This is a genomic window from Belnapia sp. F-4-1 (assembly GCF_000802185.1).
Taxonomy (GTDB): Bacteria; Pseudomonadota; Alphaproteobacteria; order Acetobacterales; family Acetobacteraceae; genus Belnapia.
The window spans coordinates 1-107,575 of record NZ_KN676113.1 but is presented as its reverse complement, the minus strand read 5'-3'; the positions used below and the strand labels follow the sequence as shown (position 1 = coordinate 107,575).

At 70.2% G+C, this 107,575-nt stretch carries 114 protein-coding genes and 3 tRNA genes (1 of these 117 cut by a window edge); 55 read left to right on the top strand and 62 right to left on the bottom strand.

Annotated features, from left to right (window positions below; all coding sequences use genetic code 11):
* From LH62_RS00800 to LH62_RS00785, 4 genes are all read left to right on the top strand, one after another.
* On the top strand, window positions 1–491 hold the 3' portion of the coding sequence (locus LH62_RS00800; protein ID WP_043358647.1) for an ABC transporter permease. It extends 355 nt beyond the left edge of the window; only the last 491 of its 846 coding nucleotides appear in the window; its start codon lies off the left edge, out of view; its stop codon occupies window positions 489–491.
* Complete coding sequence (nikE, locus tag LH62_RS00795; protein WP_043358644.1) at window positions 488–2,116, top strand: ABC transporter ATP-binding protein; 1,629 nt, start codon at window positions 488–490, stop codon at window positions 2,114–2,116. The genes LH62_RS00800 and nikE overlap by 4 nt, the downstream gene beginning before the upstream one ends.
* Window positions 2,117–2,199: 83 nt before the next feature.
* Window positions 2,200–3,408, top strand: a complete 1,209-nt coding sequence (locus LH62_RS00790) for an acyl-CoA dehydrogenase family protein (protein ID WP_052213546.1) — start codon at window positions 2,200–2,202, stop codon at window positions 3,406–3,408.
* Window positions 3,409–3,477: 69 nt separating this feature from the next.
* A tRNA-Arg gene (locus LH62_RS00785) sits at window positions 3,478–3,554 on the top strand.
* Window positions 3,555–3,560: 6 nt separating this feature from the next.
* Here LH62_RS00785 and LH62_RS00780 read toward each other — a convergent pair.
* Window positions 3,561–4,142, bottom strand: coding sequence for a GNAT family N-acetyltransferase (locus LH62_RS00780; RefSeq protein ID WP_043358641.1), 582 nt, complete (start codon window positions 4,140–4,142; stop codon window positions 3,561–3,563).
* Window positions 4,143–4,300: 158 nt separating this feature from the next.
* On the opposite strand from LH62_RS00780, the gene LH62_RS00775 reads away from it, so the two are divergent.
* The 3 genes from LH62_RS00775 to LH62_RS32495 all read left to right on the top strand — a co-directional run bounded on the left by LH62_RS00775 (window position 4,301) and on the right by LH62_RS32495 (window position 6,901).
* Window positions 4,301–5,536 (top strand): CaiB/BaiF CoA-transferase family protein, encoded by a 1,236-nt coding sequence (locus tag LH62_RS00775; protein WP_052213545.1) that lies wholly within the window; start codon window positions 4,301–4,303, stop codon window positions 5,534–5,536.
* Complete coding sequence (locus LH62_RS00770; RefSeq protein ID WP_043358640.1) at window positions 5,533–6,093, top strand: hypothetical protein; 561 nt, start codon at window positions 5,533–5,535, stop codon at window positions 6,091–6,093. The genes LH62_RS00775 and LH62_RS00770 overlap by 4 nt, the downstream gene beginning before the upstream one ends.
* Window positions 6,094–6,178: 85 nt before the next feature.
* Window positions 6,179–6,901, top strand: a complete 723-nt coding sequence (locus LH62_RS32495) for an SH3 domain-containing protein (protein ID WP_043358638.1) — start codon at window positions 6,179–6,181, stop codon at window positions 6,899–6,901.
* Between the two features lie 94 nt (window positions 6,902–6,995).
* Here LH62_RS32495 and LH62_RS30030 read toward each other — a convergent pair whose 3' ends face one another.
* Both LH62_RS30030 and LH62_RS27880 read right to left on the bottom strand, forming a co-directional pair.
* Complete coding sequence (locus tag LH62_RS30030) at window positions 6,996–7,283, bottom strand: hypothetical protein (protein WP_144404319.1); 288 nt, start codon at window positions 7,281–7,283, stop codon at window positions 6,996–6,998.
* A gap of 403 nt (window positions 7,284–7,686) precedes the next feature.
* Window positions 7,687–7,974: a hypothetical protein gene (locus tag LH62_RS27880; RefSeq protein ID WP_052213543.1), complete on the bottom strand. Its 288-nt coding sequence runs from the start codon at window positions 7,972–7,974 to the stop codon at window positions 7,687–7,689.
* 136 nt (window positions 7,975–8,110) lie between these two features.
* Here LH62_RS27880 and LH62_RS00755 point away from each other — a divergent pair, with 136 nt between their 5' ends.
* From LH62_RS00755 to LH62_RS00725, 7 genes are read left to right on the top strand one after another with little or no spacing between them, the layout of a single operon-like run.
* The gene (locus tag LH62_RS00755; RefSeq protein WP_043358637.1) at window positions 8,111–8,890 is read left to right on the top strand and encodes an ABC transporter ATP-binding protein; all 780 of its coding nucleotides are present in this window, start codon (window positions 8,111–8,113) and stop codon (window positions 8,888–8,890) included.
* Window positions 8,880–9,584 (top strand): ABC transporter ATP-binding protein, encoded by a 705-nt coding sequence (locus LH62_RS00750; RefSeq protein WP_043358636.1) that lies wholly within the window; start codon window positions 8,880–8,882, stop codon window positions 9,582–9,584. Before LH62_RS00755 ends, LH62_RS00750 begins: the two co-directional genes overlap by 11 nt.
* A gap of 4 nt (window positions 9,585–9,588) precedes the next feature.
* On the top strand, window positions 9,589–10,461 hold the full coding sequence (locus tag LH62_RS00745) for a branched-chain amino acid ABC transporter permease (RefSeq protein WP_043358635.1): 873 nt from the start codon (window positions 9,589–9,591) through the stop codon (window positions 10,459–10,461).
* 7 nt (window positions 10,462–10,468) lie between these two features.
* On the top strand, window positions 10,469–11,494 hold the full coding sequence (locus LH62_RS00740) for a branched-chain amino acid ABC transporter permease (RefSeq protein ID WP_043358634.1): 1,026 nt from the start codon (window positions 10,469–10,471) through the stop codon (window positions 11,492–11,494).
* Window positions 11,495–11,518: 24 nt separating this feature from the next.
* Window positions 11,519–12,727, top strand: coding sequence for an ABC transporter substrate-binding protein (locus LH62_RS00735; RefSeq protein ID WP_043358632.1), 1,209 nt, complete (start codon window positions 11,519–11,521; stop codon window positions 12,725–12,727).
* 25 nt (window positions 12,728–12,752) lie between these two features.
* Entirely contained in the window at window positions 12,753–13,961 is a 1,209-nt protein-coding gene (locus tag LH62_RS00730) for an ABC transporter substrate-binding protein (RefSeq protein WP_043358631.1), read from the top strand.
* A 27-nt stretch (window positions 13,962–13,988) separates the two neighbouring features.
* Window positions 13,989–15,197, top strand: a complete 1,209-nt coding sequence (locus LH62_RS00725; protein ID WP_144404318.1) for an ABC transporter substrate-binding protein — start codon at window positions 13,989–13,991, stop codon at window positions 15,195–15,197.
* Window positions 15,198–15,311: 114 nt separating this feature from the next.
* On the opposite strand, the gene LH62_RS00720 is transcribed toward LH62_RS00725, so the two are convergent.
* From LH62_RS00720 to LH62_RS00670, 10 genes are all read right to left on the bottom strand, one after another.
* Entirely contained in the window at window positions 15,312–15,881 is a 570-nt protein-coding gene (locus tag LH62_RS00720; RefSeq protein WP_043364882.1) for a YSC84-related protein, read from the bottom strand.
* 79 nt (window positions 15,882–15,960) lie between these two features.
* Complete coding sequence (locus LH62_RS00715; protein ID WP_043358628.1) at window positions 15,961–17,292, bottom strand: MFS transporter; 1,332 nt, start codon at window positions 17,290–17,292, stop codon at window positions 15,961–15,963.
* A gap of 39 nt (window positions 17,293–17,331) precedes the next feature.
* Window positions 17,332–17,934, bottom strand: coding sequence for a nitrile hydratase subunit alpha (locus LH62_RS00710; protein WP_043358626.1), 603 nt, complete (start codon window positions 17,932–17,934; stop codon window positions 17,332–17,334).
* The gene (locus LH62_RS32570) at window positions 17,931–18,239 is read right to left on the bottom strand and encodes an SH3-like domain-containing protein (RefSeq protein ID WP_043358622.1); all 309 of its coding nucleotides are present in this window, start codon (window positions 18,237–18,239) and stop codon (window positions 17,931–17,933) included. Before LH62_RS32570 ends, LH62_RS00710 begins: the two co-directional genes overlap by 4 nt.
* Complete coding sequence (locus LH62_RS32565) at window positions 18,236–18,526, bottom strand: SH3-like domain-containing protein (protein ID WP_043358621.1); 291 nt, start codon at window positions 18,524–18,526, stop codon at window positions 18,236–18,238. Before LH62_RS32565 ends, LH62_RS32570 begins: the two co-directional genes overlap by 4 nt.
* Before the next feature lie 135 nt (window positions 18,527–18,661).
* Window positions 18,662–19,612, bottom strand: a complete 951-nt coding sequence (locus LH62_RS28885; RefSeq protein WP_082012267.1) for an SH3 domain-containing protein — start codon at window positions 19,610–19,612, stop codon at window positions 18,662–18,664.
* A 40-nt stretch (window positions 19,613–19,652) separates the two neighbouring features.
* A complete protein-coding gene (locus tag LH62_RS00685; protein ID WP_043358618.1) occupies window positions 19,653–20,027 on the bottom strand; it encodes a DsrE family protein in 375 nt (124 codons plus the stop codon).
* Window positions 20,028–20,864: a molybdopterin-synthase adenylyltransferase MoeB gene (locus LH62_RS00680; RefSeq protein WP_144404317.1), complete on the bottom strand. Its 837-nt coding sequence runs from the start codon at window positions 20,862–20,864 to the stop codon at window positions 20,028–20,030. It lies immediately after the preceding gene.
* A 29-nt stretch (window positions 20,865–20,893) separates the two neighbouring features.
* Entirely contained in the window at window positions 20,894–21,856 is a 963-nt protein-coding gene (locus LH62_RS00675) for a tripartite tricarboxylate transporter substrate-binding protein (protein ID WP_043358616.1), read from the bottom strand.
* Between the two features lie 10 nt (window positions 21,857–21,866).
* On the bottom strand, window positions 21,867–22,931 hold the full coding sequence (locus LH62_RS00670) for a ketopantoate reductase family protein (protein ID WP_043358613.1): 1,065 nt from the start codon (window positions 22,929–22,931) through the stop codon (window positions 21,867–21,869).
* Window positions 22,932–23,080: 149 nt separating this feature from the next.
* On the opposite strand from LH62_RS00670, the gene LH62_RS00665 reads away from it, so the two are divergent.
* The 4 genes from LH62_RS00665 (at window position 23,081) to LH62_RS00650 (ending at window position 28,896) form a co-directional block, all read left to right on the top strand.
* Window positions 23,081–25,171 (top strand): acetate--CoA ligase family protein, encoded by a 2,091-nt coding sequence (locus LH62_RS00665; protein ID WP_043358611.1) that lies wholly within the window; start codon window positions 23,081–23,083, stop codon window positions 25,169–25,171.
* Window positions 25,172–25,173: 2 nt separating this feature from the next.
* Window positions 25,174–26,667, top strand: coding sequence for an acetyl-CoA acetyltransferase (locus LH62_RS00660; protein WP_201445395.1), 1,494 nt, complete (start codon window positions 25,174–25,176; stop codon window positions 26,665–26,667).
* Between the two features lie 27 nt (window positions 26,668–26,694).
* Window positions 26,695–27,522 carry an SDR family NAD(P)-dependent oxidoreductase gene (locus tag LH62_RS00655; protein WP_043358605.1) on the top strand — a complete coding sequence of 276 codons (828 nt, stop codon included), beginning with the start codon at window positions 26,695–26,697 and terminating at the stop codon, window positions 27,520–27,522.
* Window positions 27,523–27,621: 99 nt separating this feature from the next.
* Window positions 27,622–28,896: a dicarboxylate/amino acid:cation symporter gene (locus LH62_RS00650; RefSeq protein ID WP_052213540.1), complete on the top strand. Its 1,275-nt coding sequence runs from the start codon at window positions 27,622–27,624 to the stop codon at window positions 28,894–28,896.
* Between the two features lie 129 nt (window positions 28,897–29,025).
* Here the strand turns inward: LH62_RS00650 and LH62_RS32490 are convergent, their stop codons facing one another.
* On the bottom strand, window positions 29,026–29,901 hold the full coding sequence (locus LH62_RS32490; RefSeq protein ID WP_043358603.1) for a family 16 glycosylhydrolase: 876 nt from the start codon (window positions 29,899–29,901) through the stop codon (window positions 29,026–29,028).
* Window positions 29,902–30,502: 601 nt separating this feature from the next.
* Between LH62_RS32490 and LH62_RS00640 the strand changes: the two genes are divergently transcribed.
* From LH62_RS00640 to glpK, 13 genes are all read left to right on the top strand, one after another.
* Window positions 30,503–30,985 carry a (2Fe-2S)-binding protein gene (locus tag LH62_RS00640; RefSeq protein ID WP_043358600.1) on the top strand — a complete coding sequence of 161 codons (483 nt, stop codon included), beginning with the start codon at window positions 30,503–30,505 and terminating at the stop codon, window positions 30,983–30,985.
* Window positions 30,986–30,988: 3 nt separating this feature from the next.
* Window positions 30,989–31,975, top strand: coding sequence for a xanthine dehydrogenase family protein subunit M (locus LH62_RS00635; protein WP_043358596.1), 987 nt, complete (start codon window positions 30,989–30,991; stop codon window positions 31,973–31,975).
* A complete protein-coding gene (locus LH62_RS00630; RefSeq protein WP_043358594.1) occupies window positions 31,972–34,197 on the top strand; it encodes a xanthine dehydrogenase family protein molybdopterin-binding subunit in 2,226 nt (741 codons plus the stop codon). The genes LH62_RS00635 and LH62_RS00630 overlap by 4 nt, the downstream gene beginning before the upstream one ends.
* A gap of 85 nt (window positions 34,198–34,282) precedes the next feature.
* Complete coding sequence (locus tag LH62_RS00625) at window positions 34,283–35,512, top strand: YeeE/YedE family protein (RefSeq protein ID WP_043358593.1); 1,230 nt, start codon at window positions 34,283–34,285, stop codon at window positions 35,510–35,512.
* 48 nt (window positions 35,513–35,560) lie between these two features.
* Complete coding sequence (locus tag LH62_RS00620; RefSeq protein ID WP_043358591.1) at window positions 35,561–36,355, top strand: DeoR/GlpR family DNA-binding transcription regulator; 795 nt, start codon at window positions 35,561–35,563, stop codon at window positions 36,353–36,355.
* Between the two features lie 90 nt (window positions 36,356–36,445).
* Entirely contained in the window at window positions 36,446–37,972 is a 1,527-nt protein-coding gene (gene glpD, locus LH62_RS00615; protein WP_043358590.1) for a glycerol-3-phosphate dehydrogenase, read from the top strand.
* On the top strand, window positions 37,969–39,045 hold the full coding sequence (locus LH62_RS00610) for an ABC transporter ATP-binding protein (protein WP_043358589.1): 1,077 nt from the start codon (window positions 37,969–37,971) through the stop codon (window positions 39,043–39,045). The genes glpD and LH62_RS00610 overlap by 4 nt, the downstream gene beginning before the upstream one ends.
* Window positions 39,045–40,103, top strand: coding sequence for an ABC transporter ATP-binding protein (locus LH62_RS00605; RefSeq protein ID WP_043358588.1), 1,059 nt, complete (start codon window positions 39,045–39,047; stop codon window positions 40,101–40,103). The genes LH62_RS00610 and LH62_RS00605 overlap by 1 nt, the downstream gene beginning before the upstream one ends.
* A gap of 3 nt (window positions 40,104–40,106) precedes the next feature.
* Window positions 40,107–40,994 carry a carbohydrate ABC transporter permease gene (locus tag LH62_RS00600; protein WP_043358587.1) on the top strand — a complete coding sequence of 296 codons (888 nt, stop codon included), beginning with the start codon at window positions 40,107–40,109 and terminating at the stop codon, window positions 40,992–40,994.
* A complete protein-coding gene (locus tag LH62_RS00595; RefSeq protein WP_082012265.1) occupies window positions 40,991–41,860 on the top strand; it encodes a carbohydrate ABC transporter permease in 870 nt (289 codons plus the stop codon). The genes LH62_RS00600 and LH62_RS00595 overlap by 4 nt, the downstream gene beginning before the upstream one ends.
* Window positions 41,860–42,141, top strand: coding sequence for a DUF2160 domain-containing protein (locus LH62_RS00590; protein ID WP_043358586.1), 282 nt, complete (start codon window positions 41,860–41,862; stop codon window positions 42,139–42,141). The genes LH62_RS00595 and LH62_RS00590 overlap by 1 nt, the downstream gene beginning before the upstream one ends.
* A 53-nt stretch (window positions 42,142–42,194) precedes the next feature.
* The gene (locus LH62_RS00585; RefSeq protein WP_236552430.1) at window positions 42,195–43,970 is read left to right on the top strand and encodes an ABC transporter substrate-binding protein; all 1,776 of its coding nucleotides are present in this window, start codon (window positions 42,195–42,197) and stop codon (window positions 43,968–43,970) included.
* Between the two features lie 54 nt (window positions 43,971–44,024).
* On the top strand, window positions 44,025–45,524 hold the full coding sequence (glpK, locus tag LH62_RS00580) for a glycerol kinase GlpK (protein ID WP_043358584.1): 1,500 nt from the start codon (window positions 44,025–44,027) through the stop codon (window positions 45,522–45,524).
* Window positions 45,525–45,626: 102 nt separating this feature from the next.
* On the opposite strand, the gene LH62_RS30940 is transcribed toward glpK, so the two are convergent.
* Window positions 45,627–45,779 carry a hypothetical protein gene (locus LH62_RS30940; protein WP_160299749.1) on the bottom strand — a complete coding sequence of 51 codons (153 nt, stop codon included), beginning with the start codon at window positions 45,777–45,779 and terminating at the stop codon, window positions 45,627–45,629.
* Between the two features lie 105 nt (window positions 45,780–45,884).
* Between LH62_RS30940 and LH62_RS00575 the strand changes: the two genes are divergently transcribed.
* Entirely contained in the window at window positions 45,885–47,096 is a 1,212-nt protein-coding gene (locus LH62_RS00575) for an MFS transporter (protein ID WP_043358582.1), read from the top strand.
* On the opposite strand, the gene obgE is transcribed toward LH62_RS00575, so the two are convergent.
* The 7 genes from obgE to LH62_RS00540 form a co-directional block, all read right to left on the bottom strand.
* Window positions 47,093–48,109, bottom strand: a complete 1,017-nt coding sequence (gene obgE, locus LH62_RS00570) for a GTPase ObgE (RefSeq protein ID WP_043358580.1) — start codon at window positions 48,107–48,109, stop codon at window positions 47,093–47,095. The genes LH62_RS00575 and obgE overlap by 4 nt on opposite strands.
* A gap of 71 nt (window positions 48,110–48,180) precedes the next feature.
* Window positions 48,181–48,450, bottom strand: coding sequence for a 50S ribosomal protein L27 (rpmA, locus tag LH62_RS00565; protein ID WP_043358577.1), 270 nt, complete (start codon window positions 48,448–48,450; stop codon window positions 48,181–48,183).
* A 19-nt stretch (window positions 48,451–48,469) separates the two neighbouring features.
* Entirely contained in the window at window positions 48,470–48,787 is a 318-nt protein-coding gene (gene rplU, locus LH62_RS00560; protein WP_043338951.1) for a 50S ribosomal protein L21, read from the bottom strand.
* A 165-nt stretch (window positions 48,788–48,952) separates the two neighbouring features.
* Window positions 48,953–49,810, bottom strand: a complete 858-nt coding sequence (locus LH62_RS00555; protein ID WP_052213539.1) for a DMT family transporter — start codon at window positions 49,808–49,810, stop codon at window positions 48,953–48,955.
* A 5-nt stretch (window positions 49,811–49,815) separates the two neighbouring features.
* Window positions 49,816–50,670: a bifunctional methylenetetrahydrofolate dehydrogenase/methenyltetrahydrofolate cyclohydrolase FolD gene (gene folD, locus LH62_RS00550; protein ID WP_043358574.1), complete on the bottom strand. Its 855-nt coding sequence runs from the start codon at window positions 50,668–50,670 to the stop codon at window positions 49,816–49,818.
* Window positions 50,667–50,975 (bottom strand): DUF167 domain-containing protein, encoded by a 309-nt coding sequence (locus LH62_RS00545; RefSeq protein WP_043358572.1) that lies wholly within the window; start codon window positions 50,973–50,975, stop codon window positions 50,667–50,669. Before LH62_RS00545 ends, folD begins: the two co-directional genes overlap by 4 nt.
* Window positions 50,972–51,283: a YggT family protein gene (locus tag LH62_RS00540; RefSeq protein ID WP_043358570.1), complete on the bottom strand. Its 312-nt coding sequence runs from the start codon at window positions 51,281–51,283 to the stop codon at window positions 50,972–50,974. The genes LH62_RS00545 and LH62_RS00540 overlap by 4 nt, the downstream gene beginning before the upstream one ends.
* Window positions 51,284–51,427: 144 nt before the next feature.
* On the opposite strand from LH62_RS00540, the gene LH62_RS00535 reads away from it, so the two are divergent.
* Both LH62_RS00535 and LH62_RS00530 read left to right on the top strand, forming a co-directional pair.
* Window positions 51,428–51,503: transfer RNA gene (locus tag LH62_RS00535), tRNA-Ala, on the top strand.
* 115 nt (window positions 51,504–51,618) lie between these two features.
* Window positions 51,619–52,572 (top strand): bifunctional GNAT family N-acetyltransferase/(deoxy)nucleoside triphosphate pyrophosphohydrolase, encoded by a 954-nt coding sequence (locus LH62_RS00530; RefSeq protein ID WP_236552429.1) that lies wholly within the window; start codon window positions 51,619–51,621, stop codon window positions 52,570–52,572.
* A gap of 61 nt (window positions 52,573–52,633) precedes the next feature.
* Here LH62_RS00530 and LH62_RS00525 read toward each other — a convergent pair whose 3' ends face one another.
* From LH62_RS00525 to LH62_RS00505, 5 genes are all read right to left on the bottom strand, one after another.
* Window positions 52,634–53,803, bottom strand: a complete 1,170-nt coding sequence (locus LH62_RS00525) for an OmpA family protein (RefSeq protein ID WP_043358566.1) — start codon at window positions 53,801–53,803, stop codon at window positions 52,634–52,636.
* A gap of 249 nt (window positions 53,804–54,052) precedes the next feature.
* The gene (locus LH62_RS00520) at window positions 54,053–55,105 is read right to left on the bottom strand and encodes an OmpA family protein (protein ID WP_043358563.1); all 1,053 of its coding nucleotides are present in this window, start codon (window positions 55,103–55,105) and stop codon (window positions 54,053–54,055) included.
* A gap of 174 nt (window positions 55,106–55,279) precedes the next feature.
* The gene (locus tag LH62_RS00515) at window positions 55,280–56,395 is read right to left on the bottom strand and encodes a 5-(carboxyamino)imidazole ribonucleotide synthase (protein ID WP_043358561.1); all 1,116 of its coding nucleotides are present in this window, start codon (window positions 56,393–56,395) and stop codon (window positions 55,280–55,282) included.
* A complete protein-coding gene (gene purE, locus LH62_RS00510; protein ID WP_043358559.1) occupies window positions 56,392–56,880 on the bottom strand; it encodes a 5-(carboxyamino)imidazole ribonucleotide mutase in 489 nt (162 codons plus the stop codon). Before purE ends, LH62_RS00515 begins: the two co-directional genes overlap by 4 nt.
* Window positions 56,877–57,077, bottom strand: a complete 201-nt coding sequence (locus tag LH62_RS00505; RefSeq protein WP_043358557.1) for a YdcH family protein — start codon at window positions 57,075–57,077, stop codon at window positions 56,877–56,879. The genes purE and LH62_RS00505 overlap by 4 nt, the downstream gene beginning before the upstream one ends.
* Window positions 57,078–57,224: 147 nt before the next feature.
* On the opposite strand from LH62_RS00505, the gene LH62_RS28880 reads away from it, so the two are divergent.
* Window positions 57,225–57,395 carry a YdcH family protein gene (locus LH62_RS28880; protein WP_082012263.1) on the top strand — a complete coding sequence of 57 codons (171 nt, stop codon included), beginning with the start codon at window positions 57,225–57,227 and terminating at the stop codon, window positions 57,393–57,395.
* A gap of 54 nt (window positions 57,396–57,449) precedes the next feature.
* On the opposite strand, the gene LH62_RS00500 is transcribed toward LH62_RS28880, so the two are convergent.
* Window positions 57,450–58,022: a DUF1013 domain-containing protein gene (locus LH62_RS00500; RefSeq protein ID WP_043358554.1), complete on the bottom strand. Its 573-nt coding sequence runs from the start codon at window positions 58,020–58,022 to the stop codon at window positions 57,450–57,452.
* 118 nt (window positions 58,023–58,140) lie between these two features.
* On the opposite strand from LH62_RS00500, the gene LH62_RS00495 reads away from it, so the two are divergent.
* Window positions 58,141–58,332: a DUF1192 family protein gene (locus tag LH62_RS00495; protein ID WP_043358552.1), complete on the top strand. Its 192-nt coding sequence runs from the start codon at window positions 58,141–58,143 to the stop codon at window positions 58,330–58,332.
* A gap of 52 nt (window positions 58,333–58,384) precedes the next feature.
* Here LH62_RS00495 and LH62_RS00490 read toward each other — a convergent pair whose 3' ends face one another.
* The 8 genes from LH62_RS00490 to LH62_RS00450 all read right to left on the bottom strand — a co-directional run bounded on the left by LH62_RS00490 (window position 58,385) and on the right by LH62_RS00450 (window position 65,984).
* Entirely contained in the window at window positions 58,385–58,864 is a 480-nt protein-coding gene (locus tag LH62_RS00490; RefSeq protein WP_043358550.1) for an Hsp20 family protein, read from the bottom strand.
* A gap of 204 nt (window positions 58,865–59,068) precedes the next feature.
* On the bottom strand, window positions 59,069–59,296 hold the full coding sequence (rpmE, locus tag LH62_RS00485) for a 50S ribosomal protein L31 (RefSeq protein WP_043364870.1): 228 nt from the start codon (window positions 59,294–59,296) through the stop codon (window positions 59,069–59,071).
* Window positions 59,297–59,751: 455 nt separating this feature from the next.
* Window positions 59,752–60,408, bottom strand: a complete 657-nt coding sequence (locus tag LH62_RS00475) for an ABC transporter ATP-binding protein (protein WP_043358544.1) — start codon at window positions 60,406–60,408, stop codon at window positions 59,752–59,754.
* The gene (locus LH62_RS00470; protein ID WP_043358542.1) at window positions 60,401–61,156 is read right to left on the bottom strand and encodes an ABC transporter ATP-binding protein; all 756 of its coding nucleotides are present in this window, start codon (window positions 61,154–61,156) and stop codon (window positions 60,401–60,403) included. The genes LH62_RS00475 and LH62_RS00470 overlap by 8 nt, the downstream gene beginning before the upstream one ends.
* Window positions 61,153–62,076, bottom strand: coding sequence for a branched-chain amino acid ABC transporter permease (locus LH62_RS00465; protein ID WP_043358540.1), 924 nt, complete (start codon window positions 62,074–62,076; stop codon window positions 61,153–61,155). The genes LH62_RS00470 and LH62_RS00465 overlap by 4 nt, the downstream gene beginning before the upstream one ends.
* A complete protein-coding gene (locus LH62_RS00460) occupies window positions 62,073–63,008 on the bottom strand; it encodes a branched-chain amino acid ABC transporter permease (protein ID WP_043358538.1) in 936 nt (311 codons plus the stop codon). The genes LH62_RS00465 and LH62_RS00460 overlap by 4 nt, the downstream gene beginning before the upstream one ends.
* The gene (locus LH62_RS00455; protein WP_043358535.1) at window positions 63,008–64,324 is read right to left on the bottom strand and encodes an ABC transporter substrate-binding protein; all 1,317 of its coding nucleotides are present in this window, start codon (window positions 64,322–64,324) and stop codon (window positions 63,008–63,010) included. The genes LH62_RS00460 and LH62_RS00455 overlap by 1 nt, the downstream gene beginning before the upstream one ends.
* 85 nt (window positions 64,325–64,409) lie before the next feature.
* Window positions 64,410–65,984 (bottom strand): ABC transporter substrate-binding protein, encoded by a 1,575-nt coding sequence (locus tag LH62_RS00450; protein ID WP_043358533.1) that lies wholly within the window; start codon window positions 65,982–65,984, stop codon window positions 64,410–64,412.
* 53 nt (window positions 65,985–66,037) lie between these two features.
* On the opposite strand from LH62_RS00450, the gene pdxY reads away from it, so the two are divergent.
* Entirely contained in the window at window positions 66,038–66,880 is an 843-nt protein-coding gene (gene pdxY / locus LH62_RS00445; protein WP_043358531.1) for a pyridoxal kinase PdxY, read from the top strand.
* Window positions 66,881–66,889: 9 nt separating this feature from the next.
* On the opposite strand, the gene LH62_RS00440 is transcribed toward pdxY, so the two are convergent.
* From LH62_RS00440 to LH62_RS00430, 3 genes are all read right to left on the bottom strand, one after another.
* Window positions 66,890–67,630, bottom strand: coding sequence for a VOC family protein (locus LH62_RS00440; RefSeq protein ID WP_043358529.1), 741 nt, complete (start codon window positions 67,628–67,630; stop codon window positions 66,890–66,892).
* Between the two features lie 6 nt (window positions 67,631–67,636).
* Window positions 67,637–68,854 (bottom strand): ABC transporter substrate-binding protein, encoded by a 1,218-nt coding sequence (locus LH62_RS00435; RefSeq protein WP_043358527.1) that lies wholly within the window; start codon window positions 68,852–68,854, stop codon window positions 67,637–67,639.
* Between the two features lie 72 nt (window positions 68,855–68,926).
* Window positions 68,927–69,385, bottom strand: a complete 459-nt coding sequence (locus LH62_RS00430) for a hypothetical protein (RefSeq protein WP_043358524.1) — start codon at window positions 69,383–69,385, stop codon at window positions 68,927–68,929.
* A gap of 71 nt (window positions 69,386–69,456) precedes the next feature.
* On the opposite strand from LH62_RS00430, the gene LH62_RS00425 reads away from it, so the two are divergent.
* Entirely contained in the window at window positions 69,457–70,485 is a 1,029-nt protein-coding gene (locus LH62_RS00425; RefSeq protein ID WP_043358522.1) for an amino acid ABC transporter substrate-binding protein, read from the top strand.
* On the opposite strand, the gene LH62_RS00420 is transcribed toward LH62_RS00425, so the two are convergent.
* Window positions 70,486–71,511, bottom strand: a complete 1,026-nt coding sequence (locus tag LH62_RS00420; protein WP_160299748.1) for an AEC family transporter — start codon at window positions 71,509–71,511, stop codon at window positions 70,486–70,488.
* Here LH62_RS00420 and LH62_RS27875 point away from each other — a divergent pair.
* Window positions 71,510–72,580: an LLM class flavin-dependent oxidoreductase gene (locus LH62_RS27875; RefSeq protein ID WP_052213538.1), complete on the top strand. Its 1,071-nt coding sequence runs from the start codon at window positions 71,510–71,512 to the stop codon at window positions 72,578–72,580. The genes LH62_RS00420 and LH62_RS27875 overlap by 2 nt on opposite strands.
* Here the strand turns inward: LH62_RS27875 and LH62_RS00410 are convergent.
* Genes LH62_RS00410 through araD form a run of 3 tightly spaced genes read right to left on the bottom strand, consistent with a single transcriptional unit; the run spans window position 72,561 to window position 75,887 of the window.
* Window positions 72,561–73,916, bottom strand: a complete 1,356-nt coding sequence (locus LH62_RS00410) for an amidase (RefSeq protein ID WP_043358517.1) — start codon at window positions 73,914–73,916, stop codon at window positions 72,561–72,563. The two genes, LH62_RS27875 and LH62_RS00410, sit on opposite strands and share 20 nt — an antisense overlap.
* A gap of 48 nt (window positions 73,917–73,964) precedes the next feature.
* Window positions 73,965–74,093 (bottom strand): hypothetical protein, encoded by a 129-nt coding sequence (locus LH62_RS32265; protein ID WP_255359969.1) that lies wholly within the window; start codon window positions 74,091–74,093, stop codon window positions 73,965–73,967.
* A gap of 60 nt (window positions 74,094–74,153) precedes the next feature.
* The gene (araD, locus tag LH62_RS00405; RefSeq protein ID WP_043364868.1) at window positions 74,154–75,887 is read right to left on the bottom strand and encodes an L-arabinonate dehydratase; all 1,734 of its coding nucleotides are present in this window, start codon (window positions 75,885–75,887) and stop codon (window positions 74,154–74,156) included.
* Window positions 75,888–75,942: 55 nt separating this feature from the next.
* Here araD and LH62_RS00400 point away from each other — a divergent pair, with 55 nt between their 5' ends.
* The 4 genes from LH62_RS00400 (at window position 75,943) to LH62_RS00385 (ending at window position 79,537) form a co-directional block, all read left to right on the top strand.
* Window positions 75,943–76,638: a GntR family transcriptional regulator gene (locus LH62_RS00400; RefSeq protein ID WP_043358515.1), complete on the top strand. Its 696-nt coding sequence runs from the start codon at window positions 75,943–75,945 to the stop codon at window positions 76,636–76,638.
* 85 nt (window positions 76,639–76,723) lie between these two features.
* The gene (locus LH62_RS00395) at window positions 76,724–77,710 is read left to right on the top strand and encodes a TRAP transporter substrate-binding protein (protein WP_043358513.1); all 987 of its coding nucleotides are present in this window, start codon (window positions 76,724–76,726) and stop codon (window positions 77,708–77,710) included.
* A gap of 4 nt (window positions 77,711–77,714) precedes the next feature.
* Window positions 77,715–78,245 carry a TRAP transporter small permease gene (locus LH62_RS00390; RefSeq protein ID WP_052213536.1) on the top strand — a complete coding sequence of 177 codons (531 nt, stop codon included), beginning with the start codon at window positions 77,715–77,717 and terminating at the stop codon, window positions 78,243–78,245.
* Window positions 78,246–78,256: 11 nt separating this feature from the next.
* Window positions 78,257–79,537: a TRAP transporter large permease gene (locus LH62_RS00385; RefSeq protein ID WP_043358510.1), complete on the top strand. Its 1,281-nt coding sequence runs from the start codon at window positions 78,257–78,259 to the stop codon at window positions 79,535–79,537.
* On the opposite strand, the gene LH62_RS00380 is transcribed toward LH62_RS00385, so the two are convergent.
* Genes LH62_RS00380 through LH62_RS00365 form a run of 4 tightly spaced genes read right to left on the bottom strand, consistent with a single transcriptional unit; the run spans window position 79,530 to window position 82,997 of the window.
* Window positions 79,530–80,870 (bottom strand): MmgE/PrpD family protein, encoded by a 1,341-nt coding sequence (locus LH62_RS00380; RefSeq protein ID WP_043358508.1) that lies wholly within the window; start codon window positions 80,868–80,870, stop codon window positions 79,530–79,532. The genes LH62_RS00385 and LH62_RS00380 overlap by 8 nt on opposite strands.
* A gap of 9 nt (window positions 80,871–80,879) precedes the next feature.
* Window positions 80,880–81,854, bottom strand: a complete 975-nt coding sequence (locus tag LH62_RS00375) for a hydroxyacid dehydrogenase (RefSeq protein ID WP_043358506.1) — start codon at window positions 81,852–81,854, stop codon at window positions 80,880–80,882.
* Window positions 81,855–81,864: 10 nt separating this feature from the next.
* A complete protein-coding gene (locus LH62_RS00370; RefSeq protein WP_043358503.1) occupies window positions 81,865–82,467 on the bottom strand; it encodes a thiamine pyrophosphate-dependent enzyme in 603 nt (200 codons plus the stop codon).
* Window positions 82,468–82,472: 5 nt separating this feature from the next.
* Window positions 82,473–82,997: a thiamine pyrophosphate-binding protein gene (locus tag LH62_RS00365; protein ID WP_043358501.1), complete on the bottom strand. Its 525-nt coding sequence runs from the start codon at window positions 82,995–82,997 to the stop codon at window positions 82,473–82,475.
* An 84-nt stretch (window positions 82,998–83,081) separates the two neighbouring features.
* Here LH62_RS00365 and LH62_RS00360 point away from each other — a divergent pair, with 84 nt between their 5' ends.
* Genes LH62_RS00360 through arfB form a run of 3 tightly spaced genes read left to right on the top strand, consistent with a single transcriptional unit; the run spans window position 83,082 to window position 85,596 of the window.
* Window positions 83,082–84,446 carry an ethanolamine ammonia-lyase subunit EutB gene (locus LH62_RS00360; RefSeq protein WP_043358499.1) on the top strand — a complete coding sequence of 455 codons (1,365 nt, stop codon included), beginning with the start codon at window positions 83,082–83,084 and terminating at the stop codon, window positions 84,444–84,446.
* Complete coding sequence (gene eutC / locus LH62_RS00355; protein WP_043358497.1) at window positions 84,443–85,177, top strand: ethanolamine ammonia-lyase subunit EutC; 735 nt, start codon at window positions 84,443–84,445, stop codon at window positions 85,175–85,177. Before LH62_RS00360 ends, eutC begins: the two co-directional genes overlap by 4 nt.
* Window positions 85,174–85,596, top strand: coding sequence for an alternative ribosome rescue aminoacyl-tRNA hydrolase ArfB (gene arfB, locus LH62_RS00350; protein WP_043358495.1), 423 nt, complete (start codon window positions 85,174–85,176; stop codon window positions 85,594–85,596). Before eutC ends, arfB begins: the two co-directional genes overlap by 4 nt.
* A 72-nt stretch (window positions 85,597–85,668) precedes the next feature.
* Here the strand turns inward: arfB and LH62_RS00345 are convergent, their stop codons facing one another.
* Together LH62_RS00345 and LH62_RS00340 are read right to left on the bottom strand one after the other, a co-directional pair.
* Window positions 85,669–86,466, bottom strand: a complete 798-nt coding sequence (locus tag LH62_RS00345; RefSeq protein WP_043364866.1) for an SDR family NAD(P)-dependent oxidoreductase — start codon at window positions 86,464–86,466, stop codon at window positions 85,669–85,671.
* A gap of 14 nt (window positions 86,467–86,480) precedes the next feature.
* A complete protein-coding gene (locus tag LH62_RS00340) occupies window positions 86,481–87,353 on the bottom strand; it encodes a shikimate dehydrogenase (protein ID WP_043358493.1) in 873 nt (290 codons plus the stop codon).
* An 83-nt stretch (window positions 87,354–87,436) separates the two neighbouring features.
* Between LH62_RS00340 and LH62_RS00335 the strand changes: the two genes are divergently transcribed.
* Complete coding sequence (locus LH62_RS00335; RefSeq protein ID WP_043358491.1) at window positions 87,437–88,417, top strand: tripartite tricarboxylate transporter substrate binding protein; 981 nt, start codon at window positions 87,437–87,439, stop codon at window positions 88,415–88,417.
* 140 nt (window positions 88,418–88,557) lie between these two features.
* On the opposite strand, the gene fahA is transcribed toward LH62_RS00335, so the two are convergent.
* Genes fahA through LH62_RS00310 form a run of 5 tightly spaced genes read right to left on the bottom strand, consistent with a single transcriptional unit; the run spans window position 88,558 to window position 94,163 of the window.
* Entirely contained in the window at window positions 88,558–89,880 is a 1,323-nt protein-coding gene (fahA, locus tag LH62_RS00330; RefSeq protein WP_043358489.1) for a fumarylacetoacetase, read from the bottom strand.
* Window positions 89,881–89,885: 5 nt separating this feature from the next.
* The gene (gene hmgA, locus LH62_RS00325; RefSeq protein ID WP_043358486.1) at window positions 89,886–91,235 is read right to left on the bottom strand and encodes a homogentisate 1,2-dioxygenase; all 1,350 of its coding nucleotides are present in this window, start codon (window positions 91,233–91,235) and stop codon (window positions 89,886–89,888) included.
* A 15-nt stretch (window positions 91,236–91,250) separates the two neighbouring features.
* Entirely contained in the window at window positions 91,251–92,231 is a 981-nt protein-coding gene (locus tag LH62_RS00320) for an MBL fold metallo-hydrolase (protein WP_043358484.1), read from the bottom strand.
* Window positions 92,232–92,255: 24 nt separating this feature from the next.
* A complete protein-coding gene (locus LH62_RS00315) occupies window positions 92,256–92,483 on the bottom strand; it encodes a DUF2783 domain-containing protein (RefSeq protein ID WP_043358482.1) in 228 nt (75 codons plus the stop codon).
* A gap of 9 nt (window positions 92,484–92,492) precedes the next feature.
* Window positions 92,493–94,163 carry an FAD-dependent oxidoreductase gene (locus LH62_RS00310; protein ID WP_043358479.1) on the bottom strand — a complete coding sequence of 557 codons (1,671 nt, stop codon included), beginning with the start codon at window positions 94,161–94,163 and terminating at the stop codon, window positions 92,493–92,495.
* 95 nt (window positions 94,164–94,258) lie between these two features.
* On the opposite strand from LH62_RS00310, the gene LH62_RS00305 reads away from it, so the two are divergent.
* Window positions 94,259–95,053: an IclR family transcriptional regulator gene (locus LH62_RS00305; RefSeq protein ID WP_052213533.1), complete on the top strand. Its 795-nt coding sequence runs from the start codon at window positions 94,259–94,261 to the stop codon at window positions 95,051–95,053.
* A gap of 4 nt (window positions 95,054–95,057) precedes the next feature.
* Here LH62_RS00305 and LH62_RS00300 read toward each other — a convergent pair whose 3' ends face one another.
* Complete coding sequence (locus LH62_RS00300; protein ID WP_043358476.1) at window positions 95,058–95,744, bottom strand: substrate-binding domain-containing protein; 687 nt, start codon at window positions 95,742–95,744, stop codon at window positions 95,058–95,060.
* Window positions 95,745–95,846: 102 nt separating this feature from the next.
* Here LH62_RS00300 and LH62_RS00295 point away from each other — a divergent pair, with 102 nt between their 5' ends.
* A complete protein-coding gene (locus LH62_RS00295) occupies window positions 95,847–97,472 on the top strand; it encodes an NAD(P)/FAD-dependent oxidoreductase (RefSeq protein ID WP_043358474.1) in 1,626 nt (541 codons plus the stop codon).
* A 3-nt stretch (window positions 97,473–97,475) separates the two neighbouring features.
* On the opposite strand, the gene LH62_RS00290 is transcribed toward LH62_RS00295, so the two are convergent.
* Window positions 97,476–97,931: a DUF6481 family protein gene (locus LH62_RS00290; RefSeq protein ID WP_043358472.1), complete on the bottom strand. Its 456-nt coding sequence runs from the start codon at window positions 97,929–97,931 to the stop codon at window positions 97,476–97,478.
* A gap of 69 nt (window positions 97,932–98,000) precedes the next feature.
* Between LH62_RS00290 and LH62_RS30025 the strand changes: the two genes are divergently transcribed.
* The 4 genes from LH62_RS30025 to LH62_RS00275 are packed head-to-tail and all read left to right on the top strand — an operon-like array spanning window position 98,001 to window position 100,643.
* The gene (locus tag LH62_RS30025) at window positions 98,001–98,192 is read left to right on the top strand and encodes a hypothetical protein (protein ID WP_144404315.1); all 192 of its coding nucleotides are present in this window, start codon (window positions 98,001–98,003) and stop codon (window positions 98,190–98,192) included.
* 4 nt (window positions 98,193–98,196) lie between these two features.
* A complete protein-coding gene (locus LH62_RS00285) occupies window positions 98,197–99,087 on the top strand; it encodes a transglutaminase family protein (RefSeq protein ID WP_043358470.1) in 891 nt (296 codons plus the stop codon).
* A gap of 21 nt (window positions 99,088–99,108) precedes the next feature.
* Window positions 99,109–99,915 carry a transglutaminase family protein gene (locus LH62_RS00280; RefSeq protein WP_043358467.1) on the top strand — a complete coding sequence of 269 codons (807 nt, stop codon included), beginning with the start codon at window positions 99,109–99,111 and terminating at the stop codon, window positions 99,913–99,915.
* The gene (locus LH62_RS00275; RefSeq protein ID WP_043358465.1) at window positions 99,912–100,643 is read left to right on the top strand and encodes an N-formylglutamate amidohydrolase; all 732 of its coding nucleotides are present in this window, start codon (window positions 99,912–99,914) and stop codon (window positions 100,641–100,643) included. The genes LH62_RS00280 and LH62_RS00275 overlap by 4 nt, the downstream gene beginning before the upstream one ends.
* On the opposite strand, the gene LH62_RS00270 is transcribed toward LH62_RS00275, so the two are convergent.
* The 3 genes from LH62_RS00270 to LH62_RS00260 are packed head-to-tail and all read right to left on the bottom strand — an operon-like array spanning window position 100,618 to window position 102,881.
* Window positions 100,618–100,959: a Lin0512 family protein gene (locus LH62_RS00270; protein WP_043358462.1), complete on the bottom strand. Its 342-nt coding sequence runs from the start codon at window positions 100,957–100,959 to the stop codon at window positions 100,618–100,620. The genes LH62_RS00275 and LH62_RS00270 overlap by 26 nt on opposite strands.
* On the bottom strand, window positions 100,956–101,309 hold the full coding sequence (locus tag LH62_RS00265; protein WP_043358460.1) for a Lin0512 family protein: 354 nt from the start codon (window positions 101,307–101,309) through the stop codon (window positions 100,956–100,958). The genes LH62_RS00270 and LH62_RS00265 overlap by 4 nt, the downstream gene beginning before the upstream one ends.
* 3 nt (window positions 101,310–101,312) lie before the next feature.
* The gene (locus LH62_RS00260) at window positions 101,313–102,881 is read right to left on the bottom strand and encodes an ABC transporter substrate-binding protein (protein WP_043358458.1); all 1,569 of its coding nucleotides are present in this window, start codon (window positions 102,879–102,881) and stop codon (window positions 101,313–101,315) included.
* 191 nt (window positions 102,882–103,072) lie between these two features.
* Between LH62_RS00260 and LH62_RS00255 the strand changes: the two genes are divergently transcribed.
* Window positions 103,073–104,410 carry an LLM class flavin-dependent oxidoreductase gene (locus LH62_RS00255; RefSeq protein WP_043358456.1) on the top strand — a complete coding sequence of 446 codons (1,338 nt, stop codon included), beginning with the start codon at window positions 103,073–103,075 and terminating at the stop codon, window positions 104,408–104,410.
* 41 nt (window positions 104,411–104,451) lie between these two features.
* Here the strand turns inward: LH62_RS00255 and ilvD are convergent, their stop codons facing one another.
* Window positions 104,452–106,308 carry a dihydroxy-acid dehydratase gene (gene ilvD / locus LH62_RS00250; RefSeq protein ID WP_043364864.1) on the bottom strand — a complete coding sequence of 619 codons (1,857 nt, stop codon included), beginning with the start codon at window positions 106,306–106,308 and terminating at the stop codon, window positions 104,452–104,454.
* A gap of 211 nt (window positions 106,309–106,519) precedes the next feature.
* Between ilvD and crcB the strand changes: the two genes are divergently transcribed.
* Window positions 106,520–106,891, top strand: coding sequence for a fluoride efflux transporter CrcB (crcB, locus tag LH62_RS00245; protein ID WP_043358453.1), 372 nt, complete (start codon window positions 106,520–106,522; stop codon window positions 106,889–106,891).
* 70 nt (window positions 106,892–106,961) lie between these two features.
* On the opposite strand, the gene LH62_RS28875 is transcribed toward crcB, so the two are convergent.
* Together LH62_RS28875 and LH62_RS00235 are read right to left on the bottom strand one after the other, a co-directional pair.
* A complete protein-coding gene (locus LH62_RS28875; RefSeq protein ID WP_082012260.1) occupies window positions 106,962–107,180 on the bottom strand; it encodes a hypothetical protein in 219 nt (72 codons plus the stop codon).
* Window positions 107,181–107,216: 36 nt separating this feature from the next.
* A tRNA-Gly gene (locus tag LH62_RS00235) sits at window positions 107,217–107,292 on the bottom strand.
* Window positions 107,293–107,575: the final 283 nt, after the last annotated feature.

Genomic DNA, 107,575 nt, shown 5'->3' with positions numbered 1-107,575 from the left:
ATGTGCTGATGGCCTTTCCGCTCTTCGTCCTCGCCATGGCGATGGTGGCGGCGCTCGGCAACCGGGTCGAGAACATCATCTATGCGACGGCGATCATCAACTTGCCCTTCTATATCCGCTTCAGCCGGGCGGAGGTGAATGTCAGGCGGGGGCTGGGTTGGGTGGAGGCGGCGAGGGCCTCGGGCAACAGCCATGCGCGGGTGGTGATGCGCTTCCTGCTGCCGAATGTGCTGCCGGCGATGGCGGTGCAGATCTCGCTCAATCTCGGCTGGGCGATCCTGAATGCGGCGGGGCTGTCCTTCCTCGGGCTCGGCGTCCGGCCGCCGACACCGGAATGGGGGATCATGGTGGCGGAGGGGGCGCGGTTCATCACGACGGGCAAGTGGTGGCTGGTGGCCTGTCCGGGGGCGGCGCTGATGTTCGCAGTGCTCTGCTTCAACCTGCTGGGGGATGGGTTGCGGGACATCCTCGATCCGCGGATGCGGACATGAGAGCGCTGCTCGAGGTCGAGGATCTGCGGGTCGAGTTCGGCACGCGGCATGGGGTGGTGGAGGCGCTCAAGGGCGTCTCGCTGGCGGTCGGGGCGGGGGAGACGCTCGGTATTGTCGGCGAGAGCGGGTCGGGGAAGTCGGTGACGGCGTTCTGCGTCATGCGGCTGCTGGATCGGGCAGGGCGGATCAGCGGGGGGCGCATCCGGTTCCGGGGGGAGGACATCACCCGGGCGGGGCGGCGGGTGCTGGCGCCGCTGCGCGGGGCGGCGATGTCGATGATCTTCCAGAATCCGCGCGCGGCCTTGAACCCGATCCGGCCGGTGGGGGCGCAGATCGCGGATGTGATACGGGCGCATGAGGCGGTGTCGGCGCGGGAGGCAAGGGAGCGGGCGCTGGCGCTGCTGGAGGCGGTGCGCATCCGCGAGCCGGCGCGGCGGCTGGAGGCCTATCCGCATGAGCTGTCGGGGGGGATGTGCCAGCGGGTGATGATCGCCATGGCGATCGCCTGCGAGCCGAGCCTGCTGATCGCCGACGAGCCAACCACGGGGCTCGATGTCACCACCCAGCGGGCGGTGATGGAACTGCTGGCCGAGACCACGGCGCGGCGGGGGATGGCGATGGTGCTCATTACCCATGATCTCGGCCTCGCCGCGCAGTATTGCGGGCGGATCGCGGTGATGGAGCAGGGGCGGGTGGTCGAGGAAGCAGTGCCGGACAGGCTCTTCGGCGCACCAAGACACGCCTATACGCGGCGGCTGGTGGCGGCCTCGCCACGGCGGGACTCGACCGTCGCCGGGCTGGTGGGGGAGCGCGAACCGGAGACGGTGACATCGAGCGGGCGGCGGCTGCTGGAGGTCGCGGGGCTGCGCAAGGAGTTCGGCGGAGCGGCGGCGGTGGAAGGCGTCTCCTTCCATCTCGATGCGGGAGAAAGCCTGGGGCTCGTCGGGGAAAGCGGGTCGGGGAAGAGCACGATCTCGCGGCTGGTCTGCCGACTGCTCGATCCGACGGCGGGGAGCATCCGCTTCGAGGGGGAGGAAATCGGGGCGATTTCGGCGGGGCGGTTCCATAGGAGCCCGTGGCGGAAGGACATCCAGCTGGTCTTCCAGGATCATGGGGAGAGCCTCAATCCGCGGTTCTCCGCCTTCGACTGCATCGCCGATCCGCTCAGGCGGCTGTTGGGGATGCGGGAGGGGGCGGTGCTGCGCACGCGGGTGGAGGAGTGCGCGGCGAGGGTCGGGCTGCCGCGGGAGTTGCTTGGGCGGTTCCCGCATCAGCTTTCGGGCGGGCAGAAGGCGCGGGTCGGCATCGCGCGGGCGATCGCGCCGGGGCCGCGGCTGCTGGTGCTGGACGAGCCGACGGCGGCGCTCGATGTCTCGGTGCAGGCGGTGGTGCTGCACCTGCTCGACCGGCTGCGGCGGGAGGAGGGGCTGGCCTATCTCTTCGTCAGCCATGACCTCAACGTGGTGCGGATGATGTGCGAGCGGACCATCGTGCTGCAGGCCGGGCGGGTGGTGGAGGAGGGGCGGAGCGAGGCGCTCTTCGCCGCGCCGAAGGCCGGCTACACGCGAGAGCTGCTGGCGGCGATCCCGCATTTCGAGCCCGAGCCCGAAGCAGTCCTAGAGTGAAATTTGGTCGATCGACTGTCCGTGTCGCTTGCCGGGGGGTGGGGGCGTGATTAGCCTTCGACCCATCTGGGAGGAGACGGATCATGGCTGCTGCCGAACTCGGCATGCTGGCGCCCGAGGCTCCGGAGGCGCTGTCCACCGCCGGGCCGGTGGAGCGGGCGCGGGCGCTGATCCCCCTGCTGGAAGCCGTGGCGCCGGAGATGGAGCGGGCGCGCGAGCTGCCGCCGGCGGTGCTGGAGGCGCTCCGGGCCAATGATTTCTTTCGTCTGCTGACCCCGCCGGAGCTCGGCGGCCAAGCGCTGCCGCTGCCGGTCTATGCCGAGGTCATCGAGGCGCTGGCGATCGGTGATGCGAGCACCGCCTGGTGCGTGAACCAGGGAAATGTCTCGGCGCTCAGCTCGGCGACCTATCTTTCGCCCGAGGTGGCGCGGCGGTTCTTCGGCGACCGGGACAGCGGGCTGGCCTGGGGGGCGCAGCATACCCGCGCCGCGGCGGTGCCGGTGGCGGGCGGCTGGCGGGTGACGGGGCGCTGGGACTTCGCCAGCGGCAACCGGCATGCACGCCTGCTCGGCGCCCATGTGCCGGTGACGGAGGCGGATGGCTCGGCGCGGGCGGGCAAGCCGGAATTCGTCACCGTGCTGTTTCCGCGCGAGCAGGCGAACATCACCGAAGACTGGGCGGCGCTCGGCCTGCGCGGGACGGGAAGTGATACCTATGAGGTGCGCGACCTCTTCGTCCCCGAGAGCCATGCCTGCTTCCGCGACAAGCCGGAGGGGAGGCGGCAGCATGAGCCGGTCTCACTCTTCTCCTCGCATCTCTGCTACGCCTCGGGCTTTGCCGCGGTGGCGCTGGGGACGGCGCGGGGGCTGCTCGACCGCTACATCGCGCTTGCGCGCGGCAAGGCGGCGCGGGCGGCGGCGCAGCCGATGCGGGAGAATCACTGCGTCCAGTCCGAGGTCGCCCGGCTGGAGGCGCGGCTGCGGGCCTGCCGGATGTACCTGCTCGGGACGGTGCGAGAGGCCTGGGCAGAGGTGACGGGGACCGGGGCGCTCAGCCTCGAGACCCGCATGGCGCTGCGGCTCGCCACGACCACGGTGATGGGGGATGCGACGGAGGTGTCCGTCGCCTGCTACCGGGCGGGGGGGACGACGGCGATCCTGGAATCGGAGCCCTTCGAGCGGCGGTTCCGCGATGCGATGTGCGTCTCGCAGCATCTCCAGGCCAATCCCTGGCACCTGGAGATGGTGGGGCGGCATCTGCTCGGGGTGGAGCAGCCGATTGCCTTCCTGTGATGCCCCGGCACAGTCGCTGAGGAAGGGGCTTCCTTCCCGCAGCGGGCTGGGCTAAGGGAAGGGCGCGCTGGACCCGTAGCTCAGCTGGATAGAGCGTTGCCCTCCGAAGGCAAAGGTCGTACGTTCGAATCGTATCGGGTCCGCCATTTTCCTCACGCCATCGCCCGCTCCGGCTTCGCCGAGCTCATCCAGGTCTGGCGGCCCATCCTGTACAAAAGATGCAGGCGCAGGGGGTGGTCCTCGGGCAGCCGGGGATGGTCGAATGTGCCGGTCGGGCGCATGCCCAGCTTCGCCATCAGCAGCCAGGACGGCGCATTGCCCGGCACGGTGAAGGCGACGATCTCGCCGAGGCCGATGCGGCCGAAACCGGCGGCAAGCGAGAGGCGCGCGGCCTCCTCGGCATAGCCCTGGCGTTGGTGGGCGGTGGCGATGCGCCAGCCAATCTCGACGGCGGGGGTGAAATCGGCTTGCCAAGGAATGGCCAGCAGGCCGACAGCGCCGACCAGCCCGGGCTCCGCCCTGCGTTCCACCGCCCAGAAGCCCCAGCCATGCTCGGCGAAATGCGCCTCGATGCGGTCGAGCCAGGCATCGCTCTCGGCCCGGCTCATCGGGGCCGGGAAGTGGCGCATCACCGCCGGGTCGGCATTGATGGCGGCGAGCGGCGCGCGGTCTTCGGCCCGCCAGGGGCGGAGGCGGAGGCGCGGACCTTCGAGCGTCAGGGGCGCGGGCATCATGCTGGCATCGCCCGGTGTGGCCGGTTCGGCAAGCCCCTGCTTCGTACGAATTCGCGCCCCGGGCCGCTTCGGTCTACAGAGGCGGGGAGGCAGGCGTTGACGCCGCGCCGCCGCCGGGGGAGACGCTTCCGGGAGCGAGATGCAAGGATGATGCTGGGATGACGGAAGCCGCACCACCCGCGGGGCTGGGCCTCGCCCGATCCGAAGGGGCCCTGGCCGGCCTCAGGGTGATCGACCTGACGCGGGTGCTCGGCGGGCCCTACTGCACCATGGTGCTCTCCGACCACGGCGCCGAGGTGATCAAGCTGGAGCCGCCGCAGGGCGACGAGGTGCGCGATTGGGGCCCGCCCTTCAACGAGGCGGGGGATGCCAGCTATTTCGTCGGCGTCAACCGGAACAAGCGCTCGGTGGGGCTCGATCTCTCCAAGCCGGAGGGGCGCGAGGTGCTGCTGCGGCTGCTCGAGGGTGCCGATGTGCTGGTCGAGAATTTCAAGCCGGGCAGCATGGAGAAATGGGGCCTCGGCTATGAGGCGGTGCTCAAGCAGCGCTTCCCCGCGTTGGTGCATTGCCGGGTTTCCGGCTTCGGTGGCGAGGGGCCGCTGGGTGGCTTCCCCGGCTATGACGCCGTGCTGCAGGCGATGACGGGGCTGATGTCGATCAACGGCACCGAGGATAGCGGGCCGACGCGGCTCGGGACGCCGATCGTCGACATCGCCACCGGCCTGTTCAGCACCATCGGCATCCTGATGGCGCTGCAGGAGCGGGCGCGGAGCGGGCTTGGGCAGTATGTGGACATGACGCTGCATGACTGCGGCATGGCGCTGTTGCATCCGCATGCGGCCAACTACTTCCTCAATGGCAAGCGGCCGCGGGCGACCGGCAATCCGCACCCGAACCTCGTGCCCTATTCGAAGTTCCGCACGCGGACCTGCGAGATCTTCATCGCTGCCGGCAACGACCCGGCCTTCCGCAAATTCTGCGACTTCCTCGGCCTGCCGGAACTGGCGAAGGATGAGCGCTTCGCCACCAACGGCGCCCGCGTCGTCAACCGGGAGGCATTGACCGAGGTGCTGGAACGGCGCTTCGCCGATGAGGACGGGCATGAGTTGACGCGGCGGATGCTGGCCGTCGGCCTGCCGGCCGGGCCGGTGCTGCATGTGGATGAGGCGATGGCGGCGGCGCATACGGCGCACCGCGAGATGGTGACGGAGCTGGGCGGCTACCGCGGGGTGGGGACGCCGATCAAGCTGTCCCGCACGCCGGGGGGCACGCGGGCGGAGCCGCCGCGCTATGCCGAGCACACCGACAGCGTGTTGGCTTCCCATGGTTTTTCCGAGGCTGAGCTGGCGGCGCTGCGCGCCTCCGGCGTTCTGGTGGATGCACGGCGCAAATGAGCGGCACGACCCCCCCGCTGCTGCGACTGCAGCCGATCGAGAACCGGGCCGAGGTGCAGGCGCAGTTTGAGGCCTGGCGCCAGGCACTGGCTACGGACGAGCGCTTCAAGGGCGCGCGGAACAGCTTCAAGGAGGCCGGGGAGCCGGTGAAGGGCGCCTTCGAGTGGCGGGCCAACCTTCGCCCCGCCGGTGTGCCGGCCGGGCTCGACATCATCATCCGGCTGAACGACGTCTCGGCCTCCTACACGCCGCTCGACCGGGGAGCGTCAGGCGCCTTCGGGCGGGATCCGGCGGATGGGGCGATCTATGCGCTGCGGCAATGGTACGATTCCAAGCGCATCGGTAGCAAGCCGCTGAAGGAGGAGAGCCTCGCGCAATACGGCGCCCCGCAGAGCGCGGAGCTGAATTACCCGGCCTCGCAGGGGAATGCAGGGCGGGGGCGCCTCTACTTGGTGCTGGCGCGGCTGACTGAGCCGGCGGCGGTGGGGCAGGAATGCTTCGAGGCACTGTCCGGCTTCCATCGCGTCGCTGCACTGGCGCGCGAGGAGCTCTGGTAAGGCTTCCGGCTCTGCAACCATGACCTGGTTGCGCGCTTATCCAGCGAGGCGGCATGGCGCCGCCGGTTCGTGGATGAGGCAGGGTATGTGGCGGGCATTGGGCGTGGCGACGGCCGTGGTCATGGCGGCGGGCATCGGCTTCGCGGCGCTGGCGGTCGGGCCGGCGGCGCGGGCGCCGGAAGTGGCGGCTGCCTCGCCGGAGCAGGTACTGACCCAGGCGGCGGAGGACTCGCTCCGCCGGCGGCTGCGCAACCCGCCGAACCTCGCCTTCTCCGATCTTCGCGTGGTGCGCTTCGGCCCGGAGGATGAGCGGGCGGTCTGCGGCAAGGCGGGCGGGGTGGATTTCATCCTGCGCGTGCTGCTGCCGCGCGATGGCTCCCTGCCGCAGGAGCGTGACGGGCGGGGCTTCGCCTACACGACGGTGCTGGAGCAGGGGCCGGGCCTGCCGCTGATGAGCGGGGCAGCGGAGCGCTTCTGCCGCGACGGTGGGGCGCTGGTGGCGCGGGCCACCGGACCGGCGCCCTCACCCGATGCGGCGCCGGCGGCACCCGTGCCGGCGCAGTTGGTGGCCGCGGCCCAGGGCAGCGGGCCGGGAAGCCTGATGGTGAGCGAGGCGGGTGGCGCGGTGCAGGTGCGGAGCAATGCCAATCTGCGGGCGGCGCCGCTCGGTGGCTCCGAGGTGCTGGGGGTGCTGCCGCAGGGCTCGGCGCTGCGGGTTTTTGCCCGGGCGCCGGGCGGCTGGGTGCAGGTCGGGGATGCGTCGCCGCAGGGCTGGGTGCATGCCAGCCTGTTGTCAGGGGCTAACTAGCGTCCTGCCCCGTCCGTTCAGGGGTGCTGCCCGCGAACGGAAGGGAAGAGCGGCCGGTGGAGCCGGTCCGATCGAGTGGGTTATGCCTGCCGGGTCACCACCTCTGCGGCGGTGGCTGGTGGCCGGGAGGGGGGTCCGGGAACCAGGCGCGGTACTCGCCCGGCGGCAGATGGCCCGACGGGATGCGGGGCTGGGCGTAGTGCCGATAGCCGCCGCGCCGCTCGCCCTCGTACCGGTGATCGCGCCGGTCCCATTGGTGCCGGTTCCAGCCGCCCCTGTCCCGGTGGCCATCCCAGCGCTCGGCGCGGTGATGGCCTCGGCCATGGCCGCTCTCGTCCTTCCAGGGGTCGGCCAAGCCGAGGCTTGGGACGGCAAGGGCCAAGGCCAGGACGGCTGCGCATAATTTCGCTGGAGGCACCATGTCAGCCTCGATTGCTTCATCGTCGGGCTAACACCGGGAACACGGAAACGCCGTAGCGCCGGTGGGGCAATTTCATGGCTCACCGCGAGCGACGCCTGCTGGGCGCGTCGCCAAAAGGGAGTTCGAGGCTGCGGCCCGATGTTGCCATGGTGAAGGGGCGGCCTCCGGCAGCGGCGCCAGCGGGGACGGGGTGAAATGCTCGAAGCGCGCCCGGTCAGCAAGCCAGGCGGGCCGCAGCGATAGGCCTCCGTGCCGAGGGAGGGCAGGCCGAGCAGCGCCGAGGCCAGGGCGGCCGGTGTGTGTATCGTGCGGGGTGATGCGGCTGCCGCCAGGGTGCAAGCGGAACAACGGCCAGCCATACGAGTCAGCGCATGCCGCGCGCCGTCATGTTGCGGCGGTGCTGCTCGGGCCGCAGCCCGATGCCATGGTCGTGGCGGATGGCTTCCAGCGCTTCCTCCTTGGAGAGGGCGACCTGGCGGCCGGCTTCGGGGTTCGGCGAGTGGAAGCCCTTCCCGCTGCCGATGCGGTAGCGGTCGTCGGAGGATGCCCTCGCCCGCGACGGGCTCGGTCGCTTCCATGGCGCGGGCGATACTTCAAGCGCCAGGGGGTGCCCGCTTTTGTGGCTTGCGCGATGGCGGCAATGGCCGCTCAAATGCAATTGTCCAGGAGAACGAAGGCGCCGACCCGGAATCGGGCATGCGCCATGAGGGGGAGGCTTTGCATGACCGACCGCCACGGTCCGTCACGGTGCCTTGTGCAGTCTGGCCCGGATTCGGGTGGCTGACGGGATGTCTCTGCTCGAGGTGCGGGACGTGGTGGTGCGCTTCGGCGGCGTCACCGCGGTGGCCGGCGTCTCCTTCGATGTGGAGGAGCGCCAGATCTGCGGGCTGATCGGCCCGAACGGGGCGGGCAAGACCACGCTCTTCAACGTCATCAGCGGCATCTACAAGCCGACCGAGGGACAGGTGCGCTTCGCCGGGCAGATGGCGACGGGGCTGCCGCGGCATCGCATGGCGCCGCTCGGGCTGGGGCGGACCTTCCAGAACCTGGCGCTGTTCCGCAGCATGACGGTGCAAGAGAACGTGCTGGCCGGCGCCCATGCCGAGGGGCATGCGGGCTTTCTCGCCAATGCGCTCCGGCTGCCTTCGGCGCGGCGCGAGGAAGCGGCCGCCGCCGAGCAGGCGCGCTCGCTGCTGGCGTTGCTCGACCTCGAGGCCGTGGCGGATGTGCCGGTGGCCTCGCTGCCCTTCGGCACGCAGAAGCGCGTGGAGATGGCGCGCGCCCTGATCGGCAGGCCGAAGCTGCTGCTGCTCGACGAGCCGGCGGGCGGGCTGAACCATGGCGAGGTGGATGGGCTCGCGCAGCTGCTACGCGACATCAAGCGGAATTTCGAGCTGAGCATCCTGTTGGTCGAGCACCACATGAACCTCGTCATGCGCGTCTCCGACAAGGTGGTGGCGCTCGACTTCGGCAAGAAGATCGCGGATGGGTCGCCGGCCGAGGTGCGGTCCGACCCGGAGGTGATCCGCGCCTATCTCGGGGCGGAGGCCGCGGCGCATGCTGCTTGAGGTGAAGGGCATGCAGGCGGGCTACGGGCAAACGCATGTGTTGCACGGGCTCGACTTCATCGTCGAGCAGGGCGGCGTCACCGCGCTGCTCGGCGCCAACGGGGCGGGAAAGACGACAACGCTGCGGGCCATCTGCGGCATGGTGAAGACCGAGGGTGACGTCACCTTCCTCGGCGAGCGGATCACCGGACGGGCGACGGAGGATATCGCGCGGCGGGGCCTCGCCCATGTGCCGGATGGGCGCGGCACCTTCATGGAGCTGTCGGTCGAGGAGAATTTCCGGCTCGGCGCCTATGTGCGGCGGGATGGCGAGGTGCGGGCCGACTTCGAGCGGATGTTCGAGTGGTTTCCCCGCCTGAAGCAGCGCTGGCGGCAGCAGGCGGGCACGCTCTCGGGCGGCGAGCAGCAGATGCTGGCGATCGCGCGCGCCTTGTTGCTCAGGCCAAAGCTGCTGCTGCTCGACGAGCCGAGCTTCGGCCTCGCGCCGCTGATCGTGCAAGAGATCTTCGGCATCATGCGGCGTATTCGCGAGGAGAGCGGCGTCGGCATCCTGCTGGTCGAGCAGAATGCCAATCTCGCGCTGGAGCTGGCAGACCGGGCCTACCTTCTGGAGACGGGGCGCATCGTCGTCTCAGGCCCCGCCGCCGAGATCCGTGAGGACGAGGCCATCCGCCGGTCCTATCTGGGGTATTGAGAGCATGGACGGCTTCGCGCACCAGATCATCGCGGGCATCGCCACCGGGGGCATCTATGCCTCCGTCGCGCTGGCGCTGGTGATGATCTACCAGGCCACGCATCATGTGAATTTCGCGCAAGGGGAGATGGCCACGCTCTCCACCTTTATCGCCTGGTCGATGGTGGAGGCGGGCTTTCCCTACTGGATCGCCTTCGCGGCGACGGTGATGCTTTCCTTCCTCATCGGCGTGCTGGTGGAGCGGCTGCTGATGCGGCCGGTGCAGAATGCGCCGGTGCTGACGCATGTCGGCGTCTTCATCGGGCTGCTGCTGATCGTCGGTAACATGACGGGATGGATCTTCGGCTATACGACGAAGGTCTATCCGAGCCCCTTTACCAGCAGCGGGCCGCTGATGGGCGGGCTCATCTCGGCGCATGAGCTGGGCAGCACGGCGGTGACGCTGGTGGTGCTGACGCTCGTTTTCCTGTTCTTCCGTTACACCTCGCTCGGGCTGGCGATGCGGGCGGCGGCCTACAACCCGCGCTCGGCAAGACTGGTCGGCATCCGCGTCGGTTGGATGCTGGCGCTGGGCTGGGGGCTGGCGGCGGCGATCGGCGCGGTCGCGGGGATGATGGTGGCGCCGGTCGTCTTCCTTGATCCGAGCATGATGACGGGCATCCTGCTCTATGCCTTCGCCGGCGCGCTGATCGGCGGCATCGACAACCCGCTCGGCGCCGTCATCGGCGGTTTCGCGGTCGGCGTGCTGGAGAACCTGGCAGGGGCCTATGTGGTGGGCACCGAGCTGAAGCTGACCGTCGCCTTGGCGATCATCATCGGCGTGCTGGTCGTGCGGCCTTCGGGGCTGCTTGGCCGTGTCGTCACGAGCAGGGTGTGAGGGTCCGATGAGCGCGAGCGAGAACGTTGCGATCCCCGCGACCATCCCGCAGGCGGTGCCGGTGCGGCGAGGCATGCCGGCCTGGCAGGTCGCCCTCGTCGTGCTGGGCGGGCTGGTGGTGGCGATCGCCCCCGCCTTCGTGCTGGAGAGCTTCCCGCTGTTCCAGCTCACCATGGCGGTGATCATGGGACTCGCGGTGCTCGGGCTGAACATGGTGACCGGCTTCAGCGGGCAGATCTCGCTCGGGCACGGCGCCTTCTTCGCGCTCGGCGCCTATGCGACGGCGATCCTGATGTCGCATCTCGATTGGTCGTTCTGGGCGACGCTGCCGGTCTCGGCGGTGGTCTGCGGGCTGGTCGGCTACGGCATCGGCTTCCCGGCGCTCCGGCTCGGCGGACTCTACTTGGCGCTGACTACCTTCTCGCTCGCCGTCGCAGTGCCGCAGATCCTCAAGCACAAGTCGATCGAGGACTGGACGGGCGGCGTGCAGGGGCTGTTCCTGGTCAAGCCGGATGCGCCCTCCTGGCTGCCCGTCGCGCTGACGCCGGACCAATGGATGTACTTCGTCGCCGTAGCGGTGGCGGGCATCTGCTTCCTGCTGTGCTGGAACCTCATCCGCGGGCGCATCGGCCGGGCGCTGATGGCGACGCGCGACCATCAGACGGCCGCCGAAGCCATGGGGATGGACACCGCGACGCTGAAGACGCGGGCTTTCGCGGTCAGCGCCATGGTGACGGGGATCGCGGGCTCGCTCTCGGCCGTCGCGGTGGAGTTCGTGGCGCCGGACAGTTTCAGCCTGATGGTGTCCATCACACTCTTCGTCGGCATGGTGGTGGGGGGCGTCGCCTCCATCCTGGGCTCGCTCTTCGGCGGGCTGTTCGTGCTCTTCGTGCCGAACATCGCCGAGGCGATCTCCAAGGCCGCGCCGGGGGTGATCTACGGCATCCTGCTCATCGCCTTTCTTTTCATCCTGCCGGATGGTTTCGCCGGGCTGCTGCGGCGTGTTGCCGGGCGGCTGCGCGGGCGGGGCTGACGGCCAAAGACCGGGACCCGACACATGACCCTGCATCGCCGTGCCTTGCTGACCGGGGGCGTCGCCGCCCTCGCCCTGCCCAATATCGCGCCCGCGCAGGAAGCGCCGGGGGTGACGGCGAGCGAGATCCGCATCGGCAGCACCAATGCGCTGTCGGGCCCAGCCTCCTCCTATTCCGTCATCTCGCGCTGCCTCTCGGCGATGTTCAAGCGGGTGAACGACCAGGGCGGCATCGCGGGGAAGCAGGTCAATTTCATCGTCTATGACGACAATTACGCGCCGCCGCGGACGCTGGAGCAGACAAGGCGCCTGGTGGAACAGGACAAGGTGGCCTTCCTGTTCAACCAGCTCGGCACGCCGACCAACAGCGCGATCCACCGCTATGTGAACCAGCGGAAGGTGCCACATCTCTTCCTCGCCACCGGCGCGGACAAGTGGGCGCAGCCGCAGGAGTATCCCTGGACGATCGGCTGGCAGCCGAGCTACCGGACCGAGGCGCAGATCTACACCAAGTACATCCTGGAGCAGCGGCCGCAGGCGAAGATCGGCGTGCTCTACCAGAACGATGATTTCGGCAAGGACTACGTCAACGGCGTGCGCGACGTGCTGGGGCCGCGCTTCGACTCCATGGTCAAGCTCGTTTCGCATGAGGCGACGGATGCGACGATCGACAGCCAGATCGTCACCTTGCAGGGCTCCGGCATCGATGCGCTGGCCTGCGGCATCATCCCGCGCTTCGCGGCGCAGGCGATCCGCAAGGTCTACGACATTGGCTGGAAGCCGATGATGTTCATGACCAACGTCTCCGTCTCGGGCTCCATCGTCATGCAGCCGGCGGGGGCGGAGAAGGGCATCGGCCTCATCACCTCCGACTACCGCAAGGACCAGTCGGACCCGGCTTGGGCGGACGATCCGGGCATGAACGAGTGGCGCGACTTCATGCGCCGCTACATCCCGGACGGGGAGCTGGGTGACAACAACTATACCTATGGCTACGGCGCCGGCAGCACGATGATCCAGGTGCTGCGGCAGTGCGGCAACAACTTCAGCCGCGAGAATGTCATGAAGCAGGCGACGAACATCGCGCCGCTCGAGATCGGTACCTTGCTGCCGGGGGTGAAGGTCTCGACCACGCCAACGAACTACCACCCGATCCGGCACATGCAGCTGCAGAAGTGGGACGGCAAGTCCTGGGTGCGGTTCGGGGGCGTGATCGAGGGCGCCAACGTGTAGGGACCAGCGCGGGAAGGGAGGCGGGATGCTCGGCAGAAGGCAGGTCCTGGCGGCAGCAGCGGGGGCGCTCGCAACCCCCTCCCTTGTCCGCGCGGAGGAGACGACCGGCGTCACCGCCGGCGAAATCCGCATCGGCAACATCATGCCCTATAGCGGGCCGAACAGCGCTTATGGGGTGATCGGCAGGACGGAGCAGGCCTTCGTCCGGATGCTGAACGAGACCACCAGCTTCGCCGGCCGCAAGATCAACTTCCTCAGCTACGATGACGGCTTCAGCCCGCCGAAGACGGTGGAGCAGGCGCGGCGGCTGATCGACCAGGACCGGGTCGCCTTCCTGTTCAACCCGCTCGGCACGCCCACCAACAACGCCATCCAGCGCTACTGCAACCAGCGGAAGGTGCCGCAGCTCTTCGTTGCCACGGGCGCAGACAAATGGGGGAACTGGCAGGACTTCCCCTGGACCATGGGCTGGCAGCCGAGCTACCGGACCGAGGCGCAGATCTATGCCAAGCACCTGCTGGCGGAGCGGCGCGACTTCAAGCTGGCGATCGTCTACCAGAACGACGATTTCGGGAAGGACTACATCGCCGGCCTGCGCGACGTGATCGGCGCGGAGCGCTTCGACAAGGTGACGAAGACGGTGTCCTTCGAGATCACCGACCCGACGCCGGACAGCCAGATCCTGTCGCTGCAGAGCAGTGGGGCGGATGTGCTGATGATCGCGCTCGGGCCCAAGGCGGCGGCGCAGGCGATCCGCAAGGTGCACGACATCGGCTGGCAGCCGCTGCGCTACCTCACCAATGTCTCGCTCTCGGTCGGCGCCGTCATGCAGCCGGCGGGGGCGGAGAAGGGCGTCGGCATCATCACCTCGGGCTACCTGAAGGAGCAGGGGGATGCGGCCTGGCGCGAGGATGCGGGGATGAACGAGGTCCGCGCCTTCGTCCGGCAATGGATGCCGGAGGCGGACCTCAACGACTCCAACGTGGTCTATGGCTACGGGCTCGGCTGCACGCTGCGGCAGGTGCTGACCCAATGCGAGGGCAACTTCTCGCGCGAGAACATCCTGCGCCAGGCAGCGGGGCTCCGGGAGGTGGCGCTGCCGGTGCTGCTGCCCGGCATCACCCTGCAGACCGAGCCGCAGGATTACCGGCCGATCCAGAAGATGCAGCTGCAGCGCTGGGACGGCGCATCCTGGGTCCGCTTCGGCGGGCTGATCGAGGGTGCGAGCGTGTAGAAGAAAGAAACAGGGAGAACAGACGCCATGATGCCGACGCGACGCCATTTGCTTGCGGCAGGTGCCGCAGCGCTTGCCGCCCCCGCCATCGCCCGCGCTCAGGACACGCCCGGCGTCACCGCCAGCGAGATCCGCATCGGCAACACCATGCCCTATAGCGGGCCGGCGAGCGCCTATGGCAGCATCGGCCGCTCGCACCAGCATTTCTTCAGAATGATCAACGAGCAGGGCGGCATCGCCGGACGGAAGATCAATTTCATCACCTATGACGATGGCTACAGCCCGCCGAAGACGGTGGAGCAGGTGCGGCGCTTGGTCGAGCAGGACAAGGTGGCCTTCCTGTTCAACACGCTCGGCACGGCCAGCAACAGCGCCATCCTGCGCTACGTCAACCAACGCAAGGTGCCGCATCTCTTCCTCTCCACCGGTGCGGACAAGTGGGGGAACTACCAGGACACGCCCTGGACCATGGGCTGGCAGCCCAGCTACCGGACCGAGGCGCAGATCTACATGAAGCACATGCTGGAGCAAAAGCCGAACGCCAAGCTCGCGCTGCTCTACCAGAACGACGATTTCGGCAAGGACTACGTCACCGGCGTCAAGGACGTCCTGGGCGCGCGCTATGACAGCATCGTCAAGCCGGTCTCCTACGAGGCGACGGACCCGACGATCGACAGCCAGGTGGTCTCGCTACAGGCGAGCGGGGCGGATGTGCTGCTGACGGCGGCGACGCCGAAATTCGCCGCGCAGACCATCCGCCGCGTCGCCGATCTTGGTTGGAAGCCGCTGCATTACCTCACCAATGTCTCCATCTCGGTCGGCACGGTGATGGAGCCGGCGGGGCCGGAGCGCGGCGTCGGCATCATTACCTCGGCCTATCTGAAGGACCCCACCGATCCGGGCTGGGCCAATGATGCGGGGATGAACCAGTGGCGGGCCTTCATGCAGAAATACATCCCGGACGGGGACATGAAGGATGGTAGCTTCCCCTTCGCCTTCGGCATTGCCACGACGCTGATGCAGGTGCTGAAGCAGTGCGAGGGGAACTTCGCCCGCGAGAGCATCATGCGGCAGGCGGCGAACCTGAAGGCGCTGGAAATCCCGACGCTGATCCCCGGAATTCTCGTAAACACGGCGCCGGATAACTTCCACCCGATCCGGCAGATGCAGCTGCAGAAGTGGACCGGCAGCACCTGGGAGCGGTTCGGCAGCCTCATCGAGGGGGCGAAGGTCTAGGAATACCCCACGAAGCCGCTTTGCGCCTCTGCGGGGGCGGATTTTCGCTTGGCGTCCAAGGCCTCGCCCAGCCTTCCGCGGCAAAGCCGCGGAAGGACACCAAGCAAGAGTTGGTCAGCTCGCCTGGGGCGTGATGCGGGTGATCTTGGTGCCGTTCAGCGCCAGCGCCGCCATCAGCCCTTCTTGGTTGAAGGTGATGGCGTAGACCGGTTCGGTCAGCGTGGTGGAAGAGGCATTGGCCTGAAGGCCGCGGTCGAGCGCGACCACGGTCGGGCCGGTGCCGATCTCCCAGCCGTCGCGGCGGCGGAGCGTGGCGGCGGCCTGCTCCGTCATGAAGAACATGGCGAGGCCGGCCGCCTGCGCGCCGGCGAGGAAGCCGAGCGAAAGGCCAGCGATGGAGTAGTAGCCCTCCGTCCGCTCGCCGCGGATCAGCGCGCCCTGGCCGTACTGCCCGCCGACGATGAAGCCGCCGCTGATGATGCGCGGGAAGACCAGCACCGCTTTCGCCTCGCGCAGCAGGTTCTGGCTCTGCGGCAGGGCGCGGAGGCGGACCAGGGCGGCGGCGACATCGGCATCGATCTCGCGCTGGGTCTCGGCCGCGGCCGGGCGTGGGGTGGTGACGGCGCCGGCCGAGGCGCCGGCTAGCATCAGGGCCGAGAGGGAACGCCGGGTGAAACCGGTCATGGCGAGCTCAACCTCCATGGTTATGTTGCGGCGCAACGCCGAAGGTCGAGGGCGGGTTTCGGAACGGAACGAATCAAACTCAGATTTTTCGCCGCAGCATGCTGATGCCGGCGGCGGCGAGCGCGAAGCCGGCGCCGGCCGCCATGGCCAGCTTCGGCCCGCCGCCGGCCTGGAAGATCAGCGCCGTCATCGTCGTGCCGATGGTCTGGCCGAGCAGCCGCGCCGTCGCCTGCATGCCGCCCGCCCCGCCGCTGCGGGCCTTGGGGGCGGCGGAGAGCATGGTGCGGTTGTTCGGCGTCTGGAAGAAGCCGAAGCCGAAGCCCCCGAGGCCGACGGCGAGGCCGAGCAGCACGACCGGCGCGGCGCCGGGGAGGGCGATCACCAGACCGAGCGCGACAGCGAGCGTGCTGCCGCCCAGCATGCAGAGGAGGGCGGTCGGCAGGCGGTCCGAGAGGCGGCCGGCGAGCGGGGCGGCGACGGCCAGGGCGACGGGCCAGGGCGTCATCATGAAGCCGGTCGTCGCTTGGTCGTGCCCGTTGGCGATGAAGTGGAAGGGCAGGGAAACGAAGCCCAGCGACCAGGCGGCGAAGGCGCAGACCGAGGCGAGGGCGGAGATGGCGACCGGCGGCAGGCGCAGCAGGTCGAGCGGCAGCAGCGGAGCCGGGCGTGTCAGGTCGCGGCGGATGAGGGTGATGCCTGCGGCGATGCCGCCTGCCATCAGCACTGCGCCGGCCCATGGCAGGGCGAAACACAGGTCGATGCCGAGGAAGAGCAGGCCGAAAGCAAGGGCCGCGAGGCCGGCGGCTACGGCATCGAAGCGGCGATGGGCGCGGGGCGTCTCGGGCAGGGTCAGGCCGCCGAGGATGGTGGCGGCGAGGCCGAGCGGCACGCCCACGGCAAAGAGCCAGGGCCAGGGGCCGAGGGCGAGGATAGTGGAGCCGAGAGTCGGGCCGATCGCCCCGGCCAGGGCGACGGTCAGGGTGTTGAAGCCGATGGCGCGGCCGAGCTGGTTGCCTGGATAGGTGTAGCGGATGAGGCCGGCGGTCAGCGCCATCACCGCCGAGGCGCCGATCCCCTGCACCACCCGCGCCGCCACCAGCGCCGGGAAGGAAGGGGCGAGGGCGCAGGCCAGCGAGGCGCAGACATAGAGCACGAAGCCGCCGAGGTAGACGCGGCGGAAGCCGATGATCTCGGCGAGCGAGGCGAAGGAGATCAACGTCGCCACCACGACGAGCTGGTAGCCGTTGCTGAGCCAGATGACGCTGGCTGGGGCGACGCCGAGATCGTGGGCGATCGCCGGCAGCGCCACGTTGATCATCGAGGTGTCGAGCACGGTAACCAGGATGGAGAGAAGGATGGCGATTGCCGCCAGGCTGCGCCGCGGCTGCGGCAGTCCGTCCTGCGGCGTCATTCCCTTCCCTGGTCCCCCGGCGTTCCCTCGGGGAACAGGCTACTCGGCGGCGGCGGTGACCGGAAGCCGGGGCAGCGCGACGCCGACCAGCACGTCGCGCGTGACGATCGCAGCGAGCTGGTCCTCGCTCCAGCCTTCGGTACCGGCGGGGCGCATCGGCAGCACCATCCAGCGGTAGTCGGCGGTGCTGTCGACGACGCGGATCTGCGTTGCCGGCGGCAGCACGGTGCCCCATTCGGCCAGCACCGCGCGCGGCTCGCGGACGGCGCGGGCGCGGTACTCAAAGGATTTGTACCAGTGCGGCGGATAGCCGAGCACGGCGCGGGGGTAGCAGCTGCAGAGGGTGCAGACGACGAGGTGATGCAGGCCGGGGCGGTCTTCGAGCACGCCGAGGGGTGGGGCGCCGGTCATGGAGACGCCCATCTGCTCCGCGGCGGCGGCGCCGTTGCTGAGCAGGAGGCGGCGGTATTCGTCATCGCGCCAGGCGCGGGCGACCATGCGGGCGCCAATCTCCGGGCTGGCGCGGTCGGTGCTAGCCTGGCGCTCGGCGATCTCCTGCTCGGTGACGAGGCCGCGCGCGGCCAGCGCCGCGACGAATTTCTCGAGGAGGGCGATGGATTCGGGGCGGGCCGGGGCGCTCATGCGGCCTCCTGCGATGGGGTTGCGGGCTCGAGCCAATGCTCGAAGATCTCGACCAGGAGGCTGTCGCCGGCTTCGCCCTCGGCCCAGATCGGCGGTTGCTCGAAAAGCACGTGGTAGAGCGGGCGGCGCGGCGCCGGGCGGGCGAAGGCGAGGTCCTCGGGGTTGGGGAACTCGCCGAGCACGGCCTGGACCACGCCCTCGCGGCCGCGCAGGTAGTGCGGCGTGCGGATGTGGCAGGGGCCGCGGCGCTCGGGCCAGTCGTCCCTGACCCGGATGCGGGTGCCGGGGGCGAAGGCGGCGGTCACCGCAGCTCCTCCGGCGGGATGACGCCCTTCTCGACCATGAGCTTGCTGATCGAGGTCAGCCAGCGCTCGTAATAGGACAGGGCGAAATACTCGGCCTCGGGGATGCTCTCGATGCCGCGCCGCAACTCGTCGACGGTCATGAAGCCCTTCTGGGCGAGGATCTGGCGGATGGCATCCACCCGCTTGCCGAAGTCGTCGGGCGGGGCCTCGTCACGCTCGACCGGGGAACAGCGGTAGCGGCTGGCGCCGCCGAGGTCGTGGATGGCAGGTGCGGGGGCGTCGCTCATGCGGAGAGGCTAGAGCAAACCCCGGGCGGGTGGAAACACCTGGAAGGGTTATTTTGCCCGTCCGGACCACGGGCCGGGGCGGTTCCGCAAGCGCAGCCGAAGCGGATGCGGATTTGGGACGGCCGCCCGGCCTTCTCAGTCGCCGATGACCTCGTCCGGCATCACCCCCCAGATGTCGCGGCGCCTGATCCAACCGCTGTAGTCGCCGATCCGGGCCTCGCACCAGGCGCTGCCGGCCTCGCAGCGGCGGAGGCTGCCGATGACGCCGGGGCGGAGATGGGCGACGGCCTCGGCCTGCTCGTCGGGGCGGCGGCGCAGCGTCCGCTCCTCGCCCTGGACGATGAAGGTGCGGCGGGAGGTCAGCAGGGGGCGCTGCACCCAGCCCTCGGTGCCCTCCGGGTCGCGGATGCGGCGCCAGACCTGGTGCTCCTCGATGATCTGCACCGGCAGGTCCTTCCGCTGATAGGTCCAGTCGATGCGGAAGCGCAGGTCCGGGCCGATGCGGAGATTGACCTGGTTGGAGCCGAGGGCGGCAAAGCGGGGCAGTGGGCGGCCGGTGTCGGCGCCGACGGTCGGGGCCGGCGGCGGCGGGGGTGCTGCCGGAGCGGGGGGCGCGATGGCGACCGCTGCCGCGCCGGCCGCGGCACCGGCGGCTGCGGCGGCTGGGGCAGCACGGCGGCGCTGTTGCTGCTGGGCCTGGCCGGGCGGCGTCGCCGGGCGGGTGGCGGTGGTGCCGGGGCGGGGCTGGACGGTCGGCGTGGCCTGGGCGGCGGGTGGGCGGGCCGGTGCAGCCTGGGCCGGTGCAGCCTGGGTCGGTGCCGCCTGGCCAGGCGCCGTCTGAGCCGGGCGCGCGGGCGCTGCGGTGCGGGGCGCCGACGGGGCCTGCGGTGGCTTCGCCGGAGCGGGCCGCGCGGGGGCCGGCGGCTGCGGCGCCTGGGCTGTGGGAGCCTGGGCGGGAGCCGGGGCTGGAGCAGGCGCGGCGGCGCGGGGCGGCGGCAGGCTGCCCTGCTGGCCGAGGCTGCTCTGTGCATGGGCGGCTGGCGCAGCGAGGGCCAGGCAGAGCAGGAGGATGGGGCGGGGGTGCATCACAAGGAGGGGATGCCAAGCCGCCCCCCCCGAGGTCAAGCTACAGCGTGGCCATCTGCCCATCGCCGATGGCGGCAAGGAAGCTGGCGATGCCCGCCACGGTGACGGAAGGGCGGAGGGGCGCGGCCTCCAGCCCCTCTGTGCGGAGCCCGGCCTCGCAGGCAAGGAAACGAAGGCCGAGCTCCTCGGCCGCTTCCAGCAACGGGGCGATGCCGGCGACGCCGCGGGCAGAGACTGCCGCCTCGCGCGGGTCGGCGAGCAGGGGAGACTCGGCCAGCAGCAGGCGGCAGCCGGCATTGGTGGCGAAAAGCGTCACCTCGCGCCCCAGCGCCGCGGCGCCGGTGGCCAGCACCAAGGCGTAATGGGCGCGCTCATGCCCGGGGGAGATCAGCAGGATGCCGAGGGGCTTCGGCATTCAGGCGGCCGAGCAGGCGAGGGGGGCGGGCGCCGCATGGGCCGAGAGGTCGCGGATGGTCACAGCCTCGCCGCAAAGGGCGCAGCCAGGGTCGCGGCGGAGGCGAATGGTGCGGAAACGGGTGTCGAGCGCGTCCCAGAGCAGGAGGCGGCCGGACATGCCCTCGCCGATGCCGAGGATCTCCTTCAGCACCTCCGTCGCTTGCAAGGTGCCCATGACGCCGGTGACGGCGCCGAGCACGCCGGCCTCAGAGCAGGAGGGCACCAGGCCCTCCGGCGGCGGCTCCGGGTGGAGGCAGCGATGGCAGGGATGCGGGGCGCCGAGATGCGACTTGAAGGTCGAGAGCTGCCCCTCGAAGCGCAGCACCGCGGCCGAAACCAGCGGCCGGCCGAGCAGGTGGCAGGCATCGCCGAGCAGGAAGCGGGTGGCGAAATTATCGGTGCCGTCGCAGATCAGGTCGTAGCGAGGAATCAGCGCCGTGGCGGAGTCCGCATCGAGGCGAATGGGGTGGGTTTCGACCCGGACCTCCGGGTTGAGGCCGGCCAGGGTCTCAGCGGCGCTCTCGGCCTTGTTGCGGCCGAGACGGGCGGTGCTGTGGATCACCTGGCGCTGGAGGTTGGAGAGCTCCAGCGCGTCATGGTCGACGAGGCCGATGGTGCCGACGCCCGCCGCGGCCAAATAGAGGGCAAGGGGGGCGCCGAGGCCGCCGGCACCGACCACCAGAACCCGTGCCGCGCGCAGCTTCGCCTGGCCGGTGGCGCCCACATCCTGGAGCAGGATGTGGCGGGAATAGCGATGCAGCTCGGCATCGGTGAAGTCGAGGTCCATCCCCGGCATATGGGCGCCCGACCCGGGCGGCGGCAAGATCAGTCGGCGAAGGCGCCGGCGGCCTGGATGATGGGCCGCCAGCGGGCGACTTCCTCCGCCAAGAAGCGGCGGTGGAAGGCGATGGAGGCGCGCTCCTCCGTGGCCGGCTCAGTCGCCAGTTCGGCGAAGCGGCGGCGGAGGGCCTCGTCCTTCATCGCCGCGCGCAGGGCGGTGGAGAGGGTCGCCTGCACATCCTCCGGCGTACCGGCGGGGGCGTACATGGCGTGCCAGGTGGTCATGACGAGGCCAGCGAAGCCGGCCTCGGCGGTGGTCGGCAGCCCCGGCAGCTCGGCGAGGCGCTCCGCGCTGGAGACGGCGTAGGAGGCGATGCGGTTGTCCTTGATGTAGGGCACCGTATTGGTCGCCTGGTCGCAGAGCAGGTCGAGCCGGCCCGCCATCAGCTCGGCCATGGCCGGGCCGGTGCCGCGGAAGGCCACCGTCGTCGCCCGGGCGCCGGCCGCCTGCTGCAGCAGCACGCCGCAGAGATGCGAGGCGGAACCGAGCCCGGCATGGGCGAGGTTCAGCCGGTCGCCGCCCTCGCGCAGCGCGGCGACATAGGTGCGGAGGTCGGTGGCGGGAAAGCCGGGGCGGGCGACGAAGGTCATCGCCGCGTCGGAGACGAGGCCGAGCGGGGCGAAGCTCTCCAACACGTCGTAAGGCAGCTTGCGGTAGAGGGTCGCGCTGGCGGCGAAGCCGATGTTGTTGACCAGCAGCGTGTAGCCATCCGGCCGCGCCTGGGCGGCGCGCTGCGGGCCGACCAGCGAGCCGCCGATCGATTCGACCACGACGGGCTGCAGCAGCGCGCGCCCCAGGGCGTCGGCGAGGATGCGGGTGATGGTGTCGGTCGGTCCGCCCGCGGCACCGGCGGCGATCAGGGTGACGGGACGGCTGGGGAAGGGCTGGGCGACCGCGGTGCCGATCAGCAGCAGCGGCAGGATGAGTAGGCGGAGGGTGGTCGTCATGGAACCCTCCCTAGTTCAGCCGGAGGCCGAGGATGTGCTGCGGGTCGGGCTGCAGCTCGCCGCGTTCGACGCGCTTGACGATGTCGGTCAGCGCCGCATTGGCCGGGGTGGCGAGGCCGATCTCCTTGGCGCGGTCGACGATGAAGCCGTTGAGGAATTCGATCTCGGTGCGGCGGCCCTTCACCATGTCCTGGCCCATCGACGGGCGGTGCGCGCCGCCGCCGGGCTTGCCGGCCTCGGCGAGGCGGTGGTCGTCGTAGAGGCGGCGGGCCTCCGGGTCGCCCTCGCCGGCGCGGGCGATCACCTCCGGATCGATGTGGTGGATTTCCTCCAGGCTGTAGCCGAGCGCCTGGCCGGTGCGGATCGCCTCCGAGCCGAGGCGGGCGGTGAACTGGCGCAGCGTGTCGTCGAGCAGGATCTCGCGGGAAACGAGGCCGGTGCAGGCGGAAAGGCCGTTCGCCATCGCGTTGGTGACGAGCTTCGACCAACGCTCGCCCCAAAGGTTGCTCGTCACCTGGGTGCTGTCGGAAAGGGCAGTGAGGCGGCCGATCTCCTGCGCCCGCTCGGTGATGCGGCCATGCACCTCGCCGACGCGGAAGACGGTGTGGGACGTGCCCGACTTGCCGGCGGCGCGGCGGACATGGCCGGGCTCGCAGAGATCGACGGTGATCGAGCTGGCGATGGCGCCGAGGGTGCGGCCCCAGCCGACGATGCCGGCGATGGTCTCCTCGTTCATGCAGTTCTGCAAGGAAACACAGAAGCCATTGGGCGCCAGGTACTGCCGCACCATCAGCGTCGCCCAGGCGGTGTCGTAGGACTTGACGCAGATGAAGGCGATGTCGAAGGGGCGTTCCTTCGACACATGCTGCAATTCGGTCAGGTGAATGGCGCGGACGGGAACGGTGAATTCCGGCACGTCGCGCAGGTGGGAGATGCGCAGGCCATCCCGCCGCATCGCCTCGATATTCTCCGGCCACATGTCGACGAAGGTCACGTCCTCGCCGGCCTGCGCCATATGCGCGCCGGCATAGCCGCCGACCGCGCCGGCGCCGATGATGGCGATGCGGTTGCCCATGGATGCGTTTCCTCGTTGTTCGGGGAAGTATGGGGCCAGTGCGCATCCCAGTCCAAGGGGGGGCGGCGAGGGAGTGTTCGCAAAGCGCGGCTTGGCAAAGCGGCCGGGGCGCGCTTCCCTGATCGGCAAGAGCCGGGGGGTGGAAGCGCATGGCGGCATTGCTGGAGGGGTTGTTCCGTGCGCGGTCAGTGGCGCTGGTGGGCGCGACCGACCGCTCCATCTGGTCCAGCGCAGCACATGCCAATTTCGCCCGTCTCGGCTTCACCGGCCGCATCCATGTGGTGAACCGCAAGGGCGGCACGGTGCACGGCCTTACGGCGGCGACGAGTTGCGCGGCAATCGGCGAGCCGGTGGATGCGGCGCTGGTGATGGTGCCGGAGGCCGCCATCCCGGAGGCCTTCGCCGACCTGCGTGCCGCCGGCATCCGGCATGCGGTGATGCTGACCTCAGGCTTCGCCGAGGTCGGCGCCGAGGGCGCGGCGCGGCAGGAAGCCCTGCTGGCCGAGGCGCGGGCGCAGGGGGTGACGCTGCTCGGGCCCAACTGCCTCGGCTTCATCAACTATGCCGACCGGGTGCCGATCTGGACGACGCAGCCGCCGCTGCCCGTGCTGCGAGGCGGCAGCATCGGCGTCGTGTCGCAGAGCGGGGCGACGGCGGGGTTCATCGCCGCCTTCGCGCACCGGCAGGGGATGGGACTGAGCTACCAGATCTCCACCGGGAACGAGGCGGATGTGAATGTCGCGCGGGTGGTGGATTTCCTGGTGGACGATCCGGCCACGCGGGTGATCGGTCTTTTCCTCGAGACGGTGCATGAGGCCGGGACGCTGGCCGGGGCGGCAAGGCGGGCGCTGGCAGCCGGCAAGCCGATCGTCGCCATCAAGATCGGCGCCAGCGAGACGGCGGCGCGGGCGGCAGCGGCGCATACCGGCTCGCTGGTCGGTGACGACCGGGTCTTCGAGGCAGCCTGCAGGCAGCTCGGCATGATCCGCGTGCCCTCGATCGAGGCGCTGGTCTTCACCGCCGGGCTGCTGGCGCAACGCGGGCCGGTCCGCAGGCGCGGAGTAGGGCTGGTTTCCATCTCGGGCGGGGTCTGCGAGATGGCGGCGGACCGGGCGGAGGAGGCCGGGGTCGCCGTTCCCACCCTTGCGGCCCAGACTGTCTCGGCCCTGCGGGCGGTGATGCCGGCCTTCGGCACGCCGAACAACCCGCTCGACGTCACCGGCGGGGCGATGCTCGACCCGGCGCTGTTCGAGCGCAGCCTGGCGCCCCTCGGGCGCGACCCTTCGCTCGGCCTGCTTGCCTGCTTCATGGACCTGCCGGACACGGCGGAGGAGATGGCGAGCTATCGCGGCGAGATCATCCGCGCCATCGGCGCCGGCTTCCGCGCCGCCGGGTTGCCCGCGTTGATGCTGAGCGTGCTGCCGCGGCCGGTGACGGAGGCGGGGCGGGCGCTGCTGGCGGAGACGGGCATCGCCTATCTCGGCAGCGGCGTGCCGGAGGGGCTAGCCGCCATCGGCCGGGCACTCGACTGGTCGGCGCGGCAGGAACGTGGGCTCGCCGAGGTTGGGATGCCGGAGCCGGATGCGGCGCGGCCGGAGGGCGAGCGGGCGACGCTCGCCTGGCTGGCGGGGCGCGGGGTGTCGGTGGTGCCGCAGCATCTCGCCGCCGATGCCGAGGCGGCGGCCGGGGCGGCGCGGGCGATGGGCGGGCCGGTGGTGCTGAAGATCGCCTCGCCGGACATCGCGCATAAGAGCGATGTCGGCGGCGTCGCGCTCGGCCTCGAGGGCGATGCGGTGGCGGAGGCTGCCGGGCGCATCCTGGCGAGCGCGCGAGCGGCGCGGCCGGAGGCGCGGATCGAGGGCGTCGTCGTCGCGCCGATGCGGCGGGGCGGGGTGGAGCTTTTCGTCGGCGTGTTGCGCGACCCGCTCTGGGGGCCGGCCATCGCGGTCGGGCTCGGCGGCGTCTGGGTGGAGCTGCTGCGCGACACCAGCCTGCGCCTGCTGCCGGTGACGCCGGAGGATGTGCTGGAGATGTTCGCCGAGCTGCGCGGGGCGCCGTTGCTGGAAGGCTATCGCGGCAGCGCGGGCATCGACCGGCAGGCGGCGGCGGAGGCCATCGCCCGGATCGGCGATGCGGCGTTGGCGCTCGGCCCGGGCCTGGCGGCGCTGAAGGTGAACCCGCTGCTGGCGGGGCCGGATGGTGCCGAGGCGCTGGATGCGCTGGCGGTGTGGGAGCAATGAGCATGGACGAGACGCGCATCCCGGTCCTGATCGGCGCCGGAGAGGTGGTGGACCGCCCCGCAGAGCCGCGCCTGGCGCTGGAGCCGGCGGCGCTGATGGCGGAGGCGCTGCGGCGCGCGGCCGAGGATGCCGGAGCACCCGCCCTGCTGGAGGCGCTCGACAGCCTCGACATCGTCAACAGCGTCTCCTGGCCGTATCACGACCTGCCGGCGGCGCTGGCGGCGCGGCTCGGCCGGGCGCCGCGGCGGCTGGTCTATGGGCCGGTGGGCGGCGAGAGCCCGGTGCGCTTCCTGCACGAGGCGGCACTGCGCATCGCTCGCGGCGAGAGCGAGGTCTCGGCCGTGGTCGGCGGCGAGGCAACCCATGCGGTGGCGCAGGCGCGGAAGGCCGGGATCGAGCTGCCTTGGACCGAGCCCGACCCCCACTGGCGGCGGACGCGGGGGCGGGACTTCCTGCATCCGCTCGCGGTGCGGCTCGGCGTCGCCGACCCCGTCACGGTCTATCCCTTCTACGAGAATGCGGTGGAGGCCTATCTCGGCCAGAGCCCGGCCGAGGGGCAGGCGGAGTCTGCGGCACTGTGGTCGGCCTTCTCAGGCGTCGCGGCGCGCAACCCGGCGGCCTGGTTGAAGCGCGAGTACGGCGCGAAGGAGGTCGGCACGGCGAGCCCGGCGAACCGGCCGATCGCCTATCCCTATACCAAGCTCCAGGTCGCCAACCCGATGGTGAACCAGGGCGCGGCGCTGTTGCTCACCAGCCTGGCGCGGGCGCAGGCGGCGGGCGTGCCGGAGGAGCGGATGGCCTTCATCCAGGGCGGGGCGGCGGCGGTGGAACCGCGCGACTACCTGAACCGGGACCACTACCACGAGGCGCATGCGCAGAATGCCGTGCTCGATGCCTGCGCGCGCATCGCGGGCGAGGGCTTCGGCATCTGCGAGCTGTATTCCTGCTTCCCCTGCGTGCCGAAGATGGCGGCGCGGCGGCTTGGCCTGCCGCAGGGCGCGGTGCCGACGACGACGGGCGGGCTCACCTTCTTCGGGGCGCCGCTCAACAACTACATGACGCATGCGGCGGCGGCGATGCTCCGGGCGCTGCGCGCGGCGGGCGACCAGCCGGCGCTGCTCTACGGGCAGGGCGAGTTCGTCACCAAGCACCATGCGGTGGTTCTGGCGCGGCGACCGGCGCCGGGCGGGCTGGCGCCCGACTACAGCGTGCAGGCGGAGGCGGACAGCCGCCGCGGGCCGGTGCCGGATTTCGCCGAGGCGGCGGAAGGTGCGGCGCGCATCGAGACCTTTACCGTGCTGCATGACCGCCAGGGCGCGCCGGAGCAGGGCGTCGTCATCCTCCGGCTGGAGAACGGCAGGCGCGGGTTGGCGAGGGTGCCGGCCGGCGACGAGGCCGCCATCGCCCTGCTGCTACGGCGGGACCGGACGCTGGTCGGCACGCCGGGCCGTGCGGTGCTGGCGGCGGATGGCGTGGCGGAATGGCGGCTCGCCTGAGTTCGAACCCAGACAGGAGGGGACAGCATGTCGAGGAAGCTTGAGGGGAAGGTCGCGCTGGTCACCGGCTCCGGCCGTGGCATCGGCCGGCAGATCGCGCTGAAGCTCGCCGGTGAGGGCGCCCGCGTCGTCGTCAACGACCTGGACGACGGGCCGGGCGGCGAGACTGTCGCCGAGATCGAGGCGGCAGGCGGGACCGCCATCGCCTGCAATGGCGATGTGACGAAGGACGGCTTCGCCGAGCGCTTCGTGCAGGCGGGCATCGACAGCTTCGGCGGGCTCGACATCATCGTCAACAATGCCGGCTACACCTGGGACAACGTCATCCAGAAGATGTCGGACGAGCAGTGGATGGCGATCCTCAACGTCCACCTGACGGCGCCCTTCCGCATCATGCGCGCCGCCTCCCGCTTCATCCGCGAGGCGGCGCGGCAGGAGGCTTCCGAGGGGCGGGAGGTGTTCCGCAAGGTGGTGAATGTCAGCTCCACCTCCGGCGTCTACGGCAATGCGGGGCAGGCGAACTATTCCACCGCCAAGGCCGGCATCATGGGGCTGACCAAGGCGATGGCGAAGGAGTGGGGGCGGTACAAGGTGAACGTGAACGCCGTCGCCTTCGGCCTCATCATGACGCGGCTGACCGAGGCGCCGGCGCATGGTGGCGCAACGATCGATATCGCCGGGCGGGAGATCGCGGTCGGCGTGCGGCCGGAGGTGCTGAAGAATGCCGAGACGATGATCCCGCTCGGCCGCGGCGGCCGGCCGGAGGAGGCGGCGGGCTCGGTCTACCTGCTGTGCATCCCCGAATCGAACTACATCAGCGGGCAGATCCTCGAGGTGACGGGCGGGCGTCCGTAACGGAGCGCGCGCCGGGGTTGCGGCCGGGCGGCGGCTGCAACCCCACGCAGCCTGGAGCATTGCGGCAGGAGGCCCAACCCCAGGCAGGAGCCGCAGCGTATGCGCGCCAACCGGCTGACGATCTACATCCTCATCGCCATTGTGCTCGGCATCGCCGTCGGGCATATTTGCCACGAGACTTGGCCGGATCCAACGACGGCCAGGTCGATCTCGGGCTACATTTCCCTCGTCACGGATATCTTCCTGCGGCTGATCAAGATGATCATCGCGCCGCTGGTCTTCTCGACGCTCGTCGTCGGCGTCGCGCATATGGGCGACACCAAGGCGGTTGGCCGGATCGGGGCCAAGGCGATGACCTGGTTCATCGGCGCCTCGGTGGTTTCGCTGCTGCTCGGGCTGGTGCTGGTGAACCTGCTGCAACCGGGGGCGGACCTCAACCTGCCCTTGCCGGATGCAGGGGCTTCCTCGGGTGTCGCCACCTCCTCGCTCTCGCTCAAGGATTTCGTCGCGCATCTCGTGCCGCGCTCGGTCTTCGAGGCGATGGCGCAGAACGAGATCCTGCAGATCGTCGTCTTCTCGCTTTTCTTCGGCGTGGCCTGCGCAGCGCTCGGCGAGCGGGCGAAGACGGTAGTCGCCTGGACCGAGGAGCTGTCGCATGTGATCCTGAAGATCACCGGCTACATCATGGGTCTCGCGCCGCTCGCCGTCTTCGCCTCGATGGCGGCGATCATCACGACGCAGGGCCTTGGCATCCTCGTCACCTACGGGAAGTTCGTCGCCGAGTTTTATCTCGGGCTTGGCATCCTCTGGTGCTTGCTGGCCGCCGTCGGCTTCGTCTTCTTCGGCCGGCGCGTGTTCGAACTGATCAGCCTGGTGCGGGAGCCCTTCCTGCTCGCCTTCAGCACGGCGAGCAGCGAGGCGGCCTATCCGAAGATGATGGAACAGCTCGTCCGCTTCCCGGTGAGCCGGCGGATCGTCAGCTTCGTGCTGCCGATGGGCTATTCCTTCAACCTCGACGGCTCGATGATGTACTGCACCTTCGCGACCATCTTCATCGCGCAGGCCTACAACATCGACCTCTCCGCCGGGCAGCAGGCGACGATGCTGCTGCTGCTGATGCTGACCAGCAAGGGCATGGCCGGGGTGCCGCGCGCCTCGCTCGTCGTCATTGCGGCGACCCTCGCCACCTTCAACATCCCCGAGGCGGGGCTGCTGCTGATCATCGGCATCGACCAGTTCCTCGACATGGGCCGCTCGGCAACCAACGTCATCGGCAACTCGCTGGCGACCGCCGTGGTCGGCAAGTGGGAGGGCGAGGAGCCGGCGGTGCCGGAGACGGAGGGCGACTTCGTCCCGGAGCCGCAGCGGGCCTGAACGCAAATCGGGCGGAAGCGATGCCGCTTCCGCCCGTTACCTGGTCTCAAAGGCTGCCCTGAAAAAGCCAGGCACCCAGGGGTGCCGGCATCGGGGCAGTGCCGCGTGGCGCTGCCCCGATCGGGTCCTTTAAATGAACCAGTGGCCCGTGGCTTCGAAGTTCGCGGTCGCCTGGGCGGCCAGCGCGTGCCAGTCGACCGGCTGGTCATGCGACGGGGCCGGTGCCGGGGCCGGGGCCGGGCTGTGCGAGGTATCGCCGGAAGGCATCTCCCACCTGCCGGTGGCGTTGAAATTCGCCAGCACCTGCGCCGCGATGGCGTTCCAGTCCACGGCGCCGCCGGAGGAGCTGCCGCCGCCGTTGCTGCCGCCGCCGCTGCCCGTGCTCGGGGCCGGCGCAGGGGCGGCCTCCGGCGTCGGGGCAGGCGCGGGGGCCGGGGCGCCGCCGCCAAGCGGCTTGAAGTCGATGTGCGAGACGGTGATCGAGGTATCCGGGTTGTTGTTCAGGATGCCGATCGTGTTGTTCATCCCGCCATGGTCGAAGTCCTTCGGAATGTGGGAGGTGATGCTCCCCATATCCCTGCCGTCGACCTTGAAGGTCATCTTCCCCGGCTCCCAGACCAGCTGGTAGTCATGGAACACGCCGCCCTTCACGCCCTCGAACATCTCGGTCTTGAAGGCGTCCTTGCCGTTGTCGTTCCAGTGGACGGTGCCGTACTGGCGGCCGGAGTGGTCGTGCGCATTCTCGACGAGGTCGATTTCCTGGCCGGGCCACTGGTCGTTGCCGGGCCACAGCAGGATGGCCGGACCGGGCTCGTGCCCTTCGATCTTGGCGGTGACCGTGTAGGTCCCGTAACCGTGGCCGGCGGCCTTGCCGCTTGCCCATTGCATCAGGCCCGAGTGACCGGAAAGCGTCACCTCTCCGTTGCGCGGGGCCGGCACGTTCCAGGCGTTGCCGAGTGAGCCGAAGCCCTTGTCGAAGCTCACGCTGAGCGCGTTGTTAGCCATTGAGAGTGGTCCCCAATATCCATTGCCGATGCCGCACGACGCACCTTGCAGCGCAGGATGCGCGGCACAGGGTCGGGACGGCGTCTGGGCTGCAGCAGCCCCCGGGTGCCTTGCGGCACCCGTGTCAACGGCCAGGCTTGTTGCCCCGGCCTTCACCCGAAACCCGGCACGCAAAAGGGCCGAATTCCGAACGAATGTGGTCGATTAAGATACGATTCAACATCAGGCCGCGCTCATGCCCCGACGGCCAATATTGCCGTGGTGCGGGAAGTGGATGCCGGAGCGTCGCTCAAGGCGATGCTTCCGAACCTCTGCCCCGCTGGCGTGAGACGCGCAGTCAACCAAGAAACTGTTCCCCTGTGGTTGAAGCCAAAGGTGCTCACGCTTGTCAGTACCCCGTGAGCGCGGCCTGGGTACGCAAGTAATTGTATACGTTCAAGTGTTGTTTTTCATTTTTGGTGCTGATATGCAACGTCACGCCGCGTAACATGGCGTGATCCTTTGGCGGCTCAATGCCTAAAGAAACGAACGGGGTCGCGCTTTTTGGCGTTGTCGGAGCGTCCAACAGGCCCTGTCGACAGGGTTCGCCAAGGAGCCCCCCATGCCGGAACCGTCGCAGAATTTCAGCCTGACCCTTCGCGTGAATGGCGCCGAGCACCGCGTCGCGGTGGATGCGCGCACCACGCTGCTCGATGCATTGCGCGACCGGCTGCACCTCACCGGCACGAAAAAGGGCTGTGCGCTGGGCCAGTGCGGCGCCTGCACCGTGCTGCTCGACGGCCGGCGCGTCGTCTCCTGCCTTATGCTGGCGGTGATGGCGGAAGGCCGGCAGGTGACGACGATCGAGGGGCTGGCGCGAGGCGATGACCTGCACCCGGTGCAAGCGGCCTTCGTCGAGCATGATGCCTTCCAGTGCGGCTACTGCACGCCGGGCCAGATCATGTCGGCCGTTGGGGCGATCAGTGAAGGACGCACCGGCTCCGACGACGAGATCCGCGAGCAGATGAGCGGCAATCTCTGCCGCTGCGGCGCCTATACCAACATCGTCGCCGCCGTGCGCGACGCCGCCGCGCGGGAGGGCTGAGCGATGCAACCCTTCACCTATGTCCCCGTCGCCGATGCCGCCGGCGCTGCCGCCCGGGCGCTCGCCGGGGCGCAGTTCATCGCCGGCGGGACCGACATGCTCCAGCTCCTGCAGGAGAATGTGGTGCAACCGCAGGAGCTGGCCGACCTCAACGGGCTCGGCCTTGCCGGGATCACCGAGGAGGGGGACGGCGCGCTGCGGCTCGGCGCGCTGACCAGGCTGCAGGAGGCTGCGGACCATCCGCTGCTGCGCGAGCGCTGCGCGGTGGCGGCGGAGGCGCTGGCGGCCTCGGCCTCGCCCATGGTGCGGCACATGGCGACCCTCGGCGGCAACCTGCTGCAGCGGACGCGCTGCCTCTACTTCCGTGATGTCTCGACGCCCTGCAACAAGCGTCAGCCCGGCAGCGGCTGCTCGGCGTTGGAGGGGGAGAACCGCCACAACGCCATCCTCGGCGGCAGCGAGCACTGCATCGCGGTGCAGCCGTCCGATCTCCCCGTGGCGCTTGTCGCCCTCGATGCGGAGGTGCTGATCCAGGGTGCCGGAGGGGCGGAACGCTGGGTGCCCGTGGAGGGGTTCCATCGACTGCCAGGTGATACACCGGAGATCGAGACGGTGATGCAGGACGGCGACATCATCCTCGCCATCCGCATCCCGGCGCATGCGACGCGCTGCCGCTCGCATTACGTGAAGGTGCGGGACCGGGCGAGCTTCGCCTGGGCGCTCTGCTCGGCCGCCGTGGCGCTGCGGCTGGACGGGGAAGGGCGCGTCGCCGAGTTGCGCGTCGCGGCGGGCGGCGTCGCCACCAAGCCCTGGCGGCTGATCCGGGTGGAACAGGAGTTGCTCGGTCACCGGCTCGACCGGGACCGGGTGCGGCTGGCGGCGGTCTGGGCCTCGGAAGGAGCCGTGACGCGGTCGGGCAATGCCTACAAGGCACCGTTGCTGCAGCACACCGTCGAACGCGCGATCCTCGAGCTGGGAGGCTTGGCATGAACGCGATCATCGGCCAGCCGGTCAGCCGGGTAGACGGCCCGGCCAAGGTCACCGGCCATGCGACCTATGCGGCGGAATTCAGCCTGCCCGGCCTCGCCTATGCGGCGATGGTGCTGGCGACCATCCCGCGTGGCCATGTGCGCAGCATCGACCGCAGGGCGGCGGAGGCGGCGCCCGGGGTGCTCGCTGTCATGACGCATGAGGACGCGCCGCGGCTGCCCTACAAGCAGATCGCCCAGCGGCCGCAGGTGGATGCGCAGTCCGGCGAGCAGCTGCATGTGCTGCAGGATGACCAGGTGCGGTTCAACGGCGAGCCGGTAGCGGTGGTCGTCGCCGAGACGCTGGAGCAGGCGGTGCATGCGGCGGAGTTGGTGCGAGTGGAGTATGCGCGCAGCCCGGCAGTGACGATCTTCGACGCCAAGCAGGGGCGGCCGCCGAGCGAGAGCAATGCCAAGGCCGGGCGGGTGCCGGAGCTTGGGCGCGGCGATGCCGAGGGCGCGATGGCGGGGGCGCCGGTGCGTGTCGAGGCTCGCTACGTGCATCCGCGGGAGCATCACAATGCGATCGAGCCGCATGTAACCATCGCGCATTGGGAGGGGGAGAACCTCACCCTCTACGACAAGACGCAATGGGTGGACAATGACCGCAAGGAGATCGCGCATGTCTTCGGTCTGGAGGAGGGGAACATCCGTGTGGTCTCTCCCTTCGTCGGCGGCGCCTTCGGCTCGGCGCTCCGGACCTGGCCGCATGTGACGCTGGCGGTGATGGCGGCGAAGCGCGTCGGGCGGCCGGTGCGGCTGGAGCTGACGCGGCGGCAGCTCTACATGGCGGTCGGCTTCCGGCCGCATTCGGAGCAGCATCTGCGGCTCGGCGCGGACAAGGATGGCAGGCTCGTTGCGCTGCAGCATGACGTCGTCCAGCAGGTCGGGCGCTACGAGGAGTATGCCGAGACGGCGCTCTCGCCGACCAGCCACCTGTACCAGTGCGACAACCTGCACGCGCGCTACCGGCTGGTGGAGATGGACACCAACTCGCCCTGCCCGATGCGGGCGCCGGGCGTGGTGACGGGTGTGCTCGGTCTCGAGATGGCAATGGACGAGCTGGCGGTCGAGTTGGGGATGGACCCGCTGGAGCTGCGGCTGCGCAACTATGCGGAGCAGGACCAGCAGAAGGGGCTGCCCTGGTCGAGCAAGGAACTGCGGGCCTGCTACGAGACGGCGGCGGAGCGCTTCGGCTGGGCGCGGCGCAAGCCCGAGCCGCGCTCGATGCGCGAGGGCGGCACGCTCACCGGCTATGGCATGGCGACGGCGATCTATCATTCCGACCGCAGCGGCGGCTCGGCCTCCGTTGCGTTGACGGGGAACGGGATGGCGGTGGTGCGCAGCGCCGCCTCCGACATGGGGCCGGGGACCTATACCTCGATGACGCAGGTGGCGGCGGAGACGCTGGGCCTGCCGGTCGATCATGTGCGCTTCGAGCTGGGCGACACCAACCTGCCCTATGCGCCGGTGCATGGCGGCTCCATCACCATGGCGAGCCTCGGCAATGCGGTCGTCGCGGCCTGCCAGGCGGTGCAGGGGAAGCTGGCTTCGCTGGTGCGGGCGGCTCAACAGGGGCCCTTCGCCGGGCTGGCGGAGGATGCGGTGGTGGCGCGCGAGGGCGGGCTCGGCCGGGCCGATGGCACCGGCCCGGCGGTACCCTATGCCGAGCTGCTGCGGCAGCACAATCTCGGGTGGGTCGAGGCCGAGGGCAGCGCGCAGCCAGGGGAGGAGACGAAGAAGTACTCCTCCGCCGCCTTCGGCGCGATCTTTGTCGAGGTGCGGGTGGACGAGCTGCTGGGCACGGTGCGGGTGCCGCGCATGGTCGGCGCCTATGACGTGGGGCGTGTCATCAACCCGAAGACGGCGCGCAGCCAGTGCATCGGTGGCATGGTCGGCGGGCTCGGCATGGCGCTGGAGGAGCGGGCGGAATGGGATGCTCGCTTCGGCAAGGTGATGAATGCCAACCTCGCCGAGTACCTGGTGCCGGTGAATGCCGACGTGCCGTCGCTGGAGGCCATCTTCGTCCCCAATGACGACCGCGACTTCAACCCGCTCGGGGTGAAGGGGCTGGCGGAGGTGGCGATCTGCGGCGTCGCGCCGGCGATCGCCAATGCCGTCTGGCATGCGACGGGACGGCGCATCCGCGAGTTGCCGATCACGCCGGAGCGACTGCTGGGGTAGGAGGAGCCATGCGCGGCCGGCATGAGGCGCGGCGCCGTGCCGGCCCCATTTGCGGCGCGACGGTTTCAACAAGGTGGGATTCGGGATGTCCGCGACGAGCATGGCCGCGCCAATGGGGGTGCGGCAGGTTGCCATCAATGTTCCGGCGGCGCTGACCGCCGGGGCGCTGCTGCTGCTCGGCGGCGGGGTCATCGCCCAGGCGGTGAGCCCACGGCAGGCGGAGCTGTTCCTGCTCGGTGCGGCGCTGGGGCTGGTGCTCTACCATGCGGCCTTCGGCTTCACCTCGGCCTGGCGGGTCTTTATCGCCGACCGGCGTGGGGCGGGGCTGCGGGCGCAGATGGTGATGTTGGCCATCGCGGTGCTGCTGTTCTTTCCGGTGCTGGCGGCGGGGACGCTGTTCGGGGAGCCGGTGCGGGGGCTGGTCTCGCCGGTCGGCGTCTCCGTGATATTCGGCGCCTTCCTCTTCGGCATCGGCATGCAGATGGGCGGGGGTTGCGCCTCGGGCACACTCTATACAGTGGGCGGCGGCTCGGTGCGGATGCTGCTGACGCTGGCGGCTTTCATCGCCGGCTCGGCGCTTGGGGCGGCGCACCTGCACTGGTGGTCGGCGCTGCCGCATTTCGCACCGGTCTCGCTGGTGCAATCCTGGGGCGTCGTGCCGGCGCTCGTTGCCAACCTCGCCGTCTTCGCCGGCATCGCCTGGCTGACGGTGGTGCTGGAGCGGCGGCGGCATGGGCGGCTGGTGACGCCGCCGGATGCGCCGCGGCGAGGCCTTGCCCGGCTGCTGCGCGGGCCCTGGCCGCTGGTTGCCGGGGCGGTGGCGCTGGCGGTGCTGAACTTCGTGACGCTGGCGCTGTCGGGGCGGCCCTGGGGGATCACCTCGGCTTTCGCCCTTTGGGGGTCGAAGGCGGCGGCATTGATCGGGCTTGATCCGGCAAGCTGGCCCTATTGGCAGGCACCCGGGCCGCGGGCGGCGCTGGAGGCGAGCGTGCTGACCGACGTCACCTCGGTGATGGACTTCGGCATCATCCTCGGCGCGCTGCTGGCCTCGGCGCTGGCGGGGCGGTTCTCGCCGGGTTGGAGGGTGCCCTGGCGCTCGGCGCTGGCCGCCGTGGTGGGCGGGGTGATGCTGGGCTACGGGGCGCGGCTCGCCTATGGGTGCAATATCGGCGCCTATTTCTCGGGTATCGCTTCGGGCAGCCTGCATGGCTGGGTCTGGATGGTGGCTGCCTTCTTCGGCAACTGGCTGGGGACGGGGATCCGGCCGCTCTTCGGGCTGGAGGTGGAGCGCCTGCCGCGGCAGACGGGGTGCTGATCCAACTGCCCGCTTTCGTTTTGGGCGCGGGTGGCGCATCCTCGCAGGGTGACGACAACCCTACCGCTTGCGGAACTTTCGGATCGGCAGCAGGCAATCCTGAGCCTGGCCCGCGGGGCCGGGCGCGTCGGGGTGGAGGAGCTGGCGGCGCGCTTCGCCGTCAGCCCGCAGACCATCCGCAAGGATCTCAACCTGCTGCGCGACCTCGGCCTGCTGGCGCGGCAGCATGGCGGAGCGATGCTGGCCTCGGGCGTCGCCAACGCCTCCTACGAGGCGCGGCGGGCGCTGGCGCATGAGGAGAAGCGGCGGATCGCGGCGCGCTGCGCGGCGCTCATCCCGGATGGCTCCTCGCTATTCATCAATATCGGCACGACGACGGAAGAGGTGGCGCGGGCGCTGACCCGGCACCGCGACCTGCTCGTCGTTACCAACAACATTCATGTCGTCTCCATCCTGCTGCCCAGCCCGGGCGTCGAGGTCGTCGTTGCCGGTGGGCCGGTGCGGCAGAGCGATGGCGGCATCGCGGGGGAGGCGACGGTCGACCTCGTCTCCGAGTTCAAGCTGGATTTCGCGGTGATCGGCGCCTCCGCCCTCGATGAGGATGGCAGCCTGCTCGACTACGACTACCGCGAGGTGCGGGTGTCGCGCGCCATCCTAGGCAATGCCCGGCAGCCGATCCTGGTGGCGGATGCGGGGAAATTCGAGCGCTCGGCGCCGATCCGCATCGGCCATGTGCGGCAGCTGCATACGGTGGTGACGGACCGGCCACCGCCGCCGCGCTTCGCCGAGGTCTGCCGGGAGGCGGGGACGCGCGTGGAGCTTGCGGAAAGCGAAAGCCGGTGAGGTGCGGTTAGGGCGCGAAATTTTCGCTTGCGCTTTCGGTTTGGCTGGGGAAGCATCGGCGCAACGTCCAGGGACAATCGCGTGGCAGCAATGGGCAACAGCCAGGTTCAGGATCTCCTCGTCATCGGCGGGGGCGTGAATGGCTGCGGCATCGCCCGCGATGCGGTGGGGCGGGGCCTCTCGGTAACGCTCGCCGAGAAGGGCGACCTGGCGGGCGCGACCTCCTCCTCCTCCACCAAGCTGATCCATGGTGGGCTGCGCTATCTGGAGTACCGGGAATTCCGCCTGGTGCGAGAGGCGCTGATCGAGCGCGAGGTGCTGCTGCGGGCGGCGCCGCATATCGTCTGGCCGCTGCGCTTCGTGCTGCCGCACAATGCCGGGCAGCGGCCCTGGCCGATCCTCAGGCTTGGGCTCTTCCTCTACGACCATCTGGGCGGGCGACGCATCCTGCCGCCGACGCGCAGTATCGATCTGCGGCGGGACCCGGTGGGGGCGCCGCTGAAGCCGGATCTGACGCGCGGCTTCGAATATTCCGATTGCTGGGTGGAGGATGCGCGGCTCGTCGTCCTGAACGCGCGCGATGCGGCGGACCGGGGCGCGACGGTGCTGACGCGGACGCGTGTGACCTCCGCCCGGCGCGAGGGCGGGCTGTGGCATGCGACGCTGCGCGACGAGGATAGCGGCGCGGTGCAGGAGGTCCAGGCACGGGCGATCGTCAATGCGGCGGGGCCCTGGGTGGGTTCGGTGCTCGGCGGCGTCGCGGGCGTCAACACGCCGGCGCGCGTCCGCATGGTGAAGGGCAGCCATATCGTGACGCGGCGGCTCTATGAGCACGACCGCTGCTACATCTTCCAGAATCCGGACGGGCGGATCTGCTTCTCGATCCCCTATGAGGAAGACTTCATGCTCATCGGCACGACCGATGAGGAATTCGAGGGCGACCCGGCAACGGCAAAGATCTCCGAGGCCGAAACCACCTATCTCTGCCGCGCGGTGAGCGAGTATTTCCGCAAGCCCGTCACGCCCGCCGATGTGGTCTGGAGCTATTCCGGCGTGCGGCCGCTCTATGACGACGGTGCCAGCCGGGCGCAGGAGGCGACGCGCGACTACGTCCTCAAGATCGACGAGGCGGAGGGCGGAGCGCCGCTGCTCAGCGTCTTCGGCGGCAAGATCACCACCTATCGCCGGCTGGCCGAAGCGGCGATGGCGAAGCTGGAGCCGCATTTCCCGGGGCTGAAGCCGGGCTGGACGGATGCCGCCTCGCTGCCGGGGGGCGATTTTCCCTGGGATGGGGCGCCGGCGCTGGTCGAGGCGTTGCGGCGCGACTACCCCTTCATCGAGGCCAAGCTGGCGCGGCGGCTGGTCCGGCAATATGGCACGCGGGCCAGGCGGGTGCTGGGCGATGCGCGCAGCATGGCGGATCTCGGCCGGCATTTCGGCGCCGGGCTGACGGCGCGCGAGGTGGATTGGCAGATGCGCGAGGAATGGGCGCGTGCGCCGGCCGACGTGCTGTGGCGGCGGACCAAGCTGGGGCTCCGGGTCGATCAGGCGGGGCAGGCGGCGCTGGCGGCGTATATGGACGCGGCGCGGGCGGCGGCCGGGAGGGCGGCGGAATGACGGTGCGGGCGGACGGGCTGGCGCTGTCCTCCGGTGGCGAGGCGGTGCTGCATCCGGTGACGCTGGAGCTGCAGCCGGGGCTGCCGAATGTGCTGCTCGGCCCGACCGGCGCGGGCAAGACGACGCTGCTGCGCCTGCTTGCGGGGCTGGACCGACCGAGTGAGGGGCGGCTTTTCGCCGAAGGGCGGGAGGTGACGGGGCAGCCGGTGCGGCGGCGGAGCGTCGCCATGGTCTACCAGCAGTTCATCAATTATCCGACGCTCAGCGTCTTCGAGAACATCGCATCTCCGCTGCGCGTGGCGGGGTTGAAGCGGACGGAGATCGAGGGGCGGGTGCGCGAGGCGGCGCGGCTGCTGCGGCTGGAGCCCTATCTGGCGCGGCGGCCGCTGGAGCTGTCCGGCGGGCAGCAGCAGCGGACGGCGATCGCGCGAGCGCTCGTCAAGCGGGCGGCGCTGGTGCTGATGGACGAGCCGCTGGCCAATCTCGATTACAAGCTGCGCGAAGAATTGCGCGAGGAGCTGCCGAAGCTCTTCGCCGAGAGCGGATCGGTCTTCGTCTATGCGACGACGGAGCCGGCGGAGGCGCTGCTGCTGGGTGGGTTCGTCGCGACGCTCTCGGAGGGGCGCGTGACGCAATTCGGTCCGGCGGGCGCGGTGTTCCGGCGGCCGACGGACCTGCCCACGGCGCGGGTCTTCTCCGATCCGCCGCTGAACGAGGCGCCGGCGCGGGCGGAGGGCGGGCGGCTGGTGCTCGCCACGGGCGCGGTGATGCCGGCGCCGGCGGGCGTCGCCGATGGGGCCTGCACCATCGGCATCCGCGCGCATCAGGTCTCGCTGGAGCCGTTGCCGGGCGCGGTCGCCCTGCCGGCGGTGGTGCGCGTCGCCGAAGTGACGGGCTCCGAGACCTATGTGCATTGCAGCGTCGGCGGGATGGATTGGGTGGTGCTGACGCCCGGCGTGCAGCGGCCGGAGCCGGGGCAGGAGGTGACGCTCTGGCTCGATCCGCAGCGCTGCCTAGTCTTCGGCGCGGATGGCCGGCTTGCCGCCGTCGCGCCCCTGGCGGAGGCCGCCTGATGGCCCGCATCGCCTTCGAGCGCCTGGCGCATGGCTATCCCGGCAGCAGCGCCTACGCACTGAAGCCGATGGATATGGTTTGGGAGGATGCCGGCGCCTATGCGTTGCTCGGGCCATCCGGCTGCGGCAAGACGACGCTGCTCAACATCGTCTCCGGGCTGCTGCAGCCGCGCGAGGGGCGGGTGCTGTTCGACGGGCGGGACGTGACGGCGCTCTCGACCGAACGGCGCAATGTGGCGCAGGTGTTCCAATTTCCCGTGGTCTACGACACGATGACGGTGCGGGAGAATCTGGCCTTTCCCCTGCGCAACCGCGGCGTGCCGCAGGCGGCAGCGCGGGCGCGGGTCGAGCATGTAGCCGGGCTGCTCGGATTGACCGCGATGCTGGACCGGCGGGCGCGCAACCTCGGCGCCGACGACAAGCAGAAGATCTCGCTTGGGCGGGGCCTCGTCCGCGACGACGTGGCGGCGATCCTGTTCGACGAGCCGCTGACGGTGATCGACCCGCACCTGAAATGGGAGTTGCGCTCGCGGCTGAAGGAACTGCATCGCCAGGTGCCGGTGACGATGATCTACGTCACCCATGACCAGACCGAGGCGCTCACCTTCGCCGACCGGGTGGTGGTGATGAGCGAGGGCGAGGTGGTGCAGGTCGGCACGCCGGAGGCGCTGTTCGACCGGCCGGCGCATAGCTTCGTCGGGCATTTCATCGGCTCGCCGGGGATGAATTTCCTGCCCTGCGCGGTGGAGGGCGATACCGCCATCCTGCCGGGTGGGCATCGCGTCGACCTGCCGCGCGGTTATGGGGCGCTGGCGGGCAAGGTGGAGCTCGGCATCCGGCCGGAATTCGCGGCGATTGCCCGGGACGGGTTGCCGGTGACGGTGCGGCGCGTCGAGGATCTTGGGCGGCGTCGCATCGCGCGAGTGGAACTGGACGGGGTGCCCTTCGCCGCCACCTTGCCGGAGGGGATGGCGGTGCCGGCGGAACCACGGCTCGCCCTCGATCCCGCACGGATGCACATCTATGCCGATGGCCGCTTGGCCACGGGGGAGGGCTGAGCGATGAGCAAGCCGCTCGACAACCGCGCCTGGTTCCTGGTGCTGCCGGTGGTGGCGCTGGTCGCCTTCTCCGCCCTCATCCCGGTGATGACGGTGGTGAACTACTCGGTGCAGGATAGCTTCGGGAACAACGAGTTCTTCTGGAACGGCACGGGTTGGTTCAAGGAACTGCTCGATCCCTCGACCGATCTCGGCGGCCGGTTCTTCGATGCTCTTTGGCGGACGCTGCTGTTCAGCGCTCTCTGCCTGCTGATCGAGGTGCCGCTAGGCATCGGCGTGGCGCTGACCTTGCCGCGCAAGGGATGGGGCGTCGCCGCCTCGCTGGTGCTGCTGGCCCTGCCGCTGCTGATCCCCTGGAACGTGGTGGGGACCATTTGGCAGGTCTTCGCGCGGCGTGACATCGGCCTGCTGGGCGCGGCGGTGAACGGGCTCGGCATCGAGTACAACTATGCGCAGACACCGCTGGCGGCCTGGGTGACCGTGGTGGCCATGGATGTGTGGCACTGGACCTCGCTGGTCGTGCTGCTCTGCTATGCGGGGCTGCGCGCCATCCCGGATGCCTACTACCAGGCGGCCAAGGTGGATGGCGCCAGCAGTTGGGCGGTGTTCCGCGCCATCCAACTGCCGAAGATGCAGCGGGTGCTGACCATCGCCATCCTGCTGCGCTTCATGGACAGCTTCATGATCTACACCGAGCCCTTCGTGGTGACGGGCGGCGGGCCGGGCAATGCCACGACCTTCCTGTCCATCGACCTCGTCAAGATTGCGCTCGGGCAGTTCGACCTTGGTAAGGCGGCGGCGATGTCGATCGTCTACAACCTGATCGTGCTGACCGTGTGCTGGGTCTTCTTCGCCACCACGACCCGCAGCCAGAGCGAGGCGGTGCAATGAGCGGCGCGGCCCTGGCCCCTGCGGCCCTCGCCAAGACCCGCGCCCCGGCGGAGAGTGGTGCGCTGCGCGCCGCCGTGCCGCGGCTGGTGCTCGGCCTTTACATTCTGTTCCTGCTCGTGCCGATCTACTGGCTCGTCAATATGAGCCTGAAGACGAATCTCGAGATCAACTCCGGGATGACGCTCTGGCCGCAGAACCCGACGCTGGAGCATTACCGGCGCATCTTCACCGATGCCTCCTGGTACAGCGGCTACATCAACAGCCTGACCTATGTGGCGCTGAACACGGTGATCTCTCTCGCCGTGGCGCTGCCGGCGGCCTATGCCTTCAGCCGCTACCGCTTCCTCGGCGACAAGCACCTGTTCTTCTGGCTGCTGTCGAACCGGATGGCGCCGCCGGCGGTCTTCGCGCTGCCCTTCTTCCAGCTCTACAGCGCGGTCGGGCTGTTCGACACGCCCTGGGCGGTGGCGCTGGCGCATTGCCTGTTCAACATCCCGCTTGCGGTCTGGATCCTCGAGGGCTTCATGTCCGGCGTGCCGCGCGAGATCGACGAGATGGCGGCGATCGATGGCTGGTCCTTCCCGGCCTTCTTCATCCGCCACTTCCTGCCGCTCGTCGCGGGCGGCGTCGGCGTCGCGGCCTTCTTCTGCTTCATGTTCTCCTGGGTGGAGTTGCTGCTGGCGCGGACGCTGACCACGGTGAACGCTAAGCCAATCGTGGCGACGATGACGCGGACCGTCTCGGCGGCGGGGATGGACTGGGGGCTGCTCGCGGCGGCTGGCGTGCTGACCATCATCCCGGGAGCGATCGTCATCTGGTTCGTCCGCAACCACATCGCGCGTGGCTTCGCGCTGGGGCGGGTGTGATGGCCCTCGGATGGATGGCCTGGACCTGGCAGACGGCGCTGTTCTTCGGCCTGTTGCTCTGCGTGCTGGCGGCGATGACGACGCTCGCGGCGCTGCGGCCGGAGCGGGACCGCATCGGGATGCTCGGCCTGCCGACGACGCGCGGCGACCGGCTGTTCCTGACGCTGCTCGGCGCCGCCTTCATCCATCTCGGCTGGCTGGCGCTGGCCGGGGATGCGCCGCTCTGGGGCGCCAGCATCGTGTCGCTCGTTTACGGGGCGATACTGTTTCGCTGGACCTGACCGAACGCGGCTGGCCATGAGGTTCGCCGTGCCTTGCTGAGGAGGGAAACGCAATGAATGCCATGACACCGATGGGCCGCCGCAAGTGGCTGCTCGGCAGCGCCGCGGTCCTCGCCGCGCCGGCGCTGCTCCGGCCGAGCCATTCGGTCGCGCAGGGGGTGGACGCCGCGCGCCGCTGGGTCTCCGAGGAATTCCAGCCCTCGACGCTCTCGCAAGAGCAGCAGATGCAGGAAATGGAGTGGTTCGCCCGCGCCGCGCAGCCCTTCCGCGGCCAGGAGATCAACGTCGTCTCCGAGACCATCACCACCCATGAGTACGAAGCCCGCACGCTGGCCCGCGCCTTCTCCGAAATCACCGGCATCCGCCTGCGGCACGACCTGCTGCAGGAGGGCGATGTGGTGGAGAAGCTGCAGACGCAGATGCAGTCGGGCCGCAACGTCTACGATGCCTGGGTCAACGACAGCGACCTGATCGGCACGCATTTCCGCTACCAGCAGGCGGTGCCGCTGACTGACTGGATGGCCGGCGAGGGCAAGGACCAGACCCTGCCGACGCTCGACCTCGAGGATTTCATCGGCCGCAGCTTCGGCACCGGGCCGGACGGCAAGCTCTATCAGTTGCCCGACCAGCAATTCGCGAATGTCTACTGGTTCCGCTACGACTGGTTCAACCGGCCGGCGATCAAGGAAGCCTTCAGGCGGCAATTCGGCTACGATCTCGGCGTGCCGGTGAACTGGTCCGCCTATGAGGATATCGCCGAGTTCTTCACCAACACGGTGAAGGAGATCGATGGGGTCAAGGTCTATGGCCACATGGACTACGGCAAGAAGGATCCCTCGCTCGGCTGGCGCTTCACCGATGCCTGGCTCTCCATGGCGGGCAATGGCGACCGCGGCATCCCGAACGGCAAGCCGGTCGACGAGTGGGGCATCCGCATGGAGGGCTGCCGCCCGACCGGCTCTTCCATCGAGCGCGGCGGCGACACCAACGGGCCGGCCGCCGTCTACTCCATCACCAAATATGTGGAGTGGCTGAAGAAGTATGCCCCGCCCGAGGCGGCGGGCATGACCTTCTCCGAGAGCGGCCCTGTGCCGGCGCAGGGCAACATTGCCCAGCAGATGTTCTGGTACACCGCCTTCACCGCCGACATGGTGAAGCCGGGCCTCGCGGTGATGAACCCGGACGGCACGCCGCGCTGGCGCATGGCGCCCTCGCCGAAGGGCGCCTACTGGAAGGAGGGGATGAAGCTCGGCTACCAGGATGCCGGGTCCTGGACGCTGCTGAAGTCCACCCCCGTCGACCGCCGCCGCGCGGCCTGGCTCTACGCCCAGTTCTGCGTCTCGAAGTCGACCAGCCTGAAGAAGAGCCATGTCGGCCTCACCTTCATCCGCGAGAGCGACATCTGGCACCAGTCCTTCACCGAGCGGGCCAAGCAGCTCGGTGGGCTGATCGAGTTCTACCGCTCGCCGGCGCGGGTGCAGTGGACGCCGACGGGGGTGAACATCCCCGATTATCCGCGCCTGGCGCAGCTCTGGTGGCAGAATATCGGCGACGCCTCCTCGGGCGCGAAGACGCCGCAGGCGGCGATGGACTCGCTGGCGGCGGCGCAGGACAGCGTGCTCGAGCGGCTTCAGCGCGCCAATGTGCAGGGCGAGTGCGGCCCGCGGCTCAACCCGCGCACCAGCGCCGAGCAGTGGTACGAGCGGGCGGAGAAGGACGGCAACATCGCGCCGCAACGCAAGTTGTCGAACGAGAAGCCGCAAGGCGAGACGGTCGACTACGACAAGCTCATCCAGAGCTGGCCGGCCAACCCGCCGCGCCGCGGCTGATCCGACTGGCGGGGGCTTCGGCCCCCGCCGCTTAACCCATCAGAGGTTCCGCCGATGCCCGCCGAAGGCCATATCCTCGCCCTCGATCAGGGCACCACCTCCACCCGGGCGATCGTCTTCCGTACGCCAGATCTCGCGCCCGTCGCCTCGGCGCAGCAGGAATTCGCGCAGCATTACCCGCAGTCCGGCTGGGTGGAGCATGAGGCGGAGGATCTCTGGGAAACCTCGCTCGCTGTGATGCGGGAAGCGATCGGCAAGGCGGGGCTCGCGCCCGCGCAGATCGCCGGCATCGGCATCGCCAACCAGCGGGAAACGACGCTGGTCTGGGACCGGCGCACCGGCCGTCCGGTCCATCGCGCCATCGTCTGGCAGGACCGGCGGACGGCCGCCACCTGCGCGGCGCTGCGCGAGGCGGGGCATGCGGCCGGCGTCGCGGCGATGACGGGGCTGCTGATCGATCCCTATTTCTCGGCGACCAAGATCGCCTGGATCCTCGATGCCGTGCCCGGCGCTCGGGCTGCCGCCGAGCGGGGGGAGCTGGCCTTCGGCACGGTCGATAGCTTCCTGCTCTGGCGCCTCACCGAGGGGCGCGTGCATGCGACGGACGCGACCAACGCGGCGCGCACCATGCTCTTCGACATCCGCGCCGGCGCCTGGGACCCGGCGATGTGCGCGTTGTTTCGCGTGCCGATGGGGATGCTGCCGGAGGTGCGCGACTGCGCGGCCGACTTCGGCACGACGACGCTGTTCGGCGCCGCGATCCCGGTGCTCGGCATCGCCGGGGACCAGCAGGCGGCGACGGTGGGGCAGGCCTGCTTCGAGCCGGGGATGGTGAAGTCGACCTACGGGACGGGCTGCTTCGCCCTGCTGAACACGGGGGAGGCGCCGGTCGCCTCCAGCCACCGGTTGCTGACGACCATCGCCTATCAGCTCCGCGGCCGGCGGACCTATGCGCTGGAAGGGGCGATCTTCGTCGCCGGGGCGGCGGTGCAATGGCTGCGCGACGGGCTCGGCATCATCAAGGATGCGGCGGAGAGCGGCGCGCTGGCGGCGCAGTCGGACCCGGCGGGGCGGCTCTACCTGGTGCCGGCCTTCGTCGGCCTCGGCGTGCCGCACTGGGACGCGGAGGCGCGCGGCACCATCCATGGGCTGACCCGCGCCTCGGGCCGGGCCGACTTCGCCCGCGCCGCGCTGGAGAGCGTTGGCTACCAGACGCGCGACCTGGTCGAGGCCATGCAGGCCGACATGGGCGCCGGGGCGAGGGCGGTGCTGCGCGTCGATGGCGGCATGGTCGCCTCCGACTGGACGATGCAGTTCCTGGCCGACGTGCTGGGGGCGCCGGTGGACAGGCCGATCATCCGCGAGACGACGGCGTTGGGGGCCGGCTACCTCGCCGGTTTGCAGGCGGGGCTTTGCCCGGAGCCGGCGGAATTCGCGGGGCGCTGGCAACTCGACCGGCGCTTCGGCCCGGTCATGGCCGAGGCCGAGCGGGAGGCGGCCTACCGCGGCTGGCGGCGGGCGGTGCAGCGGACGTTGTCGGAAAGCGCAACCTAGAGCGGTTCCGTTCGCACGGGCTCACGGAACCCGCTCTGGTCTGTTGTTTTGGCGAGCAAATACCTCCGATCAGATGATTCCATCCGATCGGAGGTATTTGCTCTAGCAGCCGGTGATGCGGCCGGAGGCGATGCAGTCCTGGTAGCCCATTGCCGCCTGCAGGGCAGGGAAGAGGAAGTACCCGCCGACCATCACGGCGACGATGACTCCGAGGGCGATCAGGCCGATCAGGTCGGGGCGTTGGCGATTCGACAAGGCGGGTGTCCGGACGGGGAGGCCGTCAGCCTATCCCCTGCGGCTGGACCCTTCCAGGCAGCGCGCCTAGGCTTGCCCGCAATCCATAAGCTTCGAGGAAACGCCATGGCCCGTCATCGCTGGCCCCTGCCGCCCGGCGATGCGGTCGCGGGCGTCCCTCCCGTTGAACCGCCCATGCCTTGGGCGCTGCTCGCGGCGGCCTGTTTCGGCATGTTCGCCGCCTCTTCCAGCGGCACGACGCGGGCGCCCTTTCTGCTAGAGATGTCACGCGATCTGGCGACGAGCCTGCCGCTGGTCGGCAACCTCATGGCCGTCACCTCGATTGCCTGGGGCATCGCCTCGGTGCTGGCCGGGGCGGGGTCGGATCGCTGGGGGCGGCGGCCTTTCCTCATCGGCGGGCCGGTGGCGCTGGCGCTTTGCCTGCTGGGCGTGGCGGGGGCGGGCAGCTTCCTCTGGGTCGCGGTCTGGGGTGCCCTGGCGGGCGGCTGCGCGGGCGCCTTCACCGGGGTGCTGATGGCCGAGGCTTCGGCGCGGGTCATCGACCGGCAGCGCGGGCGGGCGCTGGGCTGGGTGATGGCGGGGCAGTCGCTGACCCTGCTGGTCGGGGTGCCGATGGCGGCCTGGATCGGCGCCTCTCTCGGCTGGCGGGGGGTGAACCAGGTGGTGGCCGGGGTGGCGCTGCTGGCGGGGCTGGCGCTCTGGGTGACGACGCTGCGGCCGGCCCCGGGTGGGCATGGCCTGCGCAAGGCGGGGGCGGTGCGGGGCAAGGCGCTCACCGGGCCGGTGCTGCGGCTGCTGGCGATGGGGGTGGCGGAGCGCATCTGCTACGGCCTCATCGCCGTCTATTTCGCCACCTTCCTGCAATCGGCCTATGATCTGTCGCTGGCCGGCGTGGTGCTGCCGCTGGCGGTCTTCGCCCTTGGGAGCATCCTCGGCACGGTGCTGGGCGGGCAGTTGGCGGACCGGCTCGGTAACCGGCGGCTGACCTTCGCCGGGGCGATGTTCGGCTCGGCGGCGCTGGCGCTCGCGCTGTTCGGCTGGCTGCCGGGGCTGGAAGGGTCGGTCGCGCTCGGCTTCGCCTATGTCTTCGTCAATGCCATCGCCCGGCCAAGCCTGATGGCGGCGCTGGCGGAGGTGCCGGAGGATGTGCGGGGGACGGTGCTCGGGCTGAACGTCACCTCGGCGAGCGTCGGATGGCTCGGCGCGGCGGCGCTCGGAAGCTGGATGATCGCCCAGCACGGCTTCGCCGGCTTCGGGCCGCTGGCGGCGGGGATCGGCGTGCTCGGCGGGCTGCTGGCGGTGACGGGGCGGCGCTAGGCCTTGTCCTGATCCGCCGCCCGCTTCTCGGCGATGACGCTGGCGAGTGCCCGCAACGCTTCCGGCACGCCTTCCTGCGTCGCGCCGGAAAGCAGCAGCACCGGGCGGCCGACGGCACGCTCCAACGCCTTCAGCCGGCTGGTACGGGCCTGGGGCGTCATCGCATCCAGCTTGTTGAGGGCGACCAGCTCCGGCTTCTCGGCGAGGCCGTTGCCGTAGCCTTCCAGCTCCTCCCGCACGGTGCGCCATGCGCCGGCCGGGTCCGGCTGGCTGCCGTCGATCAGGTGCAGCAGCACGGCGCAGCGCTCGATATGGCCGAGGAAGCGATCACCGAGCCCGGCACCCTCATGCGCGCCCTCGATCAGCCCGGGAATGTCGGCGAGGACGAACTCCTCCGAGGCGTTGAGGCGGACGACGCCGAGCTGCGGATGGAGCGTGGTGAAGGGGTAGTCGGCGATCTTCGGCCGGGCGGCGCTGACGGCGGCCAGGAAAGTCGATTTCCCGGCATTCGGCAGGCCGACGAGCCCGGCATCGGCGATCAGCTTGAGGCGGAGCCAGAGCCACTTCTCCTCGCCCGGCCAGCCCTTGTCGGCGCGGCGGGGGGCGCGGTTGGTGCTGGTCTTGTAGTGGGCGTTGCCATGGCCGCCATCGCCGCCCTGGGCGATCACCACCCGGGCGCCCGGTGTGTCGAGATCAGCGAGCAGCGTCTCCTTGTCCTCGGCGAAGATCTGCGTGCCGATCGGCACCTTGAGGACGACATCCTCGCTGCCGGCGCCGGTGCGGTCCTGCCCGGCACCGTTGCCGCCCTTGCGGGCCTTGAAGTGCTGGGCATAGCGGTAGTCGATCAGTGTGTTGAGGCCATCGACGGCCTCCACCACCACATCGCCGCCGCGGCCGCCATTGCCGCCGTCGGGGCCGCCGAACTCGATGTACTTCTCGCGGCGGAAGGCGATGACGCCGTCGCCGCCGTCGCCGGCCTTCACCCAGACCTTGGCTTCATCGAGAAATTTCATGGGGGATTGGACCCTTGGAAACAAAAAAGGGGGCCTTGCGGCCCCCTTCGCATCACCGCTGGCGGTGAGGCTTATTCGGCGGCCTGGGCGACCGGCAGGACGGAAACGTGCACGCGGCCCTCGGCCTTGCGCTCGAACTTCACCGTGCCGTCGACCATCGCGTGCAGCGAATGGGTGCGGCCGACGCCGACATTGCGGCCGGCCAGCATCTTCGTGCCGCGCTGAGTGACGATGATGTTGCCGGCGCGGACGACCTGCCCGCCGAACAGCTTCACGCCAAGGCGCTTGCCGGCGCTGTCGCGCCCGTTGCGGGAGGAGCCGCCTGCCTTCTTATGTGCCATGGAGAATTCTCCTTCGTCTTCAGGCCGCGGCGATGTCGGCGATGCGGAGGACCGTCAGGTCCTGGCGATGGCCCCGCTTGCGGCGGCTGTTCTGCCGGCGGCGCTTCTTCAGGATCAGCACCTTCTCGCCGCGGGCGTGCTTCTCGACGGTCGCGGTGACGCTGGCGCCGGGGACGGTGGGCGCGCCGAGGGTCAGGCCGGCCTCGCCGCCGATGGCCAGCACGTCATGGAAGGTGACGGTGGCGCCGGGCTCGGCTTCGAGCTTCTCGACGGTGAGCACGGCATTCGGCGTCACCCGGTACTGCTTTCCGCCGGTGCGGATCACTGCGAAGGTCATCGTGCGGCCTCAACTGGTCGCGCCAGGATCATAGGCCGGGGTCGGCGCTGCCCCGGGCAAGGGTTCGGTTATGGGATCGGCCAAAAGAGGCCGCCGGCGGGGCCAGGGCGCCGCCGGGAGGCGAGGCATATAGACGGGACTTCCCGTCCGGTCAACCATGGAGGCCTATCCGGCGCGGGCGCGGAACAGCAAGGCGAGGCCGGAAAGCGTCACCAGGCCGCCCGCCACATCGGCCCAGCCCAGCACCTCGCCGAGCAGCGCCCAGCCGAGCAGGGCGGCGACCGGCGGGGCGAGCAGCTGCAGGGCTGCGGCCGTCGCCGGCGGCAGGCGCTTCAACATGGTGAAGTAGAGCGCGTAGCCGCCGATGCCGACCACCACCACGCCATAGGCGAGGGAGAAGAGGGCGACCGGGCTCGGCGCCCCGGGCAGGCGGGTCTCGACCAGGCTGGCGAGCAGGGTCAGCGCCAGCGCGGCGACCGCCGCCTGCACCGCATTGGCGGTCCAGGCATCGACCCGCCCGCGCGCCGGGGCGAAGATCAGGATGCCCGCCGCCTGGGACAGCGCCCCGCCGAGCGCCAGCAGCACGCCATGCAGATCGAACCCCGCCGCGCCGCGCCCGATGCCGAGCACGGCGACGCCGAGCCAGCCGAGGGCAAGCCCGGCCCAGGCCATCGCCGGGACGCGGCGGCCGAGGAAGATCACCTCGCCGAGCGCCACGAAGAGCGGCGCGGTGGAGGAGAGCAGGGCGATCAGGCCGGAGGGCAGCGTCAGCGCGGAAAGCCAGGCCCCCGCGAGATAGCCGGCCGAGCCGAAGAGCCCCATCGCCCCGAGCCGCGCCCCGTCGCGCCGCCCTGGCCAGCGCAGCCCGCGCCAGGCGAGCACCCCGGCGAGCAGCAAGGCGACTAGGCAGAAGCGGATGGCCAGCGCCCAGAGCGGCGGCCATTCCGGCACCAGCCCCTTGATGGCGGTGAAGGCGGAGGCCCAGATCAGGACGAAGAGCAGGCCGAGGCCGAAACCCGCCAAGGACGCTACTCCGCCGGCAGGCTCCGCCGTGCGAGCGCCGCCTCCAGCGTGTTCTCGAGCAAGCAGGCGATGGTCATCGGCCCGACGCCACCCGGCACCGGGGTGATGGCCGAGGCCCGGGGCAGCGCCTCGGAGAAGGCGACGTCGCCAACCAGCCGGCCGTCGGCGCCACGGTTGATGCCGACATCGATGACGGCGGCGCCCTCGGCCACCCAGTCGCCTCGCACCAGCTCCACCTGTCCGGCGGCGGCGACCAGAATCTCCGCGCGGCGGCACTCGCCCGGCAGGTCGTGGGTGCGGGAATGCACGACGGTGACGGTGCAATCTGCGGCGAGCAGCAATTGCAGCATCGGCCGGCCGACGATCTGGCTGCGACCGAGCACCACGGCGCGGGCACCGGGCAGCGTCACGCCGGCCTCGCGCAGCAGGTGCATCACCCCTTTCGGCGTGCAGGGCACGAGGCCGGGCTGGCGGCTGGCCAGGCGCCCGGCATTCACCGGGTGGAATCCGTCCACGTCCTTCGCCGGATCGACCGCGGCGATGACCGCATCGGCCCTAATCTGCGGCGGCAGCGGGAGCTGGACGAGGATGCCGTCCACCGCCGGGTCGGCGTTCAGCCGGGCGATGAGGGCGAGCAGGTCCGACTCGCTGGCCGTCTCCGGCAGATGGATGGTGGCGCTGTCGAAGCCGGCGGCGAGCGCGGCGCGGTCCTTGTTGCGGACATAGACGCCGCTTGCCGGGTCCTCGCCGATGCGGACGACGCGCAGCCCCGGGCGGAAAGGCAGGGCGGCGATGCGCCCGGCGAGGCCGGCTCGCAGCCGCTCCGCCACGGCCTTGCCGTCGATGATCCGTGCCGTCATGCCCAATCCCTTACCCTTGCGGCCAGCGCCTCGGCATCGCCCGCGGCCTGCACCAGCTTCTCCCGCGCAGCCTGACCCTGGAGGATGCTCACCGCCGAGGCGGGCAGGCCGAGCGCCGTGGCGAGGGCGCCGCAGACCGCGCGGTTCGCCCGGCCGTCCTCCACCGCCTCGGTGACGGCGAGGCGAAGCCGCGGCCCATCCACCCCAGGCGCCAGCCCACCGATGCCCGGCCGCCGCGCCCGGGGCTGCACCTTCACGCGGAGGGTGATGCCCTCTGCGACTGGTCGCCACCAGTCATCGGTCAAAAATACATCCCGTTCAGGAAGAGCGAGCGGCGGATGGCGCCGAGCAGCATCTGGCAGGCGGTGATCAGCAGGAGCACCACCAGCGGCGAGAGGTCGATGGAGCCGAAATTCGGCAATACCCTGCGGACGCGGCCGAAGAGCGGCTCCGTCACCCGGTAGAGGAAGTCGGCGATCATCCAGACGATGCGGTTGCGCGTGTCGAGCACGCCGAAATTGACCAGCAGCTGGACCACGACGGCGAGCATGACCGCCCACCACAGCAAGTCCAGCACCGCGCCGGCCAGGTAGAACACCACATCCAGGAACATGCCGATGACCTTGGTTTGGGCCGGAGCCGTGGAACGCGGGCGCAACCTAATGACGGGCACAGCACTGGACAAGCGGGCTTGACTCGGAGGCCGCTCAAGGGCATCTAGCGCGCCCTGCGGGACCCCAAGCCCGCGGGTTGGTACGGGGCTGTAGCTCAGTTGGGAGAGCGCGTCGTTCGCAATGACGAGGTCAGCGGTTCGATCCCGCTCAGCTCCACCACCCGCCCTTTCGCGGCGCCCCTGGCCGAAGCCTTCCGCCGCAACCGCCACCGGGGTCTGCTGCCATCGTGACATCGTTGCCCGACTTCCCGCCGCTCCGCACGGAGCGTCTGGTCTTGCGCCCGCTGCGCCTCGAGGATGCGACGGCGCTGCATCGCCTGGTCAACGATTGGGAGGTGGCGAAGAACCTCGCCCGCGTGCGCTATCCCTATGAGTTGGCCCGCGCCGAGGAATGGATCCGCTCCACCTGGGCACAGATCGAAGCCGGCGAGGCTTGGCACCTGGCGATCACCGGCGAGGAGGAGGGACCCGAGGGACAGGTCGAGCGGCTGGTCGGCTGCGTGGCGCTGACCCTCGATACCGACCGCAAGGGGGCAGAGCTCGGCTACTGGGTCGGGCGGAAATTCTGGGGCCATGGCGTGGCGCCGGAGGCGGCCGCGGCGCTCTGCCGCTGGGCGCTGGAGACGAGGGGCATCGCCGCGATCCATGCCAGCGCGTTGAAGGACAACGCGCGCTCAGCGGCTGTCCTGCAACGGGTCGGGTTGCGGCCGGCAGGGGAGGCGATGCAGACCTTCCTTTCCCGCGGCGGGCCGATGCCGGTGCTGCTGTTCCGGGCAGAGCGCGAGGCGCTGCTGGCCCTGGCCGCCACCGAGGCGGCGCCGCGGACGGAGAAACCGGTCCTGCTGGTCGCCGCGGTGGCCCTGGTCGATTCGGACGGGCGGGTGCTGCTGGCGCGGCGGCCGGAAGGGAAGCCGCTCGCCGGCCTCTGGGAATTCCCGGGCGGCAAGGTGAAGCCGGGCGAGAGCCCGGAGGCGGCGCTGATTCGCGAGCTGAAGGAAGAGCTCGACATCGATGTCAGCGAGAGCTGCCTCGCGCCCTTCACCTTCGCCTCGCACGGCTACGAGGCCTTCCACCTGATGATGCCGCTCTATCTCTGCCGCAAATGGGACGGAGCGGTGCGGCCGGTGGAAGGGCAGGCGCTGGCCTGGGTCAAGCCGCGGCAGATGGGCGGCTATGCGATGCCGCCGGCGGACAAGCCGCTTGTCGCCATGCTGCAGGACTTCCTGTAGCCGCCAAAGAAAAGGGGCGCCCGGAGGCGCCCCTTCCCATCTCGACGCCGATCGCCGCTGCTTAGCGCAGCACGATCTCGACGCGGCGGTTCTGCGGCTCGCGCACGCCATCCGCGGTCGGGACCAGCGGGCGGCTCTCGCCGAAGGCCGTCACGCTGATGTCGTTGCGGCTGACGCCCTGCGCCACCAGCTCGGCCGCGACCGCATCGGCGCGGCGCTGCGACAGGCGCTGGTTGTACTGCGGCGTGCCGGAGCGGTCGGCATGGCCGGCCACCTCGATGCGCGTCGCCTGCACGCGGCGGGAGTTCTGTGCCGCTTCGCTGATGATCTCGCGGGCGCGGGTGGTGAGGTCCGCCCGATCCCAGTCGAAGAACACCAGATAGGTCCGCGCCGGAGCCGGAGCCTGGGCGGCCTGCGGCGGGGCGGCGACGACCGGCGGCGGAGCCGGCGGCGGCTGGAACAGCGCGTAGCGCAGGCCGAGCATGACCGAGTGGTTGTAGTTGTCGGACTCGATCTTGCCGGACGCCAGCCGGGCACCGGCTGCGGTGCTGACGGTGGTCGCCAGCTCGGGCTGCAGCGTGCCGAAGAAGCGGTACTCGGCAGTCAGCGACAGGCCGGTGACGCCAACCCAGGTCAGCGGCACGGCTGCGCCGACGATGGCCTGGTAGGCGAACTGGCCGTCGTCGCCATCGGCGCTGATGACCCGGTTGCCCGTGCCCACGCCGCGGATGTTCTGCCAATCGGTCCAGGCATAACCGGCGCCGATACCGACATAGGGCTGCACGACGCTCTGGCCGAGGCCGAAATTGGCCAGGTCGAAGTCGTAGAAGACGTTCGCCATCACGCCATAGGTGCGCTGGAAGCCGCCGGTGCGGGCGACCGGGGCAAGGCCGAAGCCACGGATGCTGTCGACCTCGTTGCTGCGGTAGTTGCCTTCGATTTCAGCCCGGACGCCATTGCCGAAGCCCCAGCCGAGGCTCACCACGCCGGCCCAGCCGATATCGAAATTGGCCTTGCCGGCATTGTTGATGGTCGTGTTCGGCGCCAGTCCGAAGTTGCCGGGCACGGTCTCGCCGCTCAGGTCGAACTTCGAGGGGTTGTTGATCCAGTTCGCACCGGCACCGACGCCGATATAGAGGCCGGTCACCGGCTGGGCGCTGGCCGTGCCAATCGACGCCAGCAGGGGGGCCGAGACCAGGGCTGTGGCCAGCAGTGCCCGTTTCAGACTCATCAGTATTGCTCCAAGCAAGATACACAACCCGCCGGGCACCGGCCATCCGGTTCGGCGCGGGGTGCGTTCCCACGTTTGAAGAAAAAATTTGAGGCCTAGTTCACTGTCGAAAACGCGACCGGGAGCCTTGTGGCATCCAGGCCACAGTTGGGTTACGCAGCGAAACAGGCCGTAGGACGCAGTAGCCTTGAACGAAAAAAGGGGCGCCCGAGGGCGCCCCTTCCAATCTCCGTGAGGAGAAGGTGCTGCTCAGCGCAGCACGATCTCGACGCGGCGGTTCTGCGGCTCGCGCACGCCGTCCGCGGTCGGAACCAGCGGGCGGCTCTCGCCGAAGGCAGTGACCATGATCTCGTTGCGGCTCACGCCCTGGCGAACCAGCTCGGCAGCGACCGCATCGGCGCGGCGCTGCGACAGGCGCTGGTTGTACTGCGGGGTGCCCGAACGGTCGGCATGGCCGGCCACTTCGATGCGGGTGGACTGCACGCTGCGGGCGGCGCCGGCGGCCTCGGAGATGATCTGCCGGGCGCGGTCGGTCAGGTCCGCGCGGTCCCAGTCGAAGAAGACCAGGTAGGTGCGGGCGACGGTCGGCGCCGGGGCAACCGGCGGGGCGGCCACGACCGGCGGCGGGGCGACCGGCGTGTTAAAGGCGTAGCGGATACCGATCAGCGCGCTGTGGTTGTAGTTGGTCGGCTTGTAGGTGCCGCCCGGAGCGCCGACGACGCTGGTGCGGTCGACGTTCAGCGAGGGCTCGAGCGTGCCGTAGAAGCGGTACTCGGCGGTCAGGGCGAGGCCCGGAACCGGCAGGTTGAAGGCGGCGCCGGCGATGCCCTGGTAGGCAAAGCGGCCGTCGGTGTCCTCGATCCGGTAGCGGCTGCCGTCCGGCCCGGCGATGTTCGCCTTGTCCACATCGACCCAGCCATAGCCGACGCCGACGCCGAGATATGGAACGATCGGCAGGCCGAGGTTGAAGTCGTACAGGACATTCGCCATCGCGGCGTAGTTGCGGAGGTAGCCGCTATTGCCGCGGACGGCGCCACCGTTGCTGGTGATGCTGCGGATGTCGTTGGTCCGGTAGCTGCCCTCGATCTCGGCGCGGAGGCCGTTGCCGAAGCCCCAGCCGATGGAGGCGAGGCCGACGGCACCGATGTCGTCGAACTTCGTCCTGGCGCCGTTGTTGTTCGAATCCTGGTGGATGTTCAAACCACCGCCGGCCCCGATGTAGAGGCCGGAGACCGGCTGCGCCTGCGCGGCGACCGGCAGCGCCAGCACCGTCGCGGCCAGAAGGGCCTTCCTGAGGGTCATCGAAATCTCTCCTCGGTTCACAAAACGCCTGTGTCGCGACGCCTACCGCGGATGTGAGACGGCGACAGCGCTGCGTTCAGGGAACCTAGCACCGTGAGCGTGAACCTGCATCGGGGGCCTGACCATTTCCGCATCGATGTGGCAAGGACGCCACAGCGGATGATGGCAAATACATCACAGCCCCTGCAGGGCGGCGTCGTCATCGAGAGTGGAAAGGCTGCCGATGGGCAGCAACTTGTTGGCATGGCCCAATTTCCGACCCGGACGGGCTTCAGCCTTGCCGTACCAGTGAGGCACCACATCCGGCTGGCGCAGCAAGCTGGGCCAGCGGGCCAAGCCATCGGGCCCGACAAGGTTCTTCATGACAACGTCGTGATGACGTGTGGCCGTAGCTAGCGGCAGGCCGGCGACGGCGCGGACATGCTGCTCGAACTGGCTGGCGGCGCAGCCATCCATCGTCCAATGGCCTGAATTATGCGGCCGCGGGGCGATCTCGTTGCCCAGCAGGCGGCCATCCGGCAGGACGAAAAGCTCCAGCGCCAGCACGCCGACCAGGCCGAGCGCGTCGGCGACTCGCAGCGCATGGCCGCGCGCGGCATCCGCCACCGGCAGCCGCGCCGGGGCGAAGCTGAGGTCGAGGATGTGGTCGCGGTGGCGATTCTCCACCGCATCGTAGACGGTGGAGGCGCCGTCCCCGCCACGGGCGGCGATGGCGGAGACCTCGGCCACGAAGGGAACGAAGGCTTCGAGGATCAGCGGCTTCGGTTCCAGGCGGGCGAAGGCTGCCGCGGCCTCGTCCGGGTGGCGGATCACCGATTGGCCCCGGCCGTCATAGCCGAGTCGGGTGGTCTTCAGCACGGCGGGCAAGCCGATCTCCTGAAGGGCCGTGGCGAGTCCCGCCTCGTCCTCCACCGCGCGCCAGGGGGCGACGGGGACGCCGGCGCGCTCGAGGAAGGCCTTCTCCGCCAGGCGGTCCTGGCAGACTCGCAGCACTTCGACGCCGGGCCGGCAGGGGGCGAGGGGGGCGAGGGCGGCCAGCGTTCCAGCCGGGACATTCTCGAACTCGAAGGTGACGACATCGACCGCAGCGGCGAAGCGGGCCAGGGCGGCTTCATCCTCATAAGGGGCGATGGTGGCGGCGGCGGCGACCTGCATGCCGGGGCTTTCCGCCTCCGGCGCATAGACATGGCAGCGGTAGCCGAGCCGCGCCGCCGCCAGGGCCGACATCCGCCCGAGCTGCCCGCCGCCGAGGATGCCGATGGTGCTGCCGGGGGGCAGCGGCGAGGTCATGCCGGCTCCTCCGGCACGCCCTCGGTCTGCGCCGCGCGCCAGGCATCGAGCCGGGCGGCGAGGTCGGGATCGGAGAGGGCGAGGATGGCGGCGGCCATCAGCCCGGCATTGATGGCGCCCGCCTTGCCGATGGCGAGCGTCCCGACCGGAATGCCACCCGGCATCTGGACGATGGAGAGGAGGCTGTCCATGCCCTTGAGCGCGTGGCTCTCGACCGGCACGCCGAGCACCGGCAGCGGCGTCATCGCCGCCGCCATGCCCGGCAGATGCGCCGCCCCGCCCGCCCCGGCGACGATGACCTTGAGGCCCCGGCCGCGCGCCTCGGCGGCATAGGCGTGCAGCCGCTCTGGCGTGCGGTGGGCGGAGACCACGCGAGTCTCGTGCGGGATGCCGAGCTTCTCCAGCACCTCCGCGGCATGGCGCATCGTCTCCCAATCGGAGCGGCTGCCCATGATGACGCCGACGAGGGGAAGCACGGCACTCATGCGCTGATATCGGGCAGGAGGCGGCTTTCCAGCCAGGCGATCTCGTCCTTCAGCTTCAGCTTGCGCTTCTTGAGGCGCTGGACCTGGAGCTGGTCCGTCAGGCTGTCCGACAGCCGGGCAATGACCGTGTCGAGGTCGCGATGTTCGCTCCGCATCTCGTGCAGGCGTCGCAACAGGCTGTCTCGGTCATCGAGCATCGGCGTTCAGGCTCGTGGCTGGACGGTGAAGGAAAGGATGCAATCCGGGCGCGGAGGCCATTACCATGCTCCGGCGCGGGCGCAACAGCGGGCGTTAGGCCGCTGGATCGCCTCGGCGCACCCCAGGACGGAAAAGGAGATGTCCGCATGATGACTTCGCCACGGCTCCGGTCCCTCGAAGACAAGCATGCCATCCTCGAGCGGGCGATCGGCGCGCAGGACGCGCGCCCCCGACCGGATGAGCTGGAGCTGGCGCGGCTGAAGCGGGAGAAGCTGCGGCTGAAGGAAGAGATCGAGAAGCTGCGCCGGGCCAGCTGAGGCTCAGGAGCACGGCGGGCGGTGCGGCCGGAGTTCGCCGGCCGCGCCGCCTTCTCAGGCCGCCGAATCCTCGGCGGTGTCCGCCAGCGGGGGCGGCACGGCGCCCGGACGCTCGCCGGCGGCGATCAGCGCGGCATTCAGGTCCGACTGGGTGCAGAGGCCGAGGATCACCGGGTCCCGCGCCTTGATGTTGGCGCTGTTCCAATGTGTCCGGTCACGCACCTTGGCGATGGTGTCCTTGGTGGTGCCGAGCAGCTTGCCGATCGTGGTATCCGAGAGCTGCGGATAGTGGCGGATCAGCCAGGCGATGCCGTCCGGCCGGTCGTTCCGCTTGGAGACGGGCGTGTAGCGGGCACCCTTGCCGCGGGCCTTCGGCGCCGGGAGGCTGGAGGACTGGATCTGCAGCCGAAGCGCGGGATTGGCCTCGCAGCGGGCGATCTCCTCACGGGTGAGCTGGCCGTTCAGCACCGGGTCGTAGCCGATGATGCCCTGGGCGACCTCGCCATCGGCGATGGCCTGGACTTCCAACGGATGCATGCCGACGAAATCGGCGACCTGTTCGAAAGTCAGGGAGGTTTTATCGATCAGCCACACGGCGGTGGCCTTCGGCATCAGCGGCTGGGTCATGGAACGAACCTATCAGGAGCAGTGCCGGCGGGGGGTAGGGCCCTTCACTGCGGCTTGGCGTGGCATATAGAGGCGGCATTGGGCGTGGTCAAAGCCCGCAGGTAACACGAGGTGCCGCATGATCGAGGAGGAAACCCCGCGCCCGGCCGCCAGCCGCTTCACCCCGGCGGTGATCGATCGGTGGGACGTGGCTGATCTGCAACGCTACATCGCCGAGTTGAGGGCCGAGATTGCCCGTGCGGAGGCCGCCATCGCGGCGCGGCAGGCTCATCGCAACGCCGCGGATGCCTTCTTCAAGAAGCCTGGATAACAAAAAGCCGGCGGGGTTGCCCCCGCCGGCCGTCGAGGACCGTCCGCTTCTGTTAGGCGGCCTGGGCCTGCGGCGCCTGGTCCTGACCGCCCTCGTTGGCGATCACCGGGCGGCCGGGCTGCACCGGAATGCGGCGGGGCTTCAACGCCTCGGGCACCACGCGCTTCAGCGCAAGCTGGAGCAGGCCATGCTCGAGGTTGGCGCCATCGACCACGATATGGTCGGCCAGCGCGAAGCGGCGCTCAAAGGCGCGGCCGGCGATGCCGCGATGCAGGAAGCTGCGGCCCTCATCAGCCTGCGGAGCGCGCCCGGCGACGGTCAGCACATTGTCCCGCGCTACGATCTCGAGGTCGTCCGGGCCGAAGCCGGCGACGGCCATGGTCAGGACGTAGCTGTCCTCACCGACCTTCTCGATGTTGTACGGGGGGTAGCCCTGCGGGTCCTGCGACGCACGCGCGGTCTCAAGCGTGCGGGCAAGTCGGTCGAAGCCGATGGCGGTGCGGAGCAGGGGAGCGAAATCGAGGGTATTCATACGCGGAACCTCCTTGATGGAAGCAAGGTCCTGGTTGTGCCGGCGGCTCCTGCCCCCAGCGGCCCCATACGGGCGCCGCATGTGGCGGTGAACCGCGCCAGAAGCCCCGTTCGGGCGCCTCTGACAGGGCTAGAATTAGCAAACGCCGCCCCCCGTTCAAGAGGGGGCGGCGTTCCGAAAAAGCGCAGGCGATGGAGCCGGGGCTTACTTCTTGCGGGCGCCGATGCCGGCGAACTTCTTGTTGAACTTCGCCACCTGACCGCCGGTGTCCATCACGCGCTGCACGCCAGTCCAGGCCGGGTGCGACTTCGGGTCGATGTCGAGGCGGATGGTGTCGCCTTCCTTCCCGTAGCAGGACCGGGTCGTGTAGGTGGTCCCGTCGGTCATGATGATGGTGATATCGTGGTAGTCGGGATGGATGTCGGACTTCATGGCGCGCTCGCGGGATAAGGCGCAGCCGATACCGACCGGCCGCGGGAAGCGGCGCGTATAGGGGATGCCGCCGCGCGGTGCAACCTCATCGCCGCCCTTGCCGGCCCCTGCCGAAATGGCCGCCGCCATGGAAACCCCGGTGGAAGCCACCCCGGCCGATCGGCCCGCCGTGGTAATGGCCGCGGTGACCGCCCCACCAAAAGCCGCGGCGAATGCCGATCGCGGGCCCGGCCCAGGACCAGGGATAGGGATCGTAGCTGGCACAGGTTTCGAGCGGCGGAACCCAGGGCAGTTCCTCCGGCCCCCAGGGCGGGCCGTGCTCCCACTCATGGGCGGCCAGAATTTGGGGATTGGGCAAGGGGGTAGCAGGCCGGCTGGCGCATCCCGCCAGGCCGGCCAGCAGCAGCGCCAGGGACGCGTGCTTCAGGACCATGGCACGGCATGTGGCGTGTGCCTCATCCGGGCGCCATTTCTCCGCGCTCAATCACATAGGTGGCCTGGACGAGGGTGCGCAGCAGTTCCGGATTGCTCTCGGTGATGAGGATGGCGACGTCGGGCAGCGCCTGGCGCAGCCGGGCCAGCGCCTCGGCGTAGCGAAGGGCGAGGGCCGGCGCGAGGCCCTGGAAGGGCTCGTCCAGCAGGACCGCCCGAGTGCCGACCATCAGCGCCCGGCCGAGTGCCACCATCTTCCCCTGGCCGCCGGAGAGCCCCGCGGCGCGGCGCGGCGCGAGGTCGCGCAGCTCCGGCAGCAGGGTGAAGACCGCTTCCAGCCGCCGCGCCACCTCGGCGGCGGACAGGCGGAGGACCTGGGCCGGCAGTAGCATGTTCTCCCGCACCGAGAAGCTGCCGAAGAGCCGCCGCTCCTCCGGGGCATAGCCGATGCCGAGCCGGGCGCGGTGATGGGCGGGCACCGCCGTCGCATCCTTCCCGTCGATAACGATGCGGCCGGCGCGGGCGGGCACCAGCCCCATCAGGGTGCGAAGCGTCGTCGTCTTGCCGGCGCCGTTGCGGCCGATCAGCGCCACCCGGCCTCCGGGCGGCACCGCGAGCGAGACGCCGCGGAGGACGGGGATGCCGGCGATGTCGGCGGAGATGCCGGACAGTTCAAGCATCGGCCGCGATCCCGATCACCTCGCGCCGCACCTTCGGGTCCGCCAGCACCTCGCCAGGCGGGCCGAGGGCGGCGATGCGGCCCTGGCTCCAGACCGCGACGCGGTCGGCGAAGCGGGCGACCACGTCCATGTCGTGCTCGACGAAGACGGCCGTGACGCCGGTGCTGCGCAGCACGCGCACCAGCGTCTCGACGATCACCATCTTCTCCGCCGCGGCGACGCCGCTGGTCGGCTCATCCATCAGCAGCAGGCTCGGCTCCAGCGCCACGGCCATGGCGATGTCGGCCAGCTTGCGGGCACCCTCGTTCAGCGCATCGGCCCGCGATTCGGCCACGGCGCGGAGGCCGAAGCGGTCCAGCAGATCCATCGCTTCGTCGCGCCAGCGCGGGCGAAGCAGGGGGGTGAGGGGGGACCAGATCCCCCGTCGGGCGGCGATGGCGAGCGCCGCATTCTCCAGCACCGTATGCTCGGAGAAAAGCTGCGGCAGCTGGAAGCTGCGGCCGATCCCCCGCCGGACGATGGCACGCGGCGACAGGCCGAGGATGGGCTTGCCGTCGAATTCGATCCGCCCGGCCTGGGGGCGGAGATAGCCGGTCGTCATGTTGATGAAGGTGGTCTTGCCGGCACCGTTCGGCCCGATGATGGCGAGGAACTCGCCATGCCGGACATCGAGGTCGATGCCGTCAGCCGCCTTGACGCCGCCGAAGGCGAGCCGGAGGCCCTTGGCGGAAAGAAGCACCTCGCTCATGCCCGCCACCGCCGCGAGAGCAGGCCCCAGACGCCGCCCGGGGCGAAAAGGATCACCAGCAGCAGCACCGCGCCGAGGATCATCTGCCAGGCCTCGGCGACGGCGGCCGCGGCATAGACCCGCACCAGCTCGAAGGCCACGGAGCCGAGGAAGGGCCCGAGCGCGCTGCCCGCCCCGCCGAGGATGGCGATGAAGACCAGCTCGCCGGAGGAGGTCCAATAGGCGATCTGCGGCGTAACGTGGCGCGTCGTCATGGCGATGAGGGCGCCGCCGACGCCGCCCATCAGCGCCGAGAGCACATAGGCGAAGAGCAGCACGCGGCGGGCCGGCACGCCCATGAATTCCAGCCGCGTTTCCCGCGTCTTGATGCCCGCCAGCGCCCGGCCCATCGGCGAGGCGAGGTAGAAGCGGACCAGCAGGCCGAAGAGAATGGCGAGCCCGAGCGCGATGCCGAAAACGATCCATTCCTGCGTACCGCGCTCCGGCTCCGTGCCGGCGAAGCTGAGGGCGGCGACGCGGATGCCGTCGGTGCCTTTGGTCAGCGAGTAGAGTTTCTCCAGCAGCGAATAGAGCACCATGGCGAAGGCCAGATTCAGCATGCCGAAGAAGATGTCGCGGTAGCGCACCAGGAAGAGGCCGATGACGAGGCCGAAGCCGGCTGCGACCAGCGCCGCGGCGGGCAGCAGCAGCACGGCTTCGCTCTCCATCGGCGCCAGGAAGGCCACGGTATAGGCGCCGAGGGCGAGGAACATCGAATGGCCGAAGCTCACCTGCCCCGCCCGCAGCAGCAGCAGGATGCCGAGCACGGCGATGCCCTTGGCCAGCGCGATGGTGAGGATGAATTTCAGCCAAGGCACCGCCCAGGCGCAGGCGACGAGGGCAAGGGTGCCGAGTGCGGCGAGCAGGCTCTCGCGCTTCATACCCGCCGGGTCTCGATCACGCCGAAGAGCCCCTGCGGCCGGACCAGCAGCACCGCCACCATGATGAGATAGGGCACCACCACCTCGAATTCCGGGGCGAAATAGACGGCGATGCTGCGGCCGAGGCCGATCAGCAGCGCGGTCAGCGCAGCGCCCTCGATCTGGCCGAGTCCCGCCGTTGCCACCACGGCGAAGGAGAGCACGATGGTCTGCGCCCCGATGCCCGGCACCAGCGCCAGGGTCGGCGAGGCCAGCGCGCCGCCGAGGGCCGCGAGCCCGGCGCCGAAGCTGAAGGTCAGCAGGGTGATGCGCGCGGCGTCGATCCCCATCGCGGTCGCCGCCTCCTTGTCCGTCGTCACGGCGACGATGACGCGGCCGGTCAGCGTCCGCCGGAGGAACCAGGCGAGGCCGAGCAGCGTGACCACGGCAACGCCGGGGATGACAAAGAGCTGGTAGGCGGTGAAGGGGATGACATCCTCGCCGAAGGGGATGTCGACCGTGCCGAGGAATTTCAGCGGCGCATCCTGCGAGACCGGCTGCACACCCCAAACCAGCTTTTGCACATCCTCGAGAATCATGAAGAGGGCGAAGGTGACGAGGAGCTGCAGCACGTCCTCATGCCCGTAGATGCGGCGCAGCAGCAGCCGCTCGATCAGCGGGCCGAGCACGGCGCCGATGGCGACGGCCGCCAGCACCAGCGCGACATAGCCCATCCAGGGCGGCAGGCCGCGCGCGGCGAAGAACATGCCGATCGAGGCCGCCGCATAGGCGCCGATGGCGAACAGGCTGCCATGGGCCACGTTGACGATGCGCAGAACCCCGAAGACGAGGTTCAGCCCGACCGCCACCATGAAGATCAGCGCCGCATTGGCCAGCCCGTCCAGCAGAGCAAGGCCGAGCAGCAGGCTATTATCGGTGAACCAGTCCGCCATCAGCCGGCGATCGGTGCCGGGATCTGGTTGAGGAAGTCGGGCGTCAGCGATTTCAGCCAGTCGACGCTCTTACGCCCGACCGGGGTCGAGACCATGGCGGCGGGGAAGAGGATCATGTCCTTCGGCACGGCGAAGGGATACTGCGCGTTGAAGCTGCTGATGCCGACGATCTGGTCCTCGAGACCCTGGCCGTCCTCGCGAAGGGTGATGCTGGAGGTCGGGGTATCGAAGGTGAGGCCGCGGAAGGCGGCCGCCAGCTCTGCATCGTTCGGCCAGCCGCCGCCCTTGGCCGCGATGGCCTTGGCATAGGCCGCCTGCGTCGCCGAGATGGCCTGCGCCATGTGGTGGCAGGGATAGATCGGGTAATCGTTGTACTTCGCCCGGTAGGCATCGACGAAACGCTTCAGCCGCGCCGGGTCCTTGGGCGAGGGATGGTTGTTCCAGTGGTCGCCGCGGGTGCCGATGATGTGCCCGGCCGCCATGGTGCGGCCGAGGGTCGGCAGCGATGGCTCGCAGACCGGCAGCACGAAGGTCGAGCGGTCGAACAGCCGCCGCTCGGCGGCTTGCCGGAGCAGGGTGACGAGATCGCCGCCCCAGCTGGTGGAGAGGATCACGTCCGGCCGGGCCGCCAGCAGCCGCGTCACCTCCGTGCTGTAGTCGGTGGCGCCGAAGCGGGGGAACATCTCCGCCACCACGCGGACGCCGGGCTTGAGGACGTCCATCGCCGACTTCCACAGCTCCCAGCTGTCGCGGCCCCAGGCGTAGTCCTGGTTGATGACGGCAAGCGTCCGGAAGTCCGGCTTGTGCTTCAGCAGGTAGAGGAGCGGCGCCAGCACCTCCGGCGTGCCGTAGCCCTGGGTGCGGAAGGCATAGGGGTGCTGGCCTTCCTCGAAGATGCGCTGCGTGCCGCAATCCCAGAGAACCGTCGTCTTCTTCATCTCGTCCGAGAGCGGCGTGCAGGCGAGGCAGGAGCCGGAGGAGATGGATGCGAAGATGAGCTGCACGCCCTCATTCTGCACAAGGCGGCGGAACTCGCCGACCAAGTGGTCGGTGCCCGGCGCCTCGTCGACGAAGATCGGCCGCACCGGCACGCCGCCGATGCCGCCCGCCTTGTTCACCTCCTCGAAGAGCAGCTCCGCCGCCTGCTTCGCCGGCACGCCGAAGACGCTGGCCGAGCCGGAGAGGAAGGTGGTGATGCCGACCCGCAACTCGCTCGGCTTGCCTTGCGCCTTCGCGCCGCTGCCGGCGAAGAGCAGGCTTCCGGCGGTGGCGCCCGCGCCAAGCATGGCGGCGCGACGGGTGACGGCATCGGTCATGGCGGCTGGTCCTCCCTGGTGCGCCCACTTTGCCCGGGCTTTCCCGCATCCTGCCGGGCGGCGCGGAAGGAGGGAAGGGCCCTCCTCACTCATTGAGCTTCGAAATGTTCCAATAGACCGGCACCGGCGCGTCAAGGATGCCGGCGAGGCGGACGGAATAGCCGCGCACCAGGCTGAATTGGCCAAGCGGCACATAGGGCACGCTTTCCAGCGCGCGGGCATGGTATGCGGCGGCCGCGGCCCGGCGCGAATCCGCATCCGGCGCGGCGAGGAAGGCATCGCGCAGCCGCTCCATCTGCGCGTCGCAAGGCCAGCCGGGCAAGCCGGTGCGCTCGCAAGCGGAGCGCATGGCGTTGTGCCCGGCCGGGTCCATCGCATCGAGACCGGAAGGGGCGGAGACGAAGAGATTCCAGCCCTGTGGCCCCGGGTTGCGGGAGAGGCGCCGCTGCACCAGCGTCGCCCAGTCCATCGCCTGCACGTCGACGGTGAGACCCGCCTGCTTCAGCAGGTCAGCCGAGACGAGGGCGAGGGTGTGGCTGATGGTGCTGTCCTGCGCATCGAGCACCACCACCGGCGTGCCGTCATAGCCGCTGGCGGCGACGAGCCGGCGGGCCTCGGCGAGGTCGGGCGTCACCCAGCCGGCCTCGGTGTGGTAGGGGCTGCCGCAGACATAGAAGGAGCGGCAGTCGCGCCAGAGCGACGGGTCGCCCAGATAGGCCGGCAGCACCTTCGCCGGGTCGACCAGCCGCAGAATCGCCTGGCGCAGGCGCGGGTTGTCGAAGGGCGGCACGGCCTGGTTCATGCGGAAGATCGGCTGCACGCCGACATTGTCCTGCGGCCCGAGCCGCAGGTTGCGGTTGCGCCGGACGACGGGAAAGAGGTCGGGCGGCAGCTCCTCGAAGATATCGATCTCGCCGGAGGAGAGCGCGTTGAGCGCGGTCTGCGCATCCGGCAGGTAGACCCATTCCACGCGCTCGATGCCGGCCCGCTTGCCGCCGGCCAGCCCGTCCGGCGGCTCGGCGCGCGGCACGTAGCCGGGGTTGCGGCGATAGGTGACGCGGTCGCCGGCGCGCCAGTCCTCGCGCCTGAGAGTGAAGGGGCCGGAGCCGGTCGGGTCGGTGATCGGCGTCGCGGCGGGCGTGGCGGCGACCCGCGCAGGCATGATGAAGGCCGGCTGGCCGGAAGGCTTGGCCAGCGCCTCCAGCATCAGGCCGAAGGGCGATTTCATCGTGATGCGGAAGGCGTCCGGCGCGGTCGGCTCGATCGCGGTCGCCAGGCCCATGAGCTGCTGGCCGAGCCCGTCCCGCACCGCCCAGCGGCGCAGGCTGGCGACCACATCCTCGGCGGTGACAGGCGCGCCATCATGGAAGCGCAGCCCCTCGCGCAGGGTGAAATCCCAGCTCAGGCCGTCGGCGGAGGTGGTCCAGAGCGCCACCATCTGCGGCTGCGGCCGCAGCTTGGAGTCGAGTGCGAAGAGCGTGTCGTAGACCATGTAGCCATGGTTGCGCGCCATGTATTCGGGGCTGATGAAGGGGTCGATGGAGCGCAGGTCGCCGAACAGCTTGACGCGGAGCGCATTGGGATCGCCACGTCCCTGCGCGGCGGCCTCCGGCGCCGGCAGCAGCAGGGCCGCCGCCAGCAAAGCGATGATGCGGCGCATTGGCCGTCTCCCCGAGGTTTTCGTTGCGGCCAGGATGCACTAGCCTTGCCGGCGTGAACATCCTTTCGATCCAGTCCTGGGTGGCCTATGGCCACGTTGGCAATGCCAGCGCGTCCTTTCCCCTGCAGCGGCTCGGGGCCGAGGTCTGGGCTGTCAACACCGTGCAGTTCTCTAATCATCCGGGGCATGGCGCCTTCCGCGGCTCGGTCTTCCCGGCGAGCCTGATCCGCGACTGCGTGCAGGGTATCGAGGAGCGCGGCGTCCTGCCCGCCTGCGACGCCGTGCTCTCCGGCTATATCGGCGATGCGGAGACGGGGGAGGCGGTGCTCGATGCCGTCGCCCGGGTGAAATCCGCCAATCCCGCCGCGCTCTACTGCTGCGACCCGGTGATCGGCGACGATGGCCGCGTCTATGTCCGGCCCGGCATCGCCGAGCTGCTGCGCGACCGCGCGCTTCCGATGGCCGACCTCGCCACGCCCAACCAGTTCGAACTGGAATGGCTGACCGGCGACGCGGTCACGACGCTGGCGGCGGCCAAGGCGGCCATTGCAGCCTTGCAGGCGCGGGGACCGCGCTGCGTGATGGTGACGAGCCTCCGGACCGAGGAGACGCCGGATGATTCCATCGATTTGCTGGCAGGCGAGGCTGGGCGCTTCTGGCGGCTGCGCACGCCGCGGCTCGAGCAATCCTTCAACGGGGCGGGGGATGCGATCGCGGCGCTGTTCCTGTTCCATCGGCTGCGCGGCGAGGCCGCGGGGGCGATGGCGGCGGCGGCCTCCTCCATCCACGGCCTGCTGCGGCACACGATGGAGGCCGGTTCGCGCGAGCTGCTGACCGTCGCGGCGCAGGAGGAATTCGTCCGCCCGACGACTTGGTTCGAACCGGAAGGGGTGTAGCCTCGCCGGTCAGGCGCCGATGAAGGCGGTCGGCAGCCCGGCCGCATCGCCGCGCAGGGTGAAGAGGCGTGTCCCCGGCTTCCGCCCCGTCCGCAGCGGCGAGACGGAGAAGCCCGCCGCCCCGAGCCGCGCGTGGCTGGCGGCGACGTCGGGCACGCGCCAGGTGAGGCCCCAGAGGCTGTCGGGCCCGTCGCCGATCCCGCTCTTCAGGTCATGCGAGACCTCGATCACCAGGTCGCCGCAGCGGAAGAAGAGCAGCCGCGTACCCCAGTCCGGGTTGCTGCGGTCGAGGCGCAGATCGAGCCCCAGCCGGCCGCCCAGCAGGGCGAGCGTCCGCTCCGGGTCGGCGCTGCGGATGACGGCATGGTCGAGGCGGATGGCGGAGGCTGCGTCCCCGGCCGGCCCTGCCGCGGTCAGCCTGAAGTGGAGGCCGCGGGCGGCGGCCGGGTCCAGCGGCCAGGCCTGCGCCTCCTGCCGGGGCTGTGCCGGACTGCCCCGCAGACCGCGGCGTTCCAAGAGGCGAAGCGCGCTCCCCGCCTCGGTGACGGCGAAGGCGAGGCCTGTCGGCGCCTCGCCTTCGGTCAGCACGAGGCCGACATTAGCGAGGGCGAAGCGCGCCCGGGATTCGCCTCGCACTGCGGGCCCGCGCTCGAACAGCAGCTCATAGGCAGCGACAGCCGCATCGAGCCGCGGCACGGCGAGGATGACGTGGTCGAGGCCGAGGATCGGGCCGGTGCCGCCCGGTGCCATCCGCCCTCAGCCCCGGACCAGCGGGCAGCCGCCTTCAGCGAGCGGCCGCATCGCCTCCTCGGCCTCGATGGTGCCGGCGAGGCGGTAGAGGTCCCATTCGGCCTTCACCTCGCCGGGTGCCTTCACCTCGAAGAGATAGACGGGGTGGATCTTGCGGCCGTCCTCGCGCACCCGGCCGGGGCCGAAGCAGTCGTCATCGGTCGGCAGCGCCTTCATCCGCGCGATGGTGGCGCGGCCGGACGCCTTGGCCCCGGCCGGGCCCATGGCGGCGGCGGCCTTCAGGTAGTGGGTCACGGCCGAATAGGCGCCGGCATGGTTGGTGCTCGGGTAGATGTTGGGCGGCATCCTCGGCAGCACCCGCCGCGTGAAGGCGCGGGTGCGGTCGTTGAGGTCCCAGTAGAAGGGCTCGGTCAGCATCAGGCCCTGCGCCGCCTCGGCTCCCATCGCCCGGACATCGCCGAGCAGGCAAAGCAGGCCGACCAGCTTCATCCGCCGCGTCAGGCCGAACTCGTGCGCCTGCTTCACGCAGTTGACGGTGTCCGTCCCGGCATTGGCGAGGCCGAGCACCTTGGCGCGCGAGGCCTGGGCCTGGAGCAGGAAGGAGGAGTAGTCAGTGGTCTGCGGGAAGGGGTAGCGCGACTGGCCGAGCACCTTGCCGCCGGCCGCCTCCACCGCGCGCGCCGTGTCGCGCTGCAAGGCATGGCCGAAGGCATAGTCGGCGGTGAGGAAGAACCAGCTGTCGCCGCCCGCCCTGACGGCCGCGGTGCCGGCGCCATGCGCCAGCATCCAGGTATCGTAGGTCCAGTGGACGTGGTTGGGGCTGCAGCGCGGGCCGTGCAGGTCGGCGGTCGCGGGGCCGGTGGCGAGGAAGACCTTGTCCTTCTCCCGCGCCAAATCGGCGACGGCCAGCGCGATGGCGGAGTTGTTCACCTCAAGGATCGCATCCACCCCGTCGCGGTCGTACCACTGCCGGGCGATGGCGGCGCCGACATCCGGCTTGTGCTGGTGGTCGGCATGGACGACCTCGACCTGGAGCGGCAGGCCGGCATCCTCGATCGCCTGCCGCACGCAGGCCATGGTGCCGAGGCCGGAAAGGTCGCGATAGGGACCGGACAGGTCGCCGAGGATGCCGAGGCGCAGCGCCGGAGCGGATTGGGCTCGGGCCGCGCCGGCCCAGGCCAGCGCGCCGGAGGCCGCCATGAATTCCCGCCTTGTGGTGAACATCGCCGCGTTTCTCTCCCATTGCTTGCCGGCAGCCTTGCGCCTGCCGGCCGAAGACGCAATGGGTGACGCCGCTCAGCCGGGGCGGAAGCCTTCCATCACCCGCAGCACATCCGGGCGGAGCGCGGCCCATTCCGCCTCGGGCGCCGAGGCGATCAGCAGGTAGCTCCGCTCCCGCCCGTAGAGGCAGACGGCGCGGACCGTCACCGCCTGGCGGCTGCCGATGCCCATGGCCCGCGCCTCGATGGCGGCGCCGGGAAGGCCGGCGAGCTCCACCCGCTCCTCCGCCGGCAGGGCAGCGAAGTGGAAGGGACGGAAGGCGCCGAGCGTCGCCGCCAGATGGCCCGGCTGGCTCGCCGGCGGCACCGGGCGCTGGACGCGGATCAGCACCATCCCCGTCTCCGGTGCGGCGCGGCTGGGCGCGCGGTCGCGCAGGATGGTCCAGCCGAGAGCGCGGCCGGTGAGGTGGAGATGCTCGCCCTCCGTCACCTGGAAGGGCAGGGCGGCGGCGAGAAGGAGGTGGCGTCGCTTCATGGCGTGCAGGCCAAGCCTAGCCTTGGGGCGGATGGTTGCCCATCATGCCCGGCATCACCGGGAGATGATGGATGAAAGCCTTCCTGCTCGCCATGGCGCTCGCGGCCGGCCTCGCCCCGCTCGCGGCCGAAGCCCAGCCGCAAAGCGCCGGGCCGACCCTGGCCGCGGTGCGGCAGCGGGACCTGCTGGTCTGCGGCACCTCGACCGGTGCGGCCGGCTTCTCCCTGCCCGACAGCCGCGGCGAGTACCGGGGACTCGACAACGATCTCTGCCGGGCGCTGGCCGGCGCCGTGCTCGGCAATGCGACGAAGATCCGCTGGGTGCCGCTGACCACAACGGCGCGGCTGCCGGCGCTGCAATCCGGCCAGATCGACGTGCTGATCCGCACCGTCACCTGGACCCAGTCGCGCGACACGGCGAACGGGCTGAACTTCACCAATGTCAGCTTCTATGACGGACAGGGCTTCCTGCTGCGGACCTCGCTCGGGCTGAAATCGGCGCTGGAGCTGGGCGGCGCCTCGATCTGCGTCGTCGCCGGCAGCACCAACGAGCTGAACCTCACCGACTGGGCGCGGACCAACAAGATCGACTACCGCCCCGTCGTCTTCGAGCAGAATGACGAGGCGCGGCGCAGCTACTTGGCCGGACGCTGCGACGCCTACAGCACGGATGCGAGCCAGCTCGCCGGCCTTCGTGCCTCCTTCCCGCATCCGGAGGAGCATGTGATCCTGCCGGAGATCATCAGCAAGGAGCCGCATTCGCCGGTGGTGCGCCACGGCGACGACCAGTGGTTCGACATCGTCCGATGGACCTTCTTCGCCCTGCTGACGGCCGAGGAGCTCGGCATCACCCAGGCGAATGTCGACAGCTTCCTCACCAGCGAGAATCCGGAGGTGCGGCGGCTGCTCGGCCTCGTCGGGGACCATGGGCCGCTGATGGGGCTCGACCGGCGCTGGGCTTATTGGGCCATCAAGGCAGCAGGCAACTACGGCGAGATCTTCGAGCGCAACCTCGGCATGGCCACCACGGTCGGGCTGCGGCGCGGGCTGAACGACCTGTGGACGCGGGGCGGGCTGATGTACGCACCGCCCATCCGGTAATCAGGGCAGCGCCACCGGCGGCGCCACCAGCCAGGCCGTCACCGGGAAGGCAAAGGTGGCGATCAGCGTCGAGAACAGCACCACGGCGGAAACCTCGTCGGTTGCGGCCTGGTTGCGCTGGGCGAGGACGAAGGCGTTGGTTGCGGTCGGCATCGCCGCCAGCAGCACGCCGGACTGCACCCAGACCGGGGCGAGGCCGAGCGCCTGCCCCAGCACCAGCCAGACCACCAGGGGGTAGAGCAGCAGCTTCGCCGCGACCGCCCCGCTCGCCACGGCCAGCAGCCGCCGGTCGATGCGGAGGCGGGCGAGGGTGCCGCCGAGGGCGAAGAGCGCCGTCGGTCCCGCTGCGCCGCCGAGGAAGCCGAGGAAGCGCTCGACCGGCCCCGGCAGCGGAATCGCCGCCGCGCCGAGCAGCGCCCCGCCGCCGATCGACAGCAGCACCGGGTTGCGTATGAGGATGCGGCCGACGCGCCCCATGGTGCGGAGCCCAGCCCCCGGCGCCATCAACACCGAGCCGAGCGCCAGCACCACCGCCACCTCGGACATGATCGACATGGCGATGGGCCCGGCGCCGCGCTCGCCGAGCAGCGGCAGCAGCAGGGGCGGGCCGAGATAGCCGACATTGCCCATGGCCGCCGCCGCGCCGATTGCCGCCGCAGGGGCGCGTCGGCGGAAGGGCAGGGCCGCCGCCATCACCAGCGCGAAGACTGCGAGGCAGGCGCCAAGGTAGCCGAGGAAGAAGCCGGGATCGAAGCTGCGGCCGAGCGGCTGGGACGCCATCAGCCGCAGCAGCAGCGCCGGCAAGGCGAACAGGAAGGAGAAGCTGCCGACGGCATCGACCATGGCGGGGGTGATCGCGCCGCGCCACGCCGCAGCCCATCCGACGCCGATGACGGCGAAGATGGGCAGGCAGAGGGCAAGGAAGGAGATCACGCCCCCACCATAACGGCAGCGGCGCGGCAGGGAAGCTTGCCGCGCCGGCCCGGCCGGGCTTCCCTGGCGAAAACAGCGAGGGAGCAGGCTCATGGAATTCGGCATCGCCATGGCGACGGACGCCGAGAGCTGGCGGCTGGCGCAGCGGGCGGAGGAGCTCGGCTTCCGCTCCGCCTGGTTCTACGACACCCAGATGCTGAGCGCTGACTGCTTCGTCGCCATGGGCGCGGCGGCGGTGAAGACCAGCCGCATCCGGCTCGGCACCGGGGTGCTGATCCCCTCCAACCGCATCGCGCCGGTCACCGCCAATGCCTTTGCCTCGCTGAACAAGCTGGCGCCGGGGCGGGTCGACATGGGGCTTGGCACCGGCTTCACCGGGCGGCGGGCCATGGGCCTCGGCGCCATGAAGCTGAAGGAGTTCGAGGAATACCTGCGGGTGATGCTCGCCCTCCTCGCCGAGGAGACGGTGGAGGCGGAGGTCGAGGGCGAGCGGCGGAAGATCCGGCTGCTGAACCCCGATCTCGGCCTGATCGACACGCGCACGCCCATGCGCCTCCACCTGGCCGCCGCCGGGCCGCGGGCCCGGGCGCTGACGGCGCGGCTCGGGGCGGGGTGGATCAACTTCTTCTCTGATGTCCCGGCCGCCGTCGCCATGCTGGGCGAAATGCAGCAGTCCTGGGCGGCGGCCGGCCAGGCGGAAAGCGACCTGCAGGCGACGGCCTTCGTCCTCGGCTGCGTGCTGAAGGAGGGGGAGCCGGCGGACAGCGACCGTGCCGTGGCCCAGGCTGGGCCGCGCGCCGCCGTGTTGCTGCACCGGGCCGCGGATGAGGTGCTCTCCGGCCTGCCCAACATCTCACCGGTGCCGGAGAGCTGCCGCGCGGCGGTGGAGGGATATGTGGCGCTGGCCCGGACCTTCGAGCCGAAGGACGCCCCCTGGCTGCAGAACCACCGGGGCCACCTGATGTTCGTGAAGCCGGAGGAACGCCCCTTCGTCACCGCGGAGATGATCCGCATCAGCAGCTTCACCGCGACCGAGGCGGAGCTGCGGCGCCGCGTCGGTGACCTCCGCGATGCCGGCTATACCGAGTTCACCGTCCAGATCGTCCCCGGCCAGGAGGCGGCGATCGAGGACTGGGCGCGGATCATGCGGGCGTTTCGGTAAGGGCCGCCTCCACGGCCGCGGCGGTGCGGAAGAGCGCCGCGTCCGCCATGGTCTCGCCGGTCAGCATCAGCCCGACCGGCGCCTCGCCGGGCCGGTGGATCGGCAGGCTGATGCTGCAGCGGTCGAGGAAATTGCCGACGGCGGTGTTCCGCAACAGCAGCAGGTTGATGCGGTTGTACTCCGCCTCCGGCTCCACCTCGGCCAGCGCCGGGGGGATGATGGGGCAGGTTGGCGTCACCACTGCATCGAATTCCCGGGTGCGGCGGGCGACGGCCTCGCGGAGCCGGGCGCGGGCGGCGACCAGGTCGATATAGTCGGCGGCGCCCATCCGCTCGCCGCGGCGGATGCGGGCGAGGATGCGCGGGTCGTACTGGCTGGACTTCTCGGCGATGAGGGCCCGGTGCCAGGCCCAGGCCTCGCTCGCGGCGAAGCCGCCCGTCGCATTCACCGCCGGCAGCTCGGCGAGTTCCGGGATGTCGAAGAGCTCGATCCGCGCGCCGGCGGCCGAAAGGCGGGAGAGGGCGCGCTGGAAGGCATTGCCAACCGCGGTGTCGATGTCGTCCGTCAGGAAGGTCCGCCGCGGCAGGCCGAGCCGCAGCCCGGCGAGCGGCCGCGCCTGCAGCGGCGGCGGGCTCTCCTCGCCGCTGATGACCGCATCGAGCAGGTGGCAGCAGGCGACGCTCCGGGCTAGCGGCCCGACCGAGTCGAGCGAGGGGGCGAGGGGCAGCACGCCGGTGTTGGGTACCCGCTGCGCCGTCGGCTTGTAGCCGACCACGCCACAGAGTGCGGCCGGGACGCGGCAGGAGCCGCCGGTATCCGTCCCGAGCCCGCCGAAGCCCATATGATCGGCTGCCGCTACCGCGGCCCCCGAGGAGGAGCCTCCCGGCAACCGCCCCGTCGCCCGATCCCAGGGCGAGAGCGGGGTGCCGTGATGCGGGTTCACCCCGAGGCCGGAGAAGGCGAACTCCACCATGTTGGTGCGCCCGATGACGACGAAGCCCATGCGCCGCAGCCGGGCGACCGCCGGCGCGTCCTGCGCCGCGGCGGGGGCGTCCTTCAGCACAACGGAGCCGGCGGGCGTCGGGTGGCCGCGCTCGTCGAACAGGTCCTTCACCGTGACGGGAATGCCGGCCCAGAGGCTTGGCGCGCGGCCGGCATGGCGAAGCGCGTCGATGGCGCGGGCCTCGGCGCGGGCGGCTTCGCCATGGACGGCGGTGAAGGTGCGGCGGCCCTCGCCTGCCGGGTCGGCGATGCGCTGAAGCGCGGCATCGACCAGGGCTTCGGCTGAGATGCGACCGCTGGCCAGGGCGGCCGCGGCATCGGCGATGTGCTGCATGGGCGGATGCTGGCCAGGATCGCCGGCCTCGGCAAGCCCGCCCGAGGGCTATTCCGTGTCGTTGGCGGCCGGGACCCGTTCGATCTCTTCCATCGCCAGCGGAAAGAGCAGGACGCCGAGCATCCAGCCCTCCAGCAGGTGAAATTCTCCGTCGTTCTCGGTTTGATCTTCGGTCACGGATACAGCCTTTCGATTGCCGCAACCTACCGACCATTCGTTAAAACATCGATACACGGTTCAGTGAATTTCTGGCTCCGGCGTCGGTGCCCCGTGCTCCAGGAAGTCGAAATCGCAGCCCTCGTCGGCCTGGCCGACATGGTCGAGGTAGAGCGAGGTCCAGCCGCGGGTGTAGCGGCGGGGCGGCGGAGTCCAGGCGGCGCGACGCCGCTCCAGCTCCGCCGGCTCCACCAGCAGGTCGAGGCCGCGGTTTGGCACGTCGAGGCGGATGAGGTCGCCGGTGCGGACCAGGGCCAACGGGCCGCCGACATGCGATTCGGGGGCGACGTGCAACACGCAGGTGCCGTAGCTGGTGCCGGACATCCGGGCATCGGAGAGCCGGACCATGTCCCGCACCCCTTGCTGGAGCAGCTTCCGGGGGATCGGCATCATGCCCCATTCCGGCATGCCCGGCCCGCCCTGGGGCCCGGCCTGGCGCAGCACCAGTACGCTGTCGGGCGTGACCTCCAGCGCTGGGTCGTCGAGCCGGGCATTCATGTCGTTGTAGTCCTCGAAGACCACGGCCGGGCCGGTATGGGTCAGCAGGCGGGGATCGGCCGCGCTGGTCTTGATGACGGCGCCGCGCGGGGCGAGCGAGCCGCGCAGGATGGCGACGCCGCCCTCCGCCTGGAGCGGCCGGTCGAGCGGGCGGATGATGTCCTCGTTGTGGCACTCGGCGCCCTCGAGGTTCTCGCCGAGCGTGGCGCCGGTGACGGTGCGGGCCGAAAGGTCGAGCCAGGGGGCGAGACGGGTAAGGAAGGCGCGCGCCCCACCGGCATAGTAGAAATCCTCCATCAGCCAGGTGTCGCCGTTCGGGCGCAGGTTGGCGAGGAGGGGGGTGCGCCGGCTGATGGCATCGAACCGGTCGAGGTCGAGCTGGAAGCCGCCGCGCCGGGCCATGGCGATGAGATGCGGGATGGCGTTGGTCGAGCCGCCGAAGCCCATCGTCGCCGTCACCGCATTGTCGATGCTGGCCTGGGTCAGGAGGCTCCCGGGCGTCGCATCCTCCCAGACCATCTCGACGATGCGGCGGCCCGCCGCCGTCGCCATGCGCGGATGGGCGGAATCGGCCGCCGGGATGGAGGAAGCGCCGGGGAGGGCGAGGCCCATCGCCTCCACCGCCAGCATCATCGTCGCCGCGGTACCCGCCGTCATGCAGGTGCCGAAGCTGCGGGCGATGCCGCTCTCCATGTCCTTCCACTGCGCCTGGGTGATGTTGCCGGCGCGCAGCTCGGCATTGTACTTCCAGACATCGCTGCCGCTGCCGAGCTTCTTGCCGTGCCAGTTGCCCGACAGCATCGGGCCGGCGGGGACGAAGATGCAGGGCAGGTTGGCGGAAAGCGCGCCCATGACGAGGGCGGGCGGCGTCTTGTCGCAGCCGCCCATCAGCACGAGCCCGTCGCAGGGATGGCTGCGTGCCAGCTCCTCCGTTTCCATCGCCAGGAAATTGCGGTAGAGCATGCTGCTCGGCTTCTGGTACTGCTCCGTCACCGGATGCGCCGGCAGCTCGACCGGGAAGCCGCCGGCCTGCCAGACGCCGCGCTTCACCTCCTCCGCCCGCGTGCGGAAATGGGCGTGGCAAACGCTGAGGTCGGACCAGGTGTTGATGATGCCGATCACCGGCTTGCCGCGGAAATCCGCCTCGGCGAGGCCGGTCTGCAGCAGGCGGGAGCGGTGGCCGAAGGCACGGAGGTCGTCCACTCCGAACCAGCGGTGGCTACGCAACTCCTCGGGCCTCTTGCGGGGCATGGACATTTCCTCGGCGGCAATGACTTCCGGCCCACCCTGCCAGCTGCTATAGCAGTTGTCCATGTCCGCTGGCCCCATTCTGGTCGAACCGCTTGCCGAGGAGGAGACGCTCTCGCTTGGGGAGCGGGCCTACCGGCGGCTGCGCGACGGCATCGTCCAGGGCACGCTGCGGCCGGGCAGCCGGATCTCCGAGCGCAGCATGGCCCATGCCCTCGGCATCTCCGCCCAGCCGGTGCGGGAGGCGCTGCGGCGGCTGGAGCAGGACGGCATGGTCGTCACCCTGCCGCGCCGCGGTACGGTGGTGGCGGAGATCGGGCCGGAGCGCCTGGCCGAGCTCGGCCGCATCCGCGCGGCGCTGGAGGGCGTGGCCGCGGCGCTGGCCGCCGAGCGCATGTCGGGCGAGGACCTAGCGGAACTGGCGCAGATCGTGCGCGGGATGCGCGGCGCGACGGCGGCCGCCGACACCGAAGCGCTGGCCGAGCTGAACGAGCGTTTCCACGCCATCCTTCAGGGCGCGACGGGTAACCTCTTCCTGGTGAAGTCGCTCGAGGCACTCCGGGCCTATGACGACCTCGGCCGGCTCCGCGCACTCGGCAGCACGCCGAAGGACATGCCGAAGGCGCTGCGCGAGCACGCCTCGATCCTCGCCGCGCTCAAGGCGCGGGACCCGGCGCTGGCCGAGGCGCGGATGCGGCATCACGTCCTCCGCTCCCTCACGACCAACGGCGTCCTCGCCACTTCGCGCCAGGGCCGTTGACTTCCTGCGCGGGTGGGGCGCAAGCTGCTATCTGCTATTGCAGTTGATCGGGCGGCGGAGATCGCCCCGATGGAGGAATGATCCGATGGAGAGCGTCACCATCCGCCGCCGCCTCGTGCTCGGCGCCGTCCTCGCCGCCCCCTGGATCAGCGGACGGGCCAGCGCCCAGGGCGTTACCCTCCGTGCTGCCGACGTCCACCCCGACGGCTACCCGACCATCGAGGGCGTGAAGTACATGGGCAAGCTCGTCGAGGAGCGGACCGGCGGGCGCATCCGGATCCAGATGTTCCATTCCCGCCAGCTCGGCGACGAGAAGGACACACTGGAGCAGACGCGCTTCGGCGTCATCGACATCACCCGCGTCAACACCGCGCCGCTGAACAACCTGGTGCCGGAGACGCTGGTGGCGGGCCTGCCCTTCCTGTTCCGCGACACCGCACATATGCAGCAGGTGATGGACGGGCCGATCGGCGAGGATATCGGCAAGGCGACCTTGCCGCATGGCCTCGTCACCCTCGGCTACTACGACGCCGGCGCGCGCAGCTTCTACACCCGCGGCCGGCCGGCTCGGACGCCGGAGGAAATGAAGGGCCTCAAGATCCGCGTCCAGCAATCCGACATGTGGGTGGCGATGATGCGGGCCTTCGGCGCCAATGCGACGCCGCTGCCCTATGGCGAGGTCTATTCCGCGCTGCAGACCGGCGTGGTGGATGGCGCCGAGAACAACTTCCCCTCCTTCCTCACCGCCCGCCACTTCGAGGTGGCGAAGCACTATGCGATGACGGAGCACAGCCTGACGCCCGAGATCGTGGCGATGAGCAAGCGCAGCTTCGACCGGCTTCCGAAGCCCGACCAGGAGATCATGCGCCAGGCGGCGAAGGAGAGCGTGCCGCATATGCGCGCCCTCTGGGTGAAGATGGAGCAGGATGCGCGGAAGCAGATCGAGGCCGGCGGCGCGCAGGTGGTGCAGGCCGACAAGCCGGCCTTCGCCAAGCTGGTGCAGCCCGTCTACGACCAGTTCGTGCGTGACGCCAAGCTGAAGGCACTCGTCGACCGCATCCGCGCGGCCTGAGCGCATGCAGGCACTGCATCGCGGACTCTCCTCGGCGCTGGCGGTCGCGGCGCGGGCTGCGATCCTCATCGCCGGCATCGCCATGGTGGCGATGACCGCGGTCGTCGCCTGGGGCGTCTTCGGCCGCTTCGTGCTGAACGATACCCCGGCCTGGGCGGAGGCCTCGGCATTGTTGCTGATGGGCTGGGTCATCCTGGGCGCCGCCGCGGCGGGTGTGCGCGAGGGCTTCCACATGGGCTTCGAGACCTTGCGCGACACGCTGCCGCCGGGCCTCGCGCTGGCCTTCCACATCATCTCGGACCTGACCATCACCGTCTTCGGCGCCGCCATGGCCTGGTATGGCAGCGACCTCGCGCTCACCGTCTGGGATGCGACGCTGCCGACGCTCGGCCTGCCGGGCACGGTTGAATACATGCCGATCACGCTCGGCGGCGCGCTGATGGCGCTGTTCGGGCTGGAGCGGCTGGTGGCGCGGCTGGCAACGGGCCGGGCGCCGGTTGGTCTGCCCGCCGATACCATTCTGACCGATAGCTGAGGGCACCCGCCGTGGAACTCACCCTGCTGCTCGGCAGCTTCACGCTGCTGCTGCTGATCGGCGTGCCGGTTGCCTTCTGCCTCGGCGCCGCGGCCTTCGCCACCGTGCTCTACATGGATCTGCCGCCGATTGTGGTGTTCCAGCAGCTCTCCTCGGGCATGAACGTCTTCTCCATGCTGGCGATCCCCTTCTTCATCTTCGCTGGCGACCTGATGATGCGGGGCCAGATCGCCGACCGGCTGGTGGCGCTGGCGGCCGCCATGGTCGGGCATCTGCGCGGCGGTCTCGGGCAGGTGAACATCGTCGCCGCGACCTTGTTCGGCGGCGTCTCCGGCTCGGCCGTGGCGGATGCCAGCGCGGTCGGTGGCGTGATGATCCCGCAAATGAAGGCGCGCGGCTACGCGCCGGACTATGCCGTCAACATCACCGCCAATGCGGCGCTGATCGACCTGCTGATCCCGCCCAGCCACAACATGATCCTCTATGTCATCGCGGCAGGCGGGGCGATCAGCGTCGCGGATCTCTTCACCGCCGGCATCGTCCCCGGCATCGTGATGATGGCCTCGCTCATGGTCGTCGCCTGGCTGGTGGCGGTGAAGCGCGGCTATCCGCGGGAGGCCTTCCCCGGCTGGTCGATCCTGGCGCGGCTGGTCTTCAACGCCATCCCCGGCCTGATGCTGATCGTCATCATCTTCGCCGGCGTGCGCAGCGGCGTCTTCACCGCGACCGAGAGCGCCTGCGTCGCCGTCATCTACGCCTTGCTGGTGGTGCTGCTGGTCTATCGCAGCCTGAGCTGGGAGGGCTTCATCCACGCCGTCGGCGGGGCGGTGCGGACGACGGGCATGGTGATGCTCATCATCGGCACGGCCTCGGCCTTCGGCTGGCTGATGGCGCTGCTGCAGGTGCCGGCGCAGACCGTGGCGCTGATGAAGGGCATCACCGACGATCCGCTGATGACGCTGCTCATCATCAACATCGTGCTGCTGCTGCTCGGCACCTTCATGGACATGGCGCCGCTCATCATGATCGGCACGCCGATCTTCCTGCCGGTGGTGAAGGCGATCGGCATGGATCCGGTGCAGTTCGGCATCGTGCTGATCGTCAACCTCGGCATCGGCACCATCACGCCGCCGGTCGGGCCGGTGCTCTTCGTCGCCTGCGCGGTCGGCAAGGTCTCGATGTGGGACGCGACGAAGACCTCGGCGCCCTTCTATGCGGCGATGGTCGTGGTGCTGCTGCTGGTGACCTATGTGCCGGCGCTCAGCCTCTGGCTGCCGGCGCTGTTCAGGTAGGCAGCGCCCCGGGCACGACATCGCCATGCCACAACGCCTCGAGCAGGGCCGAGGCCGGCCCAGCACCGAGGACGGGGGCGACCAGCTCCTCGAACTTCGCCGAGAGGTCGGCGTCCGAGAGCGGGGCGTCCGGATCGCCCTTGCGGGTCGGCTGGAAACGGTCCAGCACCCGCCCATCACGCAGGATCAGCCGCACCCTGGCGGCGCGGCGGGCGGGATAGGCATCGGCCAGTTCCGGATCCAGCTCCACCGTCACCCGCGGCATGATGGCGCGGATGGCGGGGTTGCCCAGCATCTCGGGGGTGAAGGCGGCAAGGCGGACGCCGCCGAGCACCAGCAGCGCGCCCATGCAGTACTGGGTGGAGAAGCGGCATTCCTGCTCCGTCCGCGCCTCGGGCCGGTCGCAGACGGTCTTGGTCGGGCCGTAGCCGCCGACATGGATGGCGGCGACGTCAGCGGAATTGAAGCCGTGCTCCCGCCGCAGGTCGTCCACGGCATCGAGCGCGGCGAAGATGTGGCCGCAGCAGCCGTGGTTCTTGAAGGTCATCTCGGTTATGCAGATGCGCTGCCCGAGATCGGCGAGGGCCGCTTCCCACTTGCCGGTGTCCTCGCTGGTCGCCGCCGCGAAGCCCTTCGGCCCATGCAGCACGTCGAGCGCGCCGGTCACGCCCGCCGCGGCACCGATGGCGGCGAGCGCTCCGGCCTCGGCGGCATGGCCGGGATGCAGCGGCTTCGACATGCCGTCGGAGAGGAAGGCCTGTTGCAGCCCTCCGGCGAAGGTGGCAGCCGTGGCGATGGCATGGGCCATCCGCCGGGCGTCGCAGCCGAGCACCAGCGCGGTCGCCGCCGCGGCGCCGAAGGTGCCGACGGTGCCGGTGGTGTGCCAGTTCTTGTAGTGGCTCGGCTGCACCGCCATGCCGATGCGGCAGGAGACCTCGTAGCCCGCGGTGATGGCGCGGAGCAGCATCTCCATCCCGCCGCCCTGCTGTTGGATGGCGGCGAGGGCAGGTGGGATGGTTGGGCAGGCCGGATGGTAGCCGGCATCGCGGAAGATGTCGTCGAACTCGACCGTGTGGCTCGCCGTCGCGTTCAGCAGCGCGGCATGGCGCAGCGGGCCTGGCTTGCCGTCGACATAGCAGATGGAGCGGCCGGGGCCGCGCTCCGCCGTCAGCGCCGCAGCGAGCAACGTGGCGGGCGGGCGGGAGCAGCCGGGCAGGAGGGCCGCGAACCAGTCGATCAGCGCCCGCCGCGCATGATGCGCGACCTCGGGTGCCAGCGGCCGCTCACGCCAGGAGACGGCGTGCTCGGCGAGGACCAGCAGCGGATTCTCCATGCCCTGACGCTACGCGTTGCCGCGCAGCACCTCCTGGTTGATCACGACATCGGGGTCGAGCTTGCCGTCGAAGACCTGCAAGATGCTCTCGGCGCAGGAAAGGGCCATGCGGCGCAGACTCTGCTCCGTCGCCGCCGCGGTATGCGGGGTGACGATGACATTCGGCAGCTTGAGCAGCGGGTTGTCGGCGGTGGCGGGTTCCTCCCAGAACACGTCGAGGCCAGCGGCGGCGATGTGCCCGCTGGTCAGCGCACCCGCCAGGGCCTTCTCGTCGACCAGGGTGCCGCGTGCCGTGTTCACCAGTACTGCGCCACGCTTCATGCCGGCGAGGAACTCGCCATTGACGAAGCCACGGGTCTTCTCGCTGCTGGGCACATGCACCGTCACCACGTCGGCCTCGGCGAGGCCCGCGGACAGGTCCTTCACCGGGATGAAGCCGGCACCCTTGATGGTGTTCTGCGGAATGAAGGGGTCCCGCACCAGCACGCGCATGCCGAAGGCGGCGCAAAGCCGGGCGACGCGGCCGCCGATCCGGCCGAAGCCCATCACCAGGACCGTGCGGCCGGCGAGGTCGAAGGTGCCGGGCACCGGCGGGTTGCTCCAGCGCAGCTCGCGCGTCGCCTTGTCATAGAAGGCGGTCTGCCGGGCGATGTTCAGCAGCAGCATCATCGCATGCTCGGCGACGCTCTGCGCATTCGCATCCGGCGTCACGGTCAGCGGGATGCCGCGCTCGGTCAGCGCCGGCACGTCCACCGCATCATAGCCGACGCCATGGCGGGCGACGATGCGGAGATTCGGCGCATGGGCGAGGAAGGCGCGGTTGATCGGCGTGGCGCGGACGATCACCGCCTCCGCCTTCGGAATGGAGGCGGCGATGGTTTCCTCGTTCACCGGATCGAGGACCTCGACCGTCACGCCCTCGCGGGCACGGAGCAGGGCGAGGGCCTCCGGATGGACGGGGCGCAGGCAGACGACATGGGGCATCGGGGCGGCCTTATTGAAGATGGGCGGCGGGGCCGAGCACGGCCTCGCGCATGCGGGCCTGCAGGATCGAGGCCTCGCGCGGGGGCAGGACCAGCGGCACCGGCGCCTCGTCGATCTTCACCTGGGCGAAGAGCGGGCCGGCCCCGCCATGGATCGCCTCGCGCAGGGCGGTGACCTCCTCGGCGGTCTTCACCAGGCGGCAATCGCCGATGCCGGCGCCGCGGGCCATGGCGGCGAGGTCGACGCCGTGGCGCGTGGCTGTCTCCTGCATGCCGGTCTCGCCGTAATGCTCGTTGTCGAGCACGACGATGGCGAGGTTGCGCGGCCGCTGCACGGCGATGGTGGCGAGGCTGCCGATGCCCATCAGCATCTCGCCATCGCCGGTGATGACGGCCACGGGGCGCGAGGGCTGGGCCAGCGCCAGTCCGAGGCCCATCATCGCGGCGGCGCCCATGCCGCCCCAGAGCGGCAGGTTCTCCGGCACGTCGCCGGCGGCGGTGATGTCCCAGGCCGGGGCGCCAAGGCCGCCGATCGCCAGCAGCCCGCCGCGGTCCCGCAGCAGTTCCGCGACCACGTCGCGGCGGAGGAGCTTGCCCGTGGGTCCAGTGCGCATGCCGGTCACTTCCCAAACGTCTTGGCGCCGATGACCCGCTGGCCGATCAGGGTCGCGGTCGGGCGATAGGTGTTGAAGGCCATCCGCAGCGTGGCGTTGACGGTCGGCGCCACATCCTCCGGCGCGTCGGCGCGCTTCACCAGCGTGCCCATCGCCTCCAGCACCTGCTGGGTGGCATTGCCCATCGGCACCTGGAAAGGGTTGAACTCGCCGTAGTCGCCGCGCATCGTCACGATCATCGGCAGCGGCGTGCGGTGGGCGATCGGCACCGAGAGCATGTTGATGCAGTTGCCGACGCCGGAGCTTTGCATCAGCAGCACGCCCTTCTCGCCGCCGAGCCAGGCGCCGAAGAGCATGCCGATGCCCTCCTCCTCGGTGGTGAGCGTCACCACCCGCATGTCGTTGTCGGCGAGGCAGCGCTTGATGAGGCGCGAATGCCCGGCATCGGGCACCAGCGCCACCTGGCGGATATCGTGCTCCTTGAGCAGGCCATAGATCTGGTCCGGCCAATCTTCGGTGGCGTCCGGCATGCGTTTCCCCTTGGTCCTTGCCGGCATCCTCCTGCCGACCGGCCGCGCTGGCAAGAGCGGCCCGGGGCTTGCTACACCGCTCGCATGGGCTTCGCGCATGCCGTGGGTGGCACCCGCTACCTCTTCCCGGACCTTCGGACCCTGCTGGCGCGGGCGACGCCGCTGCGCTCGGGCGACGTGCTGGCCGGGCTGGCGGCGGAGACGGCGCAGGAGCGGGTGGCGGCGCAGCGGGCGCTGGCCGACCTGCCGCTGCGGCATTTCCTGAACGAGGCGGTGATCTCCTACGAGGCCGACGAGGTCACCAGGCTGATCCTCGACCGGCACGACGCTGCGGCCTTCGCCCCCGTCGCGCACCTGACCGTGGGCGGCTTCCGCGACTGGCTGCTGGCCGCCGAGCCGGCGGCGCTCGCCGCCCTCCGCCCCGGGCTGACGCCGGAGATGGCGGCCGGCGTCTCCAAGATCATGCGGCTGCAGGACCTGGTGGCGGTCGCGGCCCGGTGCCGCGTCACCAGCCGCTTCCGCAACACGCTCGGCCTGCCGGGGCGGCTCTCCATTCGCCTGCAGCCGAACGACCCGGTGGACGACCCGCGCGGCGTCGCCGCCGCCATCCTCGACGGGCTGCTGCTTGGCGCCGGGGATGCGGTCATCGGCGTAAACCCGGCGACCGACAACCTTGAGACCACCCTCCGCCTGCTCGACCTGCTGGATGCGGTGCGGGACCGCTATGCCATCCCGACCCAGAGCTGCGTCCTCGCCCATGTCACCACCAGCCTGCTGGCCATGGAACGCGGGGCGCCGGTCGATCTCGTCTTCCAGTCGATCGGTGGGACGGAGGGGGTGAACCGCAGCTTCGGCGTCTCGCTCGCCCTGCTGCGGGAGGCGCGTGAGGCGGCGCTTGCCTTGGGGCGCGGTACGGTCGGCACCGACTGCATGTATTTCGAGACCGGGCAGGGCAGCGCCCTCTCGGCCGAAGCGCATCACGGCTGCGACCAGCAGACCCTTGAGGCGCGGGCCTATGCGGTGGCGCGGGAGTTCTCGCCGCTGCTGGTGAACTCCGTCGTCGGCTTCATCGGGCCGGAATACCTGTTCGATGGCAAGCAGATCACCCGTGCGGGGCTGGAGGACCATTTCTGCGGCAAGCTGCTCGGCCTGCCGATGGGGGTGGATGTCTGCTACACCAACCATGCCGAGGCGGATCAGGACGACATGGACGCGCTGCTGACCCTGCTCGGCGTGGCCGGGGTCACCTATGTGATGGGCGTGCCTGGGGCGGATGACGTAATGCTGGCCTACCAATCCACCTCCTTCCATGACGGGCTCTACCTGCGGGCGGCGCTCGGGCGGAAGCCGGCGCCGGAATTCGAGGAATGGATGGAGCGCATGGGAATCGAGGCGGCGAGCGGGGCAGGACGGCTGCCGCTGGCCCCGGCGCTGATCGGCCTCGGATGAGCGTGCCGGTCCCTTGGGCAGAGCTGCGCCGCTTCACCTCGGCCCGCGTGGCGCTTGGCCGGGCCGGGCATGGGCTGCCGACCGCGGCGCATCTCGACTTCCAGGAAGCGCATGCGCGGGCACGGGATGCAGTGCATTCGGCGCTCGACCTCGATGCGCTGGAGGCGGCGCTCGGCCAGCCCGCCATCCGCGTTGCCAGCCAGGCGGCGGATCGCCGGACCTACCTCCTGCGCCCCGATCTCGGCCGGCGGCTCCGGCAGGCGGACCGTGCCCGCCTGCCGCCGACGCCCGGCGCTTTCCTTTTCGTCCTGGCGGACGGGCTCTGCGCCATCGGCGTGCAGCAGCAGGCTCCGGCGCTGATCGCCGCCGCCCGGCCGCTGCTGGAGGCGGCCGGCCTCGCCCTTGCCTCCATCGTCATCGCCAGCCAGGCCCGCGTCGCCCTCGGCGACGAGATCGGCGAGGCCATGGGCGCTGCCATGGTCGCCGTGCTGATCGGCGAGCGGCCCGGTCTCTCCGCCACCGACAGCCTCGGCCTCTACCTCACGCTCGGCCCCAAACGGGGGCGGACGGATGCCGAGCGCAACTGCATCTCCAACATCCGCCCCGGTGGCCTCGCGCCCGAGGCGGCGGCGGAGAAGCTGCTCTGGCTCGCCGGCGCCGCACGACGCCTGGGCGCCACCGGTGTCGCGCTGAAGGACGAGCAGCCCAACGCGCCACGGCTCGCCCCATGATCCGGGTCACCCACCGCATCGCCATTGCCGAGGATGAGCTGACCGAGGACTTCATCCGCGCCTCGGGCCCCGGCGGGCAGAACGTCAACAAGGTGGAGACGGCGGTGCAGCTCCGCTTCAATGCCCGACTCTCGCCCAACCTGCCCGATGCGGTGCGGGCGCGGCTGGAGCGGCTGGCGGGGCACCGGCTGACGCAGGATGGCGTCATCATCATCACCGCGCAGCGCTTTCGCACGCGGGAGCGGAACCGGGAGGATGCGCTGGAGCGCCTGCTCGAGCTGATCCGCGAGGCGGCAACCCCCCCCCCGCCGCCGCGTCGGCCGACGCGGCCGACCCTGGCCTCGAAGAAGCGCAGGCTGGAGGGGAAGGCGAAGCGGGCGGATGTGAAGAAGGGGCGGGGGCGGCAGCCGACGGACTGATCCTGGGGAAGGCCTTGCCTTCCCCGGACCCCATCCATCAGGCTAGAACCCGGCCTGACCGGTCCGAGTTCGCTATTCGTCCAAGGCCGAGGCGTTCTCGATCCAATTTCCCAAGGCCAACCCGCCGTCGACGGGCAGCACCGCGCCGGTCACATAGGGCATGCAACGGTCGGAGAGCAGCGGCACCACCGCCCGCGCGATGTCCTCCGTGCTGCCGACCCGGCCCATCGGCACCTTCCGCGCCAGCGCCGTGAAATCGCCCTGGAAGCCGCCGCCCGGGATTGCCCCCGGCGCCACCGCATTCACCCGGATGCCGGCCGGGCCGAAATACCGCGCCAGCTCCCGCACCAGCATGACCTGCCCGGCCTTGGCTGCACTGTAATGCGGCAGGTTGCGCGGCGTCGCGGCGTGGAGGGACGTGACGAAGACCATCCGCCCGCGCAGCCCGGCCTGCACCATCTGCTGGCCAAGCTTGCGGGCGAGGAAGAAGCCGGAGCGGAGGTTGGTATCGACCATCGCATCCCACTCCTCGGGAGTGACGGCGCCAACCGTCTGCCGCTCCGGGCGCGGCGGCGAGGCGCAATGGACCAGCATCGACACCGGTCCCTGCGCCGCGGCTGCCTCGGCCAGCGCCGCATGGCCGTCCGGGCTCGCCAGGTCGGCCTGCAGGAAGGCCGCTCGGCCACCGGCGGCCCGCAAGGCTTCGGCCACTGCCTCGCCCCGCGCCGTATGGAGGTCGCTCGCCAGCACCGTCGCCCCGCAGCGGCTGAGCCATTCCGCGACGCCGCGGCCGATGCCGGACCCCGCGCCGGTCACCAGCGCCACCTCCCCAGTGAAGAGATCGGTGGGATAGGGGTTGTCCTGGCTCATCTGCGTCTCCTCCGTCATCGGGCCGCGACCAGGGCGGCGAAATGCCGCTGCATCCGCCCGGCATCCGGCTCGATGCCGGTGAAGAGGCGGAAGGCGCCGACTGCCTGGAACACCGCCATGCCGCCGCCATCCAGCGTCTGGCAGCCGAGCGCGCGCGCCGTCCGCAGCAACGCCGTCTCGAGCGGGAAATAGATGATCTCGGCCACCCAGAGTGCCGGCCGCAGCAATTCCGGCGGCAGCGGCAGGCCGGGATAGGTCGCCATGCCGACCGGGGTGCAGTTCACCAGCCCATCCGCCGCGGCCATCGCCCCGGCCAGCTTCGTAGCCGCCACCGCTCGCGCGGCGCCGAACCGCGCCGCGAGCGCCTCGGCCAGCGTCCCGGCACGGCCCGCATCGGTGTCGAATACCACCAGCCGCTCCACCCCGAGCACCAGCAGCGCATGGGCTACCGCCGCCCCCGCGCCGCCGGCGCCGAGCTGCACCACCTGCCGCCATGCCGCATCCGGCAGGCCGCGGCGGAAGCCCTCGGCAAAGCCCGACCAGTCGGTATTGTGGCCGACCCGCTGGCCGTCATGGAACACGACGGTATTCACTGCCCCCAGGGCCCGCGCCTCATCCGACAGCTCGTCGAGCAGCGGGATGACAGCCTGCTTGCAGGGATGGGTAACGTTCACCCCGGCAAAGCCCAGGCGCTGCGTCGCGACCAGCAACTCGTCCAGCGCCTCGGGCCCGAGGCCGAGCGCGGTGAAATCCAGCCGACGATAGATGGCGCGCAGGCCCTGCTCCGCGCCCTCCCGCTCATGCATGGCCGGGGTGAGGGAGGCGCCGATATCGCTGCCGATCAGCGCGGCCAGATAGGCGGGCCTCCGGTCCCAGCTCTCGGCCACGGCTCGCTCCCCCGCCTTCCCACTTGCCGGGCACGGTACTCGCGGGTAGCTGCGGGTCAAGGAAAGCGGGAGGACCCATCGCAATGACCCTGCATCGCCGCGCCATCCTGGCTGGGCTCCTCCCGCTCGGCGCCCGCGTCGCCCTGGCGCAAGGCGAGCCCTGGCCCGCGCCGGGCCGCCCGGTCACCATCGTTGTCGCCTGGGCCCCCGGCGGCTCCACCGATTTCGTCGGCCGCGTGGTGGCGCAGCAGCTCTCCAAGGAGATCGGCGGCACTGTCGTGGTGGACAACCGCCCCGGCGCCTCCGGCACCGTGGGCCATGCAAGCGTCGCCCGCGCCCGGCCGGACGGCTACACGCTGCTGCTCGGGGTAAACTCCACCTATGCCATGTCGCGCCACCTCTTCCCGCAGCGTGGCTATGACGACGACATGGGTTTCGCCCCGATCGGGCGCATCGCTGTCTCGCCCATCTTCCTCTGCGTGACGCCGAGGCTCGGCACACCGAGCATCGCCGCCTTTGTCGCTCGCGCGAAGTCGATGCCGGGCAGGCTGAGCTACGGCTCTTCCGGCGCCGGCTCCTCCGCCCATCTGGCGACGGAGCTTTTCCTCCGCTCGGCGGGGATCGCGGTGCAGAACGTCACCTATCGCGGCGGGGCGCCGGCGGTGCAGGCGCTGGTGCAGGGCGAAGTGGAGATGGCCTTCGTCGATGCCGTCACTGCCCTGCCGCTGATGGCGAGCGGGCAGATCGCCGCCCTCGGCGTCAGCACGCCGGAGCGCAACCCGCTGGCGCCGGATGTGGCGACCATCGCCGAGAGCGGCTTCCCTGGCTTCCAGGCGACCAGCGACTTCGCCCTGCTCGCCCCGGCCGGCACGCCGGAGCCGATCATCCGCCGCCTTTCCGCCGGCCTCGCCGCCACGATGAAGAACCCGGAGGTGCTGGAGCGGCTGCGGCAGGGTTCCATCTTCCCGACCTTCGGCACACCGCAGGAATTCCCAGCCTATCTCGCCGCGGAAAGCGCCAAATGGGGCGAGGTGATCCGCAGCCGCGGGATCACGCTGGACTAGGGGCGAGCCGGGCCGCTTCGTCCCCGCCCTGGGGTGGTCCCTTCCGCCCAACTGCGCTCGCGGAGGCGCCTCCAGCCTGCTGTCTGGCAGGGCAGATCATCCCTCCCGCTCGGCACGGCGCGGGATACGGAGGCGATCGTTCATGCGACCCCGATTGCGGGTCCCGGCAGGATGCTGCCGCGGCATTCGCCGAAGCCTATGGATGCGAAGCCTTCGCGCCGGGCGTAGGCGCGAAGCACCAGCGCATCGTCATCCTCGAGGTAGCGTCGCTCCTCGCCCGAGCCGAGCCGCAGCGGCTGCTTGCCGCCTTGGGTGATCTCCAGCAGGCTGCCGAGGGCGGTGTCCTCCGGGCCGGAAAGGGTACCTGAGCCGAGCAGGTCCCCGGGTTGGAGGTTGCAGCCGTTGCTGGCGTGATGCGCCACCATCTGCGCCACCGTCCAGTACATGTGCCGCGTGCTGCTGAGGCCGAGCCGGTGTGGCGGCAGGCCCCGCTCCCGCAGGCCAGGCGTTTCCAGCAGCACTTCCAGCTCGAGATCCAAAGCGCCCTCGTGCTGATCGGCCTCGTCCAGCAGGTAGGGCAGGGGGGCCGGGTCGCCTTCGGGGCGCGGCGGCTGGGCCATGCGGAAGGGCGCCAGCGCCTCCGGCGTGATGACCCAGGGGCTGATCGTCGTACCGAAGCTCTTGCCGAGGAAGGGGCCGAGCGGCTGGTACTCCCAGGCCTGGATGTCGCGCGCCGACCAGTCGTTCAGCAGGCAATAGCCGGCGACGTGCCGAGCCGCCTCGCCGACCGACACCGGCTCGCCAAGCGCATTGCCGAGGCCGATCCAGACGCCGAGCTCCAGCTCGTAATCGAGGTTGCGGCAGGGGCCGAAGCTCGGCGCGTTCTCCTCCGGCCGCTTGCGCTGGCCTTGCGGCCGGCGGATGGCCGTGCCGGAGGGCACGACGGAGGAGGCGCGGCCGTGATAGCCGATGGGGACATATTTGTAGTTCGGCAGCAGCGGGTTGTCGGGGCGGAAGACCTTGCCGACATTGGTCGCGTGATGGATGCCGACATAGAAGTCGGTGTAGTCGCCGATCCGCGCCGGCAGGTGCGGCGTGCAGCCCTCGGCGGGGTGGAGGCAGGGCTCCAGCCTCGCCCGCTCCGCGCTGCCTTTGGCAAGCAGGGCCGAGAGCCGGGCGCGGAGCGCCATGCGCGGGCCGGTGCCGAGCGCGAAGAAGGCGTTGAGCGTGCCGCCCGCCATCGCCTCGACCGCACGTGCGGCCTCGCCCTCGAACAGCCCGGCCGCCTGCGCCGCGGCCAGATCGAGGATCATCGACCCGATGGCGACGCCGGCCCGCGGGCCGCCGCCCGGCGGCGAGACGACGCCGAGTGGCAGGTTCTGGATCGGGAAGTCCGGATGGCCGTTGGCCGAGGCCACCCAGCTGCGCAGCCCGGCGTCATGCGTCGCGTCGATCATGGGCATGCGGCTCACCACTCGCGCCGGTTGGGGTCGAAATGGCGCTGCAGCGCCTGGCCGTACTCGCCGTAATCGCGCTGCAACTCCGGCAGGCCGGCGGCATAGGCGGTGACGCGCTGCATGAAGCGCGTCTCGAACATGAAGGCCAACGTGCCTTCCAGCTTGTGCGGCTTCAGCTCCGCCTTGCTCGCCCCCTCGAAGGCGGACATGTCCGGCCCGTGCGGCAGCATGGTGTTGTGCAGCGAGAAGCCGCCCGGGGCGAAGCCGCCGCCCGTCTTGGCGTCATAAACGCCGTAGATCAGCCCCATGAACTCCGACATGACGTTCATGTGGTACCAGGGCGGGCGGAAGGTGTTCTCCGCCACCATCCAGCGCTCGGGGAAGATGACGAAGTCGATGTTTGCCGTGCCGGGCGTGTCGCTCGGCGAGGTGAGGACGGTGAAGATCGACGGGTCGGCATGGTCGAAGAGCACCGGCCCGACCGGCGAGTAGCGGCGGAGGTCATACTTGTAGGGCGCGTAGTTGCCGTGCCAGGCCACCACGTCGAGCGGCGAGGCGGGGATCTCCGCCGCCCAGAGGGTGCCGCCCCACTTCACCGTCAGCCGGCTCGGCACCTCGCGGTCTTCATAGGCGGCGACGGGGGTGAGGAAGTCGCGCGGATTGGCGAGGCAATTGGCGCCGATCGGCCCGCGCTCCGGCAGGGCGAGGGCGCCGCCGTAATTCTCGCAGACATAGCCGCGCGCGGGGCCGCCGCGGAGCTCCGCGCGGAATTTGACGCCGCGCGGAATCACCGCGATCTCGCCCGGCGCGATGTCGATCAGGCCGAACTCGGTCGCCAGCCGCAGCGCGCCCTGCTGGGGCACCAGCAACATCTCGGCATCGGCGTTGTAGAAATACTCGTCCTCCATGGAGCGGGTGGCGAAGTAGAGATGCGCCGCCATCCCGGCTTGGCTGCCGGCATCGCCCGCCGTGGTGACGGTGTGCATCCCCTCGATGAGCGACAGGCCCCGCTCCGGGATCGGCACCGGGCTCCAGCGCATCGGCGCCGGCGGCACCTCCACCTCCGCACAGGGCGCGGTGCGCCACTGGCCAGGATCGATGCGGCGGAACTGCCCCCAATTCGCGACCGTCGGACGGATGCGGTAGAGCCAGCTCCGCTCATTCGCCGCCCGCGGCGCGGTGAAGGGCGAGCCGCTGAGCTGTTCGGCATAGAGCCCGTAGGGGCAGCGCTGCGGCGAGTTGCGGCCAACCGGCAGGGCGCCCGGCAGCGCCTCCGTTTCGAATTGGTTGCCGAAGCCAGAGAGATAGGCCGGCTCCGCCGTGCCCGCGCCGGCGGCGGTGAAGGGCTGGACGAGGTTCATCTCTACCGCTCTCCCTCAGGACTGCGCTTCGGCGGATTTCATGGTGCTGCCCTGCTCCAGCGCCTGCCACATCTCGATGTCGCGCTCGGCGGTCCAGATGCGCGGGTGGTCGATGCCCTGCGCCTCGTCATAGGCGCGGCTCACATCGAAGGGCATGCAATGCTCGAAGATCACCCATTGCCCATATTTGGGTCGCATCGCCGCCATGGCCTCGTCATAGACCTGCTTCAACGTGGCGCCCTTGGCGACGCCCGCCTTGGCGATGCTGAAGAGGTCCGAGGTGAAGGCGATGGTGCCGGCGATGCCCTCCTCGACCTCGGCGCGGTTCATCAAGCTGCGGCCGCGGCCGGGCACCAGCTTCTCGGCGCCAAGCGCTCGCACGGCGGCCAGCGTCGCCGGCCAGTCGGTGAAATGCGCATCGCCGCAATAGGGCGTCGCGCCGAATTCCACGGTGTCGCCGGCGAAGAGCACCCGCTCCTTCGGCAGCCAAACCACCGTATCGCCCGCCGTATGGCTGCGGCCAATGTGGATGATCTGCACCTCGCGCCGGCCCATCCACAGCGTCATCCGCTTGTGGAAGACGACATGCGGCCAGGTGAGGCCGGGGATGCTTTCCTTGCCGCGGAACAGGCGCGGGAAGCGGCCGATTTCGCTGTCCATGTCCTGCTGTCCGCGCTCGACGATCAGGTCCCGCGTGGCGTCGGAGGCGATGATCTCCGCCCCTTCATAGCCCGAGGCGCCGAGCACGCGGACGGCGTGGTAGTGGCTCAGCACCACATGGCGGACGGGCTTGTCGGTCACCTGCCGGATGCGGGCGATGACGTCGCGCGCCATTGCGGGCGTCGCCTGGGCATCGACGACGAGCACGCCATCATCGCCGATGACCACGCCCGAATTGGGGTCGCCCTCCGCCGTCCAGCCATAAAGGCCGGGGCCGAGTTCCTCGAAAGAAACATTCTTGTCGGCAAGGTCCGTGGTGCTGGCGAAGCCTGACATGGGGACTCGTCCTCTCGGTGGGGCTCAGGCGGTGGTGCGCAGGGTGGCATCCTGCCCGGCGGGGCCGATGCCCTCGCGGGCCTTGGCCATAGCCTGGCGCAGAACGGTGGCATCGCCGACATGGTTCGCCAGGAGCAGGATCAGCCTGGCATTGACGAGGCTGCTTTGCTCCGGCGTCAGGTCGCGGTGCAGCGCGACCAGCGCCTCATAGAAGTCGTCCGGCGCGGCGATGTTGAGCTCGGTGTTCAGCATGGCGCCCTTTCAGCCCTGGCCGGTGGCGCGGGCCAGCGCGGCGTGCACCAGCGCCGGGTCGAAGCGGCGCCAGCGGGCGGCGACGTGCTGGTCCGGCCGCAGCAGGTAGGTGGTACCCGGCCGCGCATCGTAACGGAGGGCGAGCAGCCCGCCGGCATCCTCGATGACCGGCAGCCCGGCCGCCTTGCCGGGCGCGGCGCCAGCCGGCACGACCAGCAACGGTCGTAGTGGGCTTCCGCCGATGCCGGGGAGATCTTCCGGCGCCGCCTCACCGAAACAGAGAAGCGTGAAGCCGCCATGCTCGATCTGCGCAAGGAACCAGCCTTCCTCGCCGCCCGCCCGCACCGGCGCGTCGGCAGCCGGGGCGCCGGGCTGCATCGGCCCGTCGAAGGCTTCGGCATCGAGCGTGTTCAGTGGTGAGTCCCGGTAGGTGCTGGGCAGGGAGAGCCGCCCGCTGTTCACCAGCCGCCGGGCGAAGGCGCAATCGCGCGCGAGGCCCAGCGCGGCATCGCGGAAGGCCCGGCTCGCCTCGTTCTTCGGGGTGATGAAATCCGTGCTGCGGGTGGAGTTGAGGATGTTCTCGTCGGCCGCCTGCACCCGCTCGGCATCGTAGCTGTCGAGCAGGCTCGCCGGCGCCTGGCCCTGCACCACCAGCGCCAGCTTCCAGGCGAGGTTCTCCGCATCCTGCACGCCGCCATTCGCCCCGCGCGCGCCGAAGGGCGAGACGCCATGCGCGCTGTCGCCGGCGAAGAGCACGCGGCCGTGGCGGAAGCGCTCCATTCGCAGGCAGGAGAAGGTGTAGACGCTGACCCATTCCAGATCGAACCGCACCTTCGGCCCGAGCAGCGCCCGCACGCGGGGGATCACCCGTTCCGGCTGGCGCTCCGCCACCGGGTCGGCATCCCAGCCGAGCTGGAAGTCGATACGCCAGACGCCATCCGGCTGCTGGTGCAGCAGCACCGAATGGTTGGGGTGGAAGGGTGGGTCGAACCAGAACCAGCGCTCGGCGGGGAAGGGGGCATCCATGCGCACATCGGCGATGAGGAAGCGGTCGCGGAAGGTCTGGCCCTTGCTTTCCAACCCCATGGCGCGGCGGACCGGGCTGCGCGTGCCATCGGCGGCAACCAGCCAATCGGCCTGCAGCCGGTAGCCGCCCTCGGGCGTCTCGATCTCGAGCAGCACGCCATCCCCTTGCGGCTGCAGCCCCGTCACGCGGTTCTTCCAACGCAGGTCGATCAGCGGCAGCGCCCGCGCCCGCTCCAGCAGGAATCCTTCGACGTAGTACTGCTGCAGATTGATGAAGGCGGGGCGTCGATGCCCCGCCTCCGGCAGCAGGTCGAAGCTGTAGACCGGCTCCTCGCGGAAGAAGACCTTGCCACGGTTCCAGGTGATGCCCTGGCCGACCATGCGCCCGCCGCAGCCAAGCCGGTCGAAGATTTCCAGCGTGCGCTTGGCGAAGCAGATGGCCCGCGAGCCGGTGGAAAGCCTGTCATCCTCATCGAGCAGCACGACCCGAATGCCCTGCTGCGCCAGGTCGATGGCGGCGGCGAGGCCTACCGGCCCGGCGCCGACGATGACGACGGGGTGGCGCACCGGCCGCGGCGCATCCTGATCAGGCGAACGCGCATAGGGCAGGACGAGGGCTTGGTAGTCCACCCGCTCGGCCAGGCTGCCGTCCATTCCCGCTCCTCCGCGATACGGCTTGTCGCCGATCTTGCTACGCATTGTGTAATACGCTACGGATATTGTAGCTAAGCGAGGGGGGTTATCGTCAAGTGGCGTTCGATGGGCAGGTTGGGTCGGAGGATTCGCGCGGCGGGGTAAACTCGGTCGAGGTCGCGGGGCTTCTGCTGCGCATCCTGGCCGAGGCCGGCGGGCCGATGCGCCTCGCCGACCTGGCCCGCGCCGCCGGGATGCCCTCGGCCAAGGCGCATCGCTACCTGGTCAGCTTGGCCCGGGCCGGCCTCGCCGAGCAGGATGCGGCCACTACGCGCTACGAGCTCGGGCCGCTCATGCTGCGCGCCGGCCTTGCCGCGCTCGGCCGCTCCGACGCGTTGAAGCGGGCGGAGCGGGCGCTGGAGGCCATCGCCGCCCGCACCGGCGAGACCGCCGCCGCCGCCGTCTGGGGCACCCATGGCCCGACCCATGTGCGCCTGGTCGCGGCGCGGCACGAGCTGGCCGCCAGCGTCCCGCCCGGCCATGTCTGCCCGATGACCTACTCGGCCTCCGGCCTCGTCTTCTGCGCCTTCGGCGAGCCCGGCCTGACCCGCCCGCTGGCCGAGCGGGAACTGGCGCAGAACCGCGCCATCGCCCGCCCCTGCGCCCCGGCCTCGATGGCGGAGCTGGACTGGCTGGTGGCCACGGTGCGCGCCCGGGGCTTCGCCACGGTGGAGAACGAGGGGAATGGGGGGCTGGCCGCCGTCTCCGCCCCGGTCTTCGAGTCCGGGGGCGATCGCCTGTTGCTGGCGCTGACGGTCTTCGGCCGGGTCGGGCGCCTCAACGTGGCGCCGGACGGCCCTGTCGTCGCGCTGGTGGCGGAGGCGGCCCGCATCTTGGCCGCGGAGTTGTAAGGGCTCAGGCCGCCAGTAGCCCCTTGGCCCGCAATCGCTCCGGCGTCGCCGCCCGGGCGATCGCGTCCAGCAGCCCGCCCGCCTCGGCCGTGAACAGCGCGGCGGAGAAGACCGCCCGCGTGTTCAGCGCCTCCGGCAGCGGCCCGACGATCTCGATGTCCGGCACTGCCATCAGCTCGCTCACCTGCTGGATGGCGATCTCCGCCTCGCCAAGCGCCGCCAGCTCCGCCGTCAGCCCCTGCGGGATGACGGTCGCCTTGGCATTCACCGCCTCGGCGATGCCCAGCCGCTTGATCAGCCCGGCGAAGAAGATGCCGCTCGCCCCCGCACGCGAATAGGCGATGGACCGGGCGCTGAGCAGCGTCGCCCTGCAGGCCTCCGGCGTGGCGATGTCGGGCCGCGGCGCCCCGGCCCGCACCGCCATGCCGATGAGCGAGATGCAGAGGTCCCGCCGGCTGCCGGGGAGCAGGCGGCCCTCCGTCATTAGCGCCTCCACAGCCTCCGCCGTCAGGATGGCGAGGTCAGCCGCCTCACCCGCCTCGATGCGGCGGAGCAGGGCGGCGGTCGGGGCGAAATCGGCAGCGATGGGCTGGCCGATCTCCGCTTCCAGCCCTGGCAGCATCTCCTGCAGCAGCCCCATCACGGCCAGGGTGGAGAAAAGCCGGACGGGCGCACGGGGTTGTTCCAGCATGGTCAGCCTCTCCGGCCTGTGGGCGTTGACTCCGGGAGGCAGAGTGTGGCGGGCTGGCGGCAGGGATCAAGCAGAGCGCCGAAACAGGCCCGGAGAGGAAGCATGTCCGAGACCAGGATCGATGCCGTAATCGTCGGCGCCGGCTTCGCCGGCATGTACATGCTGCATCGGCTGCGCGGCCTCGGCATCGCGGCCGCGGTGCTGGAGCAGGGCGAGGATGTGGGCGGCACCTGGTACTGGAACCGCTATCCCGGCGCCCGCTGCGATGTCGAGAGCATGCAGTATTCCTTCTCCTTCCTGCCGGAGCTGCAGCAGGAATGGCGCTGGTCGGAGCGCTTCGCCTCGCAGCCGGAGATCCTGCGCTACGCCGCCCATGTGGCGGAGCGGCTGGACCTCAGGCGCGACATGCGCTTCCGCACGCGGGTGACGCGGGCCGCCTATGACGAGGCGAGCGCACTCTGGGCCGTCGAGACGGATGGAGGCGACCGCTATGTCGCGCAGTACTGCGTCATGGCGACGGGCTGCCTTTCCACCGCCAGGCTGCCGGAGATCGCCGGGCTGGAGAGCTTCCAGGGCGCCACCTACCATACCGGCCACTGGCCGCATGAGGGGGTGGATTTCAGCGGCCAGCGCGTCGCCGTCATCGGCACCGGCTCCTCCGCCATCCAGGCTATCCCGGTGATCGCCCGGCAGGCGGCGCAGCTCACCGTCTTCCAGCGGACGCCCAATTTCAGCATCCCTTCGCGCAACGCGCCGATGGACGACGACTACGAGTCCTGGTGGAAATCCGACTACGCTGCGCACCGGGCCAAGGCGCGTATGATGCGCACCGGCATCCTCTACGGCCTCAACGAAAAGTCGGCGCTCGAGGTGACGCCGGAGGAGCGCGAGGCGGAATACGAGGCGCGGTGGGCCCGCGGCGGCACCGCCTTCATGGGCGCCTTCAGCGACCTCATCACCAACCGGGAGGCGAACGACACGGCGGCGGAATTCGTCCGCCGCAAGATCCGCGGCATGGTCAAGGACCCGAAGGTTGCGGAAATCCTGGCGCCGAAGGGCTATCCGATTGGCACCAAGCGCATCTGCGTCGACACCGAGTATTTCGAGACCTTCAACCGCCCAAACGTCACGCTGGTGGACGTAAGGGAGGCGCTGATCGAAGCCATCACCCCGCGCGGGGTCCGCACCTGCTCTGGCGAGCACGAGTTCGACGCACTGGTCTTCGCCACCGGGTTCGATGCGATGACCGGGGCGCTGACCAGCATCAACATCCGCGGCCGCGGCGATCTCGGCCTCGCCGAGGCATGGGCCGAGGGGCCGCGCACCTATCTTGGGCTGATGGCGGCGGGCTTCCCCAACCTGTTCATGATCACCGGGCCGGGCAGCCCCTCCGTGCTGTCCAACATGATCGTCTCGATCGAGCAGCATGTCGACTGGCTGAGCGACTGCCTCGCCCATATGCGGGCGCGCGGCCTCGCCACCATCGAAGCAACGCCGGAGGCACAGGAAGCCTGGGTCGCCCACGTGAACGAGGTCGCCGACCGCACGCTCTACCCGCAGGCGGCGTCCTGGTACATGGGCGCTAATGTGCCCGGCAAGCCGCGCGTCTTCATGCCCTATATCGGCGGCGTCGGCACCTATCGGGAGAAGTGCGCCGAGATCGCGGCGAAGGGCTATGAGGGCTTCCGCCTCTCCACCGGCGCGATGCCGGCGGCCGCGGCAGAGTAAAGCCTACTTCTTGCGCGCCTTGCGGGCGGCGTAGCGCGCGTCGCGCGCCGCCTTCTGCTCGGCGGCCAGCGCCAGGGCGCGCTCGCGCTTCTCGTTGTCGAGGATCTGGGCGCGCGTCTCGCGGTCGGCATTCTCGAGGGCGAGCGCACGGGCCTCCTCGGCGCGGCGAGCGGCCTCCTCGATCTCACGCTGGCGGGCCTCGGTGGCAAGGCGCTCCTGCTCGGCGCGACGGGCGGCTTCCTCGGCGGCGAGGCGGGCGAGTTCGGCCTCCTTGGCGGCCTTCCGCTCGGCGATGCGGGCCTCACGGGCCTCGGCGATCGCCTTCTGCTGCGCCAGCCGCTCCTGAACCGCGGGGTCATCCGGCTTCGGCTGGTTGCGGAAGCGGTCCATCAGCGCCTGGCGGGCTTTGTTGGCGTTGCTCAGGCGGTCATTGAAATTGTCGGGTTTAAAGGCGGGCATGGCGCGCTTCTACTCAAACAGGGCCCATATGTACAGGTGGTAACCGCGCCGGAGCCATGACGTCTCGGCATGGCACCGAGCCATCACGAATCGGCGAAAGCCATGCTGGCGTACGGTTTCGCGCCGAACGGCCTCGACAGGCGAGGCGTGGCGGTTCTATCTCCGGATCAACCCCAAAAGCCGATCCTGCGCACCGACCGGTCCTCCGGCGGCATCGGAGTTCCGACCATGTGCGAGCCCCTTCCGATCCGGTTCGGCTGACCGGATGCCGGTCCTGACCGTCCAGCACGTCACCACCTACCGGTACCGCCAGCCGGTCGCATTCGGCGAGCACCGGATGATGCTGCGGCCGCTGGAGGGCCATGATCAGCGCCTGCTCGACCAAGTGCTGATCATCACGCCGAAGCCGGTGGAGCTGCGCTGGCTGCACGATGTCTTCGGCAACAGCGTCGCCGTCGCGCGCTTCGCCAGCCGTGCGCGCGAACTCCGCTTCGACAGCCGGGTGCGGCTCGAGCATTCGCCGGGCAATGCGCTGGAGCTGCCGGCTGGCGAGGGAGCCGAGACCTATCCCTTCTCCTATGCGGTGGAGGAGATGCCTGACCTTTCCCGCTCCATCGAGCGGCAATATCCGGATCCGGACGGCGAGCTGGATCGCTGGGCACGGCAATTCCTGCGCAAGGACGGCCCGACCGGAACGCGGGAGCTGCTGGCCGGCATCACCCATGCGATCCGCGCCCGCTTCACCTACGTGTCGCGCCAGGAGAAGGGCGTGCAGGAGCCGCTGGCGACGCTTCGCCTCGGCAGCGGCTCCTGCCGCGACTTCGCCGTGCTGATGATCGAGGCAGTGCGCGCCCTTGGCTTCGCCGCCCGCTTCGTCACCGGCTACCTCTACGTGCCACGCGAAGGCGGGCGGATCGGCGGCGGCGCCACCCATGCCTGGCTGCGCGTCTATGTCCCCGGCGCCGGCTGGGTGGAACTCGATCCGACCAACGGCATCATCGGCAACCGCGACCTGATCCGCGTCGCCGTTGCCCGTGACCACCGCCAGGCGGTGCCGCTGCATGGCAGCTGGACCGGCTTCCCCGCCGACAGCCTCGGCATGAGCGTCGATGTTACCGTCACGGAAGCGGTGCCGAATGCGCCGTCCCGTCCCTGATCTCAGCTAAGGATCCCGCCCATGCGCATCCGCGCCGGCTACCAGATCGTCTATGACTGCCCACAGCCGACCCCGATGCTGCTGATGGTCAGCCCGCATCCCTCCCGCTTGACGGATCTGGAGTCGCCGCACGAGATCTTCTTCGATCCGCCCGTTCCGGCGCGGCAGTACAATGACGGCTTCGGCAACCTCTGCACGCGCGTCACCGCGCCGGCGGGGCGGCTGACCATCTCGGCCGACCTGGTGATGCGCGATCCGGGCACCTGGGACCGGGTGGTGCCCGAGGCGATGCAGCATCCGCTGGAGGAGCTGCCGGACGAGGCGATCGTCTTCCTGCTCGGCAGCCGCTATTGCGAGACGGATCGGCTGTCGGACACAGCCTGGTCGCTCTTCGCCGGCACGCAGCCGGGCTGGGCCCGGGTGCAGGCGATCTGCGACTGGGTCCACAACCACATCACCTTCGGCTACGAGCATGCGAACTCCCAGCGCACGGCCTGGGGCGCCTATATGGATCGCCGCGGCGTCTGCCGCGATTATGCCCACCTGGCGGTCGCCTTCTGCCGCTGCCTCAACATCCCGGCGCGCTACTGCACCGGCTGGCTCGGCGATATCGGCGTGCCGCCGGGCGGGCCGATGGATTTCGCGGCCTGGTTCGAGGTCTATCTCGGCGGCGAGTGGCACACTTTCGATGCCCGCAACAACCAGCCGCGCATCGGCCGCATCCTGATGGCGCGCGGCCGCGATGCGACCGATGTGGCGATCAGCACCAGCTTCGGCCCCTGCATGCTGGTGGATTTCCAGGTGGTGACCGACGAGATCCCGGGGTGAGGCCGGCGGTCACCACGCTCAACCCGGAGGGCGCTTCGCCCTTCGTCCTGCTTTGCGAGCACGCTTCGAACCATATCCCCGATTCCTATGCCGGGCTCGGACTGGGGCCGGCAGACCTAGCGCGGCATATCGCCTGGGATATCGGGGCGGCGGCGCTGGCCCGGCTGCTCTCGGAGCGGCTGGATGCACCGCTCTTCCTGTCCGGCTATTCGCGGCTGCTGATCGACTGCAACCGGCCGCTCGGGGCGCCGACCTCCATCCCGCTCCGCAGCGAGGATACCGACATCCCCGGCAACCTGGACCTTCCGGCCGAGGAGGTCGCGGCCCGACAGAAGCGCTATTTCCGGCCCTTCCACGACGCCGTCGCCGCTTGCCTCGATGCACGGCGCGGCGGGCCTGCCATCGTCATCGGCGTGCACAGCTTCACCCCGGTCTATCAGGGCGTGCGCCGCCCCTGGCATGCCGGCCTGCTCTATGCCGGGGCGGCGGCGCTCGGACGCGGGTTGATCGAGGCCCTGGCCGCCGACCGGGCGCTGGTGATCGGCGACAACGAGCCCTACCGGATCGAGCCCGAGCACGACTACACCGTGCCGGTGCATGGCGATGCGCGCGGCCTGCCAGCGGCGCTGGTCGAGGTACGGCAGGACCTGCTGGCCGATGACGCGGGCGTGGAAGCCTGGGCGGCGCGCCTCGTGCCGGCGCTCAGGGCAGTTCAAGCCTCACGCTGATGGCGGCGCTGGCGATCACCGCCACGTCGCTGCCCTCGTCATCCGGCACGTCGAGCCCGCCCTTCACCACCCGCACCGTGACGATGCCATGCGGCAGCGAGGCCCGCACCCGCTCGGCATCGACGCGCTCCGGCTGCTGCACGCCGATGGTGACATCGACCAGCATGGTCTTCGGGTCGACCTTCAGCGAGCGCAGCATGGTCAGGGAGGAGTGGTGCAGCGCATCCTGCACCGCCCGCAGCGCCGCCTTGGTATAGTCGCCGCCGTGGAGGTCGTTGCCGGCGCCCATCTCCAGGATCACGCGCCGTGCGGTCATGCCGGCCGCTCCGGCAGGTCCAGCCGGACGATAGCGGCGGCATGGGCCATGACGGTGGAGCCGGTGCCCGCCTCGTTCGGGATCTCGAGCCCGCCTTCCACCACCGTCACCGTGCCGGTGCCATGCGGCAGCACGGCCAGCACGGCATCCTTATCGACCTGCTCGGGCTTCGGCACGCCAATCCGCACCTCCACCTCCATGCTGTCGACATGCAGTCCGAGCGCATGGGTGATGGTGAGGGAGTTGTGCCAGAGCGCATCGCGCAGCGCCCGCACCGCGGCCTTGGTATAGTCGGTGCCACGGATATCGGTCCCCATGCCGAGCTCCAGCACCATGCGTTTCATCGGCATGTGCTACCCTTTCTCCACATTCCAGAACACCGGCACCGGGCCTTTCAGCAGGCCCTTGAGGCTGCTCCGCCAGGCCGCCGGCGGCAGGTACTGGCCGAGCGGGATGAAGGGCACGGTCTCGAAGGCGCGGCGCTGGATCGCCTGGTCGAGCCGGCGCAGCTCCGCCTCGTCGGTACCCTCCATCCAGCGGTCTCGCATCGCCTCGAGCTCGGCATCCTCCGGCCAGCCGAACCAGGCACCCCGGCCGTTGCCACGGATGTTGGAAGCGAAGACCGGGTCGCGGTACTCCGCCGCCGGGTAGCCGGCCGGGAAGACGGACCAGCCGCCGCGCTCCAGCGGCTCCATGCTGGTGCGGCGCTGGACGACGGTGCCCCAGTCCATCGCCTGGTCGTCGATGTTGAGGCCGACCGCGCGCCAGGCCGCGGCCGCGACGCTCGACATGGCGTCGTAGAAGGTCTGATCGGTCGGGTGCATCAGCAGGATGCGCTCGCCGCCATAGCCGGCCTCGGCCAGCATCCGCCTGATCTCGTCCGGGCTGCGGCGGCGCCGTACCGCCTCCATCCCGGCCTCGCTGGCCGAGGGCGTGCCGGGCAGGAAGAAGCCGACCGGGGCACGGAAGAGCGAGCGGTCCTCGCCCATCACCGCCGTCATCACCTCCACCTGGTCGATCGCCGCCAGCATGGCGCGGCGGACGCCCGGATTGGCCGTGGCGCCATGCAGGTGGTTCGGCCGGAACGCGCCGAAGGTGCCGTACTGGTCGAGCGCCCCGACCGTGACGCCCCGCGCCCGCTTCAGCCGCGGCAGCAGGTCGGGCAAGGGCTGGTCGACCCAGTCCACCTCGCCGTTGATCAGCGCATTCGCCGCCGTCCCCGCATCGGGGATGATGCGCCACTCGACGCGGTCCACCATCACCCGATAGCCGCCGGCGGCGTAGCTGGCGGGCTCCTCGCGCGGCCGGTAGGCATCGAAGCGGGCGAAGACGGCACGGCTGCCCGGCACATACTCCTCCGCTACCCAGCGGAAGGGGCCGCTGCCGGTGATTTCAGTGATTTGCCGGAAAGGGTCGGTCCGCGCCACGCGCTCGGGCATGATGACGGGGCTCGGCTGGGTCTTCGCCAGGGCATAGGGGAGGGAAGCGAAGGGCTTGTTCAGCCGCCAGGCCAGGGTGCGGTCATCCGGCGCCTCCAGGGCGTCGAGCCGGGCGGCGATGGTCTGGCCGATCGGGTCGCGCACCATCCAGCGGCGCAGCGAGGCGATGCAGTCCCGTGCCAGCACCGGCTCGCCGGTATGGAAGCGCAGGCCCTCGCGCAGCCGCATCGTCCAGCGCCGCGCTCCATCCTCCACGCGATGCCCCTCGACCATCTGCGGCTGTGGGTTCAGCGCCTCGTCGCGCCCGTAGAGCGTCTCGAAGAGCAGGTGCGCGGCATTGCGGGTGACGACCGCCGTGGTCCAGACCGGGTCGAGGCTGGTGAGGTTGGCCTGCGGCACATGGACCAGCACCCGCGGCTCGGCGGCGAGCGCCGGCAGGGCAAGGCCGGCGGGCAGGGCAGCCAGCAATTGGCGGCGTCGCATCCTCGGCACTCCTCCGTGACCGGCCCTTGGACGGGCCTTGGCGACGAGTGTCCTCCCGCTGGCCCGTCGCTGCAATGCCTGCCACAAATCCAGGCAGCGGCCGTATCGCCGAGGCCGGATGTCGGGCGCTTGGTGCTTGCGCCACCCGCGCCGCAGCGCATCATGCCGGCCGGCAGCGACCCAGGATCCGTATGAGCACCCGCAAGCCCATCAAGCTCGGCCTTTCGATGCGTTACCTCGGCTACCACGCCGCGGCCTGGCGCCACCCGGAGGCCGATCCCGGCGCCGCTTCCAAGTTGAGCCACTTCCTCCGCATCGCCCGCACGGCGGAGGCAGCGAAGCTCGACATGCTCTTCCTCGCCGACGGCATCGGGCTGCGCACCCGGGACGACCCGCCGGGCGCCCTCTGCCGCTCGCACCAGACGGCGGAGCTGGAGCCGCTGACCCTGCTCTCGGCGCTCGCCGGGCTGACCAGCCGCATCGGCCTCGTCGCCACTGCCTCCACCACCTACAACGAACCCTTCCACATCGCTCGCAAATGGGCCTCCCTCGACCATCTGAGCGGCGGCCGCGCCGGCTGGAACATCGTCACCTCCTGGTCGGAGGCGGAGGCGTGGAATTTCAACCGCGACCAGCACATGGAATACGACCTGCGCTACGAGCGCGCCGCCGAATTCGTCGAGGTGGTGAAGGGGCTCTGGGATTCCTGGGAGGGCGATGCGCTGGTTCACGACAAGGCCAGCGGCATCTTCTTCGATCAGTCGAAGCTCCATGTGCTCGACCACAAGGGCAAGCATTTCAAGGTGCGCGGCCCGCTGACCGTCGCCCGCACACCGCAGGGCCGGCCGATCCTGGTGCAGGCCGGCGCCTCGGAGCAGGGGCTGGAGATCGCCGCGCGCAGCGCCGATGTCGTCTATTCAGCGTCGCATACGCTGGAGGCGGCGCGCGACTACTACGCCAAGCTCAAGGGGCGGCTTGCCAAATACGGCCGTGACTGGGACGATCTGAAGGTGATGCCCGGCATCACCTATTTCATCGGCCGCACTCAGGCCGAGGCGCAGGCGAAGCTCGACCAGCTGAATGACCTCGTCGCGCCGGAGCTTGGCCTCTCCTACCTCTACGGCCAGATGGGCGACCTCAGCGGCTACGACCTCGACGGGCCGGTGCCGGAGCCGCAGGATCCGCGCATCCGCAGCATGGCACGCATGGCGCTCGACTTGGCGCGGCGCGAGAACCTCTCCATCCGCCAGCTTTACAGCCGCATCGCCGCCGGCTTCGGCGGCCGCGTGGTGGTGGGCACGCCGGAAAGCATCGTCGACGACATGGAGGAGTGGGTCGCGGCTGGCGCGGCGGACGGGTTCAACATCTGCCCGCCGGTGCTGCCGGTCGGCCTCGACGATTTCGTCGAGCTGGTGCTGCCGGAGCTGCGCCGGCGCGGCATGTTCCGCACCGAATACGAGGGGACGACGCTGCGCGAGAACCTTGGCGTGCCCATGCCGGCCAACCGCTACGCGGCGGCACGCGGATAAGCATGCGCGCCACCGCCTCCCCGCCTGGCCCGGGGTGAGGGTTAGCGCCGCCGCACGCCCTTCAGATCGCGTACCGCGCCGCGCGCCGCGCTGGTCACCATCGCCGCATAGGCCTGCAGCGCGGTCGAGACCTGGCGCTTGCGCGGCTGCGCCGGCTGCCAGGCGGCCGCACCCTTCGCCTCCATGGCAGCGCGGCGCTCGGCCAGCACCGCATCCGGCACGGCGAGGTTGATGCGCCGGTTCGGGATGTCGATCTCGATCCGGTCGCCATCCTCGACCAGCCCGACCAGCCCGCCCTCCGCCGCCTCGGGCGACAGATGCCCGATGGACAGCCCCGAGGAGCCGCCGGAGAAGCGCCCATCCGTCACCAGGGCGCAGACCTTCCCGAGCCCCTTCGACTTCAGGTAGCTCGTCGGATACAGCATCTCCTGCATCCCCGGCCCGCCGCGCGGCCCTTCATAGCGCACCAGCACCACATCGCCCGGCTGCACCGCGCCGCCGAGGATGCCCTCGACCGCCGCATCCTGGCTCTCGAAGACCCGTGCCGGGCCGGAGAAGGCGAGGATGCTGGCATCGACGCCCGCCGTCTTCACGATGCAGCCCTCTTCGGCCAGGTTGCCGTAGAGCACCGCAAGGCCGCCATCCTGCGAGAAGGCATGCTCCTTGTCGCGGATCACGCCGCCGGCGCGGTCCGTGTCGAGGCTTTCCCAGCGCTCGCCCTGGCTGAAGGCGACCGTGGTCGGGATGCCGCCCGGCGCCGCCTGGAAGAAGTGCCGAACCTTGTCGTCCGCCGTCCGGTGCACGTCCCACCGCGCCAGCGCCTCGGCGAGGCTCGGTGCATCGACCCGGCTGACGGAGGTGTCGATCAGCCCCGCGCGGTCGAGCTCGCCGAGGATGCCCATGATGCCACCCGCCCGGTGGACGTCCTCCACATGCACGTTGGCGACCGAGGGAGCCACCTTGCAGAGCACCGGCACCCGGCGCGAGAGCCGGTCGATATCCTGCATGGTGAAGCCGACGCCGCCCTCATGCGCCGCCGCCAGCAGGTGCAGCACGGTGTTGGTGGAGCCGCCCATGGCGATGTCGAGCGTCATCGCGTTCTCGAAGGCCGTCATGGTGGCGATGCTGCGCGGCAGGACGGAGAAGTCCTCCGTCTCGTAATGCGCCCGGGTGATCTCGACGATCTTCCGCCCCGCCTCGAGGAAGAGCGCCTTGCGGTCAGCATGCGTCGCCACGACCGTGCCGTTGCCGGGCAGGGCGAGGCCCAGCGCCTCCGTCAGGCAGTTCATCGAATTGGCGGTGAACATGCCGGAGCAGGAGCCGCAGGTCGGGCAGGCCGAACGCTCGATGACGGCCACCTCCTCATCCGTCACATTGGGGTCGGCGGCGACGATCATGGCGTCGATCAGATCGACCGAGCGCTTCTGCCCGCGATGCACCACCTTGCCGGCTTCCATCGGCCCACCGGAGACGAAGATGGTCGGGATGTTGAGGCGCATGGTCGCCATCAGCATCCCCGGCGTGATCTTGTCGCAGTTGGAGATGCAGACCATGGCATCGGCGCAATGCGCGTTGACCATGTACTCGACGCTGTCGGCGATGAGGTCGCGGGAGGGCAGGCTGTAGAGCATGCCGTCATGCCCCATGGCGATGCCGTCATCCACCGCGATGGTGTTGAATTCCTTGGCGACGCCGCCCGCCGCCTCGATCTCCCGAGCGACCAGCTGACCGAGGTCCTTCAGATGGACATGGCCGGGGACGAATTGGGTGAAGCTGTTGACCACTGCGATGATCGGCTTGCCGAAATCCCCGTCCTTCATGCCGGTGGCGCGCCAAAGGCCCCGAGCGCCGGCCATGTTGCGGCCATGGGTGGTGGTGCGGGAACGGTAGTGCGGCATCGGACGGTCCTTCTCGAACGTGGCTTCCATATTACCAAGCCGTGTCGGCGGCCACCCCTTCGCCGTGGCGCATCCCTGGCCTAAGCTGACGGCATGGGGCAGGGGGTCCTTCAGCCGCTGCGGGCGCCGATGAACCCTGGCCCCGCACGGCCGCCGGTCGTGCTCGGTGCCAGCCCGGCCCTTTCCGGCGGAGGCGAGGAGCGGAAACTCGATGACCTATGCCTGGGTGGCTGTCGGCAGCGCGCTCGGCGGCATGGCGCGCTACTGGCTCGTCCTGGCGACCTTCCCGCTCTTCGGACCGGTCTTTCCCTGGGCGACGGTGTTCATCAACATCCTCGGCTCCTTCGTCATCGGCTGGTTCGGGGCGCTGACGATGGAGGGGCGCTGGGCGGTGCCGGCGGAAATGCGGGCCTTCGTCATGGTCGGGCTTTGCGGCGGCTTCACCACCTTTTCCTCCTTCAGCCTGCAGACCCTGGAGCTGATCCAGAAGGGAAGAATGGATCTGGCGCTTGCCAATATTGGGCTCTCGGTCCTGGTCTGCCTCGGGGCCGTGGCGCTCGGCTACTGGTTCGGGCAGGGATAAGGCGGATTTCGGTTGCTATATCGTATCGATTGAGCAAGCTTCGGCATCGGACCACCCGAACGGTCGACCTTCAGCCGGAGATGCCTTCGTGCCCGACCCCGATCCCAGTCAGAACGGCGCCGCCTGGTTCCAGGCTGAGCTCATGGCCCTCGGCGAAACCCCGGGTAGCCTGGCCCGGCTGATGAAGCGGTGCGGCGACGATCGGACGCCGCGCAACATCCTCCGCTCCATCCAGCGGATGGGCGCGGGCGATGTCCGGGTTTCGGGCGAGATGCGGGTCCTGCTCCATGTCCTGGCGCAGACCCGGCGGCGGAAGGCGGAGGGCTGGAGCGGACGACGAGGTTCGAACTCGCGACATTCAGATTGGAAATCTGACGCTCTACCAGCTGAGCTACGTCCGCCCGTGGAACAAGGGCTGGCCACCAGCCAGCGTTGACCCCGTTCACGCTTCCTGATAGGGCCAGCCGCGCCGGCCGGCAAGGGTGCTGGCTGGTATTGCCGAGAATTGTGCCTATATCCCGCGTGGTTTTGCGGGGGAATTCAGGCGGCGGCTCCCTGTCCGCCGGACGGGCCTCGGGCAAGCGACACGACCAGACGGGATAGCGGAGCCGGGCAATGGCGAAGGCGAAGTTTGAGCGGAACAAGCCGCACTGCAACATTGGGACGATCGGGCACGTCGACCAT

Bases quoted from the DNA above. Each gene is read 5' to 3' on its own strand.
- obgE (WP_043358580.1), bottom strand. From the start codon at position 48,109: ATGAAATTTCTCGATGAAGCCAAGGTCTGGGTGAAGGCCGGCGACGGC.
- LH62_RS32495 (WP_043358638.1), top strand. From the start codon at position 6,179: ATGTGGCGGGCATTGGGCGTGGCGACGGCCGTGGTCATGGCGGCGGGC.
- LH62_RS00675 (WP_043358616.1), bottom strand. From the start codon at position 21,856: ATGACGACCACCCTCCGCCTACTCATCCTGCCGCTGCTGCTGATCGGC.
- glpD (WP_043358590.1), top strand. From the start codon at position 36,446: ATGGGCAACAGCCAGGTTCAGGATCTCCTCGTCATCGGCGGGGGCGTG.
- LH62_RS00455 (WP_043358535.1), bottom strand. From the start codon at position 64,324: ATGACCGATGCCGTCACCCGTCGCGCCGCCATGCTTGGCGCGGGCGCC.
- LH62_RS00630 (WP_043358594.1), top strand. From the start codon at position 31,972: ATGAACGCGATCATCGGCCAGCCGGTCAGCCGGGTAGACGGCCCGGCC.
- LH62_RS00425 (WP_043358522.1), top strand. From the start codon at position 69,457: ATGAAAGCCTTCCTGCTCGCCATGGCGCTCGCGGCCGGCCTCGCCCCG.
- LH62_RS00685 (WP_043358618.1), bottom strand. From the start codon at position 20,027: ATGCCGAAGCCCCTCGGCATCCTGCTGATCTCCCCCGGGCATGAGCGC.
- LH62_RS00440 (WP_043358529.1), bottom strand. From the start codon at position 67,630: ATGGCACCGGGCGGCACCGGCCCGATCCTCGGCCTCGACCACGTCATC.
- LH62_RS00585 (WP_236552430.1), top strand. From the start codon at position 42,195: ATGAATGCCATGACACCGATGGGCCGCCGCAAGTGGCTGCTCGGCAGC.
- LH62_RS00680 (WP_144404317.1), bottom strand. From the start codon at position 20,864: ATGCCGGGGATGGACCTCGACTTCACCGATGCCGAGCTGCATCGCTAT.
- LH62_RS00365 (WP_043358501.1), bottom strand. From the start codon at position 82,997: ATGCCGGACGCCACCGAAGATTGGCCGGACCAGATCTATGGCCTGCTC.
- LH62_RS00260 (WP_043358458.1), bottom strand. From the start codon at position 102,881: ATGCGACGCCGCCAATTGCTGGCTGCCCTGCCCGCCGGCCTTGCCCTG.
- LH62_RS00655 (WP_043358605.1), top strand. From the start codon at position 26,695: ATGTCGAGGAAGCTTGAGGGGAAGGTCGCGCTGGTCACCGGCTCCGGC.
- LH62_RS00400 (WP_043358515.1), top strand. From the start codon at position 75,943: ATGTCCGCTGGCCCCATTCTGGTCGAACCGCTTGCCGAGGAGGAGACG.
- LH62_RS00470 (WP_043358542.1), bottom strand. From the start codon at position 61,156: ATGAGCGAGGTGCTTCTTTCCGCCAAGGGCCTCCGGCTCGCCTTCGGC.
- LH62_RS00665 (WP_043358611.1), top strand. From the start codon at position 23,081: ATGGCGGCATTGCTGGAGGGGTTGTTCCGTGCGCGGTCAGTGGCGCTG.
- LH62_RS00635 (WP_043358596.1), top strand. From the start codon at position 30,989: ATGCAACCCTTCACCTATGTCCCCGTCGCCGATGCCGCCGGCGCTGCC.
- LH62_RS00710 (WP_043358626.1), bottom strand. From the start codon at position 17,934: ATGAGCGCCCCGGCCCGCCCCGAATCCATCGCCCTCCTCGAGAAATTC.
- eutC (WP_043358497.1), top strand. From the start codon at position 84,443: ATGAGCGTGCCGGTCCCTTGGGCAGAGCTGCGCCGCTTCACCTCGGCC.
- LH62_RS00320 (WP_043358484.1), bottom strand. From the start codon at position 92,231: ATGTCAGGCTTCGCCAGCACCACGGACCTTGCCGACAAGAATGTTTCT.
- LH62_RS00430 (WP_043358524.1), bottom strand. From the start codon at position 69,385: ATGAAGCGACGCCACCTCCTTCTCGCCGCCGCCCTGCCCTTCCAGGTG.
- fahA (WP_043358489.1), bottom strand. From the start codon at position 89,880: ATGCCCATGATCGACGCGACGCATGACGCCGGGCTGCGCAGCTGGGTG.
- nikE (WP_043358644.1), top strand. From the start codon at position 488: ATGAGAGCGCTGCTCGAGGTCGAGGATCTGCGGGTCGAGTTCGGCACG.
- LH62_RS00625 (WP_043358593.1), top strand. From the start codon at position 34,283: ATGTCCGCGACGAGCATGGCCGCGCCAATGGGGGTGCGGCAGGTTGCC.
- LH62_RS00605 (WP_043358588.1), top strand. From the start codon at position 39,045: ATGGCCCGCATCGCCTTCGAGCGCCTGGCGCATGGCTATCCCGGCAGC.
- LH62_RS00735 (WP_043358632.1), top strand. From the start codon at position 11,519: ATGACCCTGCATCGCCGTGCCTTGCTGACCGGGGGCGTCGCCGCCCTC.
- LH62_RS00450 (WP_043358533.1), bottom strand. From the start codon at position 65,984: ATGCGCCGCATCATCGCTTTGCTGGCGGCGGCCCTGCTGCTGCCGGCG.
- LH62_RS00610 (WP_043358589.1), top strand. From the start codon at position 37,969: ATGACGGTGCGGGCGGACGGGCTGGCGCTGTCCTCCGGTGGCGAGGCG.
- LH62_RS00265 (WP_043358460.1), bottom strand. From the start codon at position 101,309: ATGCCGATGAAACGCATGGTGCTGGAGCTCGGCATGGGGACCGATATC.
- LH62_RS00370 (WP_043358503.1), bottom strand. From the start codon at position 82,467: ATGCGCACTGGACCCACGGGCAAGCTCCTCCGCCGCGACGTGGTCGCG.
- LH62_RS00490 (WP_043358550.1), bottom strand. From the start codon at position 58,864: ATGAATACCCTCGATTTCGCTCCCCTGCTCCGCACCGCCATCGGCTTC.
- LH62_RS00725 (WP_144404318.1), top strand. From the start codon at position 13,989: ATGATGCCGACGCGACGCCATTTGCTTGCGGCAGGTGCCGCAGCGCTT.
- LH62_RS28885 (WP_082012267.1), bottom strand. From the start codon at position 19,612: ATGCACCCCCGCCCCATCCTCCTGCTCTGCCTGGCCCTCGCTGCGCCA.
- LH62_RS28880 (WP_082012263.1), top strand. From the start codon at position 57,225: ATGATGACTTCGCCACGGCTCCGGTCCCTCGAAGACAAGCATGCCATC.
- LH62_RS00670 (WP_043358613.1), bottom strand. From the start codon at position 22,931: ATGGGCAACCGCATCGCCATCATCGGCGCCGGCGCGGTCGGCGGCTAT.
- LH62_RS00770 (WP_043358640.1), top strand. From the start codon at position 5,533: ATGAGCGGCACGACCCCCCCGCTGCTGCGACTGCAGCCGATCGAGAAC.
- LH62_RS00575 (WP_043358582.1), top strand. From the start codon at position 45,885: ATGGCCCGTCATCGCTGGCCCCTGCCGCCCGGCGATGCGGTCGCGGGC.
- LH62_RS00310 (WP_043358479.1), bottom strand. From the start codon at position 94,163: ATGGACGGCAGCCTGGCCGAGCGGGTGGACTACCAAGCCCTCGTCCTG.
- LH62_RS00590 (WP_043358586.1), top strand. From the start codon at position 41,860: ATGGCCCTCGGATGGATGGCCTGGACCTGGCAGACGGCGCTGTTCTTC.
- LH62_RS00335 (WP_043358491.1), top strand. From the start codon at position 87,437: ATGACCCTGCATCGCCGCGCCATCCTGGCTGGGCTCCTCCCGCTCGGC.
- LH62_RS00315 (WP_043358482.1), bottom strand. From the start codon at position 92,483: ATGCTGAACACCGAGCTCAACATCGCCGCGCCGGACGACTTCTATGAG.
- purE (WP_043358559.1), bottom strand. From the start codon at position 56,880: ATGAGTGCCGTGCTTCCCCTCGTCGGCGTCATCATGGGCAGCCGCTCC.
- LH62_RS00300 (WP_043358476.1), bottom strand. From the start codon at position 95,744: ATGCTGGAACAACCCCGTGCGCCCGTCCGGCTTTTCTCCACCCTGGCC.
- LH62_RS00420 (WP_160299748.1), bottom strand. From the start codon at position 71,511: ATGAGCCTGCTCCCTCGCTGTTTTCGCCAGGGAAGCCCGGCCGGGCCG.
- LH62_RS00410 (WP_043358517.1), bottom strand. From the start codon at position 73,916: ATGCAGCACATCGCCGATGCCGCGGCCGCCCTGGCCAGCGGTCGCATC.
- LH62_RS32565 (WP_043358621.1), bottom strand. From the start codon at position 18,526: ATGAGCGACGCCCCCGCACCTGCCATCCACGACCTCGGCGGCGCCAGC.
- LH62_RS27875 (WP_052213538.1), top strand. From the start codon at position 71,510: ATGGAATTCGGCATCGCCATGGCGACGGACGCCGAGAGCTGGCGGCTG.
- LH62_RS00390 (WP_052213536.1), top strand. From the start codon at position 77,715: ATGCAGGCACTGCATCGCGGACTCTCCTCGGCGCTGGCGGTCGCGGCG.
- LH62_RS00755 (WP_043358637.1), top strand. From the start codon at position 8,111: ATGTCTCTGCTCGAGGTGCGGGACGTGGTGGTGCGCTTCGGCGGCGTC.
- LH62_RS00640 (WP_043358600.1), top strand. From the start codon at position 30,503: ATGCCGGAACCGTCGCAGAATTTCAGCCTGACCCTTCGCGTGAATGGC.
- LH62_RS00295 (WP_043358474.1), top strand. From the start codon at position 95,847: ATGTCCGAGACCAGGATCGATGCCGTAATCGTCGGCGCCGGCTTCGCC.
- LH62_RS00345 (WP_043364866.1), bottom strand. From the start codon at position 86,466: ATGAGCCAGGACAACCCCTATCCCACCGATCTCTTCACTGGGGAGGTG.
- LH62_RS00395 (WP_043358513.1), top strand. From the start codon at position 76,724: ATGGAGAGCGTCACCATCCGCCGCCGCCTCGTGCTCGGCGCCGTCCTC.
- crcB (WP_043358453.1), top strand. From the start codon at position 106,520: ATGACCTATGCCTGGGTGGCTGTCGGCAGCGCGCTCGGCGGCATGGCG.
- LH62_RS00285 (WP_043358470.1), top strand. From the start codon at position 98,197: ATGCCGGTCCTGACCGTCCAGCACGTCACCACCTACCGGTACCGCCAG.
- LH62_RS00520 (WP_043358563.1), bottom strand. From the start codon at position 55,105: ATGACCCTCAGGAAGGCCCTTCTGGCCGCGACGGTGCTGGCGCTGCCG.
- LH62_RS00650 (WP_052213540.1), top strand. From the start codon at position 27,622: ATGCGCGCCAACCGGCTGACGATCTACATCCTCATCGCCATTGTGCTC.
- arfB (WP_043358495.1), top strand. From the start codon at position 85,174: ATGATCCGGGTCACCCACCGCATCGCCATTGCCGAGGATGAGCTGACC.
- LH62_RS00290 (WP_043358472.1), bottom strand. From the start codon at position 97,931: ATGCCCGCCTTTAAACCCGACAATTTCAATGACCGCCTGAGCAACGCC.
- LH62_RS00375 (WP_043358506.1), bottom strand. From the start codon at position 81,854: ATGCCCCATGTCGTCTGCCTGCGCCCCGTCCATCCGGAGGCCCTCGCC.
- LH62_RS30025 (WP_144404315.1), top strand. From the start codon at position 98,001: ATGGCACCGAGCCATCACGAATCGGCGAAAGCCATGCTGGCGTACGGT.
- LH62_RS00540 (WP_043358570.1), bottom strand. From the start codon at position 51,283: ATGTTCCTGGATGTGGTGTTCTACCTGGCCGGCGCGGTGCTGGACTTG.
- LH62_RS00500 (WP_043358554.1), bottom strand. From the start codon at position 58,022: ATGACCCAGCCGCTGATGCCGAAGGCCACCGCCGTGTGGCTGATCGAT.
- LH62_RS00740 (WP_043358634.1), top strand. From the start codon at position 10,469: ATGAGCGCGAGCGAGAACGTTGCGATCCCCGCGACCATCCCGCAGGCG.
- LH62_RS00380 (WP_043358508.1), bottom strand. From the start codon at position 80,870: ATGGAGAATCCGCTGCTGGTCCTCGCCGAGCACGCCGTCTCCTGGCGT.
- LH62_RS00660 (WP_201445395.1), top strand. From the start codon at position 25,174: ATGGACGAGACGCGCATCCCGGTCCTGATCGGCGCCGGAGAGGTGGTG.
- LH62_RS00745 (WP_043358635.1), top strand. From the start codon at position 9,589: ATGGACGGCTTCGCGCACCAGATCATCGCGGGCATCGCCACCGGGGGC.
- LH62_RS00435 (WP_043358527.1), bottom strand. From the start codon at position 68,854: ATGTTCACCACAAGGCGGGAATTCATGGCGGCCTCCGGCGCGCTGGCC.
- glpK (WP_043358584.1), top strand. From the start codon at position 44,025: ATGCCCGCCGAAGGCCATATCCTCGCCCTCGATCAGGGCACCACCTCC.
- LH62_RS32490 (WP_043358603.1), bottom strand. From the start codon at position 29,901: ATGGCTAACAACGCGCTCAGCGTGAGCTTCGACAAGGGCTTCGGCTCA.
- LH62_RS00515 (WP_043358561.1), bottom strand. From the start codon at position 56,395: ATGACCTCGCCGCTGCCCCCCGGCAGCACCATCGGCATCCTCGGCGGC.
- LH62_RS00280 (WP_043358467.1), top strand. From the start codon at position 99,109: ATGCGCATCCGCGCCGGCTACCAGATCGTCTATGACTGCCCACAGCCG.
- rplU (WP_043338951.1), bottom strand. From the start codon at position 48,787: ATGACCTTCGCAGTGATCCGCACCGGCGGAAAGCAGTACCGGGTGACG.
- LH62_RS28875 (WP_082012260.1), bottom strand. From the start codon at position 107,180: ATGGAGCAGGACCCGCATCTCGCCCGAAACCCGGACATCGCCCGCGCC.
- LH62_RS00715 (WP_043358628.1), bottom strand. From the start codon at position 17,292: ATGACGCCGCAGGACGGACTGCCGCAGCCGCGGCGCAGCCTGGCGGCA.
- LH62_RS00780 (WP_043358641.1), bottom strand. From the start codon at position 4,142: ATGATGCCCGCGCCCCTGACGCTCGAAGGTCCGCGCCTCCGCCTCCGC.
- LH62_RS00475 (WP_043358544.1), bottom strand. From the start codon at position 60,408: ATGCTTGAACTGTCCGGCATCTCCGCCGACATCGCCGGCATCCCCGTC.
- LH62_RS00270 (WP_043358462.1), bottom strand. From the start codon at position 100,959: ATGACCGCACGGCGCGTGATCCTGGAGATGGGCGCCGGCAACGACCTC.
- ilvD (WP_043364864.1), bottom strand. From the start codon at position 106,308: ATGCCGCACTACCGTTCCCGCACCACCACCCATGGCCGCAACATGGCC.
- araD (WP_043364868.1), bottom strand. From the start codon at position 75,887: ATGTCCATGCCCCGCAAGAGGCCCGAGGAGTTGCGTAGCCACCGCTGG.
- rpmE (WP_043364870.1), bottom strand. From the start codon at position 59,296: ATGAAGTCCGACATCCATCCCGACTACCACGATATCACCATCATCATG.
- LH62_RS00505 (WP_043358557.1), bottom strand. From the start codon at position 57,077: ATGCTCGATGACCGAGACAGCCTGTTGCGACGCCTGCACGAGATGCGG.
- folD (WP_043358574.1), bottom strand. From the start codon at position 50,670: ATGACGGCACGGATCATCGACGGCAAGGCCGTGGCGGAGCGGCTGCGA.
- LH62_RS00525 (WP_043358566.1), bottom strand. From the start codon at position 53,803: ATGAGTCTGAAACGGGCACTGCTGGCCACAGCCCTGGTCTCGGCCCCC.
- LH62_RS00360 (WP_043358499.1), top strand. From the start codon at position 83,082: ATGGGCTTCGCGCATGCCGTGGGTGGCACCCGCTACCTCTTCCCGGAC.
- LH62_RS00730 (WP_043358631.1), top strand. From the start codon at position 12,753: ATGCTCGGCAGAAGGCAGGTCCTGGCGGCAGCAGCGGGGGCGCTCGCA.
- LH62_RS00465 (WP_043358540.1), bottom strand. From the start codon at position 62,076: ATGAAGCGCGAGAGCCTGCTCGCCGCACTCGGCACCCTTGCCCTCGTC.
- LH62_RS00255 (WP_043358456.1), top strand. From the start codon at position 103,073: ATGAGCACCCGCAAGCCCATCAAGCTCGGCCTTTCGATGCGTTACCTC.
- LH62_RS00775 (WP_052213545.1), top strand. From the start codon at position 4,301: ATGACGGAAGCCGCACCACCCGCGGGGCTGGGCCTCGCCCGATCCGAA.
- LH62_RS00790 (WP_052213546.1), top strand. From the start codon at position 2,200: ATGGCTGCTGCCGAACTCGGCATGCTGGCGCCCGAGGCTCCGGAGGCG.
- rpmA (WP_043358577.1), bottom strand. From the start codon at position 48,450: ATGGCACATAAGAAGGCAGGCGGCTCCTCCCGCAACGGGCGCGACAGC.
- hmgA (WP_043358486.1), bottom strand. From the start codon at position 91,235: ATGAACCTCGTCCAGCCCTTCACCGCCGCCGGCGCGGGCACGGCGGAG.
- LH62_RS00720 (WP_043364882.1), bottom strand. From the start codon at position 15,881: ATGACCGGTTTCACCCGGCGTTCCCTCTCGGCCCTGATGCTAGCCGGC.
- LH62_RS00595 (WP_082012265.1), top strand. From the start codon at position 40,991: ATGAGCGGCGCGGCCCTGGCCCCTGCGGCCCTCGCCAAGACCCGCGCC.
- LH62_RS00495 (WP_043358552.1), top strand. From the start codon at position 58,141: ATGATCGAGGAGGAAACCCCGCGCCCGGCCGCCAGCCGCTTCACCCCG.
- LH62_RS00460 (WP_043358538.1), bottom strand. From the start codon at position 63,008: ATGGCGGACTGGTTCACCGATAATAGCCTGCTGCTCGGCCTTGCTCTG.
- LH62_RS00600 (WP_043358587.1), top strand. From the start codon at position 40,107: ATGAGCAAGCCGCTCGACAACCGCGCCTGGTTCCTGGTGCTGCCGGTG.
- LH62_RS00750 (WP_043358636.1), top strand. From the start codon at position 8,880: ATGCTGCTTGAGGTGAAGGGCATGCAGGCGGGCTACGGGCAAACGCAT.